Annotated in this window: 106 protein-coding genes, 2 tRNA genes, 1 pseudogene and 1 riboswitch (2 of these 110 running past the window's edge); of the genes and pseudogenes, 49 read left to right on the top strand and 60 right to left on the bottom strand. The window is 60.1% G+C overall.

Going from position 1 to position 114029, the window contains the following annotated elements; all coding sequences use genetic code 11:
- A protein-coding gene (locus AB5Z02_RS20125; protein WP_005333641.1) for a TerC family protein crosses the window boundary here: on the top strand, positions 1-653 show its 3' portion. Its footprint begins 85 nt before the window's first position; the window shows 653 of its 738 coding nt (coding positions 86-738); the start codon falls outside the window, past its left edge; the stop codon is at positions 651-653.
- Between the two features lie 95 nt (positions 654-748).
- On the opposite strand, the gene AB5Z02_RS20130 is transcribed toward AB5Z02_RS20125, so the two are convergent.
- The 18 genes and pseudogenes from AB5Z02_RS20130 to pspA form a co-directional block, all read right to left on the bottom strand.
- A complete protein-coding gene (locus AB5Z02_RS20130; protein WP_005333642.1) occupies positions 749-1237 on the bottom strand; it encodes an OmpA family protein in 489 nt (162 codons plus the stop codon).
- A 22-nt stretch (positions 1238-1259) separates the two neighbouring features.
- Positions 1260-2495, bottom strand: coding sequence for a diguanylate cyclase (locus AB5Z02_RS20135; RefSeq protein ID WP_368216823.1), 1236 nt, complete (start codon positions 2493-2495; stop codon positions 1260-1262).
- Positions 2492-3082 (bottom strand): YfiR family protein, encoded by a 591-nt coding sequence (locus AB5Z02_RS20140; protein WP_368216825.1) that lies wholly within the window; start codon positions 3080-3082, stop codon positions 2492-2494. The genes AB5Z02_RS20135 and AB5Z02_RS20140 overlap by 4 nt, the downstream gene beginning before the upstream one ends.
- 189 nt (positions 3083-3271) lie before the next feature.
- A complete protein-coding gene (gene tyrR, locus AB5Z02_RS20145) occupies positions 3272-4819 on the bottom strand; it encodes a transcriptional regulator TyrR (protein ID WP_005333656.1) in 1548 nt (515 codons plus the stop codon).
- Between the two features lie 148 nt (positions 4820-4967).
- Positions 4968-5084 (bottom strand): annotated as a pseudogene (locus AB5Z02_RS20150) (4a-hydroxytetrahydrobiopterin dehydratase); the annotation flags it as partial.
- 33 nt (positions 5085-5117) lie between these two features.
- Positions 5118-5456, bottom strand: coding sequence for a 4a-hydroxytetrahydrobiopterin dehydratase (locus tag AB5Z02_RS20155; protein WP_368216827.1), 339 nt, complete (start codon positions 5454-5456; stop codon positions 5118-5120).
- A gap of 52 nt (positions 5457-5508) precedes the next feature.
- Positions 5509-6303 (bottom strand): phenylalanine 4-monooxygenase, encoded by a 795-nt coding sequence (gene phhA / locus AB5Z02_RS20160; RefSeq protein WP_368216828.1) that lies wholly within the window; start codon positions 6301-6303, stop codon positions 5509-5511.
- A gap of 152 nt (positions 6304-6455) precedes the next feature.
- On the bottom strand, positions 6456-7886 hold the full coding sequence (locus tag AB5Z02_RS20165) for a gamma-aminobutyraldehyde dehydrogenase (protein WP_368216830.1): 1431 nt from the start codon (positions 7884-7886) through the stop codon (positions 6456-6458).
- A gap of 29 nt (positions 7887-7915) precedes the next feature.
- Positions 7916-8743, bottom strand: a complete 828-nt coding sequence (locus tag AB5Z02_RS20170; RefSeq protein ID WP_227342658.1) for an ABC transporter permease — start codon at positions 8741-8743, stop codon at positions 7916-7918.
- Positions 8744-8778: 35 nt separating this feature from the next.
- On the bottom strand, positions 8779-9747 hold the full coding sequence (locus tag AB5Z02_RS20175) for an ABC transporter permease (RefSeq protein WP_368216832.1): 969 nt from the start codon (positions 9745-9747) through the stop codon (positions 8779-8781).
- Positions 9744-10757, bottom strand: coding sequence for an ABC transporter ATP-binding protein (locus tag AB5Z02_RS20180; protein WP_019444921.1), 1014 nt, complete (start codon positions 10755-10757; stop codon positions 9744-9746). Before AB5Z02_RS20180 ends, AB5Z02_RS20175 begins: the two co-directional genes overlap by 4 nt.
- 98 nt (positions 10758-10855) lie before the next feature.
- The gene (locus AB5Z02_RS20185) at positions 10856-12001 is read right to left on the bottom strand and encodes an ABC transporter substrate-binding protein (RefSeq protein WP_368216834.1); all 1146 of its coding nucleotides are present in this window, start codon (positions 11999-12001) and stop codon (positions 10856-10858) included.
- A 197-nt stretch (positions 12002-12198) separates the two neighbouring features.
- Positions 12199-13122, bottom strand: a complete 924-nt coding sequence (locus AB5Z02_RS20190) for a LysR family transcriptional regulator (protein WP_005361174.1) — start codon at positions 13120-13122, stop codon at positions 12199-12201.
- A 190-nt stretch (positions 13123-13312) separates the two neighbouring features.
- Positions 13313-14344, bottom strand: coding sequence for a YcjF family protein (locus tag AB5Z02_RS20195; RefSeq protein ID WP_368216835.1), 1032 nt, complete (start codon positions 14342-14344; stop codon positions 13313-13315).
- 53 nt (positions 14345-14397) lie between these two features.
- Positions 14398-15804, bottom strand: coding sequence for a YcjX family protein (locus AB5Z02_RS20200; protein ID WP_368216837.1), 1407 nt, complete (start codon positions 15802-15804; stop codon positions 14398-14400).
- 145 nt (positions 15805-15949) lie between these two features.
- Positions 15950-16354, bottom strand: coding sequence for an envelope stress response membrane protein PspC (gene pspC, locus AB5Z02_RS20205; RefSeq protein WP_005333670.1), 405 nt, complete (start codon positions 16352-16354; stop codon positions 15950-15952).
- Positions 16351-16587, bottom strand: coding sequence for an envelope stress response membrane protein PspB (pspB, locus tag AB5Z02_RS20210; RefSeq protein ID WP_005333672.1), 237 nt, complete (start codon positions 16585-16587; stop codon positions 16351-16353). Before pspB ends, pspC begins: the two co-directional genes overlap by 4 nt.
- Positions 16588-16590: 3 nt before the next feature.
- A complete protein-coding gene (gene pspA, locus AB5Z02_RS20215; RefSeq protein ID WP_005361184.1) occupies positions 16591-17277 on the bottom strand; it encodes a phage shock protein PspA in 687 nt (228 codons plus the stop codon).
- 196 nt (positions 17278-17473) lie between these two features.
- Here pspA and pspF point away from each other — a divergent pair, with 196 nt between their 5' ends.
- From pspF to AB5Z02_RS20245, 6 genes are all read left to right on the top strand, one after another.
- Positions 17474-18502 (top strand): phage shock protein operon transcriptional activator, encoded by a 1029-nt coding sequence (pspF, locus tag AB5Z02_RS20220; RefSeq protein ID WP_005346257.1) that lies wholly within the window; start codon positions 17474-17476, stop codon positions 18500-18502.
- Between the two features lie 108 nt (positions 18503-18610).
- Positions 18611-20206, top strand: a complete 1596-nt coding sequence (gene sapA / locus AB5Z02_RS20225) for an ABC transporter substrate-binding protein SapA (RefSeq protein ID WP_040069341.1) — start codon at positions 18611-18613, stop codon at positions 20204-20206.
- Positions 20207-20208: 2 nt separating this feature from the next.
- Positions 20209-21168 (top strand): ABC transporter permease subunit, encoded by a 960-nt coding sequence (locus tag AB5Z02_RS20230; protein ID WP_021231386.1) that lies wholly within the window; start codon positions 20209-20211, stop codon positions 21166-21168.
- Positions 21169-21203: 35 nt separating this feature from the next.
- Entirely contained in the window at positions 21204-22097 is an 894-nt protein-coding gene (locus AB5Z02_RS20235; RefSeq protein WP_005333677.1) for an ABC transporter permease subunit, read from the top strand.
- Entirely contained in the window at positions 22097-23095 is a 999-nt protein-coding gene (locus tag AB5Z02_RS20240; protein ID WP_005333679.1) for an oligopeptide/dipeptide ABC transporter ATP-binding protein, read from the top strand. The genes AB5Z02_RS20235 and AB5Z02_RS20240 overlap by 1 nt, the downstream gene beginning before the upstream one ends.
- A gap of 34 nt (positions 23096-23129) precedes the next feature.
- Complete coding sequence (locus tag AB5Z02_RS20245) at positions 23130-23915, top strand: ATP-binding cassette domain-containing protein (protein WP_103251396.1); 786 nt, start codon at positions 23130-23132, stop codon at positions 23913-23915.
- Between the two features lie 104 nt (positions 23916-24019).
- Here AB5Z02_RS20245 and htpG read toward each other — a convergent pair whose 3' ends face one another.
- From htpG to AB5Z02_RS20265, 4 genes are all read right to left on the bottom strand, one after another.
- Complete coding sequence (gene htpG / locus AB5Z02_RS20250) at positions 24020-25933, bottom strand: molecular chaperone HtpG (protein WP_323927895.1); 1914 nt, start codon at positions 25931-25933, stop codon at positions 24020-24022.
- A gap of 164 nt (positions 25934-26097) precedes the next feature.
- Positions 26098-26700: a recombination mediator RecR gene (recR, locus tag AB5Z02_RS20255; protein WP_005352677.1), complete on the bottom strand. Its 603-nt coding sequence runs from the start codon at positions 26698-26700 to the stop codon at positions 26098-26100.
- A 185-nt stretch (positions 26701-26885) separates the two neighbouring features.
- Positions 26886-26973 (bottom strand) — tRNA-Ser (locus AB5Z02_RS20260).
- Positions 26974-27108: 135 nt separating this feature from the next.
- Positions 27109-27564 (bottom strand): YbjN domain-containing protein, encoded by a 456-nt coding sequence (locus tag AB5Z02_RS20265; protein ID WP_005337119.1) that lies wholly within the window; start codon positions 27562-27564, stop codon positions 27109-27111.
- Positions 27565-27722: 158 nt separating this feature from the next.
- Between AB5Z02_RS20265 and AB5Z02_RS20270 the strand changes: the two genes are divergently transcribed.
- Positions 27723-29060 carry a flavohemoglobin expression-modulating QEGLA motif protein gene (locus AB5Z02_RS20270; protein WP_335841981.1) on the top strand — a complete coding sequence of 446 codons (1338 nt, stop codon included), beginning with the start codon at positions 27723-27725 and terminating at the stop codon, positions 29058-29060.
- A gap of 72 nt (positions 29061-29132) precedes the next feature.
- On the opposite strand, the gene AB5Z02_RS20275 is transcribed toward AB5Z02_RS20270, so the two are convergent.
- Complete coding sequence (locus AB5Z02_RS20275) at positions 29133-29714, bottom strand: thymidine kinase (RefSeq protein ID WP_005337121.1); 582 nt, start codon at positions 29712-29714, stop codon at positions 29133-29135.
- Positions 29715-29805: 91 nt separating this feature from the next.
- Positions 29806-31386 (bottom strand): Na+/H+ antiporter NhaC family protein, encoded by a 1581-nt coding sequence (locus tag AB5Z02_RS20280; RefSeq protein ID WP_231721321.1) that lies wholly within the window; start codon positions 31384-31386, stop codon positions 29806-29808.
- A gap of 88 nt (positions 31387-31474) precedes the next feature.
- A riboswitch (Lysine riboswitch) is annotated at positions 31475-31646 on the bottom strand.
- Between the two features lie 302 nt (positions 31647-31948).
- On the opposite strand from AB5Z02_RS20280, the gene AB5Z02_RS20285 reads away from it, so the two are divergent.
- A complete protein-coding gene (locus AB5Z02_RS20285; RefSeq protein ID WP_075115902.1) occupies positions 31949-32353 on the top strand; it encodes an H-NS family nucleoid-associated regulatory protein in 405 nt (134 codons plus the stop codon).
- Between the two features lie 70 nt (positions 32354-32423).
- On the opposite strand, the gene AB5Z02_RS20290 is transcribed toward AB5Z02_RS20285, so the two are convergent.
- The 5 genes from AB5Z02_RS20290 to AB5Z02_RS20310 form a co-directional block, all read right to left on the bottom strand.
- A complete protein-coding gene (locus AB5Z02_RS20290; RefSeq protein WP_368216839.1) occupies positions 32424-32999 on the bottom strand; it encodes a cob(I)yrinic acid a,c-diamide adenosyltransferase in 576 nt (191 codons plus the stop codon).
- Positions 32996-33226, bottom strand: coding sequence for a DUF3820 family protein (locus AB5Z02_RS20295; RefSeq protein WP_005337126.1), 231 nt, complete (start codon positions 33224-33226; stop codon positions 32996-32998). Before AB5Z02_RS20295 ends, AB5Z02_RS20290 begins: the two co-directional genes overlap by 4 nt.
- Before the next feature lies 1 nt (position 33227).
- Entirely contained in the window at positions 33228-33899 is a 672-nt protein-coding gene (gene queE / locus AB5Z02_RS20300; RefSeq protein WP_069527953.1) for a 7-carboxy-7-deazaguanine synthase QueE, read from the bottom strand.
- A gap of 61 nt (positions 33900-33960) precedes the next feature.
- Entirely contained in the window at positions 33961-34668 is a 708-nt protein-coding gene (queC, locus tag AB5Z02_RS20305; protein WP_005359893.1) for a 7-cyano-7-deazaguanine synthase QueC, read from the bottom strand.
- A 20-nt stretch (positions 34669-34688) separates the two neighbouring features.
- On the bottom strand, positions 34689-35312 hold the full coding sequence (locus AB5Z02_RS20310) for a tRNA-uridine aminocarboxypropyltransferase (RefSeq protein WP_368216841.1): 624 nt from the start codon (positions 35310-35312) through the stop codon (positions 34689-34691).
- On the opposite strand from AB5Z02_RS20310, the gene rrtA reads away from it, so the two are divergent.
- Positions 35311-35904 carry a rhombosortase gene (rrtA, locus tag AB5Z02_RS20315; protein ID WP_074042643.1) on the top strand — a complete coding sequence of 198 codons (594 nt, stop codon included), beginning with the start codon at positions 35311-35313 and terminating at the stop codon, positions 35902-35904. The two genes, AB5Z02_RS20310 and rrtA, sit on opposite strands and share 2 nt — an antisense overlap.
- Here the strand turns inward: rrtA and pyrF are convergent.
- From pyrF to cmk, 6 genes are all read right to left on the bottom strand, one after another.
- The gene (gene pyrF / locus AB5Z02_RS20320) at positions 35879-36580 is read right to left on the bottom strand and encodes an orotidine-5'-phosphate decarboxylase (RefSeq protein ID WP_005351164.1); all 702 of its coding nucleotides are present in this window, start codon (positions 36578-36580) and stop codon (positions 35879-35881) included. The two genes, rrtA and pyrF, sit on opposite strands and share 26 nt — an antisense overlap.
- 18 nt (positions 36581-36598) lie before the next feature.
- Positions 36599-37765: a lipopolysaccharide assembly protein LapB gene (lapB, locus tag AB5Z02_RS20325; RefSeq protein WP_159157060.1), complete on the bottom strand. Its 1167-nt coding sequence runs from the start codon at positions 37763-37765 to the stop codon at positions 36599-36601.
- A 9-nt stretch (positions 37766-37774) separates the two neighbouring features.
- Positions 37775-38059 (bottom strand): LapA family protein, encoded by a 285-nt coding sequence (locus AB5Z02_RS20330; protein ID WP_005337143.1) that lies wholly within the window; start codon positions 38057-38059, stop codon positions 37775-37777.
- A gap of 158 nt (positions 38060-38217) precedes the next feature.
- The gene (gene ihfB, locus AB5Z02_RS20335) at positions 38218-38502 is read right to left on the bottom strand and encodes an integration host factor subunit beta (RefSeq protein ID WP_005299934.1); all 285 of its coding nucleotides are present in this window, start codon (positions 38500-38502) and stop codon (positions 38218-38220) included.
- 92 nt (positions 38503-38594) lie between these two features.
- Positions 38595-40265 carry a 30S ribosomal protein S1 gene (gene rpsA, locus AB5Z02_RS20340; RefSeq protein ID WP_005337148.1) on the bottom strand — a complete coding sequence of 557 codons (1671 nt, stop codon included), beginning with the start codon at positions 40263-40265 and terminating at the stop codon, positions 38595-38597.
- A 94-nt stretch (positions 40266-40359) separates the two neighbouring features.
- Positions 40360-41052, bottom strand: coding sequence for a (d)CMP kinase (gene cmk, locus AB5Z02_RS20345; RefSeq protein ID WP_111901343.1), 693 nt, complete (start codon positions 41050-41052; stop codon positions 40360-40362).
- A 248-nt stretch (positions 41053-41300) separates the two neighbouring features.
- On the opposite strand from cmk, the gene ribA reads away from it, so the two are divergent.
- Entirely contained in the window at positions 41301-41894 is a 594-nt protein-coding gene (gene ribA, locus AB5Z02_RS20350; protein ID WP_103251772.1) for a GTP cyclohydrolase II, read from the top strand.
- 79 nt (positions 41895-41973) lie between these two features.
- Here the strand turns inward: ribA and AB5Z02_RS20355 are convergent, their stop codons facing one another.
- Both AB5Z02_RS20355 and AB5Z02_RS20360 read right to left on the bottom strand, forming a co-directional pair.
- Entirely contained in the window at positions 41974-42930 is a 957-nt protein-coding gene (locus tag AB5Z02_RS20355; protein ID WP_368216843.1) for a LysR substrate-binding domain-containing protein, read from the bottom strand.
- A 63-nt stretch (positions 42931-42993) separates the two neighbouring features.
- Positions 42994-43869, bottom strand: a complete 876-nt coding sequence (locus tag AB5Z02_RS20360; protein WP_110303209.1) for a LysR substrate-binding domain-containing protein — start codon at positions 43867-43869, stop codon at positions 42994-42996.
- Positions 43870-43964: 95 nt separating this feature from the next.
- On the opposite strand from AB5Z02_RS20360, the gene AB5Z02_RS20365 reads away from it, so the two are divergent.
- The gene (locus AB5Z02_RS20365) at positions 43965-45188 is read left to right on the top strand and encodes an MFS transporter (protein WP_368216845.1); all 1224 of its coding nucleotides are present in this window, start codon (positions 43965-43967) and stop codon (positions 45186-45188) included.
- Between the two features lie 145 nt (positions 45189-45333).
- Here the strand turns inward: AB5Z02_RS20365 and AB5Z02_RS20370 are convergent, their stop codons facing one another.
- From AB5Z02_RS20370 to AB5Z02_RS20390, 5 genes are all read right to left on the bottom strand, one after another.
- A complete protein-coding gene (locus tag AB5Z02_RS20370) occupies positions 45334-45888 on the bottom strand; it encodes a VOC family protein (RefSeq protein WP_368216847.1) in 555 nt (184 codons plus the stop codon).
- Entirely contained in the window at positions 45882-46646 is a 765-nt protein-coding gene (locus AB5Z02_RS20375) for a hypothetical protein (protein WP_005337161.1), read from the bottom strand. The genes AB5Z02_RS20370 and AB5Z02_RS20375 overlap by 7 nt, the downstream gene beginning before the upstream one ends.
- Before the next feature lie 191 nt (positions 46647-46837).
- Positions 46838-47563: an oxygen-insensitive NADPH nitroreductase gene (gene nfsA / locus AB5Z02_RS20380; RefSeq protein WP_368216849.1), complete on the bottom strand. Its 726-nt coding sequence runs from the start codon at positions 47561-47563 to the stop codon at positions 46838-46840.
- 71 nt (positions 47564-47634) lie between these two features.
- The gene (locus tag AB5Z02_RS20385; RefSeq protein ID WP_005351146.1) at positions 47635-49200 is read right to left on the bottom strand and encodes an AbgT family transporter; all 1566 of its coding nucleotides are present in this window, start codon (positions 49198-49200) and stop codon (positions 47635-47637) included.
- Between the two features lie 143 nt (positions 49201-49343).
- Positions 49344-51296 carry a bifunctional diguanylate cyclase/phosphodiesterase gene (locus AB5Z02_RS20390; RefSeq protein ID WP_013723827.1) on the bottom strand — a complete coding sequence of 651 codons (1953 nt, stop codon included), beginning with the start codon at positions 51294-51296 and terminating at the stop codon, positions 49344-49346.
- An 862-nt stretch (positions 51297-52158) separates the two neighbouring features.
- Here AB5Z02_RS20390 and AB5Z02_RS20395 point away from each other — a divergent pair.
- The 3 genes from AB5Z02_RS20395 to AB5Z02_RS20405 are packed head-to-tail and all read left to right on the top strand — an operon-like array spanning position 52159 to position 54614.
- On the top strand, positions 52159-53097 hold the full coding sequence (locus AB5Z02_RS20395; RefSeq protein ID WP_005337171.1) for a LysR family transcriptional regulator: 939 nt from the start codon (positions 52159-52161) through the stop codon (positions 53095-53097).
- Between the two features lie 54 nt (positions 53098-53151).
- The gene (locus AB5Z02_RS20400) at positions 53152-54174 is read left to right on the top strand and encodes a response regulator (protein ID WP_124929698.1); all 1023 of its coding nucleotides are present in this window, start codon (positions 53152-53154) and stop codon (positions 54172-54174) included.
- 8 nt (positions 54175-54182) lie between these two features.
- Positions 54183-54614 (top strand): PAS domain-containing protein, encoded by a 432-nt coding sequence (locus AB5Z02_RS20405; RefSeq protein WP_005337175.1) that lies wholly within the window; start codon positions 54183-54185, stop codon positions 54612-54614.
- 89 nt (positions 54615-54703) lie between these two features.
- Here AB5Z02_RS20405 and ltaE read toward each other — a convergent pair whose 3' ends face one another.
- From ltaE to AB5Z02_RS20420, 3 genes are all read right to left on the bottom strand, one after another.
- Complete coding sequence (ltaE, locus tag AB5Z02_RS20410; protein ID WP_231721309.1) at positions 54704-55723, bottom strand: low-specificity L-threonine aldolase; 1020 nt, start codon at positions 55721-55723, stop codon at positions 54704-54706.
- Positions 55724-55835: 112 nt separating this feature from the next.
- Entirely contained in the window at positions 55836-56537 is a 702-nt protein-coding gene (locus tag AB5Z02_RS20415) for a short-chain dehydrogenase (protein ID WP_113740683.1), read from the bottom strand.
- Between the two features lie 87 nt (positions 56538-56624).
- Positions 56625-57032 carry a helix-turn-helix transcriptional regulator gene (locus tag AB5Z02_RS20420; protein ID WP_123172888.1) on the bottom strand — a complete coding sequence of 136 codons (408 nt, stop codon included), beginning with the start codon at positions 57030-57032 and terminating at the stop codon, positions 56625-56627.
- A gap of 145 nt (positions 57033-57177) precedes the next feature.
- Between AB5Z02_RS20420 and AB5Z02_RS20425 the strand changes: the two genes are divergently transcribed.
- Positions 57178-58077 carry an aldo/keto reductase family oxidoreductase gene (locus AB5Z02_RS20425; protein WP_069555747.1) on the top strand — a complete coding sequence of 300 codons (900 nt, stop codon included), beginning with the start codon at positions 57178-57180 and terminating at the stop codon, positions 58075-58077.
- 71 nt (positions 58078-58148) lie between these two features.
- On the opposite strand, the gene AB5Z02_RS20430 is transcribed toward AB5Z02_RS20425, so the two are convergent.
- Both AB5Z02_RS20430 and AB5Z02_RS20435 read right to left on the bottom strand, forming a co-directional pair.
- Positions 58149-58430: an RNA-binding protein gene (locus AB5Z02_RS20430; protein WP_005337180.1), complete on the bottom strand. Its 282-nt coding sequence runs from the start codon at positions 58428-58430 to the stop codon at positions 58149-58151.
- Between the two features lie 216 nt (positions 58431-58646).
- A complete protein-coding gene (locus AB5Z02_RS20435; protein WP_231721307.1) occupies positions 58647-59189 on the bottom strand; it encodes a hypothetical protein in 543 nt (180 codons plus the stop codon).
- A gap of 106 nt (positions 59190-59295) precedes the next feature.
- On the opposite strand from AB5Z02_RS20435, the gene AB5Z02_RS20440 reads away from it, so the two are divergent.
- From AB5Z02_RS20440 to AB5Z02_RS20595, 32 genes are all read left to right on the top strand, one after another.
- Positions 59296-60066, top strand: a complete 771-nt coding sequence (locus AB5Z02_RS20440; RefSeq protein WP_231721306.1) for an amino acid ABC transporter ATP-binding protein — start codon at positions 59296-59298, stop codon at positions 60064-60066.
- On the top strand, positions 60059-60856 hold the full coding sequence (locus AB5Z02_RS20445; protein WP_368216852.1) for an amino acid ABC transporter permease: 798 nt from the start codon (positions 60059-60061) through the stop codon (positions 60854-60856). The genes AB5Z02_RS20440 and AB5Z02_RS20445 overlap by 8 nt, the downstream gene beginning before the upstream one ends.
- A gap of 2 nt (positions 60857-60858) precedes the next feature.
- Complete coding sequence (locus tag AB5Z02_RS20450) at positions 60859-61680, top strand: transporter substrate-binding domain-containing protein (protein ID WP_323893202.1); 822 nt, start codon at positions 60859-60861, stop codon at positions 61678-61680.
- Complete coding sequence (locus tag AB5Z02_RS20455) at positions 61680-62585, top strand: amino acid ABC transporter permease (RefSeq protein ID WP_368216854.1); 906 nt, start codon at positions 61680-61682, stop codon at positions 62583-62585. The genes AB5Z02_RS20450 and AB5Z02_RS20455 overlap by 1 nt, the downstream gene beginning before the upstream one ends.
- A complete protein-coding gene (gene mepA, locus AB5Z02_RS20460) occupies positions 62579-63316 on the top strand; it encodes a penicillin-insensitive murein endopeptidase (RefSeq protein ID WP_368216856.1) in 738 nt (245 codons plus the stop codon). Before AB5Z02_RS20455 ends, mepA begins: the two co-directional genes overlap by 7 nt.
- 85 nt (positions 63317-63401) lie before the next feature.
- A complete protein-coding gene (locus AB5Z02_RS20465) occupies positions 63402-63992 on the top strand; it encodes a LemA family protein (protein ID WP_005346564.1) in 591 nt (196 codons plus the stop codon).
- Positions 63989-64714: a YgcG family protein gene (locus AB5Z02_RS20470; RefSeq protein ID WP_368216857.1), complete on the top strand. Its 726-nt coding sequence runs from the start codon at positions 63989-63991 to the stop codon at positions 64712-64714. The genes AB5Z02_RS20465 and AB5Z02_RS20470 overlap by 4 nt, the downstream gene beginning before the upstream one ends.
- 20 nt (positions 64715-64734) lie before the next feature.
- The gene (locus AB5Z02_RS20475) at positions 64735-65352 is read left to right on the top strand and encodes a TPM domain-containing protein (RefSeq protein ID WP_005337196.1); all 618 of its coding nucleotides are present in this window, start codon (positions 64735-64737) and stop codon (positions 65350-65352) included.
- Between the two features lie 145 nt (positions 65353-65497).
- Positions 65498-65585, top strand: a tRNA-Ser gene (locus tag AB5Z02_RS20480).
- 380 nt (positions 65586-65965) lie between these two features.
- Positions 65966-66724 carry a flagellar motor protein gene (locus AB5Z02_RS20485; protein WP_042056089.1) on the top strand — a complete coding sequence of 253 codons (759 nt, stop codon included), beginning with the start codon at positions 65966-65968 and terminating at the stop codon, positions 66722-66724.
- Complete coding sequence (locus AB5Z02_RS20490; RefSeq protein WP_106844513.1) at positions 66702-67577, top strand: flagellar motor protein MotB; 876 nt, start codon at positions 66702-66704, stop codon at positions 67575-67577. Before AB5Z02_RS20485 ends, AB5Z02_RS20490 begins: the two co-directional genes overlap by 23 nt.
- A gap of 162 nt (positions 67578-67739) precedes the next feature.
- Positions 67740-69878, top strand: coding sequence for a TonB-dependent hemoglobin/transferrin/lactoferrin family receptor (locus AB5Z02_RS20495; protein WP_368216859.1), 2139 nt, complete (start codon positions 67740-67742; stop codon positions 69876-69878).
- Positions 69878-71884, top strand: coding sequence for a prolyl oligopeptidase family serine peptidase (locus tag AB5Z02_RS20500; protein WP_368216860.1), 2007 nt, complete (start codon positions 69878-69880; stop codon positions 71882-71884). Before AB5Z02_RS20495 ends, AB5Z02_RS20500 begins: the two co-directional genes overlap by 1 nt.
- A complete protein-coding gene (locus tag AB5Z02_RS20505; protein ID WP_368216862.1) occupies positions 71881-74328 on the top strand; it encodes a proprotein convertase P-domain-containing protein in 2448 nt (815 codons plus the stop codon). Before AB5Z02_RS20500 ends, AB5Z02_RS20505 begins: the two co-directional genes overlap by 4 nt.
- A 59-nt stretch (positions 74329-74387) precedes the next feature.
- The gene (locus tag AB5Z02_RS20510; RefSeq protein WP_368216863.1) at positions 74388-75827 is read left to right on the top strand and encodes a DUF1566 domain-containing protein; all 1440 of its coding nucleotides are present in this window, start codon (positions 74388-74390) and stop codon (positions 75825-75827) included.
- Between the two features lie 13 nt (positions 75828-75840).
- The gene (locus AB5Z02_RS20515; RefSeq protein ID WP_021231425.1) at positions 75841-76410 is read left to right on the top strand and encodes a DUF1566 domain-containing protein; all 570 of its coding nucleotides are present in this window, start codon (positions 75841-75843) and stop codon (positions 76408-76410) included.
- A 379-nt stretch (positions 76411-76789) separates the two neighbouring features.
- Positions 76790-77194, top strand: coding sequence for an NADH-quinone oxidoreductase subunit A (locus tag AB5Z02_RS20520; RefSeq protein WP_005344919.1), 405 nt, complete (start codon positions 76790-76792; stop codon positions 77192-77194).
- Between the two features lie 29 nt (positions 77195-77223).
- Positions 77224-77898 carry an NADH-quinone oxidoreductase subunit B family protein gene (locus tag AB5Z02_RS20525; protein ID WP_005344917.1) on the top strand — a complete coding sequence of 225 codons (675 nt, stop codon included), beginning with the start codon at positions 77224-77226 and terminating at the stop codon, positions 77896-77898.
- Positions 77899-77900: 2 nt separating this feature from the next.
- The gene (gene nuoC, locus AB5Z02_RS20530) at positions 77901-79706 is read left to right on the top strand and encodes an NADH-quinone oxidoreductase subunit C/D (protein ID WP_005337234.1); all 1806 of its coding nucleotides are present in this window, start codon (positions 77901-77903) and stop codon (positions 79704-79706) included.
- Between the two features lie 80 nt (positions 79707-79786).
- Complete coding sequence (gene nuoE, locus AB5Z02_RS20535) at positions 79787-80329, top strand: NADH-quinone oxidoreductase subunit NuoE (RefSeq protein ID WP_005337236.1); 543 nt, start codon at positions 79787-79789, stop codon at positions 80327-80329.
- Entirely contained in the window at positions 80326-81711 is a 1386-nt protein-coding gene (gene nuoF / locus AB5Z02_RS20540; RefSeq protein WP_005351112.1) for an NADH-quinone oxidoreductase subunit NuoF, read from the top strand. The genes nuoE and nuoF overlap by 4 nt, the downstream gene beginning before the upstream one ends.
- Before the next feature lie 41 nt (positions 81712-81752).
- On the top strand, positions 81753-84509 hold the full coding sequence (gene nuoG, locus AB5Z02_RS20545; RefSeq protein ID WP_368216865.1) for an NADH-quinone oxidoreductase subunit NuoG: 2757 nt from the start codon (positions 81753-81755) through the stop codon (positions 84507-84509).
- The gene (nuoH, locus tag AB5Z02_RS20550) at positions 84506-85474 is read left to right on the top strand and encodes an NADH-quinone oxidoreductase subunit NuoH (RefSeq protein WP_005337244.1); all 969 of its coding nucleotides are present in this window, start codon (positions 84506-84508) and stop codon (positions 85472-85474) included. Before nuoG ends, nuoH begins: the two co-directional genes overlap by 4 nt.
- A 10-nt stretch (positions 85475-85484) precedes the next feature.
- Positions 85485-86027, top strand: a complete 543-nt coding sequence (gene nuoI / locus AB5Z02_RS20555; RefSeq protein WP_005337245.1) for an NADH-quinone oxidoreductase subunit NuoI — start codon at positions 85485-85487, stop codon at positions 86025-86027.
- A gap of 10 nt (positions 86028-86037) precedes the next feature.
- Positions 86038-86589, top strand: coding sequence for an NADH-quinone oxidoreductase subunit J (nuoJ, locus tag AB5Z02_RS20560; RefSeq protein WP_005359828.1), 552 nt, complete (start codon positions 86038-86040; stop codon positions 86587-86589).
- Positions 86586-86894 (top strand): NADH-quinone oxidoreductase subunit NuoK, encoded by a 309-nt coding sequence (gene nuoK, locus AB5Z02_RS20565; protein WP_033114519.1) that lies wholly within the window; start codon positions 86586-86588, stop codon positions 86892-86894. The genes nuoJ and nuoK overlap by 4 nt, the downstream gene beginning before the upstream one ends.
- Positions 86891-88738, top strand: coding sequence for an NADH-quinone oxidoreductase subunit L (gene nuoL / locus AB5Z02_RS20570; RefSeq protein WP_368216867.1), 1848 nt, complete (start codon positions 86891-86893; stop codon positions 88736-88738). The genes nuoK and nuoL overlap by 4 nt, the downstream gene beginning before the upstream one ends.
- A gap of 98 nt (positions 88739-88836) precedes the next feature.
- Entirely contained in the window at positions 88837-90381 is a 1545-nt protein-coding gene (gene nuoM / locus AB5Z02_RS20575; protein ID WP_368216869.1) for an NADH-quinone oxidoreductase subunit M, read from the top strand.
- The gene (nuoN, locus tag AB5Z02_RS20580) at positions 90378-91841 is read left to right on the top strand and encodes an NADH-quinone oxidoreductase subunit NuoN (RefSeq protein WP_368216871.1); all 1464 of its coding nucleotides are present in this window, start codon (positions 90378-90380) and stop codon (positions 91839-91841) included. Before nuoM ends, nuoN begins: the two co-directional genes overlap by 4 nt.
- Before the next feature lie 234 nt (positions 91842-92075).
- Positions 92076-93212, top strand: coding sequence for an FIST C-terminal domain-containing protein (locus AB5Z02_RS20585; RefSeq protein WP_368216873.1), 1137 nt, complete (start codon positions 92076-92078; stop codon positions 93210-93212).
- A complete protein-coding gene (locus AB5Z02_RS20590) occupies positions 93209-94666 on the top strand; it encodes an HD domain-containing phosphohydrolase (RefSeq protein WP_368216875.1) in 1458 nt (485 codons plus the stop codon). The genes AB5Z02_RS20585 and AB5Z02_RS20590 overlap by 4 nt, the downstream gene beginning before the upstream one ends.
- 1 nt (position 94667) lies before the next feature.
- On the top strand, positions 94668-96212 hold the full coding sequence (locus AB5Z02_RS20595) for an HD domain-containing phosphohydrolase (RefSeq protein WP_101530741.1): 1545 nt from the start codon (positions 94668-94670) through the stop codon (positions 96210-96212).
- A 64-nt stretch (positions 96213-96276) separates the two neighbouring features.
- On the opposite strand, the gene purL is transcribed toward AB5Z02_RS20595, so the two are convergent.
- A complete protein-coding gene (purL, locus tag AB5Z02_RS20600) occupies positions 96277-100200 on the bottom strand; it encodes a phosphoribosylformylglycinamidine synthase (RefSeq protein ID WP_368216877.1) in 3924 nt (1307 codons plus the stop codon).
- Between the two features lie 149 nt (positions 100201-100349).
- Between purL and mltF the strand changes: the two genes are divergently transcribed.
- A complete protein-coding gene (gene mltF / locus AB5Z02_RS20605; RefSeq protein ID WP_368216879.1) occupies positions 100350-101834 on the top strand; it encodes a membrane-bound lytic murein transglycosylase MltF in 1485 nt (494 codons plus the stop codon).
- Positions 101835-102207: 373 nt separating this feature from the next.
- On the opposite strand, the gene AB5Z02_RS20610 is transcribed toward mltF, so the two are convergent.
- The 12 genes from AB5Z02_RS20610 to pepB (AB5Z02_RS20665) all read right to left on the bottom strand — a co-directional run.
- Positions 102208-102432, bottom strand: a complete 225-nt coding sequence (locus tag AB5Z02_RS20610; protein ID WP_151286783.1) for a zinc ribbon domain-containing protein — start codon at positions 102430-102432, stop codon at positions 102208-102210.
- A gap of 123 nt (positions 102433-102555) precedes the next feature.
- Positions 102556-104052, bottom strand: coding sequence for a ribosome biogenesis GTPase Der (gene der / locus AB5Z02_RS20615; RefSeq protein WP_005333794.1), 1497 nt, complete (start codon positions 104050-104052; stop codon positions 102556-102558).
- A gap of 74 nt (positions 104053-104126) precedes the next feature.
- Positions 104127-105311, bottom strand: coding sequence for an outer membrane protein assembly factor BamB (gene bamB / locus AB5Z02_RS20620; RefSeq protein ID WP_005333796.1), 1185 nt, complete (start codon positions 105309-105311; stop codon positions 104127-104129).
- Positions 105304-105954 (bottom strand): tetratricopeptide repeat protein, encoded by a 651-nt coding sequence (locus AB5Z02_RS20625; protein WP_021229680.1) that lies wholly within the window; start codon positions 105952-105954, stop codon positions 105304-105306. The genes bamB and AB5Z02_RS20625 overlap by 8 nt, the downstream gene beginning before the upstream one ends.
- Before the next feature lie 3 nt (positions 105955-105957).
- Entirely contained in the window at positions 105958-107235 is a 1278-nt protein-coding gene (gene hisS, locus AB5Z02_RS20630) for a histidine--tRNA ligase (protein WP_005351051.1), read from the bottom strand.
- A gap of 138 nt (positions 107236-107373) precedes the next feature.
- Positions 107374-108489: a flavodoxin-dependent (E)-4-hydroxy-3-methylbut-2-enyl-diphosphate synthase gene (gene ispG / locus AB5Z02_RS20635; protein ID WP_005333801.1), complete on the bottom strand. Its 1116-nt coding sequence runs from the start codon at positions 108487-108489 to the stop codon at positions 107374-107376.
- Positions 108490-108499: 10 nt separating this feature from the next.
- On the bottom strand, positions 108500-109468 hold the full coding sequence (gene rodZ / locus AB5Z02_RS20640) for a cytoskeleton protein RodZ (RefSeq protein ID WP_231719760.1): 969 nt from the start codon (positions 109466-109468) through the stop codon (positions 108500-108502).
- The gene (tapF, locus tag AB5Z02_RS20645) at positions 109458-110249 is read right to left on the bottom strand and encodes a PilW family type IVa pilus biogenesis/stability lipoprotein TapF (protein ID WP_106844530.1); all 792 of its coding nucleotides are present in this window, start codon (positions 110247-110249) and stop codon (positions 109458-109460) included. The genes rodZ and tapF overlap by 11 nt, the downstream gene beginning before the upstream one ends.
- 11 nt (positions 110250-110260) lie before the next feature.
- The gene (locus tag AB5Z02_RS20650) at positions 110261-111364 is read right to left on the bottom strand and encodes a bifunctional tRNA (adenosine(37)-C2)-methyltransferase TrmG/ribosomal RNA large subunit methyltransferase RlmN (RefSeq protein WP_005344856.1); all 1104 of its coding nucleotides are present in this window, start codon (positions 111362-111364) and stop codon (positions 110261-110263) included.
- Between the two features lie 167 nt (positions 111365-111531).
- Complete coding sequence (ndk, locus tag AB5Z02_RS20655; protein ID WP_005333805.1) at positions 111532-111960, bottom strand: nucleoside-diphosphate kinase; 429 nt, start codon at positions 111958-111960, stop codon at positions 111532-111534.
- A 267-nt stretch (positions 111961-112227) separates the two neighbouring features.
- Positions 112228-113511, bottom strand: coding sequence for an aminopeptidase PepB (gene pepB / locus AB5Z02_RS20660; RefSeq protein ID WP_005359802.1), 1284 nt, complete (start codon positions 113509-113511; stop codon positions 112228-112230).
- Positions 113508-114029 carry the end of an aminopeptidase PepB gene (gene pepB, locus AB5Z02_RS20665; protein ID WP_368216881.1) on the bottom strand. The gene runs 783 nt beyond the window's last position, so 522 of the gene's 1305 nt are visible here — the last part of the coding sequence; its start codon lies beyond the right edge, outside the window; the stop codon is at positions 113508-113510. Before pepB (AB5Z02_RS20665) ends, pepB (AB5Z02_RS20660) begins: the two co-directional genes overlap by 4 nt.

The raw sequence follows: 114029 nt of genomic DNA on the forward strand, positions 1-114029 counted from the left end.
TCATCTTTATCTCCATCCTGGTGGGTCGCCTGCCGGAGGCGCAGCGTCAAAAAGCGCGCATTCTGGGTCTGGGGCTCGCCATGGGTACCCGGATCCTGCTGCTGCTATCGCTGGCCTGGGTGATGCGCCTCACCGATCCGCTCTTCACCGTGCTGGGTGAAGCCATCTCCGGCCGCGACCTGATCCTGCTGCTGGGGGGCCTGTTCCTCATCGGCAAGAGTGCCCACGAGATCCACGTCACCCTGGAAGGGGCGGCCGAGCCGGAAAGCGTCAGCAAAGCAGCCTCGGGCTTTATCAGCACCCTGATCCAGATCGCCATCCTCGATATCGTGTTCAGCCTCGACTCGGTGATCACCGCGGTCGGCATGGCCGATCACGTGCCGGTGATGGTGCTGGCCATCATGATCGCCGTCTTCATCATGATGTTTGCCGCCAAATCCATCGGTGATTTCGTCGACAGCCATCCCACCATCAAGATGCTGGCCCTCTCCTTCCTCACCCTGGTGGGTTTCGCCCTGATGGCGGAGGGGATGGACCTGCATATTCCGAAGGGCTACATCTACTTCGCCATGGCCTTCTCGCTGGTGGTGGAGATGATCAACATCCGCCTGCGCAGCCATCACGACAATAACGGGCAAAATAGCGCGCAGTAACCCTGCCCCACATGCCCTCGCGACCCCAGCTGTCGCGATCAAAAAGAGCGCCGGTCGGGCGCTCTTTTTTTATGGGTAACGAAACGATGAAAGGGTTATTGATCGCTGATGACGATGGCAACCCGGCGGTTGGCGGCCCGGCCCTCTCTGGTCTTGTTATCTGCCAGCGGCATAGTCTCGCCACGGCCATGGATCTCCAGATTGGCTGGCTTCATGCCGACCGAGACCAGCACATCGGCTACCGACTGGGCCCGCTTCAGGGAGAGCTGCTGGTTGTAGCTGCTCTCGCCGGTATTGTCGGTGTGGCCATCCACCCGCGCCTTGTCCAACCCTACGCCAAGCAGTGTTTTACCCAGTTTTTCAACGGATTGGCGAGTCTGGGGATTGAGCGCCCCCACGTTGTTGGCAAACAGCACCCGGTTGGCCAGATCCAGCGTCCACCCCTCATCGGTCAGATAAAAGCCCTGCTCCTTGAGCACGGCGATTTGCTCCGGGGTCAACCCCTTGGGGGCACTCTGGCAACCGGCCAGCAGTGACAACATCAACCCCAGCAGGGTCACTTTCAACAGGTGGGTGATCTTCATGGTTTGCTCCTTTTTTATGTTGTTATTCTTGCCAGTCAGGCGATGGTTCGCTGCGGCGCGCCCGTTTCGCCAGATACATGGCTGCATCGGCCTGATCACACAGCACGCTGGCACTCATGCCCGCCTGATAGACGGCGAAGCCGACACTCACCCCGGCCACCAGCTGACGACCGTCACGCAGCGCCACCGGTTCGCTCATCGCCTGCTGGATGCGGCCAATCACCTCTTCCACCTCATGCTGTCGCTGGAGTGGGCCAACCAGCACCGCAAACTCGTCACCACCGAGGCGAAACACCAGATCATCCGGACGCAGCTGATGCTGCACCCGTCTTGAGAGCGCGATCAGCACATCGTCACCGGCGTTGTGCCCCAGCGTGTCATTAATTTGCTTGAAACGATCACAGTCGAGATAGAGCAGCGCAAATCCCTCTTGCTCGCCGAGGGAGATGGCCTGCGCGAGCCGCGCTTCAAACAGGGCGCGATTGGGCAGTCCGGTGAGGGCATCGTGAGTCGCCTGATGGAGCAGGCTGGCATTTTCGCGGGCCTGCTGGGCCTGCCAGGCTTGCAGCTCGTCCAGCAGGGAGTTGAAGTCATCCCCCAGCTCGTTAATCTCGACGATATCGGCCGGTGGCGCCCGCATCCCCAGGGTGCGTTGTCGGCGTACCGAGTGGGCGACAAGTGCTAGTTTGCGCAGCGGTGCGGTGATGGAGACCTGCATCCGGTCAGCCACATAGAGAGCCACCATGGCGCTCAGCATCAGGCAAACCACCATCGCCAGCAGCGCCGAGAGCAAAAACAGCAACAGGTATTCACCGTGGCCGCGCAGCTCGATGGTGGCGATCTGCTCACCCCCCCGCAGCATGGGGAGCTTGACAGGCCCCGGCATCAGCAGTTGGGCCAGATAGTCTTCGAGCGTCACCAGCGGGTTGCTTCTGGGACGCTCCCAACTGGCGAGCAGCTGGCCATTGGTCAGCACGATAGTGGCTTGGGCCACCTCTTCCTTGGCAACGATGCCGCTAAGTGCCTCGCTCGCCGCCTCCTCATCGTGGAACACCACCGCCGCCTCGGCGCTGTAGCTGATGGCGCGGGCTACCAGCTCCAGATTGTGGTCGGCGTAAAAACGCACTACCAGCAGGGCCACCAGTGTAAAAAAGAGTCCCGCCACGCTGACGGCTGTGATGGCGGCCACCAGATGGGTTCGCCCCAGGCTCTGACGCAGCGTCAGACGGCGGGGAGCCGCGCTCACCTGTCGTCTCATGGAACCCCCTTGTCGGCATGGGCCAGCTTGAGCACGGCGGGATGCACCCGCACGCCGCTCAGGGCCAGGGCATCGAGGTTCACTTTAAACCGCACCCGCACGCTGTCCGGCGAGGTCTGCAGGCAGAACACCGAGCTGGTGGAACAGTCGTGGTTGTATTCGCTGATGCTGAGCACTGGGTGTCCCTGCAGGCGGGCAAACAGCGCAATCCGGGTCGGCTCGTCGAGCACTCCCAGATAGAGCACATCGCAGTGATCGCTGATGGCCGGATCGCTCGCCTCGTAACGATGGACCTGCACGGTACGGCCATTGGCTTGACGATCGATGGTAAAGAGGGCGCCGGCATATTCGGTCGGCGCCGCCACGCACATACGCAGCACCGCAGGCTCGGTGGGCCAGCGGGTGTAGCTCAGCAGATCGAGCACTAATTCCCTGACCGCCGTTGCCCGGCTCTCGGCTGCGGTTTCCGACTGCACTGTTTCCAGCCGTACTGTTTCCGCCAACCCGCCACGGGGCAGCAGCAGCCCGAGTGCTACCAGCACGGGCACCAGACAAGCAATGATACGGGGGCAATAGCGTAACAACATGATCAGAAACTGGCCGCCTTAACAACACCGCTGCAACTGCACTGCGGCTCGGATATATAGACGCTGATAGTAAGTTGGCGAGTGATGGCCTGACAAGGCTCCCTCTGTTGTCATTACTCACCGCCGTATAAATAAACCAAAGAGCCCGTCTGGCGACGGGCTCTTTGGTGGCGGGCATCAAGGCGCAGATCACTTCTTGCTGATACCGTATTCTCGCAGTTTATTGGCGATAGCAGTGTGCGACACACCCAGGCGTTTGGCCAGCTGGCGCGTCGACGGGAAGGCGGGATAGAGCCGGGCCAGCAGCTGGCTCTCGAAGCGCTTCACCGCATCGTCGAGATTCCCCTCAAACCACTCGTCGATCAGCGGCATGGTATCGGCCGCCACCGGCAGGTCGATCTGCTCGGGCCCCAGTTCATCCCCTTCCAGCAGGGTCATGGCACGGTAGAGACAGTTGCGCAGCTGACGCACGTTGCCCGGCCAGCGATAGGCGGTCAGGTAGTCGGCCATGTTGCGGGTAAAGCGCGGACGGGGTCGCTGCAACTCGCTGGCAAAGCGGGAGACAAACTGCTGGGCCAGCACCATGATGTCCGCCTTGCGCTCGCGCAGGGGGGGCAGCGCCAGACTGAGCACGTTGAGACGGTAGTAGAGATCCTCGCGGAAGGTTCCTTCGTGCACCAGATCCAGCAACTGCTTCTGGGTGGTGCAGATGAAACGCACGTTGACCTTCACCTCCTGCTCGTCACCGACCCGGCGGAACACCCCATCCTGCAATACCCGCAGGAACTTGGTCTGCAGATGGGGAGACATGTCGCCGATCTCGTCCAGCATCAGGGTGCCGCCGCTCGCCAGCTCCAGCACGCCGCGCTTGCCCTCGGTGTTGTTGCCAAAGGCGCCGGGGGCATAACCAAACAGCTCGCTCTCGGCCACGTTATCGGGCATGGCGGCGCAGTTGAGGGCCATAAAGGGGTGGCTGGAGCGCAGGCTGGCCCCGTGACAGGCACGGGCCAGCAGCTCCTTGCCGGTACCGGTCTCACCGACAATCAACAGCGGCGCGTCCTGCATCGCCAGTTTGCGCGCTTGCGACAGCACCTCTTTCATCTTGGGGCTCTCGGCCTGCAGATGCTCGAAGCCCCCCACTTCCACCGCATGAAGCGCGCTGAAGTGCAGGCCGACCCGACGGGCAGATTTGAGCACCACCACGGCCCCGGCCAGCGCCTGCTTGCCGCGGGCTTCTGCCACGAACAGCGGCATCAGATCTGCCAGATACTCTTCGCCATTGAAACTGAGCTTGCAGGTCTGCGGCTTGATCTCGCTCGCCTCCAGCCAGCGGGTGAAGGAGAACCCCTTGACCAGCGAACCGAGCGCCACGCCGCGCACCTCCTCCACCGGCAAACCGAGGGTGGTGAGGGCCGACTGGTTGGCCTGGGTCACCTTGCCCTTGCTGTCGAGGGAGAAGACCAGATCCGGCAGCGCCTTGAGCAGCGCCTCGATCTCGTGGTGCTCTCGCTCGGAAGGCATGTAGGGGATGGTCTTGACGTCGTAGACGCCGGGAATGCGGCGGATCTCCGGCATCAAATGCTGAAAATCACTGAACTCCAGCTCGGGAAAGTTGAGATAGATGATGCCTGAGGTATCGATTTCGATGCCGCGCAGATCGATATTGTGCTCCACCAAGCGGTCGAGCAGTTCCCGGGTCAGGCCCAGGCGGTCTTCACAGCTGACTTCAAGACGCATTCGGGACACACTTCCTAGCTAACTCTATGAATGAGCGGATAATACAGTCTCGATCCCCCCAGTGCGAGCGCCAGCCCATAAAAATGCGGGCCCGCCCCGCTTTCGCAGGCAGGCCCGGGTCAACCGATGACGCTGGTGTGGGGGGCGATTACCGGAGCAACTGATCGGTGCGCGCAGCCATGATGAAGTCGTTGCGATGCAAACCGCCGATCTTATGCATCCACCAGCTGACGGTCACCTTCCCCCATTCGGTCAGAAATGCAGGAAGGGGGATACTCCGCCTCAACCTGTTCTCAGATTATCTGGGCAATTGGTCTGTACGCGCAGCCATGATGAAGTCGTTGCGGTGTAATCCGCCGATCTTGTGGGTCCACCAGCTGACGGTCACCTTGCCCCACTCGGTCAGGATGGCCGGATGATGGAACTCCGCTTCCGCCAGCTCCCCCAGGCGGTTGGTAAAGGCCAGCGCCTCCTTGAAGTTGCGAAACCTAAATTCCCGCCGCAGTTGCAGCGCCCCCTCCTCCACCAGCGGCTGCCAGTCGGGAATAAGCTGCATCAGCTCGCGCAGCTCCTCATCGCTCACCTTGGGGGCATCGGCGCGACACGCTTCACACTGCTGGCTGGCCAGTTTGGACATGGGTTACTCCTGCTTGAATTAATGAAAATGAAATAGGGTTGTTTGCTTTTGGTCAGCTCGCCTGTTTGCCAGCGGGAACCTCAAAGCGCGGCGGATAGAGACCAAGCCGACTGGCCTCGGCCAGAGCAGCCATGATCTCATCCCCGGTCAGCTGGTAGAGATGATCGAGACTCGGCAGCACAAAATAGGTGGGCTGCATGATGTCGATGCGATACGGGGTGCGCAGCACAGTCAGTAGATCGAAGGGTTGCAGCAGCGGCTGGCCGGAGAGGGCATAGGCGGTCTCGCCGATGGAGGAGAGAATGCCGCCACCGTAGATACGCAGCCCGTCGGGCGTTGCCAAGAGGCCAAACTCCACGGTGAACCAGTAGAGCCGCGCCAGAAAAACCCGCTGCTCCTTGCTCGCCTGCTGCCCCAACTGACCGTAGAGGTGGGTGAAGTGGGCAAAGGCCGGATTGGTCAGCATGGCGCAGTGGCCAAAGATCTCGTGAAAGATATCGGGCTCTTGCAGGTAGTCGAGCTCGTCCCGGCGCCGGATAAAGGTGGCTACCGGAAACTGGCGATTGGCCAGAAGGGCGAAGAAGCGATCGAACGAGATAAGCGCAGGCACCGCCGCCACCGACCAGCCGGTCGCAGGCTGCAAGACGGCGTTGATCTCGGCCTGCTGGGGGATGCGATCACGGGGCAGCCCCAGCCTGTCGAGACCGGCCAGATACTCGTTACACCCCTTGCCATCGAGAGCGGCTAACTGACGTTCGATCAGGATCTGCCAGGTGCCATGCTCCTCGTTGCTGTAGTGGATCACCCCGTCAGCATCCGGCTGGTGGGCGGTGTAGAAGGTTGCCATAGCGGTTCCATCCTCTGGCGCCACATCAGGCGCCTTGCCGTTTCATCACGGCTTCAATGTAACGAAATGGCAACAAAAAAAGCAGCCGACCCATGAGTCGGCTGCCTGAAACAGTTGTAAATAAATTGTGACAACCCGCTAACCAATCCCCACTACAGCTTGACCATGATATGGCGCGGCACCGTGTAATCCTCCAGCGCATAGAGGGAGAGATCCTTGCCGTAGCCTGACATCTTCATGCCGCCGTGGGGCATCTCGGAGGTGAGCATGAAGTGGGTGTTGATCCAGGTGCAGCCATATTGCAGGTGGCTGGCCACCTTGCTGGCGAGGCTCAAATCCCGGGTCCAGACCGACGAGGCGAGACCATAGTCCGAGTCGTTGGCCCACTGCACCACCTGCTCGGCATCGTTGAAACGGGTCACCGACACCACGGGGCCGAACACCTCACGGCGCACGATCTCATCCTCCTGCCGAGCCCCGACAATCAGGGTCGGCTCGAAGAAGAAGCCGTTGCCTGGACGGATCTTGCCCCCCGCCGTCACCTCCACATGACCGCTGCTCTGGGCCCGCTCGACAAAACTGGCGACCCGGTTGCGCTGTCTGTCCGAGATGAGCGGCCCCATCTCGACCCCCTCCTCGTACTGGCTTCCCACCTTGATGGAGGCCACCGCATCGGTCATGGCGGCGACAAACTTGTCGTAGATCTTGCCCTGGGCATAGATACGGCAGGCAGCGGTGCAATCTTGCCCTGCATTGTAGAAACCGAAGGTGCGAATGCCCGCCACCACCGCCTCCAGATCCGCATCGTCGAAGATGATCACCGGCGCCTTGCCGCCCAGCTCAAGGTGGGTGCGCTTCATGGTGCGGGCGGCGCTCTGCAGGATCTTCTGGCCGGTGGCGATATCGCCGGTGAGCGATACCATCCGCACCAGCGGGTGCTCCACCAGCGGCGCCCCCACGCTTTCCCCCCGGCCGCAGATGACGTTGATAACGCCGCGCGGGAAGATCTCGCTGGCCAGCTCGGCAAGGCGCAAGGCGGTGAGCGGGGTCTGCTCGGAAGGTTTGAGCACCACCGTATTGCCCGCCGCCAGCACCGGCGCCATCTTCCAGGCCGCCATCATCAGCGGGTAGTTCCAGGGGGCGATACTGCCCACAACACCTATGGGATCGCGCCGGATCATGCTGGTGTGCCCCTCGAGATACTCCCCCGCCAGCGGCCCTTGCAGGCAGCGGGCCGCCCCGGCAAAGAAGCGGAAGCAGTCCACCACTGCGGGCAGCTCGTCGTTGAGCACTGCCAGATAGGGTTTGCCGCAGTTGAGGGATTCGAGCGCCGCGAACTCCTCGGCGTGGCGTTCGATGAGCTCCGCCAGACGCAGCAGCAGGTTGCTGCGCTGGGCAGGGGTAGTACGGCTCCACTGGGCGAAGGCGCGCTGGGCACCGTTCACCGCCCGGTTCACCTGTTCGAACGAGGCTTCGGGCACGGCGGCGATCTGTTCGCCGTTGGCCGGGTTGAGAATGGGTTCGGCCTGCCCCTCGCCGGTCACAAACTGGCCATCAATCAAGAGTTGGGTTGAGAGTTTCATGGTTGCATCCTTGCGCACGCGTTGAGTCATCATTTGCCACTGCCAGCGACATCATGGGTGTCGCGAGTGAGGTAGTAGGCAAGCAAAATGGGGATAGTGGTGAAGGCCACTATGATGAGGGCCACCACGTTGGTGACCGGCCTGTCTCGGGGGCGGATCAGCTCCTGATACATCCAGATGGGCAGGGTGGTCTGCTGGCCCGCCGTGAAGGTAGTGACAATCACTTCGTCAAAGCTCAGGGCAAAGGCCAGCATGCCCCCCGCCAGCAGCGCCGTGGCCAGATTGGGCAGGATCACGTAGCGCAGGGTCTGGAAGCCGTCGGCCCCGAGATCCATCGACGCCTCGATGAGGCTCTGGTTGGTGCGGCGAAAACGGGCCAGCGCATTGTTGTAGACCACCACCACACAGAAGGTGGCGTGGCCGATAACGATGGTCCAAAAGCTGAACGGGATCTCCATCAAGCCGTAGGCCGAGCGCAGCGCGATACCGGTGACGATACCGGGCAGCGCGATGGGCAACACCAGCAAGAGCGACACCACCTCCTGACCGAAGAAGCGGCTGCGGGCAATGGCCCCTGCCGCCAAGGTGCCGAGGATCATGGCCGCCAGCGTCGCCAGCCCCGCTACCTCCAGCGACAACTGGATAGCACGCCACACATCGGGGCGATTGAGGGTCACCTCGAACCACTTGAGGGTGAGCCCGGGAGGCGGAAACTGGTAACTCTTGCTCTCGCTGGTGAAGGCGTAGAGGAAGATAAAGAGAATGGGAAAGTGCAGGAACAGAAGGCCACCGATGGCGGCGTACTTGAGCAGGCCCGAAGGGCGCTCTCCCTGACTGCTCACTGAGCTAGCTGACATGACGGCCTCCTTGCTGCCGGTTCAAAGCGATAGGGTCAAAGCGCATCAAAGGCTCCTAACCGTTTCGCAATCGCCAGATAGATGGCGATGATAAGGATCGGCACCAGCGAGAAGGCGGCGGCAAAGGGCAGATTGCCCGCCGTTCCCTGCTGCATGTAGACCACCTGACCGATATACATGGTCGAGTTGCCGATGATGCCGGGGATGATGTAATCACCGAGGGTCAGCGAGAAGGTGAAAATGGAGCCCGCCACCACACCGGGCAACGCCAGCGGCAGGATCAGGTTGCGAAAGGTCTGGGCGGGTGTCGCCCCCAGATCGCTGCTCGCCTCCAAGAGGGATCGCGGTATACGCTCCACCGCCGCCTGAATGGGCAGGATCATGAAGGGCAGCCAGACATAGACGAACACGATAAAGGTGCCAAGCCGCGAGAAGGAGAGCGACGGGCCACCTATCACCGGCAGCGAGAGGATGGCATCGAGCAGCCACTCCAGCCCCATGCTGTCGGCCAGCCAGCTCACTACCCCCTCCTTGGCCAAGATCAGCTTCCAGGCGTAGACCCGCACCAGATAGCTGGACCAGAGCGGCAGCATGATCCCCACATAGAACAGCGCCCGGGTCTTGCCACTGGTGTAGCGTGCCATGTAGTAGGCAACCGGAAAACCGAGCAGGGCGCAGGCCAGGGTCACCAGCAGCGACATGCCGACGGTGCGGCCGATCACATCCAGATTCTCCGGTCGCAGCAGGGCGACGAAGTTTTGCAGCCCCAGCTCGTGGCGCACCTGACCGCTGAACTCGTCCAGCCCGAACAGGGAGTTGGAGAGCAATATCAGCAAGGAGCCGACATAGATGATGCCGAGCCACAGCAGCGGCGGCCCCAGCAGGATCGCCAGCAGCAGGCCGGGCCGACCATAGAGCAGGGTCGAGAGGCGCCGCAGCGGCCTGAAACGGGCAGGTTCGGGCTGATGGTTCATGGCAAGACTCGCACTGTGAGGGGCACTCATGGCTGCGCCCCCTGATGGGCGCCGCTCAGGCGATGGATGGCCTGCTCCGGCCAGCTGAGGCTGACCCTGCTGCCACGGGCCAGACGGGCCTGCCCCTCATTGGGGTGATTGACGATGATCTCGAGCTGCTCCCCGAGATCAACCCGATAACGGACGAAGGGGCCCAGATACTCCACCTCGCGGATCTCCCCCGACCAGCCCGGCGCGCCCGCCTCAGCGAGCCGGATCCGCTCCGGGCGCACCATCATCTGGCTGCCGTCACCGCACAGCCGTCTGGCCTGCTCCCCTTCGAACAGATTGACGGTGCCAACGAAGCGGGCCACAAACGGCGTCGCCGGAGCGTCGTAGATAGTATCGGGCGCAGCAATCTGCTCGATCTTGCCCTGACTGAAGATGCAGATCCGGTCGCTCATGGAGAGCGCCTCCTGCTGATCGTGGGTGACGAAGATAAAGGTGATGCCCAGCTGGCGTTGCAGCGCCTTGAGCTCAAGCTGCATCTGCTCGCGCAACTTGAGATCGAGGGCCCCCAGCGGCTCATCCAGCAGCAGGATGCGTGGCTGGTTGATAAGCGCCCGGGCGATGGCGATGCGCTGGCGCTGGCCGCCGGAGAGCTGGCTTGGTCGGCGCTTGCCGACCCCCGGCAGTCGCACCAGCTCCAGCATCTCGTCCACCTTGCGGTAACGCTGTGCCTTGGCGACCCCCTTGAGCATCAGGCCATAGCCGATGTTGTCGCGCACATCCATGTTGGGAAACAGGGCATAGTCCTGAAACACTGTGTTGAGGTTGCGATCATAGGGCGGCACGGTGGAGCAGGGTTCGCCAAACAGGCGGATCTCCCCGTCGCTCGGGTACTCGAAGCCCGCGATCATCCGCAGGCAAGTGGTCTTGCCGGAACCGCTCGGCCCCAGCAGGGTAAAGAATTCCCCGGAGGGGATCTGGAAAGAGATGTCGTCGACCGCCTTCACCTCGCCATAGTGGCGACTGACCCGGTCAAATTGTACGGCGTTCATGGGGCGTCCTTGTCTGTACTGGGATGGGCCGGACTCCTGCCCGGCCCGCTTGATTATCCGGTCTCGGCGGTTGTGCAGAGGAGGAGCTACTCCCCGCCTTAGCGACCACCCAGAATGGCGATATAGTCGGAGACCCAGCGGTAATAGGGCACGCAAGTTCCCTGGCTCTTGCACTGGGAGACCGGAGTGCGCCAGAAACGAACCCGATCGAAGTTGTCGATACCGTTGGTTTTGCACCCGGTCGGGCCCAGCAGGGCATTGCCCTCACAGGCGGCAGGTACCACAGGCACCGAGCCAAACCAGGCGGCGAGATCCCCCTGCAGCTTGTTGCTCAGGGAGTGCTCCAGCCACTTGTAAGCGCAGGTGAGGTTCTTGGCATCGCTGTGCACCATGCTGGTATCGGCCCAACCGGTCACTCCCTCTTTCGGCACAGTGGTGGCGATGGGTTGCTTGTCGGCAATCAGGGCATTGGCCTGGAACGGCCAGGAGCCTGACGCGACCACCCCTTCGTTCTTGAAGTCATCGATTTGAACGAAAGCATCATGCCAGTAGCGTCCCACCAGCTGGCGCTGCTTGCGCAGTAGATCGAGGGAGGCCTTGTACTGATCCTCGTTCAGCTCGTAAGGATCCTTGATGCCCAGGGCAGGCTGATGGGTCATCAGATAGAGGGCGGCATCGGCGATGTGGATCGGGCCGTCAAAGGCCTGCACCCGCCCCTTGTTGGACTTGCCATCCGCCAGGGTCTGTTCCTCGAATACCACGTTCCAGGAGTCCGGTGCCTTGGGGAACACCTTGGTGTTGTACATCAGGATATTGCCGCCCCACTGGTAGGGCACGCCGTAGTGCTTGCCATCCACAGTGTGCCAGGGGGCATTTTGCAGCCGGGGATCAATCTTGCTATAGCTCGGGATGAGCGCCAGATTGAGCGGCTGCACCTTGCCACCGGCAATCAGACGCAGACTGGCATCGCCGGAGGCGGTCACCAGATCGAAGCCCCCCTCGTTCATCAAGGCCACCATCTCGTCCGAGGTGGCCGCCGTCTTGACGTTCACCTTGCAGCCGCTCTCTTTCTCGAATCCGGTCACCCAGTCGTAGTTCTTGTCGGTCTCGCCACGCTCAACGTAGCCAGCCCAGGCCACGATATTGAGCTGGCCTTCACCCTTGCCGAGCTCGGTCGGGGCAGCCTGGATCTGGCCTGCCAGCAGCACCGGCACAAGAGCCAGCATCAGAGGGGTCAATTTCATCATGCACTCCTTGCATTGTGTTGACTTGCATCAGGTGAAGGAACGCCGCCATGGGCGTTAACATCCTGTTAACCAGCAATGAGCTTAGGGGAGTGGCAATACGATGAATATTTCAATTTTTGATGGCTCAGGTATCAGCTAAATCGATATCGAGTGCAGATGAATCTGATTTTTGGTGGCTACCCCGCAAGAGATGGCTAGCGAGGGAGCGCCTGACGGGCCCGCAACCGGCTCTGATCCCGCGCAATATCGATAAATTCCCGCGCCGTCCAATCCAGCCGAGAACCACGGCGCCACACCAGCCCGATATCGATGGCGGGAATGGGCTCCTTGATGGCGCGCGCCTCGACCCGCTCCTGCTCCAGCGACCAGGGGCGATAGGCAAAATCGGGCAACAAGGCGACCCCGAGCTGGCTTGCCACCAGACTGCGCACAGCCTCCACCGACGCGGTGCGCAGCACGATACGGGGGGAGATACCGTAGCGGCGCAGGCCGCCACCGATGATCTGATCGAGCTGATCGGCGGTCAGCGAGATCATCGGCTCCTCCCCCAGCGCGGTGAGCGAGAGGGTCGACTCGGCGCAGAGCGGGTGGTTGGCGGCCAGCCAGAGCCGCAGCGGCGAACGGGTCAGCAATTCTGTATCAAACGCCTCTTGCCGGATGGTGCGGTTGGTCATCAGGATCCCCACATCCACCTCGCCGTTGACGATCTGGTGCTCAAGGAAGGGCTGTTCATCCTCCTTCACCTCGATCTGTACCGCCGGAAAGGCGCGGCGAAAACGGCCGAGCGCCTCTGAAAGGTAGTAACCCGCCACCAGAGTGGTCACGCCGATGGTGAGTCGCCCCTGATCCTGCTGGGCTACTGCTTTGAGGGAGTGGCTCGCCTCGGTCATGGCGCCGAGAATACGGCGGGCGTGGAGCAAAAACTGGTGGCCCTGAGTGGTGAGGGTGACGCCGCGCGGATTGCGCTCGAATAGCGGGGCGCCCAGCTCGGTCTCCAGCTCGCGAATGGCGCTGGTCACCGCCGACTGGGAGATATGCAGCTCGGCGGCGGCGCGACTCACTGAGAAGCTGTCGGCCACGGCCACAAAATAACGGATCTGGCGAAAGGTAAAGTTCATCGGGCATCCTTGCCGATTGGTACGATGAGTGTGATTGGTAAGATTGACTGCCAGCTTAACCGTAAACGGGCGCCTCGCCAAAACCGGGCACTGCTGCCAACTCAATGATCTGCCGATTAAAACCATGCCCCTGCAGCTTGGCGAGCACAACAGGGGCATGGGTCATCGCAGTAAGGTGCAGACAGGGCTATCAGGATTTGTTGAGATACCCCGCCAGCTGGCCGATCAGCCGCTTGCGCAGCTCGCCGAGTTTGGGTTTCTCGTCCGCACACCATGGCAGCGGGCGGCACGCCTCTATGGTGCGCAGGCCAAGGCGAGCGGTGAGCAGCCCGGCCCCCACCCCTTGCGCCGCGCGGGCAGAGAGCTTGGCGGCAAACTCGGCGCCCAGCAAGTCCATCCCCACCTCGGTCACCAGCTCGGTGGCACCGGCGTAGAGCATGTTGCGAAACACCTGACGAATAAGGCGAATCCGGCTCCAGTAGCCGAGCTCGATGGCGTAGACATCGGCGATATCCTCGATCATCCGCAGGTTACGCCACAACATCAGCATCATGTCGACGGTGGCGAGCGGGCTCAGGGCCACCAGCACAGCGGCCTCCCCCGACCATTTAGCCACCCGCGCCTGGGCCAGCTTGTCGCGCTCGGCGAGCACCAGCTGGCTATAGAGGGTCAGCACTTCCCGATCGCTGTGGCTCTCATCGAGCTGGGCCAGCCAGGTTTGATACCCCTCGCGCCCCTTGTCGCCACTTTTGACTGCCAACCCTTCGCAAAAGGCCTGCCCCTGCCCGACTCCCTGATGAGCAAGCAGATCTTCTGCTCGCGAGCGCACATCCTGACGCCGCTTGAGGGTGCGCAGCCGCAGCCACTCGCGCCCCACCACGCTGGCGGTCCCCGCAGCGACCAGCGCCGAGGCCGCCAGCCAGGCGCTGCCCCAGAGCGGAGTGGTGAGAAACTGATCGTAAAGAAAGGCGCAATACTGGCCCAAGGAGAGCAGACCGACCGCCCCCAGCCCCCACGCCAGTAGTCGATGACGGCGACGCGGTTTGATGACGAGGGCGCTCTCCACCTCGGTGAACTCGTCCAGCTCGTCGAGGCGCTCGAAACTCGCCTCCTCCAGCCGCTGGGCCGGTGCGGGCGGTCGCTCGTCACTGGCCACCGTCAAGGCTGGCTCAAGGATCACCTTGCCCTGCAGCGGTGGCCGCTCTTTTATCTGATCGTTCATCGCATTGTTCTCCTGTGCGCAGCCTTCGGCTCAGGTGCCAAGACCGCACACCGTTATTCGAGGTGATCCCCGAGCAGAAACTCCAGCGCCGCATCGAGCCGGATATGGGGCAGCGCCTGATGGGGGCTCATGGGCATGGGGCGAAACGCCTGAAAATCAAAACCCTGACTGTTCCACCACTGTGCGGGGGGAATATGAGGCGGCACCTCTCCGGGGAACAGCAGCAGCGGCTCACCGCTCAGACTGGTGCCGCGGATGGCGGGGAACTCGCGGCCATTGGCCACCCCCTTGCCCACTTCGGTCGCCTTGATGGCGGCAAGCGCCAGACACTCGGTGGTGATCCCCTCAAAACGGGCCTGACCGCGACCGCTGCGTACCAGATGCTGGAGCAGGGAGACCATGGGCCCATGCTGTTCGGGGGTAACGTGATCGGCCTTGCTCGCCACAAACAGCAGCTTGTCGATACGGGGCGAGAAGAGTCGCCGCCACCAGTTGCTCTTACCGTAGGCAAAGCTCTCCATGATGCGGGCGATGGCCTGCTGCATGTCGCCAAAGCTGGCTGCCCCGGCGTTGAGGGGCTGCAGGCAATCCACCAGCACGATCTGGCGATCAAAGCCGGCAAAGTGCTGCTCATAAAAACCCTGCACCAGATGCTGTTTGTACTGCTCGAAGCGCTGCTTGAGAGTGGCGTAAAGAGTGCCATCGGCGGGCTCGCCGACAGGTATCTCCCACACCCAGGGGACATATTGCAGCATGGGGGCACCGGCATACTCCCCCGGCAACACGAAGCGACCGGGTTGAATAAGATGCAATCCCAGCTCCTGTTTGCAGGCATGCAGATAGGCGGTGTAGCGCTCGGCAAGCTCAGCCACCGGCCGCTCTTCGAAGCGCTGATCGGCCTGCCACCCGGGTGTCAGCCAGCTGGCGGCAAGTGCCTGCAGCTCTGGTCGACGAAGTTGCTCGCGCACCTGTTCGCTCCACTGCTCGTAGCTCATCTCAAGGAGCGGCAAGTCGAGCAGCCACTCCCCGGGGTAGTCCACCAGATCCACGTAGAGGGTGGAGATCTCCCCCAGATGCTTGCGCAGGGGGTGACGGGTGCGATAGCGGATTTCGAGACGCACCTCGGCCACGCCGCGAGTGGGCTCGGGCCAGGCTGGTGGATCGCCAAACAGGGAGTCGAGGCCACGCTCGTAAGCAAAGGTAGGAATGTGGGCATTGAGCTGCGGCACCCGGCGGGCACCGAGGATGCGCCCCTGACGCAGGGCATCCCACAGGGGCAAACGGCCATCTATGGCCGCGTGTTCCAGCTGGTTGACCAGCGCCGTGATAAAGGCGGTTTTGCCGCTGCGAGAGAGGCCGGTCACCGCCAGCCGGATATGGCGATCCCGCACCCGGTTCACCACGTCGTTCGCCTTGTGTTGCAGGCGAGTCAACTTCTGTTCCAGTTTATTGAGTATCAAGGCTTGACCCGTTCTCCCTTGGTGGTTGCATCCGGCGTGATTGGCCGTGCGAGAGGTCGACCGCTTATCCACGTCTGGATAGTTGTCGTCGATGGTGGATCATCACAGAAGATTCCACCATCGACATTGAGTGCTTGAGCAAGAACTACAGCTTGCGAAACTCCCGCTGCAGGGTGAACTCCCTGGATGTCACCAGCTTCTCGATCCGCTGAACTCTGGGCTCCAGCGCGTCAAGTTCCTGCGCGATACGGCCCAGCGCCTGATGAGGGGTAATCCCCGCCTGCCAGCTGCGCGCCTTCATCCGCACCTCGGCAAAGTCGGCATCCTCTTGCGAGTAGAGGGTGACCGGCTTTTTGTCGAGCAGGAACCAGGCGGCGATATAGGCGGTGAAGGTGATGAAACCTGCGAAGATAAGGCCACTAATGGCGAGCAGCCGCACGATCCAGGTCTCCACCCCGAAATACTCTGCCAAACCGGCACAGATCCCGGCTATCTTGCCGCGCTGGGGATCGCGATAAAGGTTACGCCCTTCACGACTGACACTGCTCATACCTTGTTCCTCCAACCGGGTACTTCCGCATCCAGAATCGACTCCAGCGCCCCTACTCGCTCCTGCATCTTCTCAGTGCGAGCCAACAGCCCTTGCAGCTGTTCCCGCTCGCTATCGGCAAGACCGGCGCCAATCCGCCCCTTGGCACGATAGTGCAGCACCAGCCAGATGGGGGCTACCACCACCATGAAGACCACCATGGGAACCATCAATACGCCCAGCAGATCTTCCATCTGTTACTCCCCCTGTTTGCCTTCGCTTTTGCTGTCGCCCTGGCCCAGCTTCTGGCGCATGGCTTCCAGCTCACGGCTTATCTGATCGTCCACTTCCAGCTCGGCAAACTGCTGCGCCAGCGCCTTGTCGGACTGACCCAGATCGGCGCGCGCTTCCATTTCGTCGATGCGACGCTCCATCCGCTCAAACTTGCTCACCACCGCCTGGCTCTCGCCACGGGCTACCTGGCTCTGCACATTGAGACGGCTGCTGGCCGCTTCGGTGCGAATGGCCATCGCCTTTTGACGGGCGCGGGCATCTTCCAGCTTGGCTTCGAGCTGGCGGATCTCCTCACCCAGCTTCTCGATGCCGCTGTCGACCGCCTGCTGCTCGCGGTAGAGGGTCTCTGACAACTCGGTCTGCTTTTTCTTCTCGATCAGGGCGGCGCGTGCCAGATCTTCACGCCCTTTGGTCAGGGCCAGCTCGGCCTTGGCTTGCCACTCGTCGACCCGCTCCTGATGACGGGCGACCTGACGACCAATCTCTTTCTGGCTGGCGAGGAAGCGAGCCAGATTGGAACGCTCCTTGACCAGCTCGTCCTCCATCTCCTGGATGATCAGGCGCACCATCTTCTGGGGATCTTCTGCCTTGTCGAGCAGGGCCGTCAGGTTGGAATTGATGATGTCGGCCAGACGGGAAAAAATACTCATGATTGCACTCCTGTTATTGGCATGGCGTTGTTTCTCCATTGACAATGGCAACTTGTGTGCCAATCTGGAACAAAATTTAACTTGTTGATTTATATGGGGCAGAATAGCCGGATTGCAAGATGTCTCGCGCAAGAGATGATTAAAATCACCAACTTTTGGTAAGATTGACCAGCTTTTACAACTGACAGGGATCACTATGACCACGGCCACGGAAAGCCTGCTGGGGGAATCCAACGCATTTCTCGAGATCATTGAGCAGGCCTCACGGCTCGCCCCGCTGCGCAAACCCGTGCTGATCATCGGTGAGCGGGGGACGGGCAAGGAGCTGATCGCCCACCGCCTACATTATCTCTCGGCGCGCTGGGATCAAAGCTTTGTCACCATCAACTGCGCCACCCTGAGCGAGAGCCTGCTGGAGACCGAGCTGTTCGGTCACGAAGCGGGATCGTTTACCGGCGCGGCCAAGCGCCATCAGGGCCGCTTCGAGCGGGCCGATGGCGGCACCCTCTTCCTCGACGAGCTGGCCACCACCAGCGCCCGGGTGCAGGAGAAGCTGCTGCGGGTCATCGAGTATGGCGAGTTCGAGCGGGTGGGTGGGGCCAAGCCCCTCAAGGTGGATGTGCGGCTGGTCTGCGCCACCAACGAGGATCTCCCTGCGCTGGCCGACAAGGGGCAGTTTCGCCACGATCTGCTCGACCGGCTCGCGTTTGATGTGATCACCCTCCCCCCCTTGCGTGAGCGGCGGGAAGATATCCTGATGCTGGCGGAGCACTTCGCCCACAGCATGACCCGGGAGCTGGGCTATCCGCTGTTTGCCGGTTTCTCGCGCAAGGCAACCCAGCTACTGCTGGATTACCACTGGCCGGGCAACGTGCGGGAGCTGAAGAACGTGGTGGAGCGCAGTATCTATCGTCAGGGCAATCCCCAGTTGCCGCTCTCGACCCTGGTGCTCAACCCGTTTGATTCCCCCTGGCGACCACAGGTCACGCAACCTGCGCAAGAGGACCGAAGCGAGGTACAATCTGCATCCCCCCTCGCCCTGCCGCTCGATCTCAAGCAGGCGGTGGCGGAGTACGAGATTAATTTACTCAAGCAAGCGATGCAGCAATCCCAGTATAATCAGCGCAAAGCCGCTCAACTGCTGGCCTTAAGCTATCACCAGTTCCGTGGCATGCTACGCAAATATCAGCTGCTGGATGGCGATAACGATGCAGAACAAGAGTGAAGGAGCGCGGTTGATGCCGACTCCAGCAACACGCCAGCCTTCGCGCTGGCACATTTGTATCAAAACGTGCGTACAAAACCCCTATAAGAACATGGTTCAACAATGAGAATGCTCACACCCTTGCTGCTGGGTATGCTGGTGCTGGTCACCGGCTGCCAGAAGCAACCCGAGGCCTCCAAAACCGGACTCATCTATTGTGCTGAGGGATCCCCCCTCTCCTTCAATCCCCATGTTTCCAACTCCGGGGTGACACTGGATGCCAGTGCCCGTCCGCTCTACGACCGCCTGCTGGAGGTGAACCCCAACACCCTGGCGCTGGAGCCGGCGCTCGCCACCAACTGGCATGTCAGCGAGGATGGCCTCACCTATACCCTGACCCTGCGCAAGGGGGTGACTTTTCACCATACCCCCTGGTTCAAGCCCACCCGCACTTTCAATGCCGATGACGTGGTCTTTACCTATGCCCGCCAGCTTGACGAGCAGCACCCCTACCACAATGTCTCCGGCGGCGATTACCCCTACTTCTACAGCCTAGGGCAAGATCTGCTGATCAAGCGGGTGAGCAAGAAGGGGCCGCAGACGGTGGTATTCGAGCTGAACCAGCCGAACGCCTCCTTCCTCGCCACTCTGGCCAGCGACTATGCGGTGATCCTCTCCGCCGAATACGCCGAGCAGATGTTGCAGGCGGGCACGCCAGCCCTGCTCGATAGCCGCCCCATCGGCACCGGGCCGTTCAGCTTCAAGGAGTATCGCCACAACGAGTTCATCCGCTATCTGCGCCACCCTGGCTATTGGGGCGGCGATGCCAAGATTGAACAGCTGGTCTACGACATCACCCCCAAATCCGCCAAACGGCTGGCCAAGCTGCTGACCGGCGAGTGCGACGTAATGAGCACCCCTTCCGCTAGCCAGCTCTCGGTGATCAAGCAAAATCCGGCGCTGAGCCTCTCAGTCCAGTCGGGGATGAACGTCGCCTTTTTGGCCCTCAATACCCGCAAGCCGCCGTTCAACAACGTCAAGGTGCGTCAGGCCATTGCCAGCGCCATCAATATCGACAACCTGCTTCAGGCGGTCTATTTCGATACCGGCCTGCCCGCCAACAGCCTGCTGCCGACCCTCTCATGGGGGTACAACCCCAGCCTGCCCGAGCGCAAGCCCGATCTGAAACGGGCGCGCCAGCTGCTCAAGGAGGCGGGACTGGAGAAAGGGTTCGAGATGCAGGTGCTGGTGCAACCGGACGCCCGCCCCTACAACCCGGATGCGGTCAAGACCGCCCAGCTGATCCGCAGCGATCTGGCCAAGGTCGGGATCAAGCTCAAGATCGTGCAACGGGAGTGGCCGGTGATCGAAGGCCGCCTCACCAAGGGGCAGTACGACAGTCTGCTCTCCGGCTGGATTGCCGACAACGCCGATCCGGACAACTTCTTCCGCCAGTTGCTGAGCTGCTCGGCAGTGGAGCGCGGCAACAACTACAGCCGCTGGTGCAGCCCGGCCTTCGACCAGCTGCTGGATGATGCGGTCACCACGCCCCAGCTCTCGTTCCGGCTGCGCAACTACTACTATGCCCAGACCCTGCTCAACGAACAGCTGCCGCTGATCCCGCTGGCACACGCCTTGCGTACCCAGGTCAGCCGCAGCGACATCGAGGGGCTGACGCTGATGCCCTTTGGCGGCACCTCCTTCAACCAGGCTCACAGGGAGTAAGCATGCTTCTATACACCTTGCGCCGCATCAACCTGTTGCTTATCACTCTGCTGGCGCTGACCTTTGTCGCCTATCTGCTGGACTATCGGCTGATCGGCAATCAGCTCAGCTTCTGGAGCGGCTACCCCGATTTCCTGCGCCGCATTTTCGCAGGTGACCTGGGGCTCTCCAGCGTCTCCGGGCTACCGGTGCTGGACGAGATCCGCCACTACTTCCCGGCGACCCTGATCCTCTGTCTGGCGGCGTTCGCCATCTCGCTGCTGGTGGGCATTCCCCTCGGCACCCTGGCGGCCCTGTCCCAGGGAAAGACGCTGGATCTCTCCATCATGACAGCCGGTCTTATCGGCTATGCGGTGCCGGTATTCTGGCTGGCGCTGCTGGTGGTAATGCTCTTTTCGCTGGATCTCGGCTGGTTGCCAGCCTCCGGGCAGATCAGCCTGCTCTACGACGTCCCCCCCATTACCGGCATCGCGGTGATCGATGTGCTGCTCAGCAACGAGCCCTGGCGGCAAGCGGCGCTGCACGATGCCCTGCGCCACCTGATCCTTCCGTCACTGGTGCTGGCGGTGGTGCCCACTACCGAGGTGATCCGCCATGTGCGCAGTTCCCTCATCGACGTGATGAAGCAGAACTACATCAAGGCGGCAGCGAGCCGGGGCCTTTCCAAGGCGCAGATCGTCTGGCGCCATGGTCTGAAGAACGCCCTGCCGCCGGTACTGCCGCTGCTGGGTCTGCAGCTAGGCAGCGTACTCACCTCCGCCATGATCACCGAGGTGGTGTTCGAGTGGCACGGGATCGGCCGCTGGCTCATCAGCAGCATCGCCCTGCAGGATTACGCCGCCATTCGCGGCGCGACTCTGGTGGTGGCCAGTTTCGTGATCCTGACCAGCGTCAGCACCGAGTTGCTGACCACCCTTATCTATCCGGCACGGCGCAAAGAGTTGTATGCCAAACAAGATTGAACGCGCTCATGGCGTGACCAGGAGCCAGGTATCCTATGCAAGATAAATCGAACATCTATCCCGAGCTCAAGATCCTCTCGCCCCTTGAGCAGACGTGGGCCTCCTACAGCCGCAATCCGCTGGCGATGGCAGGGCTATGGTGCTTTTTGCTGTTGCTGCTCATCACGCTGGTGGGGCCGCTGGTCGTCCCCTACGGCATCGATGAACAGCACACCGACAAGCTGCTGCTCGCCCCCTCGTGGGCGGCGACCGGCAACATCGACTACTTCCTCGGCACCGACGATCTGGGGCGCGACATGCTCTCCCGGCTGGTGGTCGGCGCGCGTCTCACCTTCGGCTATGCGCTGGTCGTGGTGGTGATCGCCATGGTGGTGGGCTCCGCCATCGGCATCCTCGGCGGCATGAGCAAGGGGCTTAAATCGAGCGTGCTGCACCACCTGCTCGATACCCTGCTCTCCATCCCCTCCCTGCTGATGGCCATCATCATGGTCGCCATCATGGGGCCGGGTTTTGGCAATACCCTGATTGCCATTACGCTCGCCTTGATCCCGCCCTTTATCCGGGCCACCTATAACGCAGTGCATGCCGAGATGCAGAAGGAGTACATCACCGCCAGCCGCCTCGATGGCTCGCCTCCCTTCCGGATCATGCGGCTGGCTATTTTGCCCAACATTGTCGAGACCCTGGTGGCCCAGACCACCCGCACCTTGTCGGCGGCCATTCTCGATATCTCGGCGGTCGGTTTTCTTGGCCTCGGCGCCCAATCTCCCCAACCGGAGTGGGGCACCATGCTGGCCGATTCGAGCGACCTTATCTATCTCGCCCCATGGACCGTCACCCTGCCAGGCATCGCCATCCTGTTCAGCGTGCTGGTGACCAATTTAGTTGGTGAAGGCATTCGCGAAGCACTCAAAGAGGGGAACGACTGATGCCGCTGCTCGATATTCGCAATCTCACCATCGAGATCGACACCCCGCAAGGCAAGGTCAAGGCGGTGGACAAGGTGAGCCTGACCCTGACCGAGGGGGAGATCCGCGGTCTGGTGGGTGAATCCGGCTCCGGAAAAAGTCTGATCGCCAAGGTGATCGTCGGCATCGAGAAGGACAACTGGACGGTACGTGCCGACCGGATGCGTTTCAACGACATGGATCTGCTGACCATGGCCCCCAAGGAGCGCCGTCGCATCATGGGCCGCGAGATCGCCATGATCTTCCAGGACCCCATCAGCTGTCTCGACCCCTCCGAGGAGATCGGCACCCAGCTGGAAGAGGCGATCCCGACCGATTCATTCGAGGGACAATTCTGGCAGCGCTTCCAGTGGCGCAAGAAGAAGGCCATCGCCCTGCTGCACCGGGTAGGCGTCAAGGATCACCGCAAGGTGATGCGCGCCTATCCCCACGAGCTGTCAGATGGCATGTGCCAGAAGGTGATGATCGCCATGGCCATTGCCAACCAGCCGCGTCTGCTGGTAGCCGACGAGCCCACCAGCGCCATGGAGTCCACCACCCACTCCCAGATCCTGCGACTGCTGGACAAGATGAACAAGCTGGGTAATACCACCATCCTGATCATCAGCAACGACATCGCCGCCATAGCCAACCTGACCGACACCATCAACGTGATGTACTGCGGCCAGATGGTGGAAGTGGGCACCCGGGAGCAGATCCTCGAGACCCCGCATCACCCCTACACCGATGCCCTGCTCAAATCGATCCCCGACTTTGACAAGCTGGTGCGCCACAAGTCGCGCCTCGAAACCCTGCCCGGCGTCATCCCGCCGCTGCAACACCTGCCCATCGGTTGCCGTCTGGGGCCGCGCTGCCCCTACGCCCAGAAGCAGTGCGTGCAGACCCCCCTGATGAACAAGATCAAGGGCCATCAGTTCAGCTGTCACTTCCCGCTGAACATGGAGGAGCCGAAAAAATGATGACCGTTAATGCCCCCATGAAGGAGCCCCGCTTGTGATCGAGCCATCCCTGTTGCAGGTCAGAGGCCTTAGCAAAACCTACCAGAACCGCACCGGTCTATTCCGTCGTCAGGCGGTGGAGGCGATCAAGCCCCTCTCGTTCGATCTCGAAGTGGGTCAGACCCTCGCCATCGTCGGCGAAGCTGGCTCCGGCAAGAGTACCCTCGCCCGCATTCTGGCTGGCATGATCGAACCCACCAGCGGCGACATCGCCATCAACGGCCAGCTGATGGTGCATGGCGATTACCAGACACGCTGCAAACTGCTGCGGATGATTTTTCAGGATCCCAACACCTCGCTGAACCGCAAGATCCGGGTCGGCCAGATCCTGGAAACCCCACTGCGCCTCAACACCGAGATGACTGAAGAGGAGCGCCGCGAGAAGGTGGTGCAGACCCTGCGTATGGTGGGGATGCTGCCGGATCACGCCCTGTTCTATCCGCAGATGCTCTCCTCCGGTCAGCAGCAGCGGGTGGCGCTGGCGCGGGCGCTGATCCTCAACCCCAAGATCGTGGTGGCCGATGAGGCGCTCTCCACCCTGGATATCTCGGTACGCTCCCAGATCATCAATCTGCTGCTGGAGATGCAGGAGACCATGGGACTGAGTTATGTGCTGGTAGCCAACGATTTGGGTATCGTCAGCCATATCAGCGACGAGGTGCTGGTAATGCACGAAGGTCGGGTGGTGGAGCGCGGCAAGACTCTCAAGGTGTTTGCCGATCCCCAGCATGAGGTGACTCGCCGTCTCATCCAGAACTACAACAACGAATACCGCAAATAGAGAGGCGCTGGCCACCTCACTTGCCGCTGTTTTCGCCGAGCTCACACGGCGGGATCAAAAAAGCCCACTGCATGCAGTGGGCTTTCTGTTACCGGCGTTGCTGCTTAGGCTTGCAGCAGCAGACGGTTGATACGGGAGACGAAGCTCGCCGGATCGTTCAGCCCGCCCTGCTCGGCCAGCTGGGCCTGTTCGTGCAGCAGGGTGACCCACTCACCGAACAGTGCCTCGTCTTCGATGGTGTCGAGTTTCTTCACCAGTGCGTGGTCAGGGTTGAGCTCCAGAATGTACTTCTGCTCCGGTACCGGCTGGCCGGCCGCACGCATGAGCTTGATCATCTGGGTGCTCATACCGTAAGCGTCGGTGACGATGCAGGAGGGGGAGTCGGTCAGACGGTGAGTGACACGCACCTCTTTCACTGCATCGCCCAGGCTCTTCTTGACCCGCTCCACCAGACCGGCGTTGGCCTTCTCGGCCTCTTCCTGCGCCTGCTTGGAGGCTTCGTCTTCCAGATCGCCGAGATCCAGTTCGCCACGGGTGACGGAGATAAGCTGCTTGCCGTCGAACTCGGTCAGGTGGCTCATCAGCCACTCATCCACTCGCTCCCACATCAGCAGCACTTCGACACCCTTCTTGCGGAAGATCTCGAGGTGCGGGCTGTTCTTGGCAGCGGCATAGGAGTCAGCGGTGATGTAGTAGATCTTCTGCTGGCCTTCCTTCATGCGGCCAACGTAATCCTCGAGAGAGACGGTCTGGGCTTCGCCCTCGCCAGCGGTGCTGGCAAAGCGCAGGAGCTTGGCGATCTCTTCGCGGTTGGCGTAATCCTCGGCCGGGCCCTCTTTGAGCACGTTACCGAACTCTTTCCAGAACTTGGCGTACTTCTCGGCATCGTCTTTCGCCAGCTTGGAGAGCATGGTCAGCACGCGCTTTGAGCAAGCCTTGCGCAGAGAGGCGGTCACCTTGTTGTCCTGCAGGATCTCGCGGCTGACGTTGAGCGGCAGATCGTTGGAGTCCAGCACCCCTTTGACGAAGCGCAGGTAGGTCGGCATAAACTGCTCGGCGTCGTCCATGATGAAGACGCGCTGTACGTAGAGCTTCAGACCGTGCTTCTGCTCGCGGTTGTAGAGGTCGAACGGTGCGCGGGCCGGTACGTAGAGCAGGCTGGTGTACTCCTGCGCCCCTTCCACCCGGTTGTGACCCCACAGCAGCGGATCTTCAAAGTCGTGAGCAACGTGCTTGTAGAACTCCTGATACTCCTCGTCCTTGATATCTTTCGGGTTACGGGTCCACAGTGCCGTCGCGCGGTTGACCTGCTCCCACTCGCCCGGGGTGCCGACGATAGTCTCGCCATCCTCTTCCCGATCCGGGGTACCCTCTTTGAACATCTCGACCGGTACGCTGATGTGATCGGAGTATTTGCTCACCACGGAGCGCAGACGCCAGTCATCGAGGAACTCGTCCTCTTCGGCACGCAGGTGCAGGATAACGTCAGTGCCGCGACCGGCTTTGGTCACATCAGCCACGGTGAAGGAGCCTTCGCCTTCCGATTCCCACTGCACGCCCTGCTCCGGAGCAGTACCGGCGGCACGGGACACCACGGTCACCTTGTCGGCCACGATAAAGGCGGAGTAGAAACCGACCCCGAACTGACCGATCAGTTGGGAATCCTTACCCTGATCGCCGGAGAGGTTTTTGAAGAATTCTGCGGTGCCGGACTTGGCGATGGTACCTAGGTGCTCAATCACCTGATCACGGGTCATACCGATCCCGTTATCGGAGATGGTCAGGGTACGCTTCTCTTTGTCCACCACCAGACGCACACGCAACTGGCCGTCGTTTTCGAACAAAGAGGCATCGGAAAGCGCCTTGAAGCGCAGCTTGTCCGCCGCATCGGAGGCGTTGGAGATCAGCTCGCGCAGGAATACTTCTTTGTTGGAGTAGAGGCTGTGAGCCATCAGGCTCAGCAGTTGTTTGACTTCAGTCTGAAAGCCGTGGGTTTCGGCATGAACACTTTGGGTCATGGACCAATCCTCAGAAACATCGGGTTGAACATATGCCCAACCTAGATGGGGACAGCGATCCAAATATCAAGGGGGCGAATGTGCAATCCTGCTCATTCGCCCCCTGTTGACGTGTAACCGCCGATTTTATGTTCAGTTTTTCGCGACTTGCCGCCACCCGCCCCTTACTTGAGGCGCTGGCGACCCATCAGGGAGTGGGAGAGCGTGGTGCCATCCACCAGCTCCAGCTCGCCCCCTACCGGCACCCCGTGGGCGATGCGGCTCACCTCTACCCCGGCGGTGCGGGCCATATCGGCGATATACCAGGCGGTGGCATCCCCTTCAATGGTGGGATTGGTGGCGAGGATCAGCTCGCTGATGTGCTCTTCCTTCAGACGGCGCTCGAGAATATCGAGCCCCAGCTCCTCCGGGCCTATGCCGTCCAGCGGCGACAGATGGCCCATCAGCACAAAGTAACGACCGGAAAACTGACCAGTCTGCTCGATGGCCGCCACGTCCGCCGGGCTCTCCACCACGCAGAGCAGGCCATTCTCTTCCCGCTTGGGATTGGCGCAGATATCGCAGCGATCGTTCTCGGTAAAGGTGCGACAGTGGCTGCAATGGCCAATCTCGGTCAGGGCGCGAGAGAGCAACTGGGCCAGACGCAAACCGCCGCTGCGCTCACGCTCGAGCAGGGTAAAGGCCATCCGCTGGGCAGACTTGGGCCCCACCCCCGGCAATACCTGCAGGGCTTTCATCATCTCATCGAGCAGGGGACTGAACTTCATAACACTCCTTACACGGGCCTGCCCCTCGCCACCACCAGGGCCACGACGGGTCAGCAAAACAGGATAACGCCATTGGCGCAGGACTATACCCGAGCCCGCCGCCCATCGCCATCGGCTTGCCCACAGAGCCCGCTAAAAACGCGGATAGCAAAAAGCCCCGATGTTTCCATCAGGGCTTTGCAATTTGGCGGTGAGGGAGGGATTCGAACCCTCGATACGTTGCCGTATACACACTTTCCAGGCGTGCTCCTTCAGCCACTCGGACACCTCACCAAATTTTAGTCTGTGCGTTTAACGTGTTCAGACAACACGGTGCTCGCTGCGCTGTTGCGCTGGAACGGGGCGTAATTTAGGGGAAAGCCCCGCCCGCGTCAACGGCTTTTTTCACTTGGCGAACCGTTCGAACACTTAATGCACAGATTCCGGTGCAACCTGGATTTCCGGCAGGTTGAGGAAGCCGGAACGTTCGCATTCGGCAACCAGTTCGTGGGTAGCGGCGATAGTGCTTTGCACGAACAGCAGGAACTGCTCGACGCTGAGTCCGGCCTTGGTAAAGACGGTGTGGCCGACCACCAGCCGCGGCAGGTTGTCATCGATGATATCGAGGAACACCTTGAGGGAGGGGTACTGCATATTGAGTCGGCCCAGTTCGGCAACCAGCGGCAGCATTGCGGAGGGGCGCACTTCCAGCTCGGAGGAGAACAGCAGGCCTTCCTCTTCCACGAAGATCCGGCTCTCCTGAATACCATCGACCGACTGCAAAGAGACAATGTGGATACCGTGACACTGGTCGCAGACATAGTGCTCGATACGAGCCTGTTGCAACCAACGCATTATCATTTCGGAGCTGGGGATATTCATCATTTCCACGACAAGATTGGGATCAAGGGGCGCAGTCTAAACCAATTTGCTATCAACAAAAAGCACGCCAACCCGATAACCCTGCGGCTCGCTTCTTTTTGGCAAGCGCTATGCATATACTCAGCCAAATCCACGATGACGCTTGCCCCACAGGGGGCCCCATGACTATCCAAGAAAAGTATCGCCTTCATCTGAAATCACTCTCGGATGAGCTGCTCACCCTGCAAAAACCCATCCGCATTCTGGATGCCATCAAATGGCCACGCCATCTGCAGGATCGCTTTCTGGCAAGCGGTGGCAGGGAGCTGCCCGCTATCGACAGGCACTTCTATGATGCCCTCCCCCTCGGCTTCGATCCACGCAACAAGTATCTGGAGCTCAAGGAGCTGCGGGACCGGATCCGCAGAAAGTTGGGGCCACAGGACGATCTTGGCCGGATCCTGCAAGAGACGGTCGATCAGTACATGGTGGTGATCGAGATGCTGCGCCAGCGCGGCCAACCCGATTTTCAGCGTTACAGCCAGCTGCTTTATGGCTCTGCCAGCGATCACCTGCGTGGGGATCGCAAGACTCTCAAGGAGCTGGGCGCCCGCCTGTGCGATATCTTCTCCCTGCCCGGCGCGCGCCATCTGGTGCGCCCCTACCCCAAGGAGTTCGAAGGAGAGGCCGCGGTCGCCAAACTGCAGGGCAAGCTGTCGAGCTACTTCAGTGACGGCACTGTGCAGGTGAAGCTGAGCGATGGGATTGTCTCCGATGCCGCTGCCGGTGGCGACTACATCAAGCTCAACTCCCACGCCCGTTTCTCCGAGCTGGACTTGCAGGTGCTGGAGGTACACGAGGGCTGGGTCCATGTCGGCACCACCCTCAACGGTCGCCAGCAGCCCTATGCCACCTGGCTGAGCGCCGGTTCACCGCGGATCACCGCCTGTCAGGAGGGGCTGGCTGTCCTGATAGAGACCCTCACCTTCAGCTCCTTTCCGGATCGGGCCAAGCGCATCTCCGATCGGGTGATGGCCATCGACATGGCCGAGCGCGGCGCCGATTTTATCGAGGTGTTTCAGCATTTCGTGCAGCAGGGCACCAGCGAGCACGACGCCTACAAGATCACCCAGCGGGTCTTTCGTGGCGGCATGGTGGGCGGCGGTGCCTGCTTTACCAAGGATCTCTCCTACGTGCGTGGCTATGTGGAGACGGTCAACTTCATCCGCAGCGCCGTACTGGAAGGGGTGCCCGAGATCCTGCCGATGCTGTTTGTCGGCAAGGTGACACTGGATGACATTCCGGTGCTCTATCAGCACTATCTGGAGGGGCTGATCGCCGCTCCCCGCTATTTGCCACCGATGTTTCGCGATCTCACCGGCCTCTATGTCTGGTTCGGTTTTGCCTCCGGCATGTCACTGGTCGATATAAGCCGGGTACAGCACCATTTTCGCCAGCTGTTTCAACGCCTGCCGGTGGCCGACCCCATCATCGCACCGGTGGATATCGAGATTGACTGAACCGCAGAGAAGCAAGCAGAAAAAGGGCGCCAGATTGGCGCCCTTCTCGACGATTCAATTATCGCAGCCGACTTACTTGTAGGCCCGACCTTCGAGATAGTGTTTGCGACAGAGTGACACATAGCGATCGTTGCCGCCGATCTCCACCTGCTCGCCATCACGCATCACCTGCCCTGCTTCGTTGACCCGGGAGTTCATGTGAGCCTTGTTGCCACACCAGCAGATACTCTTCAGCTCTTCAAACTTGTCGGCCAGACAGAGCAGATGGTAGGAACCCGGGAACAGCTCGCCGCGAAAATCGGTCTTGAGGCCATAGGCCATCACCGGAATATCCTGCTCATCGACGATGCGGGCCAATTGGTAGACCTGCTCACGGGTCAAGAACTGGGCCTCGTCCACGATAAAGACATCGATATGTTTCTTCGCATGGCGCTCTTTCACCATTTCAAACAGATCACAGCTGTCGCTGAACACGTCCACCTTCAGTTCAAGGCCAACCCGGGCACTGATCACCCCGACCCCGAAACGGTCATCGATGGCTGGCGTCATCGCCAGAGGATGCATGCCCCGCTCCAGATAGTTGAAGTGCGCCTGAATGAGCTGGGTGGATTTGCCTGAATTCATGGTGGCAAATTTGTAGTGCAGTGAAGCCATGATACTGTTCCGAAACTGAATTTATGGGGCGCATGCTAACCAAAGCCCCTGACAAAACCAAGGGGCCCGCGGGCCCCTTGCTCTATAAATGTTACGCGGTGGCCAGCTCTGGCCGCGCTTTGGCCTTTTTCAGGTGATAGCTGGTAAAGAGCACGAACCAGAGGGCACTGACACTGAAACCGGCCAGGCTGGAGTGCATCAAGCCCATCGCCAGGTAACCGATGGCCGCGCCGAAGGCGATGGCCAGTGCATAGGGCAGCTGGGTCATCACGTGATCGATGTGATGGCAACCGGCACCGGTGGCAGAGAGGATGCTGGTGCTGGAGATGGGTGAGCTGTGATCCCCGAACACCGAGCCAGCCAGTACCGCAGCCAGCATCGGCAGCATCAGGCTGATGTCGCTGGCGGCGGCCATGTCACCGGCCAGCGGCAGCATGATGCCGAAGGTACCCCAGCTGGTACCAGTAGCAAACGCCATGGCACAGGAGAGGATAAAGACCACGGCAGGTAGCACTTCGATCGGCAGGTTGCCGTTAGCCAGCGAAGCCAGGTACTTGCCGGTCTCCACGTCGCGTACCACGGCACCTATGGTCCAGGCAAACAGCAGGATGTTGATGGCTGGCAGCATGGCCATGACGCCTTGCGGCGCGGCCTTGATCCAGTTCTTGGCACCCAGCTTCAGGCGCATAGCCAGACCGATGGAGACCACCAGACTGCACAGGGCACCGTAGACCAGCGAAGAGCCGACGTTGGTGTTTTCGAACGAGCCAAGCACGCTGAAGGGCAGCCCTTTCTCGCTCAGCACCGCAGCACCGGAATCAATCATGAAATAGATGGTGGCGGCGGTCAGGGTCAGGATCGGCAGTACCATGTCGATCATGCCGCCGTTGCTCTCCTCCGGGCTCTCCATATCCAGACCGATGGGGCGGCCCTTGGACTCATCCCACAGCTTGCCTTCCAGCGCCCACGCTTCGTGTTGACGCATCGGGCCGATATCCAGCTGACAGGCGATCACCACCAGCACCATGATCAGGGTGAAGACGGCGTAGAGGTTCATCGGGATCATCTCGACAAATGCCGCGATGGGGCTCTGTTCAGTCAGACCGTGGGCCGCCATGATGCCGCCAACCAGAGCGATGATATAGGCCCCCCAGGAGGAGATGGGCATCAGCACGCAGACCGGCGCCGCGGTGGAGTCCAGCAGATAGGCCAGTTTGGCACGGGAAATCTGGAAGCGGTCGGTCACCGGACGGCAGATTGCCCCCACCGACAGGCTGTGGAAGAAGTCATCGATAAAGAAGGCAAACACCATCATGCCAGTCAGGGCTTTGGCGCCCTTGCGGGTCTTGGCACGACGCTCGGCCCACTCGGCAAAGGCACGGGTCGCCCCGGAGACGCTCATCAGGCTGATGAGGCCACCCAGCAGCAGCATAAACAGGATCATGTTGACATTGTCACGATTGAGCGCGCCATCGACCCAGAAGATCTTGAGCACGGTATTCAACATGTAATGCAGGGATTCGAGGGGTGAAAACTGATTGAGCAGCAAACTGCCTGTGACGATGCCCACACCAAGGGACAGCAGCACGCGGCGGGTTAGGATCGCCAGCGCGACAGCCAACAGGGGGGGAAGAACGGACCAACCGGAGTCGGCGAAATGACTAATGTCCATGATCTCTTTGCACCTAAAGATTACAGGTGGAGATCTACCGAGAGGATCTAAAGAAACAAAACCTATGGGGAGGTCATACTCCTCAGCCCCTTCAGGTAGCGCTCCATAGTGGATGACTATGGCAGTCCTGCACCTATTAGATGCAGAACCAGCAGCCCGGTATGATGGCCTGGCCACTTCGGCGCTGACTCCTTTCCTTGTGCATCACAGGCATCACCCTCCGCACAAATACTCATAGGCAGCGCGCCTCTACTTAAAGGTATTCGCCGCACATTTTATCGAGATGGCAGCTTATAGCAAGTTTTTTGATTAAATAGTCACGATAAACATATCAAGGTCGAATAATGGTAGTCAAATGATGCAACAACGCCTGTTTTGACGCTATTTTCACCTACTGCGGCTTCATTGGCATCCAATCACCAAGCCTATTGCTGGCCATATTAAATATCTATATTGATGTTCCCCACGGATATTAGATTTAACCCGGCTTGACTTATTTAAATCACCAAGCAAGAATCAGCTGGAACATAATATTTTTCTCTGACTCGACGTGGTAACTCCTATGAATGAATTTTTAAAGGTACTGCTTAATATCCGCAGTCTGCGTGCGACCTGCCGCGAGCTTTCTCTGGAACAACTGGAAGAGGCACTGGAAAAACTCTCTACTATCGTTGCTGAACGTCAGCAGGATGAAGCTGCCGAGCGTCAGGCCCGTGAAGAGCATCTGCGGAAAATTAACGAATATAGCGAAATGCTGAAAGCCGCCGGTATTGACCCGGCAGAATTGGTAAGCGCTGTCGCTACCAACCCCGGCAAATCAGAAAAAGCCAAGCGGGCGCCACGTCCGGCCAAATATCGCTATCAGGATAATGGCGTAGAGAAAACCTGGACCGGCCAGGGCCGTATGCCTTCGGTCATTGCCAGCGCAGTGGCAGCAGGCAAATCACTGGAAGATTTTGCTATCTGATCTCAATCTCGTTGCGAATAAAAAAACCTCGCTAGGGCGAGGTTTTTTATTGCCGCTTAAACGTGACATATCAGATAGCCGATTGCGGGCGATCTGCTGCCTTGACCCACAGCACTTCACGATCCCCTGCCACGCAGATGAGATAGCGGGCAACAGTAAAGAACCAGTCACTCATCCGGTTCAGATAGGGCAGCACCTCGGGATTGACCCGCTCTTCCCGGCTCAATGTCAGCAGCAAGCGCTCGCAATGACGCACCAGAGTACGCACCACATGCGCTTGCGCCGAGGCACGGGAACCACCGGGCAATATAAATTGGCGCAGCGGCGGCAATGGCTCACTATAACGATCTATCTGCTGTTCAAGGCGAGTGGTCCAGGCGGCATTAACTTGCCAAATTGATTCATTCTGGGCGTCGCTGGAGAATGCCAACTCGCCCCCCAGATCAAACAACTCCTGTTGCAACAGCTGTAAATCAGCCAATAAGCCGACCTCTTGCGATGGTACGTCACAAATCAGCAAGCCAATATGGGAGTTGAGCTCATCGATATAACCGTAGGTCTCGACCCGCAAATGATCCTTTGGCAACTGGATACCATCGGCCAGCCGGGTCATGCCCTTGTCGCCCTGCCTCGTATATATTCTCATACCGACATCCTGTTAATAATGGGAATAATCATGGACTCGAGTCCATTGAGTTTGATTTCGTAAGCCAACGCCAGCGTCTGGCCCAATTTACCCGCCGGAAAACCGCTGCGCGCCATCCACACCAGATAGGGCTCGGGAATATCGATGATACGCCGCCCCTGATATTTACCGTAAGGCATCTTGTTGGTCAGAGTCAGCAGCACCTGTTCGTCGGATAGCCAATCCATATTAATCAATATCCAGATATTTATGAGTCTGGATTGAGAGTCGCCAGTTACGCGCGATACAGGTATCCATCGCCAATTGGGTGGCCCTTGGCTTCTGGCTGATCGGCTGCAAGGCAATGACCACGTCCGGGCGCAGGGTAGCTGTCGCCAGTAGCGCATCCAGCTCTTCAATATGGTGCTCGGTAGCCACCGGATGCTTGATCTCGTTGGCCCGCTCCAGCGCCGAGACCAGTACAGGCAGCCCCCCTTTCATGCCGATTTTGGGGGAGACGGTCACCCAGGTCTGCTCATGGGTCTTGATCTCGCTGGTGCCACTGGTTTCAATCTGCACCTGATAACCCGCCGCCAGCAGGGCTGACGAGAGTTCGTGCAGATCGTAGAGGCAGGGCTCGCCACCGGTGATCACCACATGGCGCGCCTGATAACCCAGGTCGGTAAAGCTCTTGATAATCTGCGCGGTGCTAAGTTGGCTCCAACAATCGGATTCGTTGGAGCGATCCAGCACCGCCGCCTTGCCCACTTCACGAGCCGGATCAACAACCCAGGTATGACGGGTATCGCACCAGGGGCAGCCCACCGGGCAACCCTGCAGGCGAACAAAGATGGCGGGCAGGCCGGTAAAGATGCCCTCCCCCTGGATGGTCTGGAAAATCTCGTTGATTGGGTAGTGCATCTCGATCACGGCTTGTTGCAAAAGTCGCGGATTATACCCCAAGCCACGGCAAGACGCAGGCTCACTCTGCGCTTTTCTCACCCAGCCCGGTTTTCTCAAACAGTCTGGCCATAATGCCCGCCTTGTCGGCCAGATAGTTGTTCAGGCCGCGACTGCGCAGTTCACACGCAGGACACGTGCCGCAACCGTCACCGGCAATGCCGTTGTAGCAGGTCAGGGTCTGCTGGCGCACCGTGTCGAGGTGACCATAGTGATCCGCCAGAGCCCAGGTCTCGGCCTTGTCGAGCCACATCAAGGGAGTTTCAAAACGGATGCCGCGATCCAACCCCAGCGACACCGCCTGATTGAGGGCCTTGACGAACTCGTCACGGCAATCGGGATAGCCGGAGAAGTCGGTCTCGCAGACACCGGTGATCACCGCTTCGGCGCCCACCTGATAGGCATAGATGGAAGCCAGGGTCAGGAACAGGATATTGCGACCCGGCACGAAGGTGTTGGGCAGCCCGTTATCCTGCAGCTCGCAGCTGACAGGAATGTCGTCACGGGTCAGGGCAGAGACCGCCAGCTCATTGAGCAGCGTCACATCCATCACCTTGTGGGCAGCAATCCCCAGTGCACTGCCCAGACGGCGCGCGGTGTCGATCTCTTCCCGATGGCGCTGGCCATAGTCGAAGGTGATGGCGTGCACTTCATCATACCGGGCCAATGCCTGCACCAGACAAGTAGTGCTGTCCTGACCGCCGCTGAAAACCACGACTGCTTTTTTCATCTTGATAACTCCTTCAAATGTCACGCGCGGCGGCCTTCGGCAAAGTCCTGCCACTGGGTATTCAACCGATTGAACAGGGTCAGCAAGGGCGCATAGCGCTCCAGCCTCCCCTCCCACCGGGACAAGAGGTGATAGCCCGCCTCTATGGTAGAGAGGGCATCGGGAAAGGGTTTCTTGCGAATGGCATATTGACCGGCAATGGCACCAATGCCGATGCGGGGCAAGCGGGCCAGTGCCGGGTTGCTCTGCAACATGCGATAGGCTTTGCGCCAGGTGCCGTCGAGCAAGATAAAGGCGATGGATGCGGAGCCAGAGGATTCACTCTCCCGCTGTTGGCGAAGATCGGTCAGCGAAATGGCATCCTCATCCGGCCAGAGTAGATAGCAGCGATGGGAAGGATCTGCAAGCAACCCATTGAGCCACTCATCGCGGGAAAAGTCCTCCCCCACATGGATCTCGCACTGTTGCAAAGAGGCCGCCAGCAGCGCCGCAGTCCCCTTGGGATGTGCCACCTCGTTGGGGTGCTGCAAGATGTAGAGGGGCGTGTGATTGTCAACCGGCACAATATAATCGCACAGGCAGGCTTTGAGGGCTCGGGTGCAACGTGTACAGTATCGACTGTTCTTGTCGTTGGACTGTTTCATGTTGTCAGACAAATCTGGATTGCTCTGGGTTATCACGCTCTCTCTCACCAGCTTGCTACTCTTCTTTACCGTTCCCAATCTTCAGCTCTCCTTCGATCGGCCCTTGATCGCCGGGGGCGAAGGGTGGCGGATCATAACAGGCAATCTGGCTCATACCAATCTGTGGCACCTGCTGCTCAATCTGGGCGGCCTCGCCATCCTCTATAGCCTGTTTCGCGACTATCTGGGTGGGGCTCGCCTGCCGCTGCTGATGTTGCTGCTCTGGTTGGCAGTGGGCTTGGGGATCTGGTGGTGGTGCCCGCAGACCCAATGGTACATGGGGCTATCAGGCTCGCTGCATGGCCTGTTTGTCTGGGGGGCAATGCAGGATATCCGCCACGGACGCCGCACGTCGGGCTGGCTACTGTTGGCAGGGATGGGGCTCAAGCTGGCGATGGACTTCTACAATGCGGGAGAGAGCCCGATATCCACCCTGATCAATGCCAGGGTACACATCGGCTCTCATCTTATCGGGGCCGGTGCAGGCCTGTTGCTCGGCCTGCACCGCGTATCACTGAGTGAGCCTGTTACGCACCAGCCAGCTCGGCATTGATGCTGGCCAGCATGGCGGCCGGATCGGCAGCCTGCGTAATGGGGCGACCGATAACCAGATAATCGGACCCCGCCTCGACCGCCGCTTTCGGTGTCATCACCCGGCGCTGATCCCCGGCCGCTGAACCGGTCGGGCGAATACCTGGGGTCACCAGCTTGAACTCATCACCCAGCAAGGCTTTCAACTCATGGGCCTCGTTGGCAGAGCAGACCACCCCATCCAAGCCGGATGCCTTGGTTAAGGTAGCCAGCCGGATCACCTGCTCGGCAGGGCTCACATCCAGACCAAGAGGGATCATGTCGGACTGCTCCATGCTGGTCAGCACGGTCACCCCGATCAACAATGGCGCCTTGTCGCCATAAGGCAGCAGCGCCTCTTTGGCGGCACGCATCATCCGCTCACCACCACTGGCATGCACGTTGACCATCCAGACACCGAGCTCGGCACTGGCTGCCACGGCTTTGGCAACGGTATTGGGAATATCGTGAAATTTCAGATCCAGAAAGACATCGAATCCCTTGGCCACCAGCTGGCGTACAAACTGCGGGCCAAACAGGGTAAACATCTCCTTGCCTACCTTGAGACGGCACTGGGCCGGAGAGATACGTTCAACGAACGCTAAGGCATCTGCCTCGTGCTGATAATCCAGCGCTACCAGTACTTTGGGATCTTGCATCTCACATCCTATTGCTTGTTATTCACCGTCCAGACCACGGATCGGCTTGATGGAACCCCACTGGCGACAAGACGGGCACTGCCAGAACAGCGAGTGAGTGGCAAAGCCGCACTGCCGACACTTGTGGGTTGACTTGATTTTGATCTGCTCGCCGACCAGCTGTTGCAGCAGTTCGAGGCTCTCCTTGGCGGGCCCCTCTTCCGCACTGGCCAGCTGAAAACCCACCAGCTGGTAAAAACCTTTCATCGACGGATGACGACGCAGCTGACGCAGCACCAGCGAACGGGCCTGGCTCAGGCCATCACGCTCTTCAACCAGCTTGGCAAGGGCCAGGGTCACGCTGACACCGGCGTGATCTTCCACTGCCTTCTCAAGCAGCGGGATCAACGCAGGCGTGCGCCCCAACTGCTGATAGCACTCGAGCAATTTGGGCATTGCCTCGGAGGCAAAGTCGATATCCTGCTCGAACACCCGCAGCAGCTCCTTACTGGCCTGCTCATACTCCCCCTCTGCCATGGCGAGCTCAGCGAGGCGCAAACTGGCCCGGGCACATGCCGGATTGATACTGAGCGACCGTTTGAGCTTGGCCAGCCCCTCCCCTTTATTGCCCTCACGCAGCGCGATCTCGGCTTGTTCGCAATAGAAATGGGAGATGGGGTCGGCCAGCTTCTTGCCCTGGAATTTTTGCAGACGAACCGCCACATCGATGGCCTTATCCCAATCCCGCAACTGCTGATGGATGATCAACAGCTGTGCCAGCGCCGTCTCTTCATAGTCGCTGTCGTCACACAGCTCATTCCAGAGTGCTTCAGCACGGTCGAGCAGACCGGCAGCAAGAAAGTCGCGCGCAAGCTCCTGCAGGGCAAGCTGTCGCTGCTCCCGGGTCAGTTGGCGGGTTACCAGGTTCTGGTGGATCTTGATGGCACGATCGACCTCCCCACGCTGGCGAAACAGGTTGCCGAGGGAGAGGTGTGTTTCGATGGTTTCACTGTCCACCTCAAGCAGCTGGATAAAGAGATCCACCGCCTTGTCGGATTCATCGGACAGCAAATAGTTGAGGCCCGCCACATACTGGCGGGAAAACTGGTTACTCTGTTTTTGGGTGTCCTGGCGAACACTCCTGCGACCCATGTACCAACCATAACCGGCGGCGATGGGCAACAGCAGGAAAAGCAGTTCAAGCATTGAGGAACATTATTCCTTACCCGGTGACCGGGCCAGCTCCAACTCGCGGGATTGACGACGCATGGTGCGGTTGAGGGTGCGGTTTTGCATTTTCAGGCGCAGGAACAGCAGGCCGAATACCAGCCAGCCCAGCAAAAAACCGCCAGCGAAGAAGAAGCCCAACAGCATGGCAAGCGAAAACTCACCCTGAGCGATCAGGTAATTGAACTGAACCAGCTGGCCATTTTGTGAGCCCAGCGCCAGGGTCAGAACAAACACCAGCACCAGCGGAATGAGGGCCAAAATACGCTTCATAAGAGCTCCCTGTCAGTATCTAATGAGAGGCTGATTATCCTTAAAATCGCAGGCAGACTCTAGAGTGAATGGGAAAAGAGTTTAAGAAACAAGACGATTGGCACAGGAATCGGTGCCAAAAAGAAAAAAGGCATACCCGAGGTATGCCCATTTCTGCATTATTCAATGATGTTGACGCGCTCGCGCAACTCTTTACCAGGTTTGAAGTGCGGGACATATTTCCCGGTCAGTTCAACCTTGTCCCCAGTCTTGGGGTTGCGGCCCACACGGGGCGCACGATAGTGCAGTGAAAAACTGCCAAATCCGCGGATTTCAATCCGGTCGCCGTTTTGCAAGGTCGACGCCATCTGCTCAAGGATCTCCTTGATGGCGGCTTCGACATCCTTGGCCGGCATATGCATGCGGCTGGCTGCCAGTTGTTCGATGAGATCTGATTTGGTCATAACGTTAAATCTCCTTCCCCGATCACATGCAATATTCATTTTGCCAGGATAAAAAAGGGCGGCGCAATGCCGCCCTTTTCTTGCATCAAGGATTACTCACCCTTGGCGGCTTTGAACGCTTCCATCATAGCATTGCTGAACACAACTTCTTCTTGCTGGTTCAGGTTATCGATAGCAACACGCTCATCAGCCTCGTCCTTAGCACGGACAGACAGGCTTACGGTGCGGTTCTTACGATCAACGCCCATGAATTTAGCTTCAACTTCGTCACCAACAGACAGCACCAGAGTGGCGTCTTCTACGCGGTCACGAGCAGCGTCGGAGGCACGCAGGTAGCCTTCTACGCCATCAGCCAGTTCGATAACGGCACCTTTGGCATCAACCTCGGTAACCTTACCCTTCACGATAGCACCTTTCTTGTTGTCAGCCAGGTACTTGTTGAACGGGTCTTCTTCGATCTGCTTGACACCCAGGGAGATGCGCTCACGCTCCGGATCCACTTGCAGAACAACTGCTTCGATCTCGTCGCCTTTCTTGAATTCACGCACGGCTTCTTCGCCCTGGTTGTTCCAGGAGATGTCAGACAGGTGAACCAGGCCGTCGATGCCGCCATCCAGACCGATGAAGATACCGAAGTCAGTGATGGACTTGATCTTGCCGGAAACACGGTCGCCTTTGGCGTGAGTTTCGGCAAACAGCTGCCACGGGTTGGATTTGCACTGCTTCAGACCCAGGGAGATACGACGACGCTCTTCGTCGATGTCCAGAACCATCACGTCAACCACGTCGCCAACGTTAACAACTTTGGACGGGTGGATGTTCTTGTTGGTCCAATCCATCTCGGATACGTGTACCAGGCCTTCAACGCCTTCTTCGATTTCAACGAAGCAGCCGTAGTCGGTCAGGTTGGTCACGCGGCCAGACAGACGGGTGGTCTCCGGGTAACGCTTGGCGATAGCAACCCAGGGATCTTCGCCCAGCTGCTTCAGACCCAGGGATACACGGGTACGCTCGCGGTCGAACTTCAGAACCTTGACAGCGATCTCGTCGCCAACGTTGACGATTTCGGAAGGATGCTTAACGCGCTTCCACGCCATGTCGGTGATGTGCAGCAGGCCGTCAACACCGCCCAGATCTACGAATGCACCGTAGTCGGTCAGGTTCTTGACGATACCCTTAACTTCTTGACCTTCTTGCAGGTTAGCCAGCAGGCTTTCGCGCTCGGAGGTGTTCTCGGTCTCGATCACGGCACGACGGGAAACAACAACGTTGTTGCGCTTCTGGTCCAGCTTGATGACTTTGAACTCGAGTTCTTTGTTTTCCAGGTGAGCGGTGTCACGGATCGGACGCACGTCAACCAGAGAACCCGGCAGGAAGGCACGGATGCCGTTCAGTTCAACGGTGAAACCACCCTTGACCTTGCCGTTGATGATACCGATAACGGTAGCTTGCTCTTCGTAAGCCTTCTCAAGCTGCAGCCAGGCTTCGTGACGCTTGGCTTTTTCGCGGGACAGCTTGGTTTCGCCGAAACCATCTTCGATAGAGTCCAGAGCCACATCAACGGTGTCGCCGACGTTGATTTCCAGCTCGCCCATGGCGTTCTTGAATTCTTCAGCCGGGATAGCGGACTCGGATTTCAGACCGGCGTCAACCAGTACGAAACCGTTCTCGATAGCAACGACAGTACCCTTGACGATGGAACCTTGACGGGTTTCAACGGCGTTCAGGGACTCTTCAAAGAGTTGAGCAAAAGATTCGATCATTGTTTATGTCACAAATGAAACATCCACTTGCAATCCGGCACAAGCGGGGCTGTTTTAAATAATCTGCGCCATCCTTGGTGCAGACGACCGGATGTCAGCTTGCGCTGGCATCACCAAGTTGTTGCTCTGCATAGGCGAGTACTGTTGCCAGCACTTCATCTATGGTCATGGAGGTAGAATCTACCACCAGAGCATCTTCTGCCGGTTTCAGGGGTGCAGTAGCGCGATTTCTGTCGCGATCGTCACGTTCCCGAATCTCGGTTAAAAGACGCTCAAAGTTAACATCAAAGCCCTTATCTTGCAACTGCTTATAGCGACGCTGGGCCCGTTCTTCGGCACTGGCGTCGAGGAAAATCTTCACCTCGGCCTCGGGGAAAACAACTGTGCCCATGTCACGACCATCGGCAATCAGACCCGGGGCCTGACGAAATGCCCGCTGACGGCGCAGCAAGGCTTCGCGCACACGGGGGAAGGCGGCGATTTTACTGGCTGCATTACCCACTTCTTCGGTGCGGATGGTGCGGGAGACATCTTCCCCTTCCAGGATAACCTTGACCAAATCGCCCTCAACCTGAAATTGCACATCCAGATTGGCAGCCAGCGGCACCAGTGAGGCTTCACTGTCCAGCTCTACATCGTGATGCAGGGCGGCCAAGGACAACACCCGATAGATGGCGCCCGAGTCCAGCAAGTGCCAACCCAGCTTCTCAGCAAGCAGCTGACACAAGGTGCCTTTACCTGCACCACTGGGGCCATCAATTGTCATTACGGGGGCCATCTGAGGCATAACTTCTCTCCTGCACTGTGTTGCTCCCATCCCGAAGGGGTGGGTTAATGGGCGCCGATTATACCCGAATGTGGTGAGCCTGGCAGTCATCAATCCGCACAAAGGGCCAAAACCCCGACGGACAGCTGTGCTTGTATCTCATTTGGAGATTTCATTAAGCAATGCAGGGACTTGTTCTTATGGTCGTTCCTGACAAGGCGCGCTAAACTGGCCCCCTTTTTTGAGCCGTTAGTAGTAAGGAGCAACCTATGAGCAGCGTTACCCTCGTGGCCCAATCCAAATTGCCAACCCCTTGGGGCACCTTCACGCTGGTAGGTTTTCAGGAAACCGGCACAGGCAAAGATCACGCCGCACTGGTGATGGGCGACATTACCGGTGAAGAGCCCGTGCTGGGCCGGATCCACTCAGAGTGCCTGACCGGCGACGCCCTGTTCAGCTTGCGTTGTGACTGCGGTTTCCAGTTGCAGGCGGCCATGGAGAATATCGCCAAAGCCGGTCGTGGCGTATTGCTGTATGTGCGTCAAGAGGGTCGTGGCATCGGCTTGCTCAACAAGATCCGCGCCTATCACCTGCAGGATCAGGGTGCCGATACCGTGGAGGCCAACGTGGCCCTTGGTTTCGCCGCCGACATGCGCGATTACACCATCTGCGCCGATATGCTCAAGCAGCTTGAAGTCAAGTCTCTCAAACTGATGACCAACAACCCGCGCAAGATGAAAGCCATGGAATCCTTCGGTATTCCGGTGGCCGAACGGGTACCGTTACAGGAAGGACGCAATCCACACAACGAGTTCTATCTGTCGACCAAGGCCAACAAGCTGGATCACATGCTCAAAAAATGAGCCTGCATTGACAAATACCGGATAGTCAAACGCCTCCCATTGGGAGGCGTTTTTCTTGGGATGACCACTACAACCCAAGCTATCTAAGTGGCACGGTCAGATTGGCCAGCAGAGCTTCAAGCTCTTCGCCAGTGCGGGCAGCACAGTATTGTTCGACCCGCTCGCGGGTCAATTGCGGCGCGAGACGTTCAATCAGATCGTAGAGATAGCCGCATAAAAATGCCCCTCTGCGCAACCCGATAGCGGCCACACAGCCTGGTAGCCAGGGCGCCGTTTTGAGCACCAGATCGCCATCGCGCTGGGGCTCCCAGGCAAAGGTTGCCATCACCCCTATACCCATCCCTTGTCTGACATAGGTCTTGAGCACATCGCTGTCGCTCGCACAGCAGGCGATCCGGCTCTCGGCATTAGCGCAATCAGTGCCATGAGCTGTGGAGAGAGCCCTTCCATCGGTCACCAATGCAAACTCCACCAGCTCAGCCGGAGTCAGCGATGTTGCTTTGGCCAACGGATGATCCTTGGGTAGCACCAAGCCCCGTTGCCACTGAAAAGAGGGGAGCATCAGCAGATCGCTCCCCTCCTCCGGTTCATCCGCCAGCAGCAGATCGGCAGCGCCATCATGCACGGCTGCGCGGCACTGCGCCGCACTCCCCTGCATCACAGTTACGGCAACTTTGGGGAAGCGGGCCATGAATCCCTTGAGGATGGTGGGCAGAATATAGCGAGCTTGCAGATGAGTGGCGGCAATGGTGAGGGTTCCCTGCTCCGGATGCACATGCTGCCTGGCCATTACCTTGATGGTGGCGACCTTGTCCAGCACCTCGGCGGCCACTTTGATCACATCCCGACCTATGGGGGTGATCTGGGTCAGGTGTTTACCGCTGCGCTCGAAGATCTGGATCCCCAGCTCATCCTCCAGCATCCGCACTTGTTTGCTGATACCGGGCTGGGAGGTAAAGAGGCTCTCGGCGGTGGCCGACAGATTCAGCCTGTGGTTCGCCACCTCGACGATATAGCGCAATTGCTGCAATTTCATGGTGTAGCCCTCAAGCGAACCCACCATTAATAGTAACAAACTTTCAGCAATGGCCCGCCGCCATCAGGCCGGACGCTCCTTGAGTAGAAAATCGCGCAAGGCACGGTTGGCCATGGAGAGCGGATCACCCCGCCGCCACGCCACGCAGAGATCGAGATAGATAGGCGGGTCGAAGGGCACGCCACGCAGATCCGGCTCCTCTTCCAGCACCATCCGCAAGAAGGTGGTCACCGCAAAGCCTTGCCGCACCACCGCCTTGAGCAGAGGGATAAGATTGCTCTCGAAGGCGATATCGGGTTCGACGCCCAGGCTCTGGGCCAGCGCCTCCATATGCTCTCGGTGGTAGAAACCACGGCGAAACAGCGCCAACTCCTGAGCGAAAAACTGCGAGAGGGTGACGGCCGGTTCGCCGCGCAAGGGGTGATCGTCGCCCACCACCATCAACATCTCTTCGCTCAGCAGATGTGCTCCCTCGATGGCGGGGGGGAGATCACTGGTGATGAGAATGGCCAGATCGAGGGAGCCATCCACCATCCGGCTGAGCAGCTCGCGGGTACCGGCCTCCTCAACCCGGATCTTGAGGCCGGGGTAGCGGTGCTTGAAGGCCATCAGACGAGGGGGGAAATAGTAGGAGCCCATCATGTAGGGGATCCCGATCCGCACCTCCCCCCGCTCCAACCCCTTCAGTTCGGCCATCTCGGCCTCGGCCTGATGCATCTGCAGCAACAGACGCTCGGCATGGCGACAGAGCACCTCTCCCTCTGGGGTGAGCCGTACCGCACGGTCCTGTCGATCAAACAGTCGCAACTCGAGCTGCTGCTCCAGCTTGGCGATGGCCATGCTGATGGCCGGTTGTGCCACATGCAGACTGTTGGCTGCCTTGGTAAATGAGCCGGCATCCCTGACCGCCAGCAGATAGGTGAGCTGTTTCAGATCCATGTATCAATTCATCTTATGAGATAGATAACTTAAATATATTATATTTATAACCGCAAGGACTCTACCCTGACCAAAAGTAGTCAGGACAATACGCAATGATTGAAGTTGGAAGTCGCGAGTGGATACGTGCAACCCTGGCCCTCAGCCTGGGCTCCTTTCTGGTGTTTCTTAACCTCTACCAGACCCATCCCCTGTTACCCCTGATCGCCGAGGTCTTCTCGGTCAACTCCCTCTCGGCCAGCTGGACCCTGGCAGGATGCACTGCTGGCCTCGCCTCCTCCCTGCTGATCTGCGCCAGACTGGCGGATCGCCATGGCCGTCGGCAGGTCATGCTGGGTACCCTCACCCTGGCGATCCTGCTCTCACTGTTGATCCCGCTGGTTGAGCAGTTTGGTTCCCTGCTGTTGCTGCGCATCCTGCAGGGCGCGCTGCTGGCAGGACTGCCCGCGACCGCGATTGCCTATATGGGGGAAGAGTTCAGCAAACGGGCGCTGCTCTCGGCGGTGGGGGTCTATATTGCCGCCAACTCCCTCGGTGGCATTGCCGGTCGGGTGGTCGGCGGTCTGTTGGCGGGCTGGTTTGGCGACTGGCAGCATACCTTTCTGGGGATCGGAGTGATCAGCCTGTCACTGCTGCCGCTGGTCTTCTGGCTGCTGCCCCACCAGACCCGCTTTGTGGCGAGCGCCCCCGTTCGCGGTCAATTTGCCCGCGCCTTGCAGCAACACTTGACCAATCCCTTGCTGGTAGGGGCTTACCTTATCGGCGGGCTCAACTTTATGGTGTTTCTGAACCAGTTCAGCTATCTCACCTTCCTGCTGGCCAAGTCCCCTTTCTCCCTGCCCACCCAGTGGCTCGGCATGCTGTTTCTCACCTATCTCTCGGGGACGGTGGCCTCCTCACTGAGCGGCCGCTTTGCCAACCGCTGGGGGGCACAACGCATGCTGCTGGTCGGGATCACCCTGATGGCCCTCGGCAGTCTGTGGCTGCTGCAAGCTAGCCTGCTCGGTATCCTGAGTGGCTTGCTGATCTCCAGCTTCGGCTTTTTCCTGGCACACGCCTGCGCCAGTGCCTGGGTGGGTCATCATGTCGAACACAACCGGGCCCTCGCCTCCTCCCTCTATCTGGTGGCCTACTATCTGGGGGCGAGTCTGGGGGGACTTTACCTGCACCCCTTCTGGGAGCAAGGCGAGCTGGGCGGTCTGGTCATGGGAATTGAACTGGTCCTCATCCTGACGGCGGGCTTGAGCCTCTGGCTCGGCCGTCTCAAGCAGCGAAGCCAATCGCCACTGCCCGCCCAGCAACCCCACCGACACGGGTAACGGGCTCAGCGCAAACAGGGTCACCCACGAGCAGATGGCGATCTCGCAACCCAGCACCGCCAGATAACAAAAGGGGTCACACCGGTGACCCCTTTTGCTGCGTTATTCAAGGGCCTGTCAGGCTCGCACCGCATTGAGCGCAGGATCACTCCTGATCGAAATAATCCGCAGGCACCGCGACCACAGCGTCGGTCGCCACCTCTTCGGCGATCACCTCAGCCAGCGGGCGCAGGTGAAACTTGATCTGTCCGGAGGGCAACATCAGGCCAATGTCGGGGTTGCGGGTATCCTGCATGTTGCCGGTTTTGAATGGCAGCTCGGGATAGCGCGCTACCAGATCTTGCAGTGAAGTGACCACCAGCTCGATATGTTCCAGCCCCGCCTGATGGACGCGACCCGGTTTCGGTGCAGCCAGCTCGATACAGGGTACCTGTACCTCACCAGCCAACAGCGGCTGATGCAACTGATAAGTGACGATGGGACGCCCGCCAATCATCCCCTCCACCAGCAAGGTACCCGCCTCAGCCAGCACAGCACATAGCGCGCGGTACTCCTGCAGAGTAGCCGCCCGATAACAGAGGTGATCGACCGTTGGCTGTGAAATTGTGACGCCAGTGGCGGCCAGTTCGGCCAACAGCTGAGAAACAAATGGGGCCATTGGCCCCAGTGTGGAATCGAGTGGGTGGGACATGCTTACCATTTCTTCTTGGGTTGAAACAGGACATCGAGCTCGTCGGCTTCTTTGTCCTTGATGTTTTGCAGATCCTGCGCGCTGTTTTGCTGCTGCAGCTCTTCAAGCTCCTTGAGCCCCTGACGCATATCTTCTTCACGGGCCAGCAGATAGGGATCCTTGTCGCCCACGCTCGCCATGGCCGACAGACCCTTGGTATAGAGCTGGCGGCATGTACCATATTGGCCCTGAATGCGGGCATCCATCGCCCGCTTGACCAGATTGGAGATGTTGATCTTGAGCTGCATCAGCTCAAGGCGGCGCTCTTCTTGGGCAAACCCCTGAGGGTCAATCTTGCCCTTGTTGTGCTCTACCCGCAGCACGGCCCGCATCTTCTTGACCAGCTGCAGCATCTGGATCGCCTGACGATCGGACTCCGGGGTCTTGAACTGACCCTCATCCTGCACGCTGTAGTTCTCCTGCACATTCTTGATCTGGGTCTGCACATCAACGATACGCTGCTTGATCTGATTGTTCGGCATCACCTGGGCGATGGCGCGATAGGCATCCAGGATCCGGTGCTGCAACAGCAACACCATGTTCTTGGAGAAAGGCACCAGATTGACGTTCAGCAACACCTCTTCGGTCTCGTCAGCCACCGTCTTGTGTCTGGCAACGGCGTGACGCTTGTCCGCCTCTGCCTTCTGCTTATATTGCTGCACCACGTTATAGGCGATAACCAAAAACAGGAGTGCGCCAATAGACAGCAATACCAAAGTTAAAATCATAGGATGTCCAAACCCCTGTTCCTATCCAATTGCGTGATCCTACAACAGCTTACCCACTTAAGGTAGCCTGCAGATCCCCCCTTGCCCACGATTTGTCACCAAGCTGTGCCCCCGGTCTCAGGGAGAGATTGCAGGATCAGGGGATGATGACCATGACGGTCACCTCCCCATAGTATCGCCCATCAGCGCCATTACTTGAGGTTAAAGCCCCGCGATTGCAGGAATCCCAGCATGAAAGGGCGGGACTCCTTGCCCAGAATGGCGCGGATCTGGCCGCTCCAGGTCTGCTGCTTGTTGTTGCTGCTACGGGCTTGATAGTAGTCCGCGATCTGCTGATCGTACCGGGCCAGCAGGTCGCGATCCAGCTCGTGCTGGTAGCGCTCCAGATGCACCACCAATCCCCTGGGCAGACGGGGTTTCTGCTCCGGCTGCTGGGCAGGATGACCAAGGCAGAGGCCAAACAGCGGGATCACCTGATGGGGCAAGCCGAGCAGTTCGCTCACCTCGGCCGGATGGTTGCGAATGCCGCCGATATAGACCCCGCCCAGCCCCAGCGACTGCGCCGCCAGCAAGGCGTTTTGCGCCATCAGGGCACCGTCGATGGCTCCGATCAGCAACTGCTCCGCATAGCCGATCTGGGCCTCGGGCACGATCTGGGTGTGGCGGTGGTAATCGGCGCAGAAGACCAGAAACTCGGCCGCCTGCACCACATAGGGTTGATTGCCTGCCAGCATGGCCAACTGCTGACGCGCCTCGGGCTCGCAGACTCGCACAATACTGGTCACCTGCAAAAAGCTCGAGGTTGAGGCGGACTGGGCGGCGGCGAGGATGGCATCCAGCTGCTGCGGGGCGATCGGCTCGGCAGTGAACTGACGAATGGAGCGATGGGAAAGGATAAGATCGATGGTCTGATTCATGGCACCTCCAAAATGAGGTAACACCATAGCGAAAAAAACGAGGGAGCCCAAGGCTCCCTCACACACCCAGCTTAAGGGGCCGGATAGACGTAAGGGGCTTGCAACCCGAGCGGGAAGCCGAGCGCCCAGTAGAGCAGCAGGAAAATCGTCCAGCTCACCAGGAAGGCCAGCGAGTAGGGCAGCATCATGGAGACCAGAGTACCGATCCCGGTGCTCTTCACATACTGCTGGCAATAGACCACCACCAGCGGGAAGAAGACCATCAGCGGGGTGATGATGTTGGAGGCGGAATCCCCTACCCGATAGGCCGCCTGGGTCAGCTCGGGGGAGATCCCCACCGCCATCAGCATGGGTACCAGGATCGGACTGATCAGCGCCCACTTGGCCGAAGCCGACCCCACCACCAGATTGACGCTGGCGGTGAGCAGGATCATCCCGACGATAGTCACCTCACCGGGCAGCGCCAACGCATGGAGCACTTCGGCACCGGAGAGGGCCAGCAGGGTGCCCAGGTTGGAGTCACCAAACGCCTTGATAAAGAGCGCGCAGAAGAAGGCCATCACCATGTAGGAGCCCATCTTGTTCATGGTGGCCGACATGGCATCGATCACATCCTTGCCACTCTTGAAGCTGCCTGCGACAAAGCCGTAGACAATCCCGGGCAGGATAAAGAGCAAGAAGATGAGCGGCACAATGGACTTCATCACCGGTGCGGCGAAGGTGGTCAGGGAGCCATCGGCAGCACGCAGCGGTGAATCGCTCGGGGAGAGCGCCAGCGCCAGCAGCACGATGGCCGCCAGCATGGCAAACCCGGCCCAGTTGAAGGCCCGGCTCTCTTGCGCGCTGTAGCGCCCCATCTCGTCGGCACTCTCCAGATCCTCGTTGAGCGCCACATGCTTGAGGCGCGGCTCCACCACCTTTTCGGTGATGAACCAGCCGACGCAGATGATCAGCAACGAAGAGGCACCGGTAAAGATGATGTTGCACAGGGTGTTGACCATGTAGTCAGGATCGAGCAACTGAGCGGCGGACTGGGTAAAACCCTGCAGCAGCGCATCCCCGCCGGAGGGCAGGAAGTTGGCGGCAAAACCGCCGGAGACACCGGCAAAGGCAGCGGCGATCCCCGCCAGCGGATGGCGTCCGGCAGCGTGGAAGATGATGCCACCGATGGGGATCACCAGCACATAACCCGCATCTGCGGCGGTGTGGCTGACGATCGCCACCAGGATCAACATGGGGGTGAGAAAACGGGCCGGCGTCACTTTCAGCAGCTTTTTCAGACCGGTATTGATAAAACCGGACTGCTCGGCCACCCCGACCCCCAGCATGGCCACCAGCACGATCCCCAGCGGGGCAAAGCCGGTGAAGGTGGTCACCATGGTGGAGAGAAACTCGGCCAGACCGGCACCGGTCAGCAGGTTGTTGACCACTACCGCCTCCCCGGTACGGGGATTGACCAGATCAAACTGGAATTGTGACAACACCCAGGAGCCGACCCAGACGATCAGCAAGGCGTAGAGGAACAGCATGGCGGGGTCGGGTAATTTGTTCCCGGCTTTCTCGACGCCATTGAGGAAACGGTTCAGCCAACCTTTGGGAGGGCTGGCCGGACGGTCATTGACAGCAGCATGACTCATTATTGCGATACTCCTTTCCCTAGAAACGAGGTCGCATGCTAGCAATTCCAGCCAATCCGTCTCATGACCGATCGCAAAAGAATGATTAATTTTGATTAAATATTGCGGAATAAAATCCCAAGTTGTGGCCTAACGCACACTTGTTACTCTGCCATCACGGCATCTAGCAGTGGATAACGCCCAACCTGGCACTCCACCACGAAACCGCTCGCCTCGACTTGCGCCACAGTCAGCGGCTTGCTGAACAGATATCCCTGGAACACATGGCACCCCTGGGTCTGCAGTGCGGCCAGCTCGTGGGGCTCCTCCACTCCTTCCGCCATGATCCCCAATCCCAGATTGGTGGCCATGGCTGCAGTCGCCCGGATCACCGGCAAGTTGAGGCCGACCACGAAGGAGCGATCCAGCTTGATGTTGTTGATCGGCAACCGGTTGAGATAGGCCAGCGAGGAGTAGCCGGTACCGAAATCATCGATGGCAATCTTGATCCCCTGCTCGCTCAAATCATCGAGAATGCCGAGGCACCCCTTCATATCGAGCATCAGCACGGTTTCGGTCAGCTCCAGCGTCAACAGGGAGGCATCCACCCCGTGCAGCTCCAGTTGCTGGCGAACTTGCCCGGGCAGCGCCGACGAGAGCTGGAAACCGGAGAGGTTGACGGAGACCGGCACCCGCTGATGGAAGCGCTTCTGCCAGCTGGCTACCTGTGCCAGCGCGGTGGAGAGCACCCAGCTGCCGATCTCGCGGATCAGCCCCATCTCTTCGGCCAGCGGGATAAACTCCACCGGCGAGACATGGCCGAGCACCGGGTTGTACCAGCGCAGCAGTGCCTCGTAACCGATCAGACGCCGTTTGGCGGCATCGACCTGCGGCTGGTAACAGAGGCTCAGCTCCTGACGGCCGATGGCCTTGGCCAGAAACTGTTTGAGATTGAGCTTGCGCTGCAGGGTCTGTTGCATGCTGGGGGTGAAACGCTGCCAGCGCAGCCGCCCCATCTGCTTTGCCTGATACATGGCCATGTCGGCACGGGTGATAAGGTTGTCCCCGTCATCCGCATCATCGGGATAGATGGCGATACCGATACTGCCGCCGATGGTCACCTCCGGCAGCCCGCTCAGTTGCAGCGGCTTGGTCATCTGGGAGAGCATCTGATCGGCCACCTCTTGCGCCCGATCCCCCTGATTGCCCAGCGGCACCAGTGCTGTGAATTCATCGCCACCGAGGCGAGCCAGCTCCACATCCCGCGGGCAAATCTGTTTGAGGCGACCGGCGACCCGCTCCAGCAGGCGATCTCCCGCCTTGTGGCCGTAGTTGTCGTTGACCAGCTTGAAGTTGTCCAGATCCATGAACACCAGCGCGAAACGCTCCCCCAGCCCGCAATAGGCCTCAAGGGATTTCATCAAGCCATACCGATTGAGCAGGCCGGTCAGGGAGTCGTGCCAGGCGAGGTGGCGATGCTCCAGCTCTTCGAGTTTGCGATCGGTAATATCGCGCATGGTGAGCAGAATGCGGGCCCCCTGCTGGATATAGCGGAACTGATACTGGAACCAGCGCATCCCCTTGAGGGTACGGCACTCCCCCTCGGTCACCACTTCATCGAGACGGGAGAGCTTCTGGTAGAAGCTGTCATCATTGCCGGAGAAAACCTGGGAGAGCTTGGCGATCTGGTGGCCGAAACACATTTCGAAGTGATAGTTGCCACTCTCGAACACACCATGGCTATCGAACAGGCAGGCAAGGGTATCGCCGGTTGCCAGCGAGGACTCCTGATAGAGGGTATCGGAGTCGAGCACCGCTTCGGTCATCATCATCAGCCGGCCAGCCAGTTGAATACCGGAGAGGCGCAGATAGATCTGCTTCTTGACCCCCTTTGGGGAGAGGGTCCACCACTCGTTGTAACTGCGCCCCTGCTGAAAATCACCCAGATAGCGCTGCAGCAGCAGATCGATGGCGGTTGCCATATCGGCAGAGAAGTCGCGGGAGCAGAGTTCGTCGAGAGACGTCGCCTCCCACACGGAGAGCGCGGCGCTGTTTGCCCAGAAAATATGGTGATGCTCGATGTCATAAACCCAGATCGGGGTATGCAGAACATCCATCGTCTTCAGTAACCGTTCGTCAAGCGTATTCATCTGGTCAAGGTCATTCATGCTGGATGGTCACTGGTTAACCGGAAAACAGATCTGGCAAACCGCTAGCTGCAGAATGCAAGGTGCAAATACCTCTCGGCCATTATCCCTTTTCACATAGCCAAGAGCGGACAAAACTATTTCAGATATCAACAACAGGGCAGCCTGTACGGCAATACCACAAAGGACTCAGCCAAGGACCCTGTTAATCCAGGCAAATCATATAGTCGATTTTTAACTTTTTTCCCCAGTAAAAACAAGCACTAAGAGCTATCCACTCGAGACCTTGGAAAGAGCAATTGCATATTTGCTGCGACAAATTTGTTATTAACATTTAAATCAATGGCGGAAATAGTCATCACTCTCTGTCACAAAGCTTCCATTAATTAACCAAGCGGATGGATAAACAGCCAAAAAAACGCCAAAACGGACAAAAATAGTTCACTAAGGCGGAATTGATATACCCCAAATTCATTTTTCAACAGGCAATGAGCAAAATCAGAATATATGATCTGCATCACATTGGCTGGGGATGGCAAACCACCCCGGCTGAGTACGCAGAGCAACCCAGATTCCTTCCATCAGATTGCAATATTGGCCTTCGCCCGCGGTTATAGCGGAACAAATCAGGAAATATGGCAAACATCACTGCCGCAACACCATTTGGCATCGTGCCGAAATAATCACCAGCTCGGGGAAACTGAGATGACGGGCGGGTGGAGAACTGGTATCAACAGAAATCGAATCCAGATCAATTAAACGCTGAATTACCCTTGCCAACCCGGAACGCTCTTTTTATGGTTGCCCCCTTGTTACACCCAGAACAGCGTTTATGAAGCACATCGAAGAGTTCTACCTGTTCGTCAAGGTGGTGCAAGAGGGAGGATTCTCCCACGCTGCAGCCGCACTGGGCATGCCAACAGGCACCATCAGTCGACGCATTTCCCAGCTGGAAGAGCAACTGGGTTGCTCCCTGCTACATCGCTCTACCCGCAAGCTCCGCCTTACCGATGATGGCCTCAGATACTACGAACGTCTCTGCACGCCACTCGCACAAATCGAGCAGGCCACCAGCGAGATCCAGGGTCAAGAGGCCGACATCACCGGGCTTATCCGGATAGCTGCACCGATCGCACTCTCCAACACCATCCTCATCGATATGCTGGCCGAATTCGGGCTGCACTATCCCGAGGTACAGTTCGATATCACCCAGACCAATGATCACCAGCACCTGTTCGACAATGATCGGGATCTGGTGTTCTTCAACGGAGAGCTGCCCCAGTCGCTGCCAAATGCGATCTGTCTCGGCCATATCGAGTACGGCCTGTTTGCCTCACCACTCTATTTGACCAAGAAGGGCACCCCCTCCCATCCCAACCAGCTGGAAGAGCACGATCTCATCTACTGCTGGCCTCACCAGCACTGGCAGCTGACCGACAAGGATGGCCAGAGCGTCTGCATCAAACGCAGCGCCAAACTGACCGTCAACCAGACCCAGGCCGCGGTACGCGCAGCCCGACGTCATCTGGGGATCGTCAACGCCCCGCTGCACTATCTGAGCAGCTTCCTCCATGACGAGCAGCTGGTGCCGGTACTGACCGACTGGCAAACCGGCAATCGCCCCTTCTACATGTTGTGTTGCCAGCACCAGTTCGCTCCGTTGCGTGTTAAGATGTTCGTTGAATTTGTTGAAAAATACTCAGCACGCTATCGCAATCGGCAGTGGGACAACCAATTTTCACAAGGTGATAGCCTCACCCATTGCATCTGACCGTTAGCGGGCCACACTTATAGCATCCCTTGCCAACAGAGCCTGCCTAACGCCATGAATGTATTGATATGTGATGACTCCGGGTTCGCCCGCAAACAGCTGGCGCGGGCGCTCCCGGCCGACTGGAAAGTCGATTTGCACTACGCAGCCAATGGTCTCGAAGGGATCGAACAGGTGCTGATGGGTCATGGCGATCTCATCTTCCTCGATCTGACCATGCCGGAGATGGACGGTTACGGTGTGCTGGAGACCCTCCAACGGGAGGGTCTGCGCAACAAGGTGATCGTGGTCTCCGGGGATATCCAGCCAGAGGCCTATCAACGGGTCATGGGGCTGGGGGCGCTCGATTTCATCAAGAAACCCGCCGCCCCCGAAACCCTGCTCGCCCTGCTCAAAAAGCATGGTTTCTGGAGTGCTGCCCCGAGCGGTCAACCAAGCGCCCCCGAGCAGCAGCCAAACGGCGTTGTAGCCGATGCAGGCGTCAAGATCACCCCCGAAATCCGCGATGTCTATCAGGAGCTGGCCAACGTCTCCATGGGTCAGGCAGCCGACTTGCTGGCTCGTCTGCTCAACGCCTTCGTGGTACTGCCTATCCCCAACGTCAACGTGCTGGAGGTCTCCGAGCTGCACATGGCCCTCTCGGCGGCTGCGGATTCGGATACCCTCTCCGCCGTCTGTCAGGGGTTTATCGGAGCGGGGATCGCCGGTGAAGCGCTGATCCTGTTCCATGACTCCAGCTTCAAAGATTTGGCCAAGCTGATGAACCATCAGGGGACGCTGGATCGCACCGCCGAACTGGAGCTGTTGATGGATACCGCCAACGTGCTGATCGGCGCCTTCCTGCGCGGCTACGCCAACCAGCTCGACACCCCCTTCAGTCAGGGGCACCCGGTGGTGCTCGGCCAGCACAGACCCATCAACGAGCTAATCAACACCAACAAGAGTCGCTGGCGCCGCACACTCGCCATCGAGATCAACTACCGGATCCAGGATTACGCGGTGCAGTGTGATCTGCTGCTGCTGTTTACCGAAGATTCCATCGCCACCATGAACAACAAAATCATGCACATGCTCTAGGAGTGACTATGGAAATCCGTGAATTTCATTGGTTGATGAACATAGTCCAGAACCTGGACGTAGGCCTGGTAGTGCTCGACAAGGAGTACAAGGTACAGGTGTGGAACGGCTTTATGGAGAGCCACAGCGGCCGACTGGCCAGTGACGTGCGCGATGGCGTACTGTTCGAGCTCTTCCCCGATGTGGACAGAGCCTGGTTCGAACGCAAGGCCAACATGGTGTTCAAACTCAACAACCGCGCCTTCAGCACCTGGGAGCAGAAGCCCTATCTGCTGCGTTTCTCCAACTACCGCCCCATTACCGGCTCGGCCCCCCACATGTTCCAGAACCTGACCCTGGTGCCACTGGCCGATTTCGGCGGTCAGGTGACCCACATCGCGGTGATGATCTACGACGCCACCGATGAGGCCATGCTGATGAGCGGCCAGCGGCAGGCTTGAGCTTTCAGCAAATAACAGAGGGCGCCGCGGCGCCCTCTGTTATTTAGGTATGAACAGGTCTCGGTATAACCTCTACCTCACCAGCCGTCTCAACGCGCTCCGAGATACTCGGTGAAGGCGTCGATCACCTCTTCAATATCGTCATCGTTGATCTGCAGATGAGTCACCAGCCGCAGCTCGCCGTAACCAGAGAAGAGGATCCCCCGCTCCTTCATAAAGGCCAGCAGAGGGGCCGATTCCCCCTCATGCAGCCGCAGGAACACCATGTTGCTCTGCACCAGCGAGAGGTCGAGCTCGATGCCCGGCAGTGCAGCCAACCCTTCGGCCAGCCGTTTGGCACGGCGGTGATCATCGGCCAGACGGGTCACATGCTGCTCGAGGGCAAACAGACCGGCTTGCGCCAGAATGCCCGCCTGACGCATGCCGCCCCCCAGCATCTTGCGTAGGCGGCGCGCACGGGCGATGAAATCGTGGCTGCCCACCAGCAGCGAACCCACCGGTGCCCCCAACCCCTTGGAGAGACAAATCGAGATGCTATCAAATGGAGCTGCGATCACCTCGACCGGGGTCTCGCTGGCCACGGCGGCGTTAAAAAGCCGTGCGCCATCGAGATGGAGCTTCAAGCCACGTTCAGCAACAAATGCCCCCATCTCCTGCAGATAGGAGAGCGGCAGCACCTTGCCGTTGTGGGTGTTCTCAAGGCAGATCAGGCGAGTCTGGACGAAGTGGGCATCATCAGGGGCCAGCGCAGCCTTGATATCATCGAATGCCAGCGTGCCATCGCGCTGCATCGGCATGGGTTGCAGGGCTACGGAGCCCAGCACGGTACTCCCCTGCGCTTCATAGCGATAGATGTGAGCGGCATTGCCGAGGATGGCCCCCTCACCGCGCTGACAGTGGCTCATCACCGCCAACAGATTGGACATGGTGCCGGACGGCACAAACAGCGCCGCCTGTTTGCCCAGCAATCTGGCCCCATAGGCCTCCAGCGCGTTGACGCCCGGATCTTCACCATAGACATCGTCACCGACTTCGGCGTGGAGCATTGCTTGACGCATGGCGTCAGTAGGCTGGGTGACGGTGTCACTTCGTAAATCGATATAGCGCATGAGATCCCTCCTGAAACAGGAGAGTGACGTTAGCTATACGCCCCTCGCTTGGCAAGGGGCGCATGAGCAGAATGTGAAGCCAATAGACGTCCATAGAACCCGCTGGCGGGATCTACCAAGGCAGCGGCTGACCGTTGAGATCCAGTAGCTGACCCGATTGGGTCAACGATAACCCCTTGATGAGATTGAGCAGTTTCACCGCCACCTCGGCAGGCTCCTGCAATTGCTCCGCAGGCAACTCGCTCAGAAAGGGGGTGTTCATCGGGGAGTCCATCAAGCCGGGCGCCACCGCCACCACCCCCGCTTGCGGGAAACGTTGCGCCCACTCGAGGGCCAGCGTTTTCACCCCCATGTCGAGGGCCGCCTTGCTCATCCGGTAGCTGTAACGTCCCCCCTCCAGATTGGAGGTGATGGAGCCCGCCAGATCAGAGATGGCACAGAGCCACAGCGGATGGTCATTGCCCATCAACCGACTGAAACGGGCAGCCAGCGCCAGTGTTGGCCAGGCATTGGCCAGCAGGCTGTCGCACAGCCACTTGGGGTGCACCTCTTCGACCCGCCGCTCTGGCATAAAGCTGACATCGTGCAACAGGCCGATGGTGTTGATCACCACAGTGGGAAGCGGATCGGTGTCGTAGAGGGTAAACAGGGCGTCGAACGAGATGGCGTCCACCTCTTGCAGCGGGAAGAAGGCCCCCATCTCGATCCCTTTTGGATAGGTGCGCCCGGCAAGCAGGAAGGACTCCCCCCTTGCCATCAGCTCTCTTGCCAGCGCCGAGCCCAGCGCACCACTTCCGAGGATCAAGTAGCTCATCGCCCATTCCATGGAGAGTTATCTTGCTTAGAGCGTATCAGAATAATCACCCGGCCGTGACACGACCAAAGGGTAATATGCCCCTCATCACGCTTCCCCCAGATGGCGACCAAACTCCCGCGCCAGCGCCAAGTCGAGAAAACCGTCCGCTTTCTTGTGGGTGCGCAAAAACTGGTAATAGGCGAGCAGGGTGACCAGTGCCTCCTCATCGAGCAGCCCCACCCCGGGTTGCTGCTCGCCCAGCAGTAGCTGCGCCGCTGCCAGCGCCTCCCTGTCTACCACTTCCGCCTGACGGTAGAGATAACCGCAGCCGGTTGCCAGCCACTCCAGCGAGCAGTTGGCCCCCATGGCGATCTGGTTGGCCCGCGCCAGGCCAGGCTCGGCCCCCTTCAAATATTTGCGGATCAGCGCTTCACTGAGCCCCACCTTGCGGGCAAAGGCGCTCACGCTCATCTCCCCGATCAGGCTCTGCAAGCGCTCGGCAAATCCTTCCATCCAACTCTCTCCTACTCTGCGATCAGAACCAAAGTTCGAATCATGCCACTGCCCATTATTGCTTTGCCAGCCACATGAGGCCAAGATGCCCGCAGTCATCTATGTTGCACATCGTTTTCGCATCGTGTTTTTCAAGGAGTCAACCATGTCTGTATCCCGTGTCGCCCTGCATCCGCAAGGCCCCACCTTCTCTCGCCTCATCATGGGTTACTGGCGCCTGATGGAGTGGCAGCTCTCTCCGGCCGCTCTGCTCGATCTGATGAAATATCATCTGGATCTGGGGGTCACCACCATCGATCACGCCGATATCTATGGTGGCTACCAGTGCGAAGAGGCCTTTGGTCACGCCCTGCGCCTCGAGCCTTCCCTGCGCAGCCGGATGGAGATCGTCACCAAGTGCGGTATCGCCCTCACCGCCAAGCCGGAGCATGCTCTCAACCACTACAACACCGGCAAGGACCATATCATCGCCAGCGCCGAGGCCTCGCTGCGCAAGCTCGGCACCGACCATCTGGACCTGCTGCTGATCCACCGCCCGGATCCCCTGATGAACGCAGATGAAGTGGCCGACGCCTTTATCACCCTGAAACAGGCGGGCAAGATCAAGCACGCCGGGGTATCCAACTTCACCGCCCGTCAGTTCGAGCTACTGCAATCGCGCCTCCCCTTCCCGCTGGTCACCAACCAGCTGGAGATCTCGCCGCTTCATCAGGAAGGGACCCTCGATGGTACCCTGGATCAGTGCCAGCAACTTGGCATCAAGCCGATGGCCTGGTCATGTCTCGGCGGCGGCCGACTGTTCAGCGATGACGCCTATGCCCCGCTGCGTGCCGAACTGGAGCAGATCCGTCAGGAAGTGGGCGCCCAGACTATCGAGCAGGTGGTCTACGCCTGGGTAATGATGCTGCCAAGCCAGCCGCTGCCATTGATTGGCTCCGGCAAACGGGAGCGGATTGCTGCCGCCGTGGCCGCCGAATCCATCGTCCTCAATCGCCAGCAGTGGTTCCGCATCCGCAAGGCGGCGCTCGGTTACGACGTCCCCTGATAACAGCAAAACGTCCAGAAACAAAAACGGCATGGGGGAAACCCATGCCGTTTTTTTAATGCCGAGGCACCTTAGCGGTGGCGCTGTTGCGGGCGACCACGGGGAGCATCTGTCTTCGGTTTGGCCTGGTTGACGGTGATGGTACGGCCACCGACTTCTGTGCCATGCAGACCAGCGATGGCCTTTTCGGCATCACCATTGACCGGCATTTCAATAAAACCAAACCCCTTTGACTGGCCGGTATCGCGGTCGATGATGATATCAACCTTGTCGACCTGTCCAAACTGGCTGAACAGGGTTTTCAGTTCGTCGGCCGTCATCCGGTACGACAGATTTCCTACGTAAATCTTCATGCCATCCACTCTCGATTCAAGGTGCCTTCTCTATGCAATTCCCAGCATAACGGTAAGGGCACAACCCCTATGCCGGACCTGCCATGGCTTCATGCCGTGGCCTTCTCCACACTGTTGTCAAGTGATTGATCTCTTGGGTTAACAGTGCAGACAAGATCAATTCGAGTCACTGGCAGTATCTGAGCTTTGCCGGGAATTGTCGAGAAAATAGTCGACTCAGACCGATTGCAGATCTGACAACCGTTGCGCCAACATCCGGCGACCGTGCCAGGCCCGTTTAAAGCCGAAGCGATAGACAGACGGGCTCACCAGATGCAGCTCCCCCGCCTTGAGATCCAGCAAGGCCATGGCCGCCGCCAGCTCCTCTTCACTCAGTTGCAGATCGAGGCTGAAGTCGAGCCACTGGCCGTCGTGGCCCACTCGCCGCTCCCGCTCGAGCGCCACCAGCTGGTTGCGGGGCAGCGCCAGCGCCTCATCCTTGTTGCCATTGAGCAGATAGATATGCTGTTCATCCCACCCCAGCTCCGCCAGGCGCCAGGGCTGCCAGCTGCGGGGCAGCGACACCATGATCCCGGTGATGCCACCAAAGACCACGCCCACCCAGTTGAGCAGCGCCATGGCGCCCCAGCCATCCCACAAGGAGGCCGCCACCACGCCCCAACTCACCAGCAACAGCAGAAAAATGACGCAGCGATAGCGAACCGCTGGCGGCATCAACAGCTGCACCTGCGAACCGGCAAGCAAGGATGTAATACGCATGAAAAGCTCCTGTCATCACGAAATGGCGCCATTGTGAATAGCCATCAGGATGCTGACAAGGGGGTTTTCTTTGTCATCCCCCTATAAAATCAATACCATGGCGTAAATGATTCTCAGTGGAACCCACTTCTTGACCAGCTCGCAACCCTGTGTGCGCTTTTGTGGCGTCGACAAATTCTATGGCGATTTTCAGGCTCTTCATCACATCGATCTCACCATTGAACGTGGAGAGAAGTGGGTTATCTGTGGCCCGTCAGGCTCGGGAAAATCGACCCTGATCCGCACCATCAACGGGCTGGAGGGGATCGACGACGGCCAGCTGTTCCTGTTTGGCGAGCCGGTGACCCCTTCCTACCTGCGCCGCCTGCAAGGTCGGGTTGGCATGGTGTTTCAGCAGTTCAACCTCTTCCCCCATATGACGGTGCTGGAAAACCTGATGGTGGCGCCAGTGCATACCCTGGGGTTGCGCCCTGAGGAGGCCAAAGCCCGGGCGCTCGGTCTGCTCGAGCGGGTGCGCATTCAGGCTCAGGCCGACAAGTACCCTCACCAGCTCTCCGGCGGCCAGCAGCAGCGGGTTGCCATCGCCCGCTCCCTCTGCATGCAACCCGAGCTGATGCTGTTTGACGAGCCCACCTCCGCCCTCGACCCCGAGATGATCCGCGAAGTGCTCGATGTGATCCGCGAGCTGGCTGACGAGGGGATGACCCTGATCTGCGTCACTCACGAGATGGGCTTTGCCCGTCAGGTGGCGGATCGGGTGCTCTTTATGGATGAAGGGAAGATTATCGAGTCGGCCCCGCCCGCCCAACTGTTCAACGCCCCTCGTCACCCACGTACCCGGGCCTTCCTCGAACAGGTGCTCAGCTATCATGGCTAGGCTCAAACGCCCCCGCCTGCTCGGCTGGTTGTCAGGCACTGTGATGCTCTGTGCGCTACTGGGCTGGGCGCTCTATAGCGGCGCTCGCCAGATGGGCTATGAGTGGCAGTGGCCACGGGTGTTGCCCTTTCTCGGCGAATGGGATGAGGGAACTTTTTATGCCGGCCCCTTGCTAAACGGCCTGCTGGTCACTTTGCAGGTGGCGCTGCTCAGTCTGTTGGGCACGATGGCGGTCGGTCTGTGCGTGGTTAGCCTGCGGCTGCTTCCCTCCCGGCTCGGCCCCTGGCTCGCCATCGCCTATCTGGCGCTGGTGCGCACCACGCCCCAGCTGGTGCAGCTCTATATTCTCTATTTCTTGCTGGGCCCCATGCTGGGATTGGCCCCCCTTGCCTGCGCCGTGTTGAGCCTCTCCCTCTATCAGGGGGCCTTCACCGCCGAAGTGCTGCGTGCAGGCGTACAGGCCATTCCCAAAGGACAGTGGGAGGCAGCCCAGTCGCTTGGCTTGTCACGGGCCATCACCCTGCGCAAGGTGATCCTGCCCCAGCTGGTGCGCATCACCTTGCCGCCGCTCACCAACGAGCTGGTCTCCCTTATCAAACATTCGGCGCTGGTGAGTGTGATCGCCATCTTCGATCTGACCAACGAAGGGCGTACTCTGGTTGCCGATACGTTTCTGACCTTTGAGGTGTGGTTTACCGTAGCTGCCCTCTATTTGCTGTTAACCCTGACGCTGTCAGCCTGTTCGCGGGCGCTGGCCCGTCACCTGAATCCGGATCAACAAGGACGCTAACCATGAATCTGTCATTCAAGACCACCCTGTCGGGCGCTGCCCTGCTACTGACAAGCCTGCTCACACCGGCTCTGGCACAAACTGCCCCCTCCGACACCCAGGCACAGATCGAGCAGAGCGGTACCCTGCGGGTCGGCATGTCCACCTTCGCCCCCTGGGCGATGCGCGACAAGCAAGGGGCGCTAATCGGTTTCGAGATTGACGTGGCCCGTCGCCTCGCCACAGATAACGGCTGGCAGGTAGAGTTCGTGCCTACCGCCTGGGATGGCATCATCCCCTCCCTGTTGGCGAAAAAATATGACGTCATCATCGGCGGCCTCACCATCACCCCCGAGCGGGAGAAGAGCGTGCGCTTCACCCAGGCCTACTCCCATTCGGGGGTGCAGCTGGCCGCCTCCAGCACCATGGCCAAAGAGAAGAAAACCGTGGCGGACTTCAACCAGCGCGGGGTGATCCTGGCGGTACGCCGTGGTGCCTCGCCGGTACAGGTAGCCAAAGCGCACTTCCCCAAGGCCACCCTGCGCCAGTTTGATGACGAGTCACAGGTATTTCAGGAGGTGCTGAACGGCCGCGCCCACGGCGCCCTCTCCTCTTCCCCGAAACCCGAGCAAGAGGCGCTGCGCCACCCGGATGCCCTCTTTATGCCGTTTGCCAAACCGCTAGCAGAGGGGAGTGAAGGGTTTGCCCTGCGCAAGGGGGATGATGCCCTGGCTGAACAGTTCAACGAGTGGATCGCCGCCCGTCAGGCCGATGGCTGGCTCAAGGCGCGCCATGACTACTGGTTCAAGTCGCTGGCGTGGGAAGCGCAGGTCGCCAACCCCTGATGCTGATTGCTCTAAAAGAGACCATCCGGCGCATCGTCCGTGGGGCATGTCGGAACATCAACCGGCTGGATGGGGCGATTGCCCTGATCCTGCTGCTGGCTGGCCTCTGGCTGGCCAGCCGCTTGCACATCGGAGTAGCCTATCAGTGGCGCTGGCATGAGGCCTTCGATCTGCTGTTCACCCCTGGCCCTCACGGCGAGTTGCCCTACTTTTTCAGCGGTCTGCTCACCACCTTGCGCATCGCCCTGCTCGGCATGGTGCTGGCGCTGCTGCTCGGCACTGCGCTGGGGGTAGCCGCCTTCAGCCGCCGCCCCTGGCTGGTGATGCCCGCGACCCTGTTTATCCAGCTGATCCGCAATCTGCCGCCGCTGGTCTTTATCTTCATCTTCTACTTCTTTATCGCCAACCAGCTGCTGCCTTCGAGCGGCCTCTCCCGCTGGCTCGGCTCCATATCACTCTCCCCGTGGCAAGAGGCGCTGTTTGGCCCACCTGCCCGCTGGGAGAACCTCATCTCAGGCACCCTCTGCGTTGGCATGATCAGCGCAGCCTTCGTCGCCGAGATTGTCCGCGCCGGGCTGGCCGCCATCCCCCGTGGCCAGTGGGAGGCGGCGCAGAGCCTCGGGCTCTCTCCCTGGGTGCGGCTGCGCCATGTGATCCTGCCGCAGGCCATGCTGCTGATGCTCCCCCCCCTCACTGGCCAGCTCATTGCGCTGGTGAAGGATACCGCCATCGTTTCCCTTATCTCGGTGCAGGAGCTCACCTTCGTCGGCACCGAGATGGCCAACTCCAGCGGACTGGTCTACGAGATCTGGCTGCTGGTGGCCGCGGCCTATTTATTTATATGTTTGAGTCTGTTCGTATTGCTGAGCCGACTCGAAGCAAAACAAGGAGCACGCACATGCTGACGTCCCTGTTGCTGGCGACCGTATTGCAAGCGGAAGCCATCGGCGGTTATGCCGCCGGTTGCCTGAAAAACGGCGTATCCCTGCCCCTTGAAGGGCCGGGTTATCAGGTGATCCGCACCAAGCGGCTGCGCTACTACGGCCACCCCGACCTCATCCACTATCTGCAAGCGCTGGCCAACCAGACCCGCATGGCCGGGCTGCCGGATCTCTACATCGCTGATCTGGCGATGGCCCGTGGTGGCCCCTTTACCTCCGGCCATCGCAGCCACCAGACCGGACTCGATGCCGATATCTGGTTTCGTATGGCCAACCGCCCCATCAGCAAATGGGAGCAGGATGTCCCCAAGGAGTGGGCGCTGATCGACGAACCCAGCTACAAGATGTTGCCGGGCCGCTTTGGCCCCCAGCAGCTCACCCTGCTGCGGCTGGCGGCCAGCAAACCCGAGGTGGCCCGCATCTTCGTCAATCCGGTGATCAAATCCGCGGTCTGCCAACAGGCTGGTAACGAACCCTGGGTCGCCAAGCTACGCCCCTGGGTGGGCCACTTCAGCCACTTCCACGTGCGGCTGCGCTGCCCGGTGGGTAGCCCCGATTGTGAACCCCAGGCTCCCATTCCGCCCGGCAATGGCTGTGGGGAAGAGCTGGCCTCCTGGCTAAAAGACAAGCCCCAGCTGCCCAAGGTCTCCGGCATCAACAAGCGACCCGAACTACCTGCGCGTTGTGGCAACTGACCCCAAGCTGGTATGGTGGTGCACTCTTGGTCGTACACCATCCATGGCGCACTATCGACTCGAAATATCAAAGGAGAACAACAAGATGGCCACATCACTCTGGCGCAGAACCACGCAGAGCCTGTTGACCCTGACCCTGCTGCTCGGCCTGACCGGCTGCGGCATGAACAATATTCCGACCCTGGACGAGCAGGTCAAGGCGAGCTGGGGGCAGGTTGAGAACCAGTATCAGCGCCGTGCCGATCTCATTCCCAATCTGGTCGCCACCGTCAAGGGGTACGCCAGCCATGAGCAGGAGACCCTAAAGGCGGTCACCGATGCCCGTGCCCGGGTCGGCAGCGTGCAGGTGAGCGATCCTGCCCAGCTCAAGGAGTTTGAAGCGGCACAGAACCAGCTCTCCAGCGCCCTCTCTCGCCTGATGGTGGTGGTAGAGCGCTACCCCGAGCTGAAAGCGGATCAGCAGTTCCTTGCCCTGCAGGCACAGCTGGAAGGAACCGAGAACCGCATCTCGGTGGCACGCCGCGACTATATCGAGGCGGTGCGCCAGTTTAATACCGAGATCCGCACCTTCCCCGGCGTCATCTGGTCCAAGTTGCTCTACTCGGATCTGGAGGCCAAACCCAGTTTCAGTGCCAAACCCGGTGCCGATGAGGCGCCCAAGGTCAGCTTCCAATGAAGATGATGCTGCGCTGGTTTCTTCCCTGTCTGCTGCTCTGGGCTAGTGCCCTGCAAGCAGCACCGGACTTCCCGACGCTGAGCGGACGGGTGGTGGATGAAGCCAGTCTGATGTCCCGCAAACAGGCCCATCAACTGACCCAACAGCTGGCCGCCTTTGAAAAGCGCAGTGGTATCCAGCTGGTGGTGGTCTCTGTCGATAGCCTCGATGGGGAGACTATCGAGGAGTACGGCTACCAGCTCGGTCGCCACTGGGGGATCGGCCAGAAAGGCAAAAACAATGGCGTGTTGTTGCTGATCGCCCAGGATGAGCGCAAGGTGCGGATCGAGGTGGGATATGGGCTGGAAGGCGCACTGCCCGACGCCATCGCCGCCAACATCATCCATGGCCGCATCCTGCCCGCCTTCAAGCGCGGCGATATGGTGGCCGGGATCATGGCGGGCAGCCAGAGCATCATGAAGGCAATCGCCGGAGAATATCAGCCGGTCGAGCAGCCAAAGAGTGACAACGGTGGCGGCCCCTGGCTGTTTATTCTGGTGGTGATTGCGATGATCGTGCTCCACAACCTGCGCGGCGGTGGTGGCGGTGGGCCGGGAGGACGACGTCGGTCGACCTACATGGCCGGTGGATTGGGTGCCGGCTCCTTTGGTGGTCGCTCCGGCAGCGGATTCAGCGGTGGCGGCGGTAGTTTTGGCGGCGGCGGAGCCTCCGGTGGCTGGTAACAGGAGTAAAGAGACAAATCATGATTTCTAAACAGTTCTTCCACACGCTTCAGGCCAAGGTGCGCGAAGCGGAGCTAGAGACTGATGCTGAACTGGTCACCGTGCTGGCCCCGGCCAGCGATGGCTATCGCTACATTCCTACCCTCTGGGCGGCGCTGCTGGCGATGCTCACCCCGCTGCTGGTGTTCCAGCTCGGCTTCTGGCTCGGCTGGTACGAAATCCTGCTGGTGCAGTGGTCGGTCTGGCTGCTGCTGAGCCTGCTGTTCCACTGGACCCCCATCAAGATGCGGCTCATTCCGAAGAAGGTTCGCCAGCACCGGGCTGCCCTGATGGCCCGCCTGCAATTTGTCGAGCAGGGGCTGCACCGCACCCGCGACCGGCTCGGGGTGCTGATCTTCGTCTCGGCCGCCGAGCACTATGTAGAAATACTGGTGGATGACGGCATCGCCCAGCATATCGACAACGGCCAGTGGCAGGAGATCATCGACGACTTCGTGGCGCGAGTGCGCAACAAGGAGATCGAACAGGGTTTTCTGGAGTGCGTGGAGCGCGTTAGTGCCATTCTGACCGATGCCTTCCCGGCCACCCGGGATCAAAACGAGCTGCCGGACAGTCTGATCATCCTCGACAAGCCCTGATCCGGTTTAAAAAATCGGCATTCTGCACAAGGGTTAGGCATTCGGAAAAGATTATGAAAAATAAGGGGAAAAGAGGTTGACCCACACAGCCCTTTCCCCTAAATTACGCCCCGTTCCAGCGCAACAGCGCAGCGAACGAAAATTTGGTGAGGTGTCCGAGTGGCTGAAGGAGCACGCCTGGAAAGTGTGTATACGGCAACGTATCGAGGGTTCGAATCCCTCCCTCACCGCCAAATCTAAAAAAACCGACCTCAGGGTCGGTTTTTTGCTTTCCGGCAAACACCTATGTCGACAAGTGAGCCAGAGCCACGCAGTGGCGGATCATCCACGCGCTCCCCCCAGTTTGCAAAGCCCTGATGGAACATCACCGCTTTTCGTATTGCCAGCCCCCACCCCCTACCTTGCTTTTGTGATTGCCCCACCCGACAAGCGTTCCTTCCAGTCACAACAGGAGCAACAAGATGATTGCAATGCCATCTTATGGCCGCAACACGCCTTCTTTTATGGACGTTACCCAGCGCCCATTAATTGCTCAGCGATTGGATATCATTTTGAAAAACTGATACTTAAGTAGCTACACTAGCGATTATCAACATGCAGGGATGTGTAAAAAATGAGCTTGATTGGCTTGGTACTGGCGTTGATCGCCATCCTTGGCGGCAACATGATCGAGGGTGGTCATCCCAGCGCACTGCTCGATCTGCCCGCATTTCTTATCGTGATCGGCGGTACCATAGGTGCTGCGCTGACCCAGTTCCCCTTCTCCGTCGTCGGCAGCACCATGAAGCGTTTCAAATGGCTGCTCTCCCCCCTCAAGCTCGACATGCATGAACAGGCCCAGTTACTGGAGACCCTGGCAGGCAACGCCCGCCGCAGCGGCATGCTGGCGCTGGAAGGGATGATCGACGAGATCAAGGATCCCTTCCTGAAGAAAGGGGTACAGATGATGGTTGATGGTTACGAGAAAACCAAGATACACGAGGTGCTGGAGAACGAGATCGAATTTGAACAGGAAGATCTCGAACAGACGGTCAAATTCTATGAAGCCATGGGCGGCTACTGCCCGACCATGGGGATCGTCGGGGCGGTATTTGGCCTGATCCACGCCATGGGTCTGCTAGATGCCCCCGACAAGCTGGGCGGCGCCATCGCGGTGGCCTTTATCGCTACCATCTACGGGGTATCCGCAGCCAACCTGATCTTCTTGCCGTTCGGCAACCGCTACAAGGGGTTTGCCCACCAGATCCGCCACTACAAGGAGATGACCCTGACCGGCATTCTCTGCATCGTTGATGGCGAATCCCAAGCGCGCCTGCAAGTTACCCTCGAACCTTATCTGGGAGGTCACGGTGGCCAAAAAGAAAAAGGCTGAAGCACCGGAGAACCATGAACGCTGGCTGGTCTCCTATGCCGACTTCATGACCCTGCTGTTCGCCCTGTTTGTGGTGCTCTACTCCTTTGCCATGGCCAAGCAGTCCGAAACCCGAGTGCTTATCCAGGGCTTTATCGAGTCGCTGGGTAAAATCGGCCTCATCTCCCCGCCTGCCGGCTCACCCTTGATGCAGGGGGGAACAGGGATTCTCGAGCCGGAATCGAAGACCACGCCGAGCAGCCCGAAAGAAGAGACTGTACTGGAAAAAGATGCCCCCATGGCGGCATCGGACCCCTTCAACGAGACCATAGGTGCCTCGGAAAAACCGAGCGCCACCGAAGCCTGGCCCCACAAGACCAAGGAGCAGGAGTGGGTGCAGGTGACCAAGCAGAAGCTTGAGCAGCAACTCAAGGCCCAGATTGAATCGAAGGATCTCGAGGTCGAGCAACTCGGCAGTCAACTGGTGATCCGCATCGGCGAGAAGGCGCTATTCCCCTCCGATTCGGCGTTCCTGCAGCCCCAGTTCATCCCGCTGGTCAACAAGATCGCAGGCATTCTGGCCAATATCCCGGGGCAGGTAGTGGTCACCGGTCATACCGACAACTCCCAGGCGCCGGTGGAGCTTTATCGCAATAACTGGGAGCTCTCGGTGCTGCGGGCCTCTTCCATCGTGCAGACCATGCTGACCAACCCCCAGCTGGATGCCAGACGAGTCATCGCTCAGGGTGTTGCCGACACTCAACCCCGCTTTGCCAATGACACCCCCGAACATCGCCAGGCAAATCGCCGGGTCGATATCACCCTCTCTCAAGGCAAGGCAGCAGAAGAGTCACTGCAACTGCTCAAGCCCTGATCCCCCCGCTCCCGCTTCGCGCGGGAGCCTCTTTTTAAAAACAGATAACTCAATAATATCAACACCATAAGATCTTAATGATAATGATTGCCATTTATTGTCAAGTGGTCAGGCCTCTGCAATAATGCCGCCCCTCAGGCTTAAATAAAAACAATTATCATTATGAACAAACTGCTTCAGGCATGGCCGGCACTCTTGTGTGCCTCCGCTGGCGCGGCCGATCTCCCCCCTGTGGAGAAGGCTCGCAGCGACGACACCATCATTGTCACCGGGCAACGGGTACAACAGAAACTCTCCGATGTTTCCGGCTCCATCACCGTCATCACCCAGGAAGAGCTGGACCGTCAGGTCGCCAGCGAGCTGACTCATGTGTTTCGCAAGATCCCCGGTGTCTCGGTCACCGGCTCTGCCGGGCGACCGCAAAACATCAGCGTGCGCGGCATCGGTGGCAACCGCATCCTGCTGATCAAGGATGGGGTACGCGTCAGCGACGGCTTTGGCGCCGACAACATCAATGACAAGGTGGGTCGCTTCAACTTCGATCTCGACGACATCAAGCAGATTGAGGTGGCCAAGGGGGCCGGCTCCTCCCTGCATGGCTCCGATGCCATCGGCGGCACCGTGGTGATGAATACCAAGCAGCCGGAAGATTATCTGCAACAGCAAGATAGCTATCTGGCGGCCAAAACCCTCTACGGTGGCGACAGCAACAAGAAGAAGCTCAGCATGACCGGCGCGGTGCGGGCACTGGAGAGCGAACATCTGTTGCGCCTCTCCGGCTGGCGCGGCAACGAAACCGCCAACTTTGAGGAGAACCGCATTCCGGCTGATTTGGATGGCATGAGTGCCTCCACCAGCAGCCGCCTCCCCCTCAATGCCCATCACGCTCTGCGGCTGGAGCTGGACTACTACGAGGATCACGCCAAACGCCAGATGGGGCCCAAAGCGGTGCCCCAACCCGATGGCAGCTGGGACGTGGTCGGTTTTCAGGAAGATGGCGATCAGCGCACCCAGGGCGGCAAGTTCAGTTGGGAAGCCAACGATCTGGGCATGGTCGATACCCTCAACTGGAGCCTGTTTGGCAACCAGTCACACAACGAGGCCAACCAGCGCCAGCTGCTGCGCAACGATGCCCTGAGCGGCTATCCCAGATATCGCAGCCAGCGCACCCTCTCCACATTCGAGGAGCTGCGCCTTGGCAGTGAGCTGGAGCTGCAGAGCAAGCTGAGCACCGGCTCGCTGGATCACACCTTCAGCTACGGTGTGGAGCTGGAGCAGGCCAACCACGAGCGGCCGGTCAGCAATCTGACACTGGAAGATGGCATCACCACCCAGGGACAGAAAGCTCCCTTCAGCAAGGCCGAGACCCGCCGCGATGGCATCTGGCTGAGCGATGTGATCGATCTGGGCAGCTGGCAGTTTACCCCGACCCTGCGCTTTGACCGCCAGCGCCTGCGCGCACCGGACAGCAATCTGGCCGAGAACCACAGCGATCACATCTCCCCCAGTGTGGCGGCCAGTTACCGCTTCAACGAAACATGGCGCAGCTGGCTCAGCTATGCCAACGGCTTCCGCGCTCCCGCTTACGATCAGGTTTACGGCAACATTCCTCACTACTTTGCCATGCCGCCGTTCGAGATCATTGCCAACCCCAACCTCAAGGAGGAGACCAGCCACAGTCTGGAGTGGGGAGTGAATGGCCAAAGCGACAACTGGAGCGTCAAACCGGCCGTTTTCTACAACCGCTACTACAACTTCATCGACTGGCGCCAGACCGGTTTCCGCCTCGATGATGGTGTCTTCCTGCGCCAATATCGCAACGTTGCCAAAGCAGAAACCTGGGGCGCCGAGCTGGCCGCCAGCCTCTGGCTGAGCGACGAGTGGGAGCTTTCGACCAATCTGGCCTGGATGGATGGCAAGGATCACCGCGGTGAGCCGCTGCGCACCCAGACACCGCTGGAAGGCAACACCACCCTGCGCTGGCAACAGCTCGACTGGGGGGTTGAGCTCAGTGGCAACTATGCCGCCGCCATGACCAAGGTGCCCCAGTGCGCCAATGCGCAGACTGGCTACAACGGTGCCTGCCAGAGCAGCGCAGGCTGGTTCAGCCTGGACCTCACCGGCGACTGGCAGATCACCGAGGCGCTCAAGGTCAATGCCACCATCGGCAACCTGCTCGATACCCGCTACGTCCGCTATCAGGATGTGGCCGGACTCCCGGCTGGCAGCGATACCTCCCTCTACAGCCAGAGCGGCCGCTACCTGTCAGCCAGCCTCAGTTACCGTTTCGTGGGGATGTGATGAAACATCATGCAATCATGGCGGCCCTGTTGGCCGTCCCGTTGGCGTGGGCGCAAGAGGCCTTGCCACCCCCGATCCCGTCCCAGCCACACCTGATTTCAGGCAATCCCGTACGCCAGGATCCCTACTTCTGGTTGCGGGACGAGAGCCGTAGCAACCCGGCCATTCTCGCCCTGCTCAAGCAGCAAAATCGCTGGAGCGAGCAGCAGCTCGCCGCGCAGCAGCCGCTGGAAGCAACCTTGCGCGCCGAGTTTACCCGCCATCCGGCGGGGGAATCTGTGCCAGACAACTGGCTTGTCCGCGGCGATCAGGCATGGCAGCTGCGCCCGGATGGCTCACTCTGGCAACGCCACGGAGGCAAGGTGCAGCAACGGCTTCCCGCCAGAGCGGGTGAGGGCTATTACGAAGCGGGCGGCTGGGCCCTGAGCCCGGATAACCGCACACTGGCCATCGCCGAAGACAGGCGCGGCGATCTCGACTATCAGGTCACCCTGCTCGATCTCCAAAGCGGCAAGGCGCTGGCCAGTTTGGCGCAGCGCAGCGCTGGTCTCGCCTGGTCACAAGATGGTCGCACCCTTTACACCATCGCCAACGAGCGTTACACCCTGCGCCCCTGGCAGTTGCGCGGCTGGCAGGATGGCCAGGAGCAGACTCTCTATGAGGAGCAGGATCCCGCCTGGCTGCTCAGCCTCTATCGCACCACGGATGGCCAACATCTGGTGTTGCAGGGCAACAACCACGACAGTTCGGAGCAGTACCTGCTCGACTCGGGCAAGCCGCAGCAGGTCAAACCCCGCCAGCGCGGGGTGGAATACTATCTGGACAGCCAATCCGGCTGGGTGATCAAGAGCAACCGGGAGGGGGCGTTTGCCCTCTACTCAGCCAGCACGCCGCTCGATGAGTGGCAGCGCCTGTGGCCCGCCAAAGGGGAGGATCTCGGCGATCCCGAGAAGTGGCGACTGTTTGATCGCCATCTGGTGGTGCAGTTTCGCCAGCAGGGGGAGGATTGGCTCGCCCTGCTCGATCGCAACGGCCATGAACGCCAGCGCCTGCCGCTGGCCAGTGGCGCCGGTACCGGCTGGCTGCAAGGAGAACATGACCCGGCCAGCGACCGCATTCTGGTGCGCAGTCAGGGCTTGAGTCAGCCCCCCGGCCAGCGCTGGCTGGATTTGAACAGCGGTCAGTGGATCAACGACCGGCACACCGGTGACGACAAGGGATTGCCCTATCAGAGCGAGCGGCGCTGGATCACCTCTGCCGATGGCACCCGGGTGCCTGTCTCGCTGGTGTGGCGCAAGGATCTGGCCCCTCGCGCCGTACTGCTCTACGGCTATGGCGCCTATGGCACGCCGATGCGCCCCTACTACCAGAAAGAGCTGTTAAGCCTGCTGGATCGGGGCTTTGTCTACGCCATCGCCCATGTGCGCGGCGGCGGCATGCTGGGGGAGCAGTGGACCCGCGACGGACGGGGCATCAACAAGCAGAACGGCATCAGCGACTTTATCGCAGCCGGTCAAGCCCTGCGCCACTGGTCGCCCGACTCTGCTCCCCTGCCCCTGTTTGCCATGGGGGGCAGCGCGGGGGGCACGCTGGTTGCTGCGGCCCTCAACCAGCAACCGACACTCTTTAGCGGCGCCGTGTTGCAGGTTCCCTTCGTCGATATGCTCGGCACCATGAGCGATCCTGCCCTCCCCTTGACCCGTCAGGAGTATCAGGAGTGGGGCAATCCGGCCAAGCCCGCAGAATATCAGGCGATGCGCCGCATCAGCCCCTACGACAACCTGCACCGCGCCCCCTACCCGCCCCTGCTGGTCACTACCGCCCTGCACGACAGCCAGGTCCCCTACTGGGAGCCGGTCAAGTGGCTGGCCCGCCTGCGGGAGCACAGCACGGGCTCCGGCCCCTACCTGCTGCTGACCGAGCTGGAGGGGGGCCACCGCGCCGGTGGCGGCGATCGGGCTCGTGAATTTGCCTTCTTGTTGCATCTGGCGGGGATCAACCAATGACCCTGCCGCTGATTGGGAGTACCACTATGAAACCCCTGTTGCCCGCCCTCTTGCTGGGGCTGGCTGGCTTTTCCACTCAGGCCGCCGAACTGCGTTTTGTCGAACATGACGCCCCGGCCGATCCCCGCCTCTGGCTCGAACAACAGCTCGGCGTCACCCTGAGTGATGCCCCGGCCTATCAGCGCCAAGGCAAGCTGGGCCACTATCTGCATTATCGCCAGCAGCTCAATGGCGCACCGATCGCCGGCCTGATGGCCGCCGTCAGTCTCGATGAGCAGGGTCGCCCGTGGCGCCTTTATCACAATACCCGACTGATGCAGGCACAGGCGGCGCCATGTGGTGAAGCAAGCCGCGCCGGGGTGGATGCCTATACCGCCACGCTGGATGGCGCTGTGTGGCAATTCGCCGGCAGTGACGAGGCCCAGCCCTGGTACTGGCAGGATGGCGACACCCTGACTGCGGCCTGGCGCCTGCTGGCGGTGGAAAGTCAGCCAGGCAACAGCAAAAGCAGCCACTGGCAGTTGTTTGTCACCTGCGATGGCAGCGCCCTGCTGGGGCGCACGCTGCAAGAGGCCAATACCCGTGCCGAAGCGGCACCGCTGGCAGGGGAAGCGGCCACGGTGCAGGCCCGCATCTTTGCCCTCGACCCACGCACCCAGCTACAAGATGGCAATTTACTGTGGCGCCACGATCTGGTGCTGGACAATCGGGCCTATCGCACCGTCCCGCTCAGGGTACAAAAGGTGGATGACACCTACCAGCTGAGTGGCCCACGCGCCCGGGTCGTGGATGGCACGGCGCCGGAAACTGCCCCCTTTAGCAGCCCTGATGCCGATGGCTTCCAGCTGGATCACCAGCAGCCCGCCTTCCTCGATATCAATGGCTACTACCATCTGGATCTGGCCCAGCGCCATGTGGAATCCCTGGGCTACCCGACGCTGATGGGCGGCCCCCTGGCCATCGATACCGATGCCGGGGAGCAGGACAACTCCCTCTATGACCCCTTCCTGCGCCGGTTGGAAATTGGCCGGGTCGGGGTACCCGATGCGGAAGATCCCATGGTGATCTGGCACGAGTTTGGCCATGCGGTGCAGCACCATATCCTGCCCGACATGGGAGAAGAGGGTGACTGGGGCGCCATCGGCGAGGGCTTTAGCGACTATCTGGCCGCCAGCTGGCGCCAGCGCAGCCCCGAAGCTCGCCAGTTCGAGCCTTTCATGGTCTTCAACTGGGATGCCAGGATCAGCGGCCGGACGCCCCGTCAGCTCGACGATCTGCGGGCGCGCTATCATCCGGGCTTCCTCTATCCGGCTCACCTCACCATCAACGGCAGCAACGGCGACCAGCTGTGGGGCACTCCGCTCTTCACCGCGCTGCGCCAGGCCGTTGAACAGTATGGCGAGGTAGCCCGTGACGAGTTCGATACCCTGCTGATTGAATCCCACTTCGGCCTCGGCCCGCAGGTGCGGATGCCCCAGCTGGCGCGGGTCACCGTGGATACCGCCAACCGCCTCTATCCGGATCGCAGTTATGGCAAGCTGCTGGAGCAGGCCTTCCGCCACCACGCCCTGCTGCCCACCCCCATCGCGGCCCGCCTTGCCGATGACAGCTACCTGCTACCCGGGGAGAAAAAGAGCCTCGCCATCGAATTGAACAACCAGAGCGGCCGTCCCCTGACAGTGGCTGACGCCAGCCTGCTCCCGAGCAAGGGGCTCATGGGTGACGATCACTGGCAGGGAGAGCTCAACGCCGATGGCACCGCCCGCTGGACCCTGCCGCTGGAAGCGGCGAGCAACCTGACCTGTGGCGAGGCAGTCACCTTGCCGCTGCAGTTCCAGCTCACCCTGCCCAGCCCCACCGAGCGCCAGACCCGCCTTGACCTGCAACTGCCGATCGGTGAACCGCTCTGGCAGCGGGCCATCGGCCAGGGTGGCCAGATCAAGGATGCGGTGAGCGATGAGCGGCACGGCCTGTCCCGCTTCACTCTCACCCTGCCCGAGAGCAAGGCCCGCATCGACAGCGGATTCGTGGTCGCCCTCGATCTGGAGCACAGCAAGCTGGAGCAGCTGGAGATCTGGCTCACCTCCCCTTACGGCACCCGGATCAGCCTGTGGAACAAGGGTTATGCCAGCCATACCCGGCTCAAGGGGGAGTTCCCCCGTGAACTGGTACCGTTCGAATCACTCGATAAGCTGCACGGCGAACCGCTCGCTGGCCGCTGGCTGCTGGAGATCAACGACACCAGCGCCGGTGACACCGGTCAGTTGCGCAACTGGCGGGTAGCCCAGCAAGTCGGCGCCCGCTGCGACAAGGATGAAGCCCTGCCCAACACCGGCATCATTCCCCTTGAGCAGGATGAAGGGGGTGGCGGCACGGCTTCCCCCCTGCTGCTGTTGCTGGCCCTCTGCCCCCGCCTCTGGCGCCGGAGCACCCCGCGCCGTTGAATCCTGTACCACGGGGGTTACCGCCCCCGTGAACCTGTGACCGAATCAAGGAATGTGAAGTGAAACCATCCGTACTGGTTATTGCAACCCTCTCAGCCCTGCTCAGCGCCTGTGGCGGCGGGGAAGATAACGCACCACTGGCGATCCCGGACTACCGGGTCGATGTCGCCCTGCCAACCGCAGGTACCCTGTGCGCCGATCTGGATCAGAACTGGCAATGTGATCCTGCCGACCCTGCCGTCAGCGGCGAAGGAGCGGTGGCCCTGGTCAGCCGTTCGGCCAACATCGTCAACTCGCCCCTGCTGTTCGTACCGAGGAGCGGAGGCCTGCTGCTGGCGCATCCGGCCGCCAAAGGGGATCCACAACGGCTGCAACCGACCCTGCTCAGCACCCTGTGGCAGAGCCGCATTGCCGAAGGGGTGGCCGCCGATCGCGCACTGACGCAGCTGCTGGCCGATCTCGCGCCGCTGCAACCGGGCGGCGACCGCGCGGCCCTCGCAGGTCTCGGCCAGTTTGATCAGGCGCTACAACAGGTGGCGATCAGCTTGCAGCAACAGGCCCGCACACGCCTTGCCACCGCCAAGGAGACCCAGTTGCTCACCACCAGCTATCGCGCCATCAGCCTGATGCTGGAGCAATTGGCTCAGGAGTGGCAACGCAACGGCCAGTTCGCTGAAGATACCCAAAGCAAGCTGCTGACCCTGCTGGTGCAGCAGCAGCCACGCAACCTGCTAACCGTCACCGGCGTCACCACCTTCAGCGATGGCAACGACCCGCTGCTGGAACAGGAACCCGCCGACTATCCGGGACAAGATGCCAGCTGGAATCGCACTCGTCCCCAGCTTGCCTATCGCAAACTCGATGATCGCGGTCAGGCGCTCCCTGACAACGCGACGAGCTGGCAGTGCGTCAAGGATCTCAATACCGGTCTGGTGTGGGAGGTCAAATCGGATGATCCCTTGAGCCCGGCCTGGAAAAGCAGACCCTTTGCCTATGAGGATGAGCAGTTCAAGGCGACCGCAGGCGAGCAGCAAGCGGCCTACCAGCATATTCATAAGAGGATCGAACAGCTCACCACCGAAGGAGATCTGGCGGCCCTAGCCCGGGCACAGGCGCTGACCACCATGCTGACTACCCGCGCGTATCAGCAGTGGCTCAATGGCGAGCAACGCTGCGGCATCAGCCAGTGGCGGCTGCCCACCATGGGTGAGCTGATGTCACTGCTGCACTACGGCAGCCTGGCCAAGGACCCGCTGGGTCAACGCATCATCGTGGATACCCGTTACTTCCCGGATATCGCCCCCTCGGAAGATGACACCTACCATGGCTACTACTGGAGCGCCACCAGCAACACAGCTCAGCGCTTCTCCGGTGGCCCCATCAGCAAACGCACAGTCCTGCTCCTGGGAGAAGATGCGGGCACCACCTATCCCGCGCTGGTGCAGCAAGATACCTATATCGAGCTGATGCAGGTACGACTGGTCGCCACTCCCCAATAACCCGAGGAATATCATGAGCCTTTATCGCTTTTCGTTCGCCATGCTGGCACTGCTGGCCCCCCTGGCCCACGGTGCTGCCATTTGTGATGACACCATGGATCGCACCGCCCCCTCTGCCCGTTTTCTTGACCATGGCAACGGCACCGTCACGGATCAACACACCGGCCTCACCTGGATGCGCTGCAAACTGGGGCAGACATGGAGTGGCAGCAGTTGCCTGGGGGAACCGACCGTTTACTACTGGCAGCAGGGGCTGCAAGTGGCGGAGCGGATCCGCAGTGACAGCAGCCATGCTCTCTATCACTTCGGCGGTATCAGCCAGTGGCGCCTGCCCGACATCAAGGAGCTGGCGACCCTGGTCGAGCATGCCTGCTACAAGCCCTCTCTCAATGAAGCCATTTTCCCGCGCGCCATGGCGGGGGGCGGTAAAGAGGTCAATGAGGGCTATGTCTATCTGATGAGCAGCACGGTAACCTCCGCCAATGGTCAGCGGGCGTATCTGGATATCACCTCGGGAGATATCGGTCTTCGCGCCATTGGCGCCTACCCGGATCAGGTCTTGCTGGTCGCCAATAAACCCTGACCGCCCCACGCTCGAAACCGGAACGCGATGACAGGAGAGGCTTGAAAGCCTCTCTTTTTTATTGCTCTTGCCACCCCCTATCTCACCCGCCATCACGCTCTTCTCCCGCCTGTGCCCCCTGCACGCGATATCGACCTGATCCGGCTTCGCCCGCGGCATTTACCCCTTTCAGGTGATGACGAGGAGCAGCACTCTGCGCTTTCCAGGCCTTTCTCGCCCGCCATAACCAACAAAAAAGTGCGCTTCTTAACAAAATTTAATTACCGGTTAACCGATTAATAATTAACCCGTAAAAATGACATGTAAATCAGTGCGAAAGTGTCATAATGCGTAACATTATTGTTAAGTCACTTGATTAATTTGGTTAGGAAAAACCTCTATGTTTGCTGATATTTCTGCTCAACATTGGGCTTTTGCCATTTATGTCATCGGTGCCATCACCATCTGTCTGGTGATGATAGGCCTCGCCGCCCTGCTGGGAGGTCGCGCCTACGGCCGCACCAAGAACAAGCCATTTGAATCTGGTGTCGACTCGGTCGGCAGTGCCCGCCTGCGTTTTTCCGCCAAGTTCTATCTGGTCGCCATGTTCTTCGTCATCTTCGACGTCGAGGCGCTCTACCTGTTTGCCTGGTCTGTCTCCGTGCGGGAGAGTGGCTGGGTCGGCTTTATTGAAGCCACCATTTTCATCGGACTGCTGCTTATCGGCCTGATCTACCTCTGGCGCATCGGCGCACTGGACTGGTCACCGCGCAAACCGCAGCTGAACAACAAAAACAGTGATTGAACCACAGACCCTTTCCTTGAGGTTGCACCATGAAGTACACCCTGACCCGGATTGACCCGGATGCACCCGTTGAGCGCTACCCCCAGGAGCAGCGCCAGACCGTCGATGACCCACTGGCGCAAGAAGCGACGCGCGGCATCATGATGGGCCGCCTCGAGGAGGTGCTGCAAGACACAGTCAACTGGGGCCGCAAAAACTCCCTCTGGCCTTACAACTTCGGCATCTCCTGCTGCTACGTGGAGATGTGTACCGCCTTCACCTCCCCCCACGATGTGGCCCGCTTCGGCGCCGAAGTTATCCGTGCCTCGCCCCGTCAGGCCGATTTCATGGTGATTGCAGGGACTCCCTTCATCAAGATGGCGCCAGTCATCCAGCGCCTGTATGAACAGCTGCTCGAACCCAAGTGGGTGATCTCCATGGGGGCCTGTGCCAACTCCGGCGGCATGTATGACATCTATTCCGTGGTGCAGGGGGTGGACAAGTTCCTGCCGGTCGACGTCTACATTCCGGGTTGCCCGCCCCGTCCCGAGGCCTTTTTGCAAGCCCTGATGCTGCTGCAGGACTCCATCGGCAAAGAGCGCCGCCCCCTCTCCTGGGTGGTGGGCGATCAGGGGATCTACCGTCCCCAGATGCAGGCCGAAAAAGAGCGCAAGCGCGGCGAACGGATCAATGTGACCAACCTGCGCACGCCGGATGAGATCTGACCATGAAACTGACTCGTGATTTTCCCAGCAATTACGCCATGGCCCAGTGGCAGCCCAGCGACCACAAGGATGCCAAAGTCATTGGCGAACTGTTTGCCCACTTCGGGGCCGAGCACTTCACCGTGCAGACCACGCGCACCGGCGTGCCGGTGGTCTGGCTCCCCCGCGAACTGCTGCAGGATGTGATGGGCTTTTTGCGCAAGGTGCCCTCCCCGTTCGTGATGCTCTTCGATCTGAGTGCGACTGACGAGCGGCTGCGCAGCCATCGCGACGGTCTGCCCCAGAGCGATTTCACCGTCTTCTATCACCTCATCTCCATCGACCGTAACGCCGATGTGATGCTGAAAGTGGCGCTGGCCGAGAGTGACCTGCATCTGCCCACCATCACCAACCACTTCCCCAATGCCAATTGGTACGAGCGGGAAGTGTGGGATCTGATGGGCATCACCTTCGATGGCCACCCCCATCTGACCCGCATCATGATGCCCAAGAGCTGGCAGGGTCACCCGCTGCGCAAGGATTACCCGGCGCGCGCTACCGAATTCGATCCCTTCATGCTCGATGCCGCCAAACAGGACATGGAGCAGGAGAACCTGCTGTTCAAACCGGAAGAGTGGGGGCTGGCCCGCGGCAACGAGAATGAGGACTACATGTTCCTCAACCTCGGCCCCAACCACCCCTCTGCCCACGGCGCCTTCCGCTTGGTGTTGCAGCTCGATGGCGAGGAGATCCGCAACTGCGTTCCCGATATCGGCTATCACCATCGTGGTGCCGAGAAGATGGGCGAGCGCCAGTCCTGGCACAGCTACATCCCCTATACTGACCGGGTCGAGTATCTGGGCGGGGTGATGAACAACCTCCCCTATGTGCTGGCGGTCGAAAAGCTGGCCGGCATCAAGGTGCCGCAGCGGGTCGACATGATCCGGGTGATGATGGCGGAGCTGTTCCGCATCCAGAGCCACCTCTTGTTCCTCGGGACCTATATCCAGGACGTGGGGGCCATGACCCCGGTCTTCTTCACCTTCACCGATCGGCAGAAGATCTACACCATCATCGAAGCAATCACCGGTGCCCGCATGCACCCGGCCTGGTTTCGTATCGGCGGTGTGGCCCACGACTTGCCGAAGGGATGGCAGCGGCTGGTGCAGGACAACCTGTTGAGCTGGTTGCCCAAGCGCTTGATGGATTACGAAAAAGCGGCGATGCGCAACAGCATTCTTCGCGGTCGAACCATTGGCGTCTCTGCCTACACCACCGAGCAGGCGTTGTCCTGGGGCACCACGGGGGCCGGATTGCGCGCCACCGGCCTCAACTTCGACATACGCAAGTGGCGCCCCTACTCCGGTTACGATCAGTTCGACTTTGAAGTGCCTGTTGGCAGCAATGGCGATGCCTACGACAGAGCTACCGTGCGGATCGAGGAGATCCGCCAGAGCATGTCGATCATCGAGCAATGCATGAAGAACATGCCGGAGGGCCCCTTCAAGGCGGATCACCCCCTCACCACCCCGCCGCCCAAAGAGCGCACCCTGCAGCACATCGAGACCCTGATCAACCACTTCCTGCAAGTGTCTTGGGGCCCGGTGATGCCCGCTGCCGAGTCGTTCCAGATGATTGAGGCGACCAAGGGGGTCAACAGTTACTACCTGACCAGTGACGGCTCCACCATGAGCTACCGGACCCGGATCCGCACCCCGAGCTTTGCTCACCTGCAACAGATCCCCTCGGTGATCAAGGGCAGCATGGTGTCGGACCTCATCGTCTATCTGGGCAGTATCGATTTCGTTATGTCGGATGTGGACCGTTAAGTGATCCCGCCTCCCGGCCATGGCCGGGAATTAGAATCACCGAACGAGCAGTAAAAGGACAAGCCACCAAAGGTCAAGTCATGAGCCAGCAATGTCAGTGTCACAATAATCAGACCCCACAGGGGCAAGGGGCATGCAGCAGCAAACAGGACGACTTCGTTCTGAGCCAGGCTGAACGCGATGCCATCGAACACGAGAAACACCACTACGAAGATCCCCGCGCCGCCAGCATCGAAGCGCTCAAGATCGTGCAGCAGGCCAGAGGCTGGGTACCCGACGGCGCCATTCACGCCATCGCCGCCGAGCTCGGCATTCCCGCCAGCGACGTGGAGGGGGTCGCCACCTTCTATAGCCAGATCTTCCGCCAGCCGGTAGGGCGTCACATCATCCGCGTCTGCGACAGCATGGTCTGCTACATCAATGGCCATGAAGATCTGCTGGCCGGTCTCAAGGAGGTGATGAACCTCGGCCCCGGTCAAACCACCCCGGATGGCCGCTTCACCCTGCTGCCGGTCTGCTGCCTTGGCAACTGCGACAAGGGGCCAGCCATCATGATCGATGACGACACCTATGGCGGCCTCGATCCGGTGACCTTGCTGAAAACGCTGGAGGCTTACCCATGAGCCTGCCGCAGAACAAGATCCTCGCCTCTCTTGGCACCGCCAACCGCACGGCCCGCACCGCCGAGACCCATCCGCTCACCTGGCGGCTGCGGGATGACGGCCAGCCGGTATGGCTGGAGGAGTATCAGGCCAAACAGGGCTATGAAGCCGCCCGCAAGGCGCTCGGTCAGATGAGCCCGGACGAGATTGTCAGCACCGTCAAGGATGCCGGTCTCAAGGGGCGCGGCGGTGCGGGCTTCCCCACTGGCGTGAAGTGGGGGCTGATGCCCAAAGACGAGAGCATGAACATCCGTTACCTGCTCTGCAACGCCGACGAGATGGAACCCAACACCTGGAAAGATCGCCTGCTGATGGAGCAACTGCCCCATCTGCTGATCGAGGGGATGATCATCAGTGCCCGGGCGCTCAAGGCCTATCGCGGCTATATCTTCCTGCGCGGCGAGTATGTGGATGCTGCCATCCACCTGCGCCGTGCGGTAGAAGAGGCAAAAGCAGCGGGCCTGCTGGGCAAGAACATTCTGGGCTCCGGTTTTGACTTCGAGCTGTTCGTCCACACCGGCGCTGGTCGCTACATCTGTGGTGAAGAGACGGCCCTCATCAATTCGCTGGAAGGGCGCCGCGCCAACCCGCGCGCCAAACCCCCCTTCCCCGCCGTTTCCGGCGTCTGGGGCAAACCCACCTGCGTCAACAACGTCGAAACCCTCTGCAACGTGCCTGCCATTATCGGCAACGGAGTCGCCTGGTATCACGGGCTGGCGCTGCCGGGCTCGGAAGATCACGGCACCAAGCTGATGGGCTTCTCCGGCAAGGTGAACAACCCCGGGGTCTGGGAGCTGCCCTTTGGCATCACCGCCCGCGAGCTGTTTGAAAATTACGCCGGCGGGATGAAGAGCGGCTATCGCCTGAAAGCGTGGCAACCGGGCGGCGCGGGCACCGGCTTCCTGCTGCCGGAGCACCTCGATGCCCAGATGTATACCGCCGGTATCGGCAAGGTCGGCACCCGGATGGGGACCGGCCTCGCCATGGCGGTGGATGACTCCATCAGCATGGTCTCCCTGCTGCGCAACATGGAGGAGTTCTTCGCCCGCGAGTCGTGTGGCTGGTGCACGCCCTGCCGCGACGGCCTGCCCTGGAGCGTTAAGCTGCTGCGGGCACTGGAGCGTGGCGAGGGGCAATCCGGCGATCTGGCGACCCTGGAGCAACTCTGCGGTTTCCTTGGCCCGGGCAAGACATTCTGCGCCCACGCACCGGGCGCCGTCGAGCCGCTGGCCAGCGCCATCAAATATTTCCGCTCCGAATTCGAGGCCGGGATCAAAGGCAGCGGTGATAACCGCAAGCCGGTCAAAGGGATCCAGCCCAATCTGCTGGGCGAGCGCTGGTAACGACACCACAGATTTCACAAAACAGGTTTCAGGGAAGTTGTATGGCAACCATTTATGTAGACGGCAAAGAGTACGAGGTAGACGGAGCAGATAACCTGCTGCAAGCCTGTCTGTCGCTGGGTCTGGACGTCCCCTATTTCTGCTGGCATCCGGCGCTGGGTAGCGTTGGCGCCTGCCGCCAGTGTGCGGTGAAACAATATCAGAATGCCGATGACAAGCGCGGCCGTCTGGTCATGTCCTGCATGACCCCGGCCACCGATGGCAGCTACATCGCCATCGAGGATGAAGAGGCTAAAGAATTTCGCAAGAGCGTGGTGGAGTGGCTGATGACCAACCACCCCCACGACTGCCCGGTGTGTGAAGAGGGCGGCGCCTGCCACCTGCAGGATATGACGGTGATGACAGGCCACAACAGCCGTCGCTACCGCTTCACCAAACGCACCCACCAGAATCAGGAGCTGGGCCCCTTCATCGGTCACGAGATGAACCGCTGCATCGCCTGCTACCGCTGCGTCCGTTACTACAAGGATTATGCCGGTGGCGAGGATCTCGGGGTCTATGGTGCCCACGACAACGTCTATTTCGGGCGGGTCGAGGATGGCACCCTGGAGAGTGAATTTTCCGGCAACCTGGTGGAGGTCTGCCCCACCGGCGTCTTCACTGACAAGACCCACTCCGAACGTTACAACCGCAAGTGGGACATGCAGTTTGCCCCCAGCATCTGCCAGCAATGCTCCGTGGGCTGCAACATCAGTCCGGGCGAGCGTTATGGCGAGCTGCGCCGGATTGAAAACCGCTTCCACGGCAGCGTCAACCACTACTTCCTCTGTGACCGTGGCCGCTTTGGCTATGGCTACGTCAATCTGGCGGACCGTCCGCGCCAACCGCTGCTCAAAGATGGCAACGACCAGCTGACCATCACGGTCGATGGCGCCCTCAACCGAGCCGCCGATGCCCTGCGCACGGCCCGCGACCTCATCGGCATCGGCTCGCCCCGCGCCTCGCTGGAGAGCAACTTTGCCCTGCGCGAGCTGGTGGGGGCAGACAACTTCTATGCAGGCGTCGAGCAGGCCGAGTGGGCCTGTCAGCTGAAGATGCTGCAGATCCTGCAACAGGGCGGCGTGCCGACTCCGAGCCTGCGGGACATGGAAGAGGCTGACGCCATTCTGGTGCTCGGCGAAGATGTCACCATGAGCGCCGCCCGTATCGCGCTGGCGCTGCGCCAAGCCGTCAAGGGCAAGGCTCGCGAGCTGGCCCGCAAGATGAAGGTCGATCTGTGGCAAGTCGCCGCCGTTCAGACACTGGGTCAGAACGAGCGCTACCCGCTGCTCATCACCAGTCTCGACACCACCCGTCTGGACGATGTAGCGGCCGACAAGCTGCACGCCCCCTATGCCGATCAGGCGCGCATTGGCTTTGCCATCGCCAACCTGCTCGACCCGAGTGCACCGACCGTGGCCGACCTCTGCCCCGAACAGCAGGCACAAGCGGCTCGCTGGGCCGAGCTGCTCGGCAACGCCAAGAAGCCGCTCATCATTGCAGGCTCCACTGCCCGCGATGTGGCGCTGCTTGAGGCGGCCAGCAACATTGCCCGCGCCCTGAAAGGCCGTGGACAGGAAGCCAACATCGCGCTGGTTGGCCAGGAGGCCAATTCGCTGGGGCTGGCCATGCTGGGCGCTCAAACCTTGTCAGACAAGCCGCTCGAAGCCGCCCTTGCGCGTATCGAGTCAGAAGAGGGGTTGGCGCTGGTCACCCTGGAGAACGATCTCTACCGCCGCGCGCCGCGCAACCGAGTGGATGCTGCGCTGGCACGGCTGCAGCACCTGCTGGTCATCGACCATCAGGCAACCCCGACCGCCAACAAGGCAGATCTGGTGCTGCCAGCGGCCAGTTTTGCCGAGGCCGATGGCACCCTGGTGAACATGGAAGGGCGCGCCCAGCGCTTCTTCCAGGTCTATGCGCCCGCCTTCTACAACGCCGATATTCAGGTGCGTGAAGGGTGGCGCTGGCTGGCGGCGCTGCAAGGGGCGATCGAACGCAAGCCGCTGCGCTGGCAGAACTTCGACCAGGTCAACCATGACTGCGCCACCAGCAATCCGCTGCTGGCTACCATGCTGGAAGCGGCGCCCAACGCAGGCTTGCGGATCCGTGGCATGCGACTGGCCCGTGAGCCGCATCGTTACAGCGGTCGCACCTCCATGCTGGCGGATCAGAACGTCAGCGAACCGCGGGTAGCGCAAGATCCCGACTCCCCCTTCAACTTCTCCATGGAAGGGTATGCCGGAGCCCGTCAGCCGCTGCCGCAAGTACCGTTCGCCTGGGCGCCGGGCTGGAACTCTCCCTCCGCCTGGAACAAGTTCCAGGATGAAGTGGGTGGCAAACTGCGTGCTGGCGATCCGGGTCGCCGTCTGCTGGAAGCAACAGACCCGCAGGCAGAAGGCAAGGAGCTGCTCGGCTGGTTCACCACCATCCCCGCCCCCTTCAAGGCCGCAGAGGCGCTGCAAGTGGTCAATTATGCCCAGCTGTTTGGCGGCGAGGAGCTCTCCGCTCGCAGCCCGGTCATTCAGGCCCGGATGAACGAACCCGAGCTGGTGCTCAATCCCCTTGATGCGCAGCGTCTGGCCCTCCACGGGGGCAGTCAGGTCTCCTTCTCCTGGGGCGGTAGCCACTGGCAACTGCGTCTGCGGCTTAGCGAGCAGCTGAGCGCCGGTCTGGTGGGGCTCCCCCTTGGGGTGAACGGCCTGCCGACGGCCCTGCAACAAGCCTCAATCACTAACCTGCAGGAGGTGATCGCATGAGCGAGTCGCTGATCGATCTGTTGCTGGAGGTGGGCAAGGCACTGATCGTGCTGGTGGGGATCGTGGGGGCTGGCGCCTTCATGAGCTTCATCGAGCGCCGTCTGCTGGCCCTGTGGCAGGATCGCTACGGCCCCAACCGGGTGGGGCCGTTTGGTCTGCTCCAGCTGGCCGCCGACATGATCAAGATGTTCTTCAAGGAGGACTGGATCCCGCCGTTCGCCGATCGCCGGATCTTTATCCTGGCCCCCATCATCGCCTTCACCGCCTTTATTCTGGCGTTTGCGGTGGTGCCCATCACCCCCACCTGGGGCGTGGCGGATCTCAATGTGGGGCTGCTCTACATCCTGGCCATCGCGGGGCTGGCGGTCTATGCGGTGCTGTTCGCCGGCTGGTCGAGCAACAACAAATACTCATTGCTCGGCAGCTTGCGCGCCTCGGCCCAGACCCTCTCCTACGAGGTGTTTCTCGGGCTATCCCTGATGGGGATTGTGATCCAGACCGGCAGTTTCAACCTGCGGGATATCGTCGAGGCACAGGCAGACTTGTGGAACGTGGTGCCCCAGATCCTGGGCTTTGTCACCTTCCTGTTTGCCGGTGTCGCCGTCACCCACCGTCACCCGTTCGATCAGCCAGAAGCCGAGCAGGAGCTCGCCGACGGCTATCACATCGAGTATGCGGGGATGAAGTGGGGTCTCTTCTTCGTGGGCGAATATATCGGCATCGTGCTGATCTCCTCGCTCATCGTGACCCTCTTCTTCGGTGGCTGGCACGGCCCCTGGCTGCCCCCCTTCATCTGGTTTGCCCTGAAGACCGCCTGTTTCATGGTGTTCTTCATCCTGCTGCGGGCCTCCCTGCCTCGCCCGCGCTTTGACCAGGTGATGTCGTTTGGCTGGAAAGTCTGCTTGCCGCTGACCCTGATCAATATGCTGGTCACCGCGGCAGTTGTACTGATAAGTACGCAGTGAGGCACTCAATATGAAAATTGTTAGCATTATTCAGGGTGTCGGCACCCAGTTACGCAGTCTGGCCATGGTCTTCTCCCATGCCTGGCGGCCCCGTGAAACCCTCAACTATCCGGAGCAGGCAGTCTATGCGGCCCCCCGCTACCGCGGTCGCATCGTGCTGACCCGCGACCCCGACGGGGACGAGCGCTGCGTGGCCTGCAACCTCTGCGCAGTTGCCTGCCCGGTCGGCTGCATCTCGCTGCAAAAATCCGAGCGGGAAGATGGTCGCTGGTATCCGGAGTTCTTTCGCATCAACTTCTCTCGCTGCATCTTCTGCGGCCTGTGTGAAGAGGCTTGCCCCACCACCGCCATACAGCTGACACCGGATTTCGAGATGGGTGAGTATCGCCGCCAGGATCTGGTGTACGAGAAGGAGGATCTGCTGATCAGCGGGCCCGGCAAATACCCGGACTACAACTTCTATCGCATGAGCGGGATGGCCATCGACGGCAAGCCGAAAGGGGATGCCGAAAACGAAGCCAAGCCCATCGATGTCAAGAGCCTGCTGCCCTGAGGAGTCAATCATGGAACTGGCATTTTATGCCTCGGCCCTGGTGGCCATTTACAGCACGCTGCGGGTGATCAGCACCAGCAATCCCATGCATGCGCTGCTCAATCTCATCATCTCCCTCATCGCCGTGGCCATGATCTTCTTCTGCCTGGGTGCCGCCTTTGCGGGGGCCCTGCAGGTGATCGTCTACGCCGGCGCCATCATGGTGCTGTTCGTGTTCGTGGTGATGATGCTGAACTTGGGGAGTGCCCAGGCACAGGAGAAAAAGTGGCTCACCCCCATGACCTGGGGGGGCCCTGCCCTGCTCTCGCTGATCCTGCTGGGCTTTCTGGCCCACGGCATTCTCGGAGTGACCGGGGGCCTGATCGGGGTGACCGAGGTGACCGCCAAGCAGGTGGGTGTCGAGCTCTTTGGCCCCTATGTGCTGGCGGTGGAGCTTGCCTCCATCCTGCTGCTGGCTGGTCTGGTAACCGCCTATCACCTGGGTCGGGAAGAGAAGAGCGGTGAAGTGCTCTCCGTCCCCCGCACAGCATCCCGCTCTGCACAAGAAGGAGGTCAGCAATGAATGGAATCCCTATGGAGCACGGCCTCCTGCTGGCCGCGGTGCTCTTCTGCATCGGGTTATGCGGCCTGCTGATCCGCCGCAACCTGCTCTACATCCTGATGAGCATCGAAATCATGATGAATGCGTCGGCACTGGCATTTGTGGTGGCGGGTAGCCGCTGGGCTCAGGCCGATGGCCAGATCATGTACATACTGGTGATTTCTCTGGCAGCAGCGGAGGCCAGTATCGGCCTCGCCCTGTTACTGCTGCTCTATCGTCGTTACCACACCCTTAACGTGGACACTGTGAGCGAGATGCACGGATGAGCCTCTTATATCTGACTTTTCTATTTCCGCTGCTGGGGTGGCTGGTATTGGCCTTCTCCCTCGGCCGTCTGGGGGAGCGCACCTCAGCGCTGATCGGGGTGGGTTCCATTGGTCTCTCGGCGCTTACCACACTCTGGGTCGGCATGGACTTTCTGGCCAACCCGCCCGAGGGTGGCGTCTATATCCAGCACCTGTGGCAGTGGATGGCGGTAGGCCACTTCACCCCCACCTTCAGCCTGGCGCTGGATGGCCTGTCGCTGACCATGCTGGGTGTAGTGACCGGGGTGGGCTTCTTCATCCACCTGTTCGCCTCCTGGTACATGCGCGGTGAAGAGGGCTACTCCCGCTTCTTTACCTACACCAACCTCTTTATCGCCAGCATGCTGTTTCTGGTACTTGCCGATGACCTGCTGTTTGTCTACCTCGGCTGGGAAGGGGTGGGGCTGTGCAGCTACCTGCTGATCGGCTTCTACTACAAGGATCGCAACAATGGCGCGGCGGCCCTCAAGGCCTTCATCGTGACCCGTGTGGGTGACGTGTTCCTCGCCATCGGCCTGTTTATCCTTTATCGCGAACTGGGCACTCTCAATATTCACGAGCTGCTGGTTCGTGCGCCGACCATGTTTGCCGAAGGCTCCCCTGCCCTGTCGCTCGCCTGCCTGATGCTGCTGGGTGGTGCGGTCGGCAAATCAGCCCAGCTGCCGCTGCAAACCTGGCTGGCAGATGCGATGGCTGGCCCGACGCCGGTCTCCGCGCTGATCCACGCCGCCACCATGGTGACCGCCGGTGTCTACCTGATTGCCCGCACCCATGGCCTGTTCCTGCTTGCGCCGGAGATCCTCCATCTGGTCGGGCTGGTTGGCGCCATCACCCTGGTGCTGGCCGGTTTTGCTGCGCTGGTACAGACCGACATCAAGCGGATCCTTGCCTACTCCACCATGAGCCAGATTGGCTACATGTTCCTGGCACTCGGTGTCGGTGCATGGGAAGGGGCCATCTTCCACCTGATGACCCACGCCTTCTTCAAGGCGCTGCTGTTCCTCTCCGCCGGTGCCGTTATCGTCGCGACCCATCACGAGCAGAACATCTTCAAGATGGGCGGCCTGCGCAAGAGTCTGCCGCTGGTCTATGCCTGCTTCCTGGTAGGTGGTTCGGCGCTGGCCGCGCTGCCGCTGGTCACCTCGGGTTTCTACAGTAAGGACGCCATCCTGTGGCAAGTAGAAGCCTCTGGCCAAAGCGCTCTGCTGTGGGCCGGTCTGGTGGGGGCATTCCTCACCTCCCTCTACACCTTCCGGCTGATCTTTATCGCCTTCCATGGCAAAGAGCAGACCAAAGCCCACGCCGGTCACGGTCTGGCTCACCATCTGCCGCTCTTGGTTCTGCTGGTGCTCTCCACCGGCATCGGGGCACTGATCACCCCGCCACTGGCAGGTGTGCTGCCCGCAGGCCCGGGGGATCATATCGAAGAGGGTCGTCATGCCCTGGAGATAGCCTCCGGCATCATCGCCATCGCAGGGATCGCGCTGGCCGCGTTCCTCTTCCTTGGTGAGCGCCGTCTGGCCACATCCATTGCCAACAGCGCCCCGGGCCGCCTGCTCAGTACCCTCTGGTTCAACGCCTGGGGCTTTGACTGGCTCTACGACCAGCTGTGGGTCAAGCCCTATCTGCTGGCTACCCGTCTGGTCGGGCAGGATCCGCTGGACTGGATGATGGGCCTGCCCGCCTGGTTCGCCCTGCGTGGCAACCAGCTGCTGGCCTGGACCGTGACCGGCAAGTTGCGCTGGTATGCCGCCTCCATGGGGATCGGCGCCGTGCTGGTGCTGGCGCTGTTGCTGCTGGGATAACGCGATGAACAACACGAAGATCGTACAGCCGGGCTGTTTGCTCTCCCTGATGGAACAGGGAGCGCAATCTCATATGAACTTGAACGAGAGCTGATACCGTGACCTTACTCTGGATCTTGCTAATTCCTTTTATCGGCGGCTTGCTCTGCTGGCAGATGGAGCGTCTCAGCGGGCAGTTTGTCCGCTGGGTAGCCCTCATCTCCATGAGCGCCAGCCTGCTGCTCTCCTGTGCCATCTGGCTAAGTGGTGATTTCTCCCTTGCCACCACGGGCCTAGACAGCGCGGGCGTCTCTGGTGCAGCCTCCGCCTGGGCCGCCGAGTGGCGCCTGCCGTGGATCCCGCGCTTCGGCATCTCTTTGCATCTGGCGGTGGATGGCCTGTCGCTCTTGATGGTGATCCTTACCTGCTTTATCGGGGTACTGGCCATTCTCTGTTCGTGGAAAGAGATCGTGCAGCGCATCGGCTTCTTCCACCTCAACCTGCTCTGGATCCTGGGCGGCGTGCTCGGGGTCTTCATGGCGCTGGACCTGTTCCTCTTCTTCTTCTTCTGGGAGATGATGCTGGTCCCCATGTACTTCCTGATTGCGCTCTGGGGCCACTCGGTCACTGACGGCAAATCACGGATCAACGCCTCAACCAAGTTCTTCATCTACACCCAGGTTTCGGGCCTTATCATGCTGGTGGCCATCATCGGGCTGGTGCTGACCCACCAGCATGCCACCGGAGTCTTCACCTTCAACTATCTGGAGCTGCTCAATACCCCGATGAGCAAGGGCGTTCAGTGGCTGCTGATGCTGGGATTCTTTATCGCCTTCGCGGTCAAGATGCCGCTGGTACCGCTGCACGGCTGGCTGCCGGATGCCCACAGTCAGGCGCCGACCGCAGGTTCGGTGGATCTCGCCGGTATTTTGCTCAAAACCGCCGCCTACGGTCTGCTGCGCTTTGCCTTGCCGCTCTTCCCCGAAGCGTCCGCAGAATTTGCTCCCTACGCCATGGTGCTTGGCCTGATCGGGATCGTCTACGGTGCCATCGTGGCCTTTGCCCAGACCGACATCAAACGGCTGGTAGCCTACACCAGCATCTCCCACATGGGCTTTGTGATGATCGCCATCTACTCGGGTAGCGAGCTGGCCCTGCAGGGCGCCGTGGTGCAGATGATCGCCCACGGTCTCTCGGCTGCCGGCCTCTTTATCCTCTGCGGTCAGCTCTACGAGCGGTTGCACACCCGGGATCTGCGCCAGATGGGCGGCCTGTGGGAACGCCTGCGCTATCTGCCCGGCGTGATGCTCTTCTTCTCGGTAGCGTCGCTCGGCATGCCGGGCACCGGCAACTTCGTCGGCGAGTTCCTGATCCTGGTCGGCAGCTTCCAGGTTGCCCCTGTCATCACGGCGGTCGCCACCTTCGGTCTGGTGCTGGCCTCGGTCTACTCCCTCATCATGTTGCAGCGCGCCTGCTTTGGCCCCGCCAAGGATGAGAGCATGCTCAAGGGACTGGATCGCCGCGAGCTGACCATGATGATGGTGATCGCGGGTCTGCTGGTTCTGCTTGGCCTCTATCCCCAACCCGTGATTGACACCGCCAGCAGCAGCCTTATCAACGTGCTGCACTGGTATCTGCTGCCGACTGCTGGAGCCCTGCAATGACATTCTCCGCTTCCCAACTGCTGGCACTGCTTCCCCTGCTGCTGACCACCGGGGCCATGGCAGCCCTGATGCTGGCCATCGCCTGGCGCCGCTGTGTCACCACCGCCTATACCGTCACCATCGTTGGTCTCAATCTGGCGCTCTTCTCTCTCCCCATCGTGATGGCGCAAGGGGATCAGGGGGTCACCCCGCTGCTGCAAGTGGACAGTTACGCCGTCTTCTACATGGGACTGGTGCTCATCGGCGCCCTGGCCACCTGTACCTTCGGCCAGTCCTGGCTGAAAGCCTACCCGGACAACCGGGAGGAGTTCTTCCTGCTGCTGCTGATCGCCACCGCCGGTGGTCTGGTGCTGGCCTGCTCCCGTCACCTCGCCTCTCTCTTTATCGGGATCGAGATGCTGACCCTGCCAATGTTCGGTCTGGTGGGTTACGCCTACCGCGAGCGCCACTCGCTGGAAGCAGCGGTGAAATACATGGTGCTCTCTGCCGCCGCCACCGCCTTCCTGCTGTTTGGCATGGCGCTGCTCTATGCACAGGCAGGCAGCTTGAGCTTTGCTGCCCTGGGGCAGACCCTGGCCGAGAGCCCGGCTCACCACCCGCTGCTGATGGGCGGTCTGGGGTTAATGCTGGTCGGATTCGCCTTCAAATTGTCGCTTGCCCCCTTCCACCTCTGGACGCCGGATGTCTACGAAGGGGCACCGGCACCGGTCGCCACCTTCCTCGCCACCGTCAGCAAGGTGGCGGTGTTTGCCGTGTTGCTGCGCTTCTATCTGGCGGTACCGGCGGCGAGCGATCCCATGATCCACTGGCTGCTGGCCGCCATGGCGGTTATCTCCATCCTTATCGGCAACCTGCTGGCCCTGGTGCAGACCAACGTCAAACGGATGCTGGGTTACTCCTCCATCTCCCACTTCGGCTACCTGCTGGCGGTCATCGTCGCGAGCCGATTCGGCCAGATGCCGGTGGAAGCAGCCGGGGTCTACCTGCTGATGTATCTCTTCACCAGTCTGGGCGCCTTCGGGGTGGTGAGCATGATGTCGAGCCCCTATCGCGGCAAGGATGCGGACTCCCTGCACAGCTATCGCGGCCTGTTCTGGAAGCGTCCTTACCTCACGGCCGTGATGACGGTAATGATGCTCTCCTTGGCGGGCATCCCGATGACCCTCGGCTTTATCGGCAAGTTCTACCTCATCGGTGTGACCGTCGAGGCGCAACTCTGGTGGCTCTCGGGCGCCATCGTGCTTGGCAGCGCACTGGGTCTCTACTACTACCTCAAGGTGATGGTGACCCTCTATCTGCGCGAACCGGGCATGCAGCGGCGCGATGCCAGCGCCGACTGGGCACTCTCCTCCGGCGGCGTGGTGGTGCTGCTCTCTGCCGCCCTGGTGGTGTTGCTGGGGCTCTATCCCCAGCCGGTCATCAGCCTGGTACAAGGGTTCCAGCACGTAGTCTTGCAGTAACCTTCACAGACGTTCCCCCTCACCATTACCCGCAAACCGGCAGCCTTGGCTGCCGGTTTTCTATTTGCAGCCCGACAACATCGCGCACTCCGCGAGCCAGCAAATGACAGATCAGTCAGCGAGGGTGATGCCCATCATGGTTTTTGCCATACAACCAGAACCGGGCGAGATCCTCATACCCTCTTGAATTCCTTATTGATATATTGGTTATATTCTGGAATGGAGTTCAGATTGATGAAGCAACACTACGTTTGCCAATTTAACCCGACAGAACTGGCCGCCACGCTGGCACCCTTGCAAGGAGGCAAGCTGACCATACTGCTGGCCGAACAGGATTGCGCGCAGATTCCCCTGTTGCAGCAGTTGTGCCGCGACTTCAACATCGCCCTGGATGGCGCCATTTTCCCCCAGCTGATCGGTGCGCAAGGATTGTTGCCGCAAGGGACCTGGCTACTGCCCAGAGCCAACCCCTATCACGCCACACTGCTGCCCCTGACACCGCAGGCCAGCGCAGTATCCCTTGCCCACCGGATTGCGAAACAGGTGGAGAACATGCTGGCCACCTGGCCAACCCCTTCGCCGCCACCAACCCTGTTTCTGACCTTCGACAACCTCATTCCCAATATCGCCTCCATTCTGGATGCGCTTTATCTGCAACTGGCCAATCGCGTCAACTATGCCGGCGCCAACGCAGGCAGCGGCAGCTTCACCCCCCTTGCCTGCCTGTTCGACAATCAACGGCAACTTGCCTACGGGGTCACCTGCACGCTGCGGCCCAGCAACAGCTTTCCCTTTCTGGAACATGGTTACCAACTCTCGGCCCAACCGATGCTGGCCACCAGCAGTGAAGCGAACAAGATTGCCTACATCGATTGGCAACCGGCCTTTCAAAAATATCAGGGGCTGATCCGCCAGCAATTCCAGCACACTATGGTGCGCGAGGAGCTCTACCGTTTCGTGGTGCACATGCCACTGGGCCTGCTGCGGGCCAACGGGGATGTGATTGTCAGGATCCCCGTCGAGGCAAACGATGACGGCGCCCTGCTCTGCGCCGGCGAGGTCGCGGAGCACAGCATCCTCACTCTGCTGAAGGCGCCAGAGAGTGCCACCGAACATGCCTGCTTACTGGCCGGGCGCCTCAACCAGCAACAAACCCTCACCCGAGCACACTTGCTGGAGGTCTACTACTGCGCAGGACGCCAGCTGCACTTCGACCAGCAGACAGTGACCGAGCTGCACACCCTGCTGACCCACTCGGGGGCCGGCGATCTGGCAGGAGCCCTCTCCCTTGGCGAAATTGGCAGCGTGCGCCATGGGGATTACCCCCAATTTCATAACGGCGCCATTCTCTGTAACGGGGCATTGATATGAACAACGACCACGCCATGGCCATCGTCTGCGATCTGGCGCTCTGCATCGGGCGTGAAGTCACGCTGGATGCGCTGCTCACCAAGGTACTGCAACGTTTTATGCATCACTGCGCCACGCCGGTTGGCGCGGTATTGCAGCAACAACGGGAGGGATACAAGCTGCTTAAGGTGATCGGCGACGAGCAGCTTCGCCAGCACACCGGCACCACCCTGGCCCTGCCTGGGTGGGTCAGCGAGGAGGAGCACTGCCTGCTGCAACAGACGCTCCCCCTGCCGGGCAGCCGCCCCTACCAGTTTGCCTATCGGCTCAAGGTTGAAGGGGGTTATCTCATCTTGCTGCTCGCCCCCCAGCCACATCAGCAGATCGTACCCGTCTGCCATCTGTTCAGCCCGGTGCTCGGCAACCTGGCCCGCGCCATTTCCCTCTGCAAGGACAGCGAGCAGCTCGCCCTGCGTCAGCAGGCCGAACTGAAGGATCTGAAACACTTCAACGAATCCCTGCTCAAGGCCATCCCGATCCCGGTGTTCTACAAAGATATCGAGGGGCGATTTCTGGGCTGCAACCAGGCCTTCAATCAGGTGATCGGCATCGGCAAGGAGGCGCTGCTGGGTCGACGGGTCGAGGAGCTGCTGCCCGTCGGGCTTGCCGAGGCCTACAGCATGCGGGAAGCCGAGCTGCTGCGAAGTCGCCAGCCCCAGTGCATCGAACAGCAGTTGCATGACCGCAATGGCATGCGCTATCAGGTCATCTGTTTCAAGGATCTCTTCTATGACCATCAGGGGATGGTTGCAGGCATCATCGGCACCCTGGTCGACATCACCCGCCTCAAGGAGAGCGAGCGCCACCAGCGTGACCTGCTGTTCCAGACCATCAGTGCCCTCGCCAGCGCCATCAGCCACAAGGATCGCAACAGTGCGGGCCATGAGCTGAGGGTGCGCGATTTGGCACTGGCCATCGGGCAGGCCATGCAACTGCGGCAAGAGCGGCTGGATGCGCTGGGACTGGCGGCCATGGTGCACAATATTGGCCTGCTGCAGATCCCCACCGAGATCATCACCCGCCCCCGTGAATTGCGGCCGGTGGAGTTCGAACTGATCAAGCAGCACCCCCAGGCCGGCCACGATATTCTCAAACAGATCGACTTCCCCTGGCCCATTGCCACCATCGTGCTGCAGCACCACGAAAACCTTGATGGCAGCGGCTATCCGCAGGGGCTGGCGGGCAACGCCATTACCCTGGAGGCGCGCATTATCCGGGTGGCCGACTCGCTGATCGCCATGACCTCCCATCGCCCATTCCGCCGGGCCATGCCCCTGAGTGACGCCATTGCCGAACTGACCCGCTATGCCGGGATCCATTACGATGAAAAAGTGGTCAATAGCTGTATCGTGCTCTGGCAGACCGGCTACCACTTCGGCCCTCCCATCAGTCAACTTGCAGACAAGGCGGGATAAGATGTCCGAACTCCTCACCTCCTGTGCACTCCCCCACCCACTGACCGATGCACTCCCCTCCTCGGCGCTGTTGCTGACCCAGGTGATGGATCAGCTTCCCTATCGGGTGCTGCTCAAAGACACCCGATTCAGCTACATCGCGGGCAACCGCCTGCTGGCGGCGGATCTCGCCCTCTCCCCAGAGGCACTGGTGGGCAAGAATGACTGCGACTTTTTTCCCCCCGAACTGGTACAGCGCTATCGGGAGGATGACGCCCGAGTCATGCGCGAGGGGATACACCAGCACATCGAAGAGCCCTATCTGAAGGGGGGAGAAGCCCGCTGGCTCAGCACCACCAAGTTTCCCCTGCGTGATGAGGCGGGGGTCATCGTGGGGGTCGGCGTCTTCTTCGAAGACATTACCGAGCAGAAGTGGCAGCAGGAGAAACTGCAACAGTACAGCTGGACCCAGCAGGCGATCAGCCGCGCCCACCACGCCCTGCTCAAACCGGGCGATGAGCCACAACTGCTGCAGGATATCTGCGATGCCATCGCCGTCGATGACCGTTTTCCGTTGGTCGCAGTGCTGCAAGGCCAGCCCGAACTCGCCCAACCACCGAGAATCGTGGCGCAGGCAGGCAGTGCCGATGCCTCAGAACAAACGCTGTGGTTGAACGATGAGGCCCTCACCCAGGCCATCCTCCACCAGCGGCGCCTCAATCAGGTGATCTTCCACGAGCGGCCCCATACCGGCCGCCACCCGTTGCGCTCCCGCCTGCTTATCCCCTTGCCACTGCAGGAGGATCAGGCCGGTGCGCTGATCATTCACAGCGACCAGCCGCGGTTGTTCAGCCAGGAGGAGGAGCAGCTCTTCATCCAGCTGACCGACTACCTCACCTATGGCCTGCAGGCGCGCCATACCCAGCAGGCTTATCTGCGCTCGCAACAGGAGAAGATCTTCCATGCCCGCCAGCTGGAGCTGGCACTGGAAGATGCGCTGGGTGCCATCGCCGCCGTGCTGGAGCAGCGCGATCCCTATACCGCAGGCCATCAGAAACATGTGGCCAAGCTGGCCCAAGCCATCGGCCGGGAGCTCAGGCTGGAAGAGAAGCGGCTGCGGGGGATCTATCTGGGCGCCATGGTGCACGATATCGGCAAGATCCAGGTACCGGCTGAAATTCTCACCAAACCGGAACGCCTCACGCCACTGGAGTTCGAGCTGGTCAAGGAACACCCCGCCATCGGCTATCTGGTGCTCAAGGATATCGACTTCCCCTGGCCCATCGCCCGGATGATCCACCAGCACCACGAGTATCTCGATGGCTCCGGCTATCCGCTGGGACTCAAGGGGGATGAGATCCTGCTGGAGGCCCGCATCCTCACCGTCGCCGATATCGTCGAATCCATGTCCTCGGATCGCCCCTATCGCGCCGCCCTCGGCATTCCCCAGGCCAGGGAGCAGATCATCCAGATGCGCGGCCATCAGCTCGATGCGGATGTGGTGGATGCCTGTCTGCGGATCCTCGACCGGGGAGACTTTATCCCCCAACCGCTCGGCAAGCCGTAACGACACGGATAAAAAAACCGGCCAATTGGCCGGTTTCTGTTTTTATGCGCTGGCGCTCTCTCTATTAACCCAGACGAACCCGGGCGTTGCGGAATATCCGCATCCAGGCGCCGTCCTCGCCCCAGTTGTCGGGGTGCCAGGAGTTGGCCACGGTGCGGAACACCCGCTCCGGGTGCGGCATCATGATGGTGGCGCGACCGTCGGTGGTGGTCACGGCGGTGATACCATCCGGCGAGCCGTTGGGGTTGGCCGGGTACTGTTCGGTCACGCTGCCGCGGTTGTCGACAAAACGCAGCCCTACCAGACCGCTCTGCTGCAGTGCGCTCAGGTGAGCGGCATCGCGCACCTCGACACGTCCTTCCCCGTGGGAAACGGCGATGGGCATCACCGAGCCTGCCATGCCGGCGAAGAAGGCCGACGGGGACTCCTGTACCTCAACCAGACTGAAGCGGGCCTCGAAGCGCTCGGAACGGTTGCGCACAAAGCGCGGCCACAGATCGGCGCCCGGGATGAGGTCTCGCAGGTTGGACATCATCTGGCAACCGTTGCAGACACCCAGAGAGAGGGTATCGCCGCGCTCGAAGAAGCGCTGGAACTGCTCGCGGGCGTTGTCGTTGAACAGGATGGACTTGGCCCAGCCTTCCCCCGCCCCCAGCACGTCACCGTAGGAGAAACCGCCACAGGCCACCAGGGTCTGGAACTCCTCCAGCTTAATGCGACCGGAGAGAATGTCGCTCATATGGACATCGACCGCCGCGAAACCGGCACGATCGAACGCCGCCGCCATCTCAACGTGGGAGTTGACCCCCTGCTCGCGCAGCACCGCCAGACGGGGGGAGACCCCGCGGGCAATGTAAGGTGCAGCCACATCCTCGGACGGGTTGTAAGTCAGCTTGGCATGCAGACCCGGATCGGTGGCGTCCTGACGGGCCGCGTGCTCACTGTCGGCACACTCGGGGTTGTCGCGCAGGCGCTGCATCTGCCAGCTGGTCTCGCCCCAGATGGTGCGAAGGGCGGTACGGCTGGCACGATAGACCTCCTGACCGCCCCGCTGCAGGGTGATGAGGTCCCCTTCGCGCACGGTACCGAGCACATGGGAGCAGGCCGCCAGACCGTGGCCGGCCAGCAGGGTCATCACCGCCTCTTTGTCTTCACGACGCACCTGAATGACGGCGCCCAGCTCTTCGTTGAACAGCGCCGGCAGCAGCTCGCCACCGATGCGATCGAGCTGGATGTCGAGGCCACAGTGACCGGCAAACGCCATCTCGGTCAGGGTGACGAACAGGCCGCCGTCAGAGCGATCGTGATAGGCGATCAGTTTGCGATCAGCCACCAGCGCCTGAATGGCGTTGAAGAAGCCCTTGAGCTGGACCGGATTGTCGAGATCCGGCGCCTTGTCGCCCAGCTGGCGATAGACCTGCGCCAGCGCCGAGGCGCCGAGGCGCTGTTTGCTGTTGCCAAGGTCGATGAGGATAAGGTCGGTTTCACCGAGATCGGTACGCAGCTGTGGAGTAACCGTGTTGCGCACATCCTCGACCCGGGCAAAGGCGGAGATGAGCAGGGAGAGCGGCGAGGTGACGCTTTGCTCCTTGCCATCCTGCTGCCAGCGGGTCTTCATGGACATGGAATCCTTGCCCACAGGAATGGTGATGCCCAGGGCCGGGCAGAGCTCCTCGCCCACCGCTTTGACCGCCTCATAGAGACCGGCATCTTCCCCCGGGTGACCGGCAGCGGCCATCCAGTTGGCAGAGAGCTTGACCCGCTTCAGCGACCCGATGTGGGCCGGCGCCAGGTTGGTAAGCGCTTCCGCCACCGCCATGCGAGCGGAGGCGGCGTGGGAGAGCAGCGCCACCGGGGTACGCTCGCCCATCGACATGGCTTCGCCGTGATAGCTGTCATAGGTGGCAGCGGTGACGGCGCAGTCAGCCACCGGGATCTGCCAGGGGCCAACCATCTGGTCGCGATTGACCAAGCCAGTCACGCTGCGATCGCCGATGGTGATAAGGAAGGACTTCTCCGCCACGGTCGGCAGACGCAGAACCCGCTCGGCCGCGTCACTCAAAGTGATGCCATCGAGCTGGAGCGCTTTGCCCTGTGCAGGCAGGGTCACCACGTCGCGGTGCATCTTGGGCGCCTTGCCGAGCAGCACGTCCAGCGGCAGATCGATGGGCTGATTGTCAAAGTGGCTGTCAGAGAGCGTCAGGTGCTTCTCTTCGGTGGCAGTACCGATAACGGCATAGGGCGCGCGCTCACGCTCGCACAGGGCCTTGAACAGCGGCAGCTTGTCCTGCGCTACCGCCAGCACGTAACGCTCCTGGGATTCGTTGCACCAGATCTCCAGCGGGCTCATGCCCGGCTCGTCGCTCTGGATGGCGCGCAGATCGAAACGACCACCGCGCTCACCGTCGTTGACCAGCTCCGGCATGGCGTTGGAGAGACCACCCGCCCCCACATCGTGGATAAAGACGATAGGGTTGTCGTCACCCAGCTGCCAGCAGCGATCGATCACCTCCTGGCAACGTCGCTCCATCTCGGGGTTGTCACGCTGCACCGAGGCAAAGTCGAGATCTTCGGCTGACTGGCCGGAGGCCATGGAGGATGCGGCACCACCGCCCAGACCGATGTTCATCGCCGGGCCGCCCAGCACGATCAGCGCCGCGCCGACCGGGATATCCCCTTTCTGGACATGTTCGGTGCGGATGTTGCCGATGCCGCCAGCCAGCATGATGGGCTTGTGGTAGCCACGCACCTCGACGCCATTGTGGCTCGGCACCTCCTCTTCGAAGGTACGGAAGTAGCCGAGAATGGCCGGACGGCCGAACTCGTTGTTAAACGCGGCGCCGCCGAGCGGCCCCTCCTGCATGATGTCGAAGGCACTGACGATGCGGCTCGGCTTGCCGAAATCCTGCTCCCAGGGCTGCTCGAAGCCGGGAATGCGCAGGTTGGAGACGGAGAAACCAACCAGACCCGCCTTGGGCTTGGCACCGCGACCGGTGGCACCCTCGTCGCGAATTTCGCCGCCGGAGCCGGTGGCTGCGCCCGGGAACGGGGAGATGGCGGTCGGGTGGTTGTGGGTCTCCACCTTCATCAGGATGTCGACCTGTTCCTGGTGATACTGGTATTCGCCGTTGGCCGGGCTCGGGAAGAAGCGGCCACCCTGGCTCCCTTCCATCACGGCGGCGTTGTCTTTATAGGCAGAGAGGACATGATCCGGCGTCTGCTCGAAGGTGTTCTTGATCATCTTGAACAGCGACTTGGGCTGCTGTTCGCCATCGATGGTCCAGTCGGCATTGAAGATCTTGTGACGGCAGTGCTCGGAGTTCGCCTGGGCGAACATATAGAGCTCGATGTCGTTGGGGTTGCGACCCAACTTGGTGAAGTTCTCCACCAGATAGTCGATTTCGTCGTCGGCCAGCGCCAGACCCAGCGCCACGTTGGCTTCGGCCAGGGCTGCGCGACCACCGCCCAGCACATCCACCTGGGTGAAGGGGCGCGGCTCGTGGTGAGCAAACAGGGCGGCAGCTTCGCTCATCTCGGCAAACACCACTTCCATCATCCGATCATGGAGCACGGCGGCAATGGCGCTGCGCTGGGCGGCACTCAGCTCACCCTGCCCCTTGATGGTCAGGTAATAGGCAATACCACGCTCCAGCCGCTTGACCTGTTTCAGGCCGCAGTTGTGGGCGATGTCGGTTGCTTTGGAAGACCAGGGGGAGATAGTGCCGGGGCGGGGGGTAACAAGAAACAGCTGACCGCTGGGGGTGTGTTCGGGGATGGTCGGGCCGTAGCGCAAGAGCTGGCCCAAGGTCGCTCGCTCGGGGGGAGAGAGGGGGCTTGTCAGCTCGGCAAAGTGCACATACTCGGCATAGACATCCTCTATCTCTACTCCGCTCTCTACTCCACTCTCGTTTCTCATCTGTGCGAAGCGTTGCAGCAGTTTTTGGACACGAAAATCAGACAGTGCTGGGGCACCACGCAAGATATCCATATGACCTTTCTCACCAAGTTTTAAAGTGGGGGGGAATTGAGACGCGCGTATTATAGGGATCTGGCTCACAGCGGACAAACGTTTTTCTCACTTCGTGCAGTGTGACTCTGCGCACACTCTCTGGTATAAAGGTGCCTCTTTTTTGACAAATGCCGATTTTTTCAACAAAGGTACTCACCTACTTGCGCTGCATTTTTCGACTGTTTATCGGGCTGTTGTTGACGCTGACACTGGTTGGCTGCGACTTCTATAGCCCCTCCAGCCAGCTGGAGCAGATCCGCCAGCGAGGCGAGATCCGGGTTGGCACCATCTATGGTCCCACCTCCTATTACCAGCGTGACGACCTCGCCCAGGGGTTCGATTACGAGCTGGCGCAAAATTATGCCGACTGGTTGGGGGTGAAACTCACCATCATCCCGGTCGACACCACTGACCAACTGGTCACCCTGCTGAAAAAGGGCAAACTCGATCTGGCGGCTGCCGCCATCATGGTCACCCCCGAACGGCGCGAGCTGTTTCGCTTCGGCCCGGGCTTCTACCAGGTCTCCCCCAAACTGGTCTACCGCAACGGCAAACCCAAGCCGGCCTCATTGAACGATATCAAGGGCAAGCTGGTGGTGGCCGCCGGCTCCACCGGTGAAGACCTGCTCAAAGAGATGAGCAAAGAAAATCCGAGACTAGCCTGGAGCACCAGCGACAACGCCGATGTGGAGGAGCTGCTCAAACAGGTGGTGGATGGCAAGATTGACTACACGGTGGTGCAGGATACCGTGCTGGCCCGTACCCAGCGCTACTACCCGGAGCTCACCGAGGGGCTGACCCTGGCCCAGAAGCAGACCGTTGCCTGGGCCATGAGCAAGCTGCCCGATGACAGCCTCTATGCCAGCGTGATCGACTTCTTCGGTCAGCGCTTTATGGATGGTGCCATCGCCAAGCTGGACGAGAAGTACTTCGGCCACGTGCAGAACTTCGACTTTGTCGATACCCGCACCTTCCTCAAGCGCGCCAAGAGCCTGCTGCCCAAGTACCAGCCGCTGTTCCAGACTCACGCCAAGAATATCGACTGGCGTCTGCTCGCCGCCATCAGCTATCAGGAGTCTCACTGGGACCCGCAGGCCCGCTCCTACACCGGCGTGCGCGGCATGATGATGCTGACCGAGCCCACTGCCAAGGCGATGGGAGTCAACGACCGGCTTCATCCGGAAGAGAGCATCAAGGGTGGCTCCCTCTATCTGCAACAGATGATGGAGAAGGTGCCGGATTCGGTGCCCGATGACGAGAAGGTGTGGTTTGCCCTCACCGCCTACAACATAGGTTACGGCCACATGATGGACGCCCGCCGCCTGACCAAAGAGCTCGGCAAGAATCCCGACGCCTGGAGCGACGTGAAAGAGGTGCTGCCGCTGCTGCAACAGGCGCGCTGGCACCGCAAGGTACGTTACGGCTATGCCCGTGGCAGCGAGGCGCGCAACTATGTCAACAACGTGCGCCAGTATTACCAGAGTCTGCTCTGGCTCGACAACGAGCAGCAGAAGGCACATCAGCGGGAGAGTCTCGACAACGACAGCGAGCCCGAGCTGGCCGAGCGCCCCACCGCCATCGCCGAAGTGGTCAATCAGATCACCATGCGCTAACCAGCCATTATTCGGCTGTTTTCACGCAAACTTCTCTGTTACCATCGATTCACATCGGAGCCTATCCGAAATCGCATTGTTTTCATTATGTTGAGAGATTAAATAACAGCAATTTCGGATGGGCTCCATCAATGACCCAAGGCCGGGATGGCCAACTGAGTTGGGAGGAGACCAAGATGCAAAAACGTAGAAAAATCAGTCTGGTCAGAAAAGCGAAGTGCAGCTGGAGCCCCAGACGCAAACTTAAGCTTAATGACATCAAGCGCAACCTGTGGCGCAGAAATCGATCCTATACCCTGCTTATTGCAGAGCACACAGCATAAACCCGGCATTCGCCGGGTTTTTTTATCTTCTTTCTCACCTGAATACTGTCTTACACCAGCGCCGCCTTGAACTGTACCGACCGCTTGGAGATCAGCGAGTTGCAGTGGTTGCAGAAGTAATCCACCGCGCCGCACGCCTTGAGACGCTCCAGCTCCTGTTGGCAGGTGGGGCAGATGGCCGTAACGTGAACGTTAGCCTGGCACTGACCACAGGTTTGCTCCTTGCTGCGGGTATCCAGTTCAGCCTGGCATGATGGACAAAGCAGGGCTTTCATAATCAACTCCTCGAAAGTGGATCTGCCATGGTCTTGTTCCATGGCAGATCCCCCTCCCCTTATTCCTCACCTTAACATGGCGAGGATAACAAAGCGGCTGCCGGTGAGGGCAGCCGCAAGGGCTTATTTCTTCTTCATCTTCAGCAGGCGTTTGCGCTGACGTTCCTGACTCAGGGTCATGGTGTTCTTCTTCCCTTCAAACGGGTTGACCGACTCCTGGAACTCGACCCGGATTGGCGAGCCCATGATCTTGAGGGACTTGCGGAAGTAGTTGATCAGATACCGCTTGTAGGAGTCCGGCAAGTCGTTCAGCTGGTTGCCGTGGATCACGATACGCGGGGGGTTGTAGCCACCGGCGTGGGCATACTTGAGCTTGACGCGGCGACCATTGACCATCGGCGGCTGGTGATCTTCCTGCGCCATCTGCATGATGCGGGTCAGCATGGCCGTGCTGGTACGACGGGTGGCGGACTGGTAAGCCTCCTGAATGGATTCAAACAGATGGCCGACACCGCTGCCGTGCAGGGCGGAGATGAAGTGGACGCGAGCGAAATCGATGAAGCCCAAGCGACGATCCAGCTCGTTCTTCACATCCTCTTTCACCTTCTGATCCAGACCATCCCACTTGTTCACCACCAGCACCACGGAGCGACCGGCGTGGAGCACATAGCCAAGGATGCTCAAGTCCTGATCGGTGATGGTCTCCTGGGCGTCGATCACCAGCAGGCAGACGTTGGCATCTTCGATAGCTTTCAGGGTCTTGATAACGGAGAACTTCTCCACCGTCTCGTGCACCTTGCCACGACGACGCACACCGGCGGTGTCGATAACCACATACTTCTGCTCGTCACGTTCCATTGGAATGTAAACGGAGTCACGGGTGGTGCCGGGCATGTCATAGACGATGACCCGATCTTCACCCAGCATACGGTTGGTCAGGGTAGATTTACCGACGTTGGGACGACCAACGATGGCGAACTTGATGGGCAGGTCGGCGAACGGGGTCTCCTTGGTGTCCTCTTTGGTATCGAGTTCACCGGCAGCCACCATGCGCAGCAGGGCTTCTTCGTCGAAGTCCTCCTCTTCCTCATCCTGCGCATCTTCATCGGTAGCGGAGTCGACCAGGGTCTCCAGATGGGGAGCCAGGGCCAGTTCCAGCAGGCTCAGCACGCCACGACCGTGGGCGGCCGCGATCTGGTAGACCTCACCCAGCGCCAGACCGTAGAACTCGGAGACCGCGGAATCACCGTCGATACCGTCGGTCTTGTTGGCCACCAGAAATACCTTTTTGTGGGCCTTGCGCAAGTGCTCGGCGATGGCTTGATCCGCCGCGGTCAGGCCGGCACGGGCATCCACCATGAACAGCACGACGTCCGCTTCTTCGATGGCCAGCAGGGATTGCTCGGCCATCTTCAGCTCGATCCCCTCTTCGGTGCCATCGATACCACCGGTATCGACCACGATAAATTCCAGCTCGCCCAACTTCGCCTGACCGTATTTACGGTCCCGGGTCAGACCGGGAAAATCGGCAACCAGGGCATCCCGAGTACGGGTCAAGCGGTTAAACAGGGTGGATTTCCCCACGTTGGGGCGGCCCACCAGGGCTACTACAGGAGTCATAAAAGCCTCATTCTCAAGACGACAAAGGCTCCGGGTCCGAAGACCAGGAGCCGGATATTCACATTATCGGACGATCAAGGACGCTTGAGGGCGTACAACTTGCCGTCACGGCTCTGCACATACAGGGTCTCGCCATCCACCAGCGGGGCGGCATAGAGACCACTGCTATCGAGCTGCTGCATCGCCTTGATGGTACCGTCGGTACGATCAAGCCAATACAGGTATCCTTCCACATCACCCACCACCACATAGTCACCGAAGATGACAGGTGCAGTGACGGTACGATTTTCCAGCTGGGTGTTTGACCACAGCTCCAGACCGTTGCGACGGTCGATGGCAAACAGGTGGCTGCGACTGTCGGTCAGCACGATAGCATTGCCGGTCATCGCCAGATCGCGATAGCCGGAATACTTGCGCTTCCACACTTCATCGCCGGTCATCAGTTTGCGCGCCATCAACTGACCGTTGTAGGCGATGGCGTAGAGCTCATCACCGGCAATCAGCGGGCTGGCATCGACGTCAACCATACGGTCCAGCTCGGTGGCACCGCGCGGATCAGCCACCTTGGACTGGCGCACCGGCTGGCCATTGCTCAGCAGGGCGATGCCCACCTTGCCATCGGCACGACCGTAAATCACGGCGCCGTTGGTGATCACCGGTGCACCGGCACTGCGCAGGGTCAGCGGCGGCTGCTCTTCGGAGAGCGACCACTGCATCTTGCCTTCATCAGTGTCGAGGGCGATCAGGCGACCGGAGGTGGTCAACACCACCACGCGGCCATCTTCCACCGCGGGGCTTGCCACCACTTCACCGGGCACATTGGTCTGCCAGAGCACTTCGCCATTCTCTTCGTTCAGGGCGTAGACCACCCCGTTCTCGGAGCCGAGGAACAGCTTGCCGTAACGGGAGACCAGGCCGCCGGAAAGGCGGGCGCTGCGCTTGTCGGCGTTGACCGGCAGGTCGGCCAGATCGACAGTCCAGAGGCGATCGCCACTGGCACGGTCAAAGGCGCTGACATCACCGTCACGGGCCGCCGCATAGATACGATCCTCTTCCACCACCGGCTTGAGCTGGGAGTAGAAGTCACCGATACCATCACCCACAGTGGATGACCATGCGGTGTCGGCAGTGAAGGCAGATTCAACCTTGGGCAGCGGCGCCATCGGGTTGAGATCCTCTTCGGAACTGAACAGGGAGCAACCCTGCAGAGCGAAGGAGACCGCAGCCCCCAGCGCCACCATCTTGAATAGATTACGCATCCGGTGCCTCACCAGTCGCAACGGCCGGCAGGGCCAGATCGTCCATTTTCAGCTTGAGCTCGGCGCTACCCTGCAGGCCGCCGGCATCCGCCGCCGCCTGATAGGCATCACGAGCCTCTTCGGTCTTGCCCTGTTTTTGCAGCACATCACCACGGGCTTCGGCTACCTGCGCCTTGAAGGCCTCATTCTGGATGGTCGCCAGCTTGGCCAGCGCTTCATCTGCCTTGCCCTGATCATTCAGCACACGGGCCAGACGCAGCGCCGCGATGGGACGAATGCTCTCGTCACCCGTGGTCGCCACCAGCTCCAGCTGCTCGGCTGCCAGATCCAGCTTGCCCGCCTTGACGGCAGCGGCAGCCAGTTGCAACGCGGCCAGTTCACCGTAGGAGTCACCCTTGTTGGCGGTAACAAACTGCTGTGCCTGCTCGAAACCGGCGGCATCGCCCTTGGCCAGCTGCTCAATCACCTGGTTGTAAGAGTGGGAGGAGGCCTCCATGGTCTCTTGCTGGTGCTGGTTGTAATAGCGCCAGCCGAACAGACCGACCAGACCGATCACGGTCCCGGCAATCACCGAGGTTCCGTTCTCTTTCCACCACTCCTTGATAACCTCAACCTGTTGTTCTTCGGTGGTATAGACTTCCACAGCTTACTCTCCTTTGGCTGCCAGCAGGGCAATGGCGGCGTCAACCTTGACGGTCTGTTGCTCGGCCTGACCACGCAGATATTTGATAGTGATCTCCCCGTTTTGCACCTCGGTCTCACCAAGGATCAGGGCGATTGCCGCGCCGCTCTTGTCGGCACGTTTGAGTTGTTTCTTGAAGTTGCCACCACCGCAGTGGCTCATCAGGCGCAGGTCCGGCAGGGCATCGCGCAGACGCTCGGCCAGCTGGAAGCCAGCCTGTTCGGTCCCCTCGCCCACCATCGCCAGATAGACATCCACCGCCGGGCGGATATCGGCGTTGAGCTCGAGAGTTTCCAGCATCAGCACCAGACGCTCCATGCCCATGGCAAAGCCCACGGCCGGGGTCGGTTGACCGCCCAGCTGCTCTACCAGACCATCATAGCGGCCACCGGCACAGACGGTGCCCTGGGCACCCAGACTGCTGGTGACCCACTCGAACACGGTCAGGTTGTAGTAGTCAAGACCACGCACCAGACGCTCGTTCACTTCGTATTTGATACCGGCAGACTCGAGCAGGCGCTTGAGCCCCTCGAAGTGGGCCAGGCTCTCTTCGCCCAGATGGTCGAACAGACGCGGGGCACCCGCCAGAATGGCCTGCACCTTTTCATCCTTGGAGTCGAGCACCCGCAGCGGGTTACTGTACATGCGGCGCTGGCTCTCTTCGTCCAGCTGCTCCTTGTACTGCTCCAGATAGGCCACCAGCGCATCGCGGTAAGCGGCACGCTCGGCGCTCTGACCCAGGGTGTTGAGCTGCAGGGTGACATGCTCGCTGATGCCAAACAGACGCCACAGACGGTGGGTCAGCATGATCAGCTCGGCGTCAATGTCCGGCCCGTTGATGCCAAACAGCTCGACACCGAACTGGTGGAACTGGCGATAACGGCCCTTCTGGGGACGCTCGTGACGGAACATGGGGCCCATGTACCACATCCGGCGTTCCTGGTTGTAGAGCAGACCGTGTTCAATACCGGCACGGACGCAGCTGGCGGTCCCTTCCGGACGCAGGCTCAGGCTGTCGCCGTTGCGATCTTCAAAGGTGTACATCTCTTTTTCGACCACGTCGGTCACTTCACCGATGGCGCGCTTGAACAGATGAGTCTGCTCGACAATCGGCATGCGCACTTCGCTGTAGCCATAGCTGGCAACGACCTGGCGCAGGATCTGTTCAACCTTCTGCCATACCGGGCTCTGCTCCGGCAGGCAATCATTCATACCGCGAATAGCTTGGATCTGTTTTGCCACGTTGATACTCGAGAAAAAGAGGTAAAATTTGGCCGCATTATAGGGATTTTCCCCCCCAAGGTAAAATCAGGGAATCCGGATGCGGGATTTAAAATCAGTCACCTGGAAAAAGGGCCACCCAATGTGGCCCTGTTTCGCTCACTCCTTGTCCATCGGGATCCGGTTAGCGGGATCCAGCATGGCGGCGCGGGCGCGAATGCGGCGCTCCAGAGTTGGAATAAGATCCTTGTTGTCGAGCCGATCGACCCGCTGGCCCCCTTCATAGAAGGCACTCTTGTTGGCGGCACCCGCCAGACCAAGGTCGGAGACCAGCGCTTCGCCCGGGCCATTCACCACGCAACCGATGATGGAGACATCCATCGGGGTGATGATATCTTCGAGCCGCTCTTCCAGCGCATTGACGGTGGCGATCACATCGAACTCCTGCCGTGAGCAGGATGGGCAAGCGATAAAGTTGATGCCACGGGAGCGAATACGCAGGGATTTGAGGATATCGAAACCGACCTTTACCTCCTCCACCGGATCCGCCGCCAGCGAGATACGCAGGGTATCGCCGATGCCGTCGGTAAGCAGCATGCCCAGACCAATGGCAGACTTCACCGCGCCGGCACGGAAACCACCCGCTTCGGTGATGCCAAGGTGCAGCGGCTGCTCGATCTGCTTGGCCAGCAGGCGATAGGCACCGACTGCCAGGAACACATCGGAGGCCTTGACACTCACCTTGAAGTCCTGGAAATCGAGGCGATCGAGGTAGTCCACGTGACGCATGGCGGACTCCACCAGCGCTTCGGGGGTCGGCTCGCCGTACTTCTCCTGAATATCTTTCTCCAGCGACCCGCCATTGACCCCGATACGGATCGGGATATTGAGGTCGCGCGCGCAATCGACCACCGAGCGCACCCGCTGCTCGTTGCCGATGTTGCCCGGGTTGATACGCAGGCAGTCGGCACCGTACTCGGCCACTTTCAAGGCGATGCGATAGTCGAAGTGGATATCGGCGACGATGGGGATGCGGGTCTGCTGTTTGATGAGCCGGAAGGCTTCCGCCGCCTCCATGGTGGGCACGGAGACACGGACGATATCGGCACCGACCCGCTCGATCCGCTGGATCTGCTCGATGGTGGCGGCGACATCTGTGGTCTTGGTGTTGGTCATGGTCTGCACGGTAATGGGGGCATCGCCCCCAACCGGTACATTACCAACCATGATCTGTCTGGATTTACGACGAATGATGGGTGATTCGTGAGAAGACATGGGAAACAGATTACTCCTGCGGCAGTGAGAAGCGGGCTGTACGACCGTTGTTGTAACGGCTCATATCAAACGACTGCCCCTTGTAGTCAAGCTTGACGGCCATGGGCGCGCCAATGATGAACTTCAGGGGCTCGGCGCCTTCCAGCACCAGCTCGTCGTTGGCCTTCTTCAGACCACTGAACAGGGTCTTGCCGTTGCCATCCTTCACATCAAGCCAACAATCGGCGGTAAAGCTCATCTTCAGTTGCGGCGCAGTCGCCGGATCAACGACAGCCTCTTCAGATTCAGTGCCATTGGCACCGGATACTGCAGCATCGGTCGCAGTGCCAACAGCCGCACTGACATCGGTCGGGGCAACAGCCGCAGAAGCAGGCGCCAGGGTAGCAGTCGCATCGGAGACCACCGCAGGGGCAGCCACGTCCGTGGCGGCCGGTGCGATGTTAGCGCCTTCCACCGGAGCGGTGTTGATCGCATCGGGCGGCGTGATAGCAGGTTCAGCCGGAGTCGAACTGGTTGCATTCATCTCGGTGGCTGCCAGCGCTTCATCACCGGCGGAGCGGCGTGAAGTACTCTGCCACCACCAGGCGACCGAGAGCGCAATCAACACCAGGATCACCAGCCAGGTCACCACCTTGAGCCGACTGTCGTTGGCTTGCTGGCGGGAGCGACGGGAGAAGCTCTGCATGTCGATATTGTCGGGAGGGGTCAGACCCAGCTTGTCGTAAGCAGCCAGAATGGTCTCGTCGGGGATCCCGACCAGCTTGGCATAGGTACGCAAATAGCCCCGAATAAAGGTGTGGGACGTGTGCTTGTCGTAGGTATCCGATTCGATAGCGGCGATCAGGGTCAGACGAAGGTGAATGCGGGACGCAACCTGTTCTCGTGTCCAGCCAAGCTGTTCACGGGCGTTGCGCAGCAATTGGCCTGGGCCTACTGCCTGGGAGTCGTCTTGGAAATCGTGTTGCTGTTCAATAGTCATTGGCTAAATAACGCTTGGCTTGTTGCGAAGTGGGATATTGCCTTACCAGCTCAGTCCCGAATTGGTGAAGTAATGCCGGCTTGTCCATCGCCTGTGCCAGCCGAAGTCTCAACCAGAGACTCTCCTCGTTCTCGTCTGACACATCGGCAAAACGGGCGAGGTAGGACTGCACATCAGGCAGCTTGCCATCTTTCATGGAAAGCTCGGCCAAGTCCAGCAATAACCCTGGATTGCGGGGATTATACCCCAAGGCCAGGCGATAGTACTCGCCTGCTTTATCATTTCTGCGATTTTGCAGCGCACAAAGTGCCGCATTTTCATAGGTATCGGCAATTTTTACGTAGCCTGGCTGAATAACAGCCTGGTTGAACGCCTGATCTGCCTCGGCATACCTGCCGCGATCACAGAGGAAGGCACCATAGTTGTTCATTGCGTCAGCATTGGACGGATCCATGGCAAGTGCGTTCTTGTAATGGGTCTCGGCTGCCTTGAAATCTCCTACCTTCTGGTAAAAGTAGGCAAAACCGATCTGGGTCTGGGGGTTGGAGGGGTCATACTGGAGGGCGCGGTCAAGATTGAACTTGGCCTGCTCGGCATTGCCCTGACGCAGGTACTGGATACCCAGGTCTAGGCGGGTTTGGGCAGCCGCCTTGAGGTCAGGACCCACTTCACGCTGGGTCGAGTTCTGGCCAGCGTAAGTGGTCTCGGTCACACAGCCTGGCAGCGCGCAGAGCGCTGCCACTACGATCAATGTACGTGTATCCATTCCCTGTCTATACAATGGCTTAGCATTTAAACCATTTTGACGGAAATCCCATCCTGTTGCATCCGATTTTTGATAGTTCGCTTGGTACGGTCAATCACGTCACCCACCAGCTGACCACAGGCGGCATCGATGTCATCACCACGGGTCTTGCGGACAATCACGGTGAAACCGTACTCCATCAGCACCTTGGAGAAGCGATCGATACGGCTGTTGCTCGGCTTGCCGTAAGGGTTGCCCGGGAAGGGGTTGAACGGGATCAGGTTGATCTTGCTCGGAGTGTCCTTGAGCACCTTGGCCAGCTCGTGAGCATGCTGCATATCGTCATTGATATGATCGAGCAGCACATATTCGACGGTCACCCGACCACCGTTGGCATTGGATTTGGCCAGGTAACGACGGACACCGGCGAGGAACTCCTCGATGTTGTACTTGTCGTTGATCGGCATGATCTCTGAACGCAACTTGTCGTTCGGGGCGTGCAGGGAGATAGCCAGCGCCACGTCGATCTGGTCACCCAGCTTGTCCAGCGCAGGTACCACGCCAGAGGTGGAGATGGTCACCCGGCGCTTGGAGATGCCAAAGCCGTAGTCATCCATCATCAGACGCATGGCGGGCACCACATTAGCGAGGTTGAGCAGCGGCTCGCCCATCCCCATCATCACCACGTTGGTGATGGGACGCTTGCCACCGACCACGCGAGCCGCACGCCACACCTGACCGATGATCTCGGAGACTTTCAGGTTGCGGTTGAAGCCTTGTTGGGCGGTAGAGCAGAACTTGCACTCCAGCGCACAGCCAACTTGAGAGGAGACGCAGAGGGTCGCGCGGTCATCTTCCGGGATGTAGACGGTCTCGACCTCCTGATCACCCACCTGCAGGGCCCACTTGATGGTGCCATCGGCAGAGCGCTGCTCGCGGCTGATCTCGGGCGCCTTGATCTCGGCGATCGCCTTGAGGCGCTCTTTAAGCACCTTGTTGACGTTGGTCATCTGATCGAAATCATCACACCCAAAGTGATAGATCCACTTCATGACCTGATCTGCCCGGAATGGCTTCTCGCCCAGTTCGACGAAAAAGGCACGCATGGCATCCCGATCAAGATCCAGCAGGTTGATTTTTGTTTCGCTCATCAATGGCCTCAGTTCAAACACTTCATCAATTATTGGCTGACGACGTCAGGGGGCGGCATTGTACAAATAATGGGTCTGGCTTTCCACCTGGAGAATAGAGGGATATTGCGTAAACGGCGAAAACAACAAAGGGAGCCGAGGCTCCCTTGGTTCATAATCCACAAAAATCAGCCGCGCGGGCAGATCTCGTTGTCAGAGAAGAAGTAGGCAATTTCGCGGGCAGCGGATGCCGGTGCATCGGAGCCATGCACTGCGTTGCGATCGATGCTCTCGGCATAACAGGCACGCAAGGTACCAGCCAGCGCCTCTTTCGGGTTGGTAGCCCCCATGATCTCGCGATTGCGACGGATGGCGTCTTCCCCTTCCAGCACCTGCACCATGACAGGGCCAGAGGTCATGAAGCTGACCAGATTGTCATAAAAAGGCTTGCCCTGATGCTCGGCATAGAAACCGGCAGCCTGTTCACTGCTCATGTGCAGCATTTTGGATGCCACCACTTTCAAGCCTGCGCTTTCGAAACGGCTATAGATGGCACCGATCAGGTTCTTGCTGACAGCATCCGGTTTGACGATAGAGAAGGTACGTTCGATGGCCATTGATATCTTTCCTTAACTACAGAGTTTTATTGTTAGAATCCATGTTCGCTGGCGATTATACGTAAACAAAAACCGGAAAAACACACAAACAAGCAACTTTTTATTAAACATCACTCCCTTGCAATCAACATCCACACTCATCTTGACCGAGCAGAGCCGGAAAATATGTGCGCTTGCGCACGATAGTTACCTTAAGCCGCCAAAACCCCATCTTTTGTTCACAATTCGAACAGCATGAAAAAGGCACCCGAAGGTGCCTTGTCTCGCCTATTTGGCTTCCGCCAGCAGGGCCCGCGCTATGGTGCGCATCCCCAGGGTATTGGCCCCCGGCGCCCAGAGGGCATCGCCGTTGTCACTGAAGCAGGCGGCCAGATCGATATGCAACCAGCCCATCCCTTCGTTGGCAACGAAACGGGAGAGGAAACCCGCCGCGTTGGAGGCGCCACCCGGCCCGCCCCCCTTCACCGGACGGCTGTTGGCCGTGTCGGCGTAATGGGAGGGGCACTGCTGGCGGTGCCAGGGCTCCAGCGGCAGCGGCCAGGCAGGCTCATGCTCGGCATCGGCATAGGTCATGGCCCGGCTGACCAACCCTTTGTCGAGGCCGAACAGAGCATTGTAGCGCCCACCCAGCGCCATCACGGCTGCGCCGGTCAGGGTCGCGGCATCGATGATCAGCGGTGCGCCGGACTCGCTCGCCAGTTGCAGGCCGTCGGCCAGCACCAGCCGCCCCTCGGCATCGGTATTCACAATCTCGACCGTGGTGCCGTTCTTGTAGGTGAGGATGTCGCCCAGCTTGTAGGCGTGGCCGGAGACCAGGTTCTCGGCGCAACAGAGAATAAGCTTCACCCGCTTGTCGAGCCCGCGCAGCATAGCCAGCGCCAGCGCACCGGTGACAATCGCCGCACCACCCATGTCGCACTTCATGGTGAGCATCCCCTCGGAGCTCTTCATGGAGTAGCCGCCGGAGTCAAAGGTGATCCCCTTGCCCACCAGCGCTGCCGCTACCGGCGCCTTGGGGTCACGCCCCGGGTTGAAGTCGAGCTCCAGCAATACCGGTTCGCGCGCACTGCCGCGGCCCACCTGATAGAGGCCGACCCAGCCCGCCTGTTGCAGCGCTTCGCCTTTCAAAATGCGATGACTCACCTTGTCCGGCGCCAGCTCGGTAATAAAGGAGGCCGCTTCCACCGCCAGCTCCAGCGGGCCCAACTGCTCCGGGGTGGCATTGGTCATCTCGCGCACCCAGCGGCCGCAGAGCCAACGCGCTTCCAGCTCCTCTCTGTCCTCTTCCGAGGACATGGCCCACTGCAGTTGCACCTCCGCCTTGGGGGTTTGCAGCCCTTGGGCAAAAGCCCACTGCTGTTCACGCTCCCAGTGACCAGCCAGGGTCACTTTCTGGATCCCCTGCTGGCAGAGGCGACGGGCCGCCTGCTGGATATCGAGCAGCGGATTGGCCGTCACCAGATGGATCACCATGCCGTCGGCACGGTGAGAGAGCAGCGCCCCCTCCCCCCACTCGGCCGGTGCAAATTCACGACTTAACCAGACATTCATGCGGTCACCTCCTGCAGCCAGCGGGCGATAGTACGCAGACCGTGCCCCTTGGCGCCGGTCGCCCACAGATCATTGCCCGATTTCTGATAAGAGGCTGCCAGATCCAGGTGCACCCAACCCTTGCCCTCATCACGCACGAAGCGGGAGAGAAACGCAGCAGCCGTGGTGGCACCGGCCGTGCCTTCGGCTGAGGCGACGTTGCCCAGATCGGCAAAGGCCGAGGTGAGCTGGCTGGCATGCCAGGGCTCCAGCGGCAGCGACCACGCCTGCTCATTTTCCACCTTGGCGGCGGCCAGCGTACGCAGCTGTTCGGTCTCATCGAGGGCAAACACCGCATTGTAGTCGCGCCCCAGCGCCATCTTGGCGGCGCCGGTCAGGGTGGCTGCGTCAAGGATGTAAGCCGCACCGCTGTCGGAGGCCGCCATCAGGCCATCGGCCAGCACCAGACGACCTTCCGCATCGGTGTTCTGGATCTCGACCGAAACCCCATTCTTGTAAGTGAGGATGTCGCCCAGCTT

This window comes from Aeromonas sp. R2-3 (genome assembly GCF_040908375.1).
Classification (GTDB): Bacteria; Pseudomonadota; Gammaproteobacteria; order Enterobacterales; family Aeromonadaceae; genus Aeromonas; species Aeromonas veronii.

Excerpts from the sequence above, each read along its gene's own strand:
- AB5Z02_RS20130 (WP_005333642.1), bottom strand. The coding sequence starts at position 1,237 with ATGAAGATCACCCACCTGTTGAAAGTGACCCTGCTGGGGTTGATGTTG.
- AB5Z02_RS20135 (WP_368216823.1), bottom strand. The coding sequence starts at position 2,495 with ATGAGACGACAGGTGAGCGCGGCTCCCCGCCGTCTGACGCTGCGTCAG.
- AB5Z02_RS20140 (WP_368216825.1), bottom strand. The coding sequence starts at position 3,082 with ATGTTGTTACGCTATTGCCCCCGTATCATTGCTTGTCTGGTGCCCGTG.
- tyrR (WP_005333656.1), bottom strand. The coding sequence starts at position 4,819 with ATGCGTCTTGAAGTCAGCTGTGAAGACCGCCTGGGCCTGACCCGGGAA.
- AB5Z02_RS20155 (WP_368216827.1), bottom strand. The coding sequence starts at position 5,456 with ATGTCCAAACTGGCCAGCCAGCAGTGTGAAGCGTGTCGCGCCGATGCC.
- phhA (WP_368216828.1), bottom strand. The coding sequence starts at position 6,303 with ATGGCAACCTTCTACACCGCCCACCAGCCGGATGCTGACGGGGTGATC.
- AB5Z02_RS20165 (WP_368216830.1), bottom strand. The coding sequence starts at position 7,886 with ATGAAACTCTCAACCCAACTCTTGATTGATGGCCAGTTTGTGACCGGC.
- AB5Z02_RS20170 (WP_227342658.1), bottom strand. The coding sequence starts at position 8,743 with ATGTCAGCTAGCTCAGTGAGCAGTCAGGGAGAGCGCCCTTCGGGCCTG.
- AB5Z02_RS20175 (WP_368216832.1), bottom strand. The coding sequence starts at position 9,747 with ATGAGTGCCCCTCACAGTGCGAGTCTTGCCATGAACCATCAGCCCGAA.
- AB5Z02_RS20180 (WP_019444921.1), bottom strand. The coding sequence starts at position 10,757 with ATGAACGCCGTACAATTTGACCGGGTCAGTCGCCACTATGGCGAGGTG.
- AB5Z02_RS20185 (WP_368216834.1), bottom strand. The coding sequence starts at position 12,001 with ATGAAATTGACCCCTCTGATGCTGGCTCTTGTGCCGGTGCTGCTGGCA.
- AB5Z02_RS20190 (WP_005361174.1), bottom strand. The coding sequence starts at position 13,122 with ATGAACTTTACCTTTCGCCAGATCCGTTATTTTGTGGCCGTGGCCGAC.
- AB5Z02_RS20195 (WP_368216835.1), bottom strand. The coding sequence starts at position 14,344 with ATGAACGATCAGATAAAAGAGCGGCCACCGCTGCAGGGCAAGGTGATC.
- pspC (WP_005333670.1), bottom strand. The coding sequence starts at position 16,354 with ATGAGCAGTGTCAGTCGTGAAGGGCGTAACCTTTATCGCGATCCCCAG.
- pspB (WP_005333672.1), bottom strand. The coding sequence starts at position 16,587 with ATGGAAGATCTGCTGGGCGTATTGATGGTTCCCATGGTGGTCTTCATG.
- pspA (WP_005361184.1), bottom strand. The coding sequence starts at position 17,277 with ATGAGTATTTTTTCCCGTCTGGCCGACATCATCAATTCCAACCTGACG.
- pspF (WP_005346257.1), top strand. The coding sequence starts at position 17,474 with ATGACCACGGCCACGGAAAGCCTGCTGGGGGAATCCAACGCATTTCTC.
- sapA (WP_040069341.1), top strand. The coding sequence starts at position 18,611 with ATGCTCACACCCTTGCTGCTGGGTATGCTGGTGCTGGTCACCGGCTGC.
- AB5Z02_RS20230 (WP_021231386.1), top strand. The coding sequence starts at position 20,209 with ATGCTTCTATACACCTTGCGCCGCATCAACCTGTTGCTTATCACTCTG.
- AB5Z02_RS20235 (WP_005333677.1), top strand. The coding sequence starts at position 21,204 with ATGCAAGATAAATCGAACATCTATCCCGAGCTCAAGATCCTCTCGCCC.
- AB5Z02_RS20240 (WP_005333679.1), top strand. The coding sequence starts at position 22,097 with ATGCCGCTGCTCGATATTCGCAATCTCACCATCGAGATCGACACCCCG.
- htpG (WP_323927895.1), bottom strand. The coding sequence starts at position 25,933 with ATGACCCAAAGTGTTCATGCCGAAACCCACGGCTTTCAGACTGAAGTC.
- recR (WP_005352677.1), bottom strand. The coding sequence starts at position 26,700 with ATGAAGTTCAGTCCCCTGCTCGATGAGATGATGAAAGCCCTGCAGGTA.
- AB5Z02_RS20265 (WP_005337119.1), bottom strand. The coding sequence starts at position 27,564 with ATGATGAATATCCCCAGCTCCGAAATGATAATGCGTTGGTTGCAACAG.
- AB5Z02_RS20270 (WP_335841981.1), top strand. The coding sequence starts at position 27,723 with ATGACTATCCAAGAAAAGTATCGCCTTCATCTGAAATCACTCTCGGAT.
- AB5Z02_RS20275 (WP_005337121.1), bottom strand. The coding sequence starts at position 29,714 with ATGGCTTCACTGCACTACAAATTTGCCACCATGAATTCAGGCAAATCC.
- AB5Z02_RS20280 (WP_231721321.1), bottom strand. The coding sequence starts at position 31,386 with ATGGACATTAGTCATTTCGCCGACTCCGGTTGGTCCGTTCTTCCCCCC.
- AB5Z02_RS20285 (WP_075115902.1), top strand. The coding sequence starts at position 31,949 with ATGAATGAATTTTTAAAGGTACTGCTTAATATCCGCAGTCTGCGTGCG.
- AB5Z02_RS20290 (WP_368216839.1), bottom strand. The coding sequence starts at position 32,999 with ATGAGAATATATACGAGGCAGGGCGACAAGGGCATGACCCGGCTGGCC.
- AB5Z02_RS20295 (WP_005337126.1), bottom strand. The coding sequence starts at position 33,226 with ATGGATTGGCTATCCGACGAACAGGTGCTGCTGACTCTGACCAACAAG.
- queE (WP_069527953.1), bottom strand. The coding sequence starts at position 33,899 with ATGCACTACCCAATCAACGAGATTTTCCAGACCATCCAGGGGGAGGGC.
- queC (WP_005359893.1), bottom strand. The coding sequence starts at position 34,668 with ATGAAAAAAGCAGTCGTGGTTTTCAGCGGCGGTCAGGACAGCACTACT.
- rrtA (WP_074042643.1), top strand. The coding sequence starts at position 35,311 with ATGTTGTCAGACAAATCTGGATTGCTCTGGGTTATCACGCTCTCTCTC.
- AB5Z02_RS20310 (WP_368216841.1), bottom strand. The coding sequence starts at position 35,312 with ATGAAACAGTCCAACGACAAGAACAGTCGATACTGTACACGTTGCACC.
- pyrF (WP_005351164.1), bottom strand. The coding sequence starts at position 36,580 with ATGCAAGATCCCAAAGTACTGGTAGCGCTGGATTATCAGCACGAGGCA.
- lapB (WP_159157060.1), bottom strand. The coding sequence starts at position 37,765 with ATGCTTGAACTGCTTTTCCTGCTGTTGCCCATCGCCGCCGGTTATGGT.
- AB5Z02_RS20330 (WP_005337143.1), bottom strand. The coding sequence starts at position 38,059 with ATGAAGCGTATTTTGGCCCTCATTCCGCTGGTGCTGGTGTTTGTTCTG.
- ihfB (WP_005299934.1), bottom strand. The coding sequence starts at position 38,502 with ATGACCAAATCAGATCTCATCGAACAACTGGCAGCCAGCCGCATGCAT.
- rpsA (WP_005337148.1), bottom strand. The coding sequence starts at position 40,265 with ATGATCGAATCTTTTGCTCAACTCTTTGAAGAGTCCCTGAACGCCGTT.
- cmk (WP_111901343.1), bottom strand. The coding sequence starts at position 41,052 with ATGCCTCAGATGGCCCCCGTAATGACAATTGATGGCCCCAGTGGTGCA.
- ribA (WP_103251772.1), top strand. The coding sequence starts at position 41,301 with ATGAGCAGCGTTACCCTCGTGGCCCAATCCAAATTGCCAACCCCTTGG.
- AB5Z02_RS20355 (WP_368216843.1), bottom strand. The coding sequence starts at position 42,930 with ATGAAATTGCAGCAATTGCGCTATATCGTCGAGGTGGCGAACCACAGG.
- AB5Z02_RS20360 (WP_110303209.1), bottom strand. The coding sequence starts at position 43,869 with ATGGATCTGAAACAGCTCACCTATCTGCTGGCGGTCAGGGATGCCGGC.
- AB5Z02_RS20365 (WP_368216845.1), top strand. The coding sequence starts at position 43,965 with ATGATTGAAGTTGGAAGTCGCGAGTGGATACGTGCAACCCTGGCCCTC.
- AB5Z02_RS20370 (WP_368216847.1), bottom strand. The coding sequence starts at position 45,888 with ATGGTAAGCATGTCCCACCCACTCGATTCCACACTGGGGCCAATGGCC.
- AB5Z02_RS20375 (WP_005337161.1), bottom strand. The coding sequence starts at position 46,646 with ATGATTTTAACTTTGGTATTGCTGTCTATTGGCGCACTCCTGTTTTTG.
- nfsA (WP_368216849.1), bottom strand. The coding sequence starts at position 47,563 with ATGAATCAGACCATCGATCTTATCCTTTCCCATCGCTCCATTCGTCAG.
- AB5Z02_RS20385 (WP_005351146.1), bottom strand. The coding sequence starts at position 49,200 with ATGAGTCATGCTGCTGTCAATGACCGTCCGGCCAGCCCTCCCAAAGGT.
- AB5Z02_RS20390 (WP_013723827.1), bottom strand. The coding sequence starts at position 51,296 with ATGGATGTTCTGCATACCCCGATCTGGGTTTATGACATCGAGCATCAC.
- AB5Z02_RS20395 (WP_005337171.1), top strand. The coding sequence starts at position 52,159 with ATGAAGCACATCGAAGAGTTCTACCTGTTCGTCAAGGTGGTGCAAGAG.
- AB5Z02_RS20400 (WP_124929698.1), top strand. The coding sequence starts at position 53,152 with ATGAATGTATTGATATGTGATGACTCCGGGTTCGCCCGCAAACAGCTG.
- AB5Z02_RS20405 (WP_005337175.1), top strand. The coding sequence starts at position 54,183 with ATGGAAATCCGTGAATTTCATTGGTTGATGAACATAGTCCAGAACCTG.
- ltaE (WP_231721309.1), bottom strand. The coding sequence starts at position 55,723 with ATGCGCTATATCGATTTACGAAGTGACACCGTCACCCAGCCTACTGAC.
- AB5Z02_RS20415 (WP_113740683.1), bottom strand. The coding sequence starts at position 56,537 with ATGAGCTACTTGATCCTCGGAAGTGGTGCGCTGGGCTCGGCGCTGGCA.
- AB5Z02_RS20420 (WP_123172888.1), bottom strand. The coding sequence starts at position 57,032 with ATGGAAGGATTTGCCGAGCGCTTGCAGAGCCTGATCGGGGAGATGAGC.
- AB5Z02_RS20425 (WP_069555747.1), top strand. The coding sequence starts at position 57,178 with ATGTCTGTATCCCGTGTCGCCCTGCATCCGCAAGGCCCCACCTTCTCT.
- AB5Z02_RS20430 (WP_005337180.1), bottom strand. The coding sequence starts at position 58,430 with ATGAAGATTTACGTAGGAAATCTGTCGTACCGGATGACGGCCGACGAA.
- AB5Z02_RS20435 (WP_231721307.1), bottom strand. The coding sequence starts at position 59,189 with ATGCGTATTACATCCTTGCTTGCCGGTTCGCAGGTGCAGCTGTTGATG.
- AB5Z02_RS20440 (WP_231721306.1), top strand. The coding sequence starts at position 59,296 with ATGATTCTCAGTGGAACCCACTTCTTGACCAGCTCGCAACCCTGTGTG.
- AB5Z02_RS20445 (WP_368216852.1), top strand. The coding sequence starts at position 60,059 with ATGGCTAGGCTCAAACGCCCCCGCCTGCTCGGCTGGTTGTCAGGCACT.
- AB5Z02_RS20450 (WP_323893202.1), top strand. The coding sequence starts at position 60,859 with ATGAATCTGTCATTCAAGACCACCCTGTCGGGCGCTGCCCTGCTACTG.
- AB5Z02_RS20455 (WP_368216854.1), top strand. The coding sequence starts at position 61,680 with ATGCTGATTGCTCTAAAAGAGACCATCCGGCGCATCGTCCGTGGGGCA.
- mepA (WP_368216856.1), top strand. The coding sequence starts at position 62,579 with ATGCTGACGTCCCTGTTGCTGGCGACCGTATTGCAAGCGGAAGCCATC.
- AB5Z02_RS20465 (WP_005346564.1), top strand. The coding sequence starts at position 63,402 with ATGGCCACATCACTCTGGCGCAGAACCACGCAGAGCCTGTTGACCCTG.
- AB5Z02_RS20470 (WP_368216857.1), top strand. The coding sequence starts at position 63,989 with ATGAAGATGATGCTGCGCTGGTTTCTTCCCTGTCTGCTGCTCTGGGCT.
- AB5Z02_RS20475 (WP_005337196.1), top strand. The coding sequence starts at position 64,735 with ATGATTTCTAAACAGTTCTTCCACACGCTTCAGGCCAAGGTGCGCGAA.
- AB5Z02_RS20485 (WP_042056089.1), top strand. The coding sequence starts at position 65,966 with ATGAGCTTGATTGGCTTGGTACTGGCGTTGATCGCCATCCTTGGCGGC.
- AB5Z02_RS20495 (WP_368216859.1), top strand. The coding sequence starts at position 67,740 with ATGAACAAACTGCTTCAGGCATGGCCGGCACTCTTGTGTGCCTCCGCT.
- AB5Z02_RS20500 (WP_368216860.1), top strand. The coding sequence starts at position 69,878 with ATGAAACATCATGCAATCATGGCGGCCCTGTTGGCCGTCCCGTTGGCG.
- AB5Z02_RS20505 (WP_368216862.1), top strand. The coding sequence starts at position 71,881 with ATGACCCTGCCGCTGATTGGGAGTACCACTATGAAACCCCTGTTGCCC.
- AB5Z02_RS20515 (WP_021231425.1), top strand. The coding sequence starts at position 75,841 with ATGAGCCTTTATCGCTTTTCGTTCGCCATGCTGGCACTGCTGGCCCCC.
- AB5Z02_RS20520 (WP_005344919.1), top strand. The coding sequence starts at position 76,790 with ATGTTTGCTGATATTTCTGCTCAACATTGGGCTTTTGCCATTTATGTC.
- AB5Z02_RS20525 (WP_005344917.1), top strand. The coding sequence starts at position 77,224 with ATGAAGTACACCCTGACCCGGATTGACCCGGATGCACCCGTTGAGCGC.
- nuoC (WP_005337234.1), top strand. The coding sequence starts at position 77,901 with ATGAAACTGACTCGTGATTTTCCCAGCAATTACGCCATGGCCCAGTGG.
- nuoE (WP_005337236.1), top strand. The coding sequence starts at position 79,787 with ATGAGCCAGCAATGTCAGTGTCACAATAATCAGACCCCACAGGGGCAA.
- nuoF (WP_005351112.1), top strand. The coding sequence starts at position 80,326 with ATGAGCCTGCCGCAGAACAAGATCCTCGCCTCTCTTGGCACCGCCAAC.
- nuoG (WP_368216865.1), top strand. The coding sequence starts at position 81,753 with ATGGCAACCATTTATGTAGACGGCAAAGAGTACGAGGTAGACGGAGCA.
- nuoH (WP_005337244.1), top strand. The coding sequence starts at position 84,506 with ATGAGCGAGTCGCTGATCGATCTGTTGCTGGAGGTGGGCAAGGCACTG.
- nuoI (WP_005337245.1), top strand. The coding sequence starts at position 85,485 with ATGAAAATTGTTAGCATTATTCAGGGTGTCGGCACCCAGTTACGCAGT.
- nuoJ (WP_005359828.1), top strand. The coding sequence starts at position 86,038 with ATGGAACTGGCATTTTATGCCTCGGCCCTGGTGGCCATTTACAGCACG.
- nuoK (WP_033114519.1), top strand. The coding sequence starts at position 86,586 with ATGAATGGAATCCCTATGGAGCACGGCCTCCTGCTGGCCGCGGTGCTC.
- nuoL (WP_368216867.1), top strand. The coding sequence starts at position 86,891 with ATGAGCCTCTTATATCTGACTTTTCTATTTCCGCTGCTGGGGTGGCTG.
- nuoN (WP_368216871.1), top strand. The coding sequence starts at position 90,378 with ATGACATTCTCCGCTTCCCAACTGCTGGCACTGCTTCCCCTGCTGCTG.
- AB5Z02_RS20585 (WP_368216873.1), top strand. The coding sequence starts at position 92,076 with ATGAAGCAACACTACGTTTGCCAATTTAACCCGACAGAACTGGCCGCC.
- AB5Z02_RS20590 (WP_368216875.1), top strand. The coding sequence starts at position 93,209 with ATGAACAACGACCACGCCATGGCCATCGTCTGCGATCTGGCGCTCTGC.
- AB5Z02_RS20595 (WP_101530741.1), top strand. The coding sequence starts at position 94,668 with ATGTCCGAACTCCTCACCTCCTGTGCACTCCCCCACCCACTGACCGAT.
- purL (WP_368216877.1), bottom strand. The coding sequence starts at position 100,200 with ATGGATATCTTGCGTGGTGCCCCAGCACTGTCTGATTTTCGTGTCCAA.
- mltF (WP_368216879.1), top strand. The coding sequence starts at position 100,350 with ATGCCGATTTTTTCAACAAAGGTACTCACCTACTTGCGCTGCATTTTT.
- AB5Z02_RS20610 (WP_151286783.1), bottom strand. The coding sequence starts at position 102,432 with ATGAAAGCCCTGCTTTGTCCATCATGCCAGGCTGAACTGGATACCCGC.
- der (WP_005333794.1), bottom strand. The coding sequence starts at position 104,052 with ATGACTCCTGTAGTAGCCCTGGTGGGCCGCCCCAACGTGGGGAAATCC.
- bamB (WP_005333796.1), bottom strand. The coding sequence starts at position 105,311 with ATGCGTAATCTATTCAAGATGGTGGCGCTGGGGGCTGCGGTCTCCTTC.
- ispG (WP_005333801.1), bottom strand. The coding sequence starts at position 108,489 with ATGTCTTCTCACGAATCACCCATCATTCGTCGTAAATCCAGACAGATC.
- rodZ (WP_231719760.1), bottom strand. The coding sequence starts at position 109,468 with ATGACTATTGAACAGCAACACGATTTCCAAGACGACTCCCAGGCAGTA.
- AB5Z02_RS20650 (WP_005344856.1), bottom strand. The coding sequence starts at position 111,364 with ATGAGCGAAACAAAAATCAACCTGCTGGATCTTGATCGGGATGCCATG.
- ndk (WP_005333805.1), bottom strand. The coding sequence starts at position 111,960 with ATGGCCATCGAACGTACCTTCTCTATCGTCAAACCGGATGCTGTCAGC.
- pepB (WP_005359802.1), bottom strand. The coding sequence starts at position 113,511 with ATGAATGTCTGGTTAAGTCGTGAATTTGCACCGGCCGAGTGGGGGGAG.